The sequence below is a fragment of the Mesorhizobium sp. P160219 genome (genome assembly GCF_057786095.1).
This window is the reverse complement of record NZ_JBYNWG010000001.1, coordinates 1007257-1118713: the sequence shown is the minus strand read 5'-3', so window position 1 is coordinate 1118713 and position 111457 is coordinate 1007257. Positions and strand designations below refer to the sequence as shown.

Genomic DNA, 111457 nt, shown 5'->3' with positions numbered 1-111457 from the left:
TGCCGGTGAAGGCTTCGCCAATGCCTTCCTTGAGCGCCTCGACGCACCAGCGCTGCCACAGGAAGGAATGGCGGCGGCGGGTGCCGAAATCGGAGATGCGGATGCCGGGCAGCGCCTTCAAGCGTTCGGTCTTGGCCCACATCTTCCCCTTGGCGCGTGCATAGAGCACGTCAAGCGCGAAGGGACCGAAGGCGCGCATGGCGGCGCGGGAACGAAGCTCATTGATGATCGCCAGCGCCGGGATTTCCCACAGGGTGGTGTACATCCAGGGACCGCTGAAGGAGAGCTCGTACTGACCGTCGCGCTTGGACAGCTCGTAGTCGGGCAGCCGAAAACCTTCCAGCCAGGCGAGGAATTCCGGCTCGAAGATCTGCTTGCGGCCATAGAAATTGTTACCGCCAAGCCAGATCATCTCCTTCTTGGAGAAGCGCAGCGTGCGGGCATGGTCGAGCTGGTCGCGCAATTCGCCTTCGTCGATGTCGTCGGCCAGGCGCACCGAGGTGGTGCGGTTGATCAGCGAAAAGGTGGCGTCGACCTTGGGGTACATGCCCCAGATCATCTGCAGCATCAGAAGCTTGTAGAAATCGGTGTCGAGCAGGCTGCGGACGATCGGGTCCAGCTTCCAGGTGTGGTTGTAGACGCGCCGCGCTATATCGGTTCTTGCCATGTCCTGCCGTCGCCTTCGCTGCTCACGTCTTTCTTACGCAATTCCGGACGGGAAACCGCCGCACAGTTTTCCTGGAATTGCCGGGCAAGAGCTTATTAGCATTGAATTTTTGAAAGCGCCTCCCGCTTTCCGGGCTGGCCCGACAAAAAGCAGCCGCTCAGGTCCAGCCTCAACTCTTGGCGCCCACCACCCGCAGCGCCGGACGCTTCCTGCGGCTGCCGATGCGGCCGGCCACCGGCGCGTCGGCCCGGCTGTCGGCCTGTTCCTTTTCGGCAAACAGCCAGTCGACGAACAATTGCACGATAGGCGCCGAACGCATCTCGTTGCGGCAGACGACGTAGAAATCATCGACCGCCGGCACCGACAGGCTGAACGGCGCCACCAGCAGGCCCCTGGCGAGCAGCATGCTGGCGGTGACGGAATCGCCGAGAGCCACGCCATGTCCGTGCACCGCGGCTTCGATCGCCGTACGGGCGTCGCCGAGATGGTGGCGGCGGCCACGTTCGAGGTCGAGCCCATCGGCGGCGGCCAGCCAGGTGTGCCATTCGCGGCCATCATCGCCATGCAGGATGACATGGCCAGCAAGATCCCGGCAGATGCGGAGCGGCCGGTTGTTGATCAGCGTCGGGCTGACCACCGGGAACAGTTCGAGGCCCGACCATTTGCGCATCCAGCAATCGGTCCAGCTGCCGTCGCCATAGAGCACGCAGACATCGACCTGTGGGGCGCGGATGTCCTTGGGGTCGTTGGACGGGATCAGCGTCAACCTGATATCAGGATATTGCGCCATGAAGCTGCCGAGCCGCGGCGTCATCCACAGAAGCAGCAGCGCCGGCACGCAGGAGACCGACAGCGTACCGGCGCTGGCTGGCCTGGTCATGCGCTGGGTGGCGGCGGCGATGCCGTCGAAGGCGGTCGAGACCGCCGGCAGCAATTCGGCGCCGTGCGGGGTGAGCTTTACCCGCTGTCCGGTGCGTTCGAACAGTTTTACGCCGAGTGATTGCTCGAGCGCCTTGATCTGGTGGCTGATTGCGCCGTGGGTGACGTTGAGCTCACTCGCCGCCTTGGTCAGCGAGGCATGCCGCGCCGTCGCCTCGAAGGCGCGCAAGGGATTCAAGGGGGGCAGACGCTTGGCCATGAGCAACCGGATACTCTGTGAGATTTTCTCACAATCAGCACCGTAACAATATCAATTGATTTTTCAATGCGGCTGCCGGACACTTTGGCAGGTCAACAGCATCAATGACGTGAAATCTACAGGCAGCCAGCGGGACAGCGACCCGGCCGGATGATGGTCAGTTCGCAGATGTCGCCACGGCCGCATGCATCAGCCCGCAGGAGGAGACCGACATGGGTTATGACAGAGGCAAGCTGGAAGCCTTGCGCCGCAAGTATGGCGAGAGCCATGGCGGCGAGATGTTCGACCCGAAGTTCCGCAAGGTCGCGGACAAGATCTTCTCCAAGAGCGGCACAAGGCTGGCGCCCTATGCCGGCATCCCCACCTTCCTCGCCGCGCCCTACCGTGAAATCGCTGCCGACAATCCGGATTTCGGCGATTTGCAGGTGGCGATCATCGGCGTGCCGATGGATCTCGGCGTCACCAACCGGCCCGGCTCGCGCTTCGGGCCAAGGGCGCTGCGCGCCATCGAGCGCATCGGCCCTTACAATCATGTGCTGGAATGCGCGCCGACGCATGAGCTGCGCGTCGCCGACATCGGCGATACGCCGTTCCGCAGCCGCTACCGGCTGGAGGTCAGCCACGAAGATATCGAGCGCCGCACCAACCAGATCGTCGATGCCGGCGTGCTGCCGCTCTCGGTCGGAGGCGACCACTCGATCAGCCATCCGATCCTGAAGGCGGTCGGCAAAAAGGCGCCGGTCGGCATGATCCATATCGACGCTCATTGCGACACAAGCGGGCTGTTCGACATGACCAAGTTCCATCATGGCGGACCGTTCCGCAACGCGGTGCTGGACGGCGTGCTCGACCCCACCCGCACCATCCAGATCGGCATCCGCGGCTCGGCGGAGTATCTGTGGGAGTTCACCTATGAATCCGGCATGACGGTCGTGCATGCCGAAGAGGTGACGGGTCTCGGCATCCCGGCCATCATCGAGAAGGCGCGCAGAATAGTCGGCGACGGCCCGACCTACATTTCCTTCGACGTCGACAGTGTCGATCCGGCCTTCGCGCCAGGCACCGGCACGCCGGAAATCGGCGGCCTGACGACGCGCGAAGTGCTCGAACTGCTGCGCGGCTTGAAAGGCCTCAACATCGTCGGCGGCGACGTCGTCGAGGTGGCGCCGCAATATGACGCGACCACCAACACCGCCCATGTCGGCGCCCAGGTCCTGTTCGAGATCCTGAGCCTGATGGTGTTCAGCCCGGCGATCACCGGCAAGGGGGCCTGACGGATTTCACATGCAAAGGCGGCCGCCGCGCTGGAGCCGGCGGCCGTTTCCAAAACAAACAAGCTTCCAGAAGGGGAATACCAATGACAATCCAAATGAAATCAACCATCGCCGCCGCGCTGATGCTCGCCGGCCTCGGCTTCGCCGCCCAGGCCAATGCCGACGCCGTCGACGACATCACCAAGGCCGGCGCCATCAATGTCGGCATCTTCTCCGACTTTCCGCCCTTCTCCTCGGCCAGCGCCGATATGAGCATCAAGGGTTACGACGTCGACGTCGCGCAGGCGATCGCCGATTCACTCAAGGTGAAGCTCAATCTGGTCAGCGTCACCGGCCAGAACCGCATCCCGTATCTCACCGACAAGCGCGTCGATATCCTGATGAGCGTCGGCTATTCCAAGGAGCGCGAGGAGGTGATCGATTTCGCCGCCGCCTATGCGCCCTACTACATCGCCGTCATCGGTCCGGCAGCGCTTTCGATCAAAGGCAAGGAAGATCTCGCCGACAAGTCGATCGCCGTCAATCGCGGCACGCTCGAGGATACGTCGTTGACCGAAGCGGCGCCGTCATCGGCCGACATCAAGCGCTTCGACAACTACAATTCCGTCATCCAGGCCTTCATCTCCGGCCAGACCCAGCTGATGGTGGTCGGCAATGATGTCGGCGCCCAGGTGCTGGCCAAGCAGGACGCGCTGAAGCCGGAGCAGAAGTTCCAGCTCTTGACCTCGCCTTCGCATATCGGCCTCAACAAAAAAGAGGACCGGCTGAAGACGGCGGTCAATGATGCGGTTGCCAAGATGCTGGCCAACGGCAAGCTCGACGAGAGCTCGAAGGTCTGGCTGAAGACGCCGCTCAATCCCGACAACCTCAAGGATTGAGTTCTCGTGGCTTTTGCCTGGCTCCCAGGTGCTGTGGGCGACATCGCGCGCGGCGCGGCCACGACGATCCTGTTGATCGTCGTGACCACGCTCGTGGGCACGCTGCTCAGCATCCTGGGCGCTGCCGGCCGGCGCAACGGCCCGGTATTCGTGAAGCGCGCCATCGCGGTGTATGTCGAGGTGATGCGCAACACGCCGTTCCTGGTGCAGCTGTTCTTCATCTTCTTCGGACTGCCCAGCCTCGGCATAAGGCTCGATCCGATCCTGGCAGCCATGTTGGCAATGACGCTCAACATGGCGGCCTACACCATTGAAATCGTCGGCGCCGGTCTCGATGCCGTGCCCGGCGGACAGACGGAAGCCGCCTTGGCACTCGGGCTTCGGCCACGCCAGGTGTTTGTCAAGATCGTGCTGCCGCAGGCGCTCAAGGTGATCTATCCGGCGCTGACCAGCCAGATCGTCATCATGATGCTGGAATCGGCCGTGGTGTCGCAGATCGCCGTGCGCGAGCTGACCTATGAGGCCGACATGCTGCAAGCCCGCACCTTCCGGTCCTTCGAAACCTATTTCGTCGTGACCCTGGTCTACCTCGTCCTGTCCATGGCCTTGCGCCGGCTGCTGGTCACAGGCGGGCGCCGCGTGTTGGGGGCAGGTGTCACATGATCGAATTCACCCTCTGGGACATCGTTCGCAATCTGCTGCTCGCCGCCCGCTGGACGGTGCTGTTGTCACTGGCCGCCTTCGTCGGCGGGGCGCTGGTCGGGCTGATCGTGCTGTTCTTCAGGATCGCAGAGAATAAATGGAGCCAGCGGGTCGCATCCGGCTACATCGCCCTGTTCCAGGGAACGCCGCTGTTGATGCAGCTGTTCCTGATGTTCTTCGGCCTGCCGATGCTCGGCCTGCGCATCGAGCCATGGACGGCAGCGGTGCTCGGCCTGACCTTCTTCGCCAGCGCCTATCTGGCCGAGATCTGGCGCAGCGGCGTCGATGCGCTGCCGCTGGGACAGTGGGATGCCGGCGCCAGCCTTGGCCTGCACCGTCTGCAGGAGCTCCGGCTGATCATCCTGCCGCAGGCGTTCTCGATCACAAGGGCGCCGATCGTCGGCTTCCTGGTGCAGTTGATCAAGTCGACGGCGCTGACCTCGATCATCGGCTTCGAGGAGCTGGTCAGAACCTCCAACGCCATCAACAACGCCACCTTCGAACCGTTCAAGGTCTACGGGCTGGTGGCGCTGATCTTCTTCGTCATGTGCTTTCCACTGACGCAATACGCCCGTACGCTCGAACAACGAGCGGCGGCCCACTGACGTCAGGCGGCGACAGTGCGTGAAGGGAACCTGCCGGAATAGAACGGCATCAACTGAGGAGAAACCAGATGAACAGACTGATTGGAAAATCCCTGACACGGCGCGGCGTGCTTGGTGCGGGCCTCGCTACAGCCGGCGTGCTCGCCATGCCGTCGATCCTGCGCGCGCAGGACAAGTCGCTGAAGGTCGGCGTCTATGGCGGCTACTTCAAGAAATCCTTTGACGAGCACGTCTTCCCAGATTTTACCAAGGCCACCGGCATTGCAGTGGAATCGGTCGCCGAGCCGACCGGCGAAGCCTGGCTGGTGCAGCTCGAACAGGCGTCCAAGGCAGGCCAGGCGCCGGCCGACCTTTCGATGATGTCGCAGACCTCGACGCTGAAGGGCCAGTCGACCGAATTGTGGACGCCGCTCGATACGTCGAAGTTCAAGCACTACAACGACCTCTTGCCGCGCTTCGTCAACAAATATCCGGATGGCCGTGTTGCTGGCATCGGCGCCGTCGCCTGGTGGATCACGCTGGTCTCCAACACCGACGTCTACAAGGATGCGCCGACCTCATGGGAGACGCTGTGGGACAAGGCCAATGAGGACAAGCTCGGCCTGCTGGCGCTTGCCTCGAACTCGTTCCTGCTCGAAGTGACGGCCAAGACCTTCATGGGCGGCACCAATGCGCTCGACACCGAGGACGGACTGAACAAGGCGTTCGAAAAGCTCGCCGAGCTCAAGCCGAATGTCCGGCTGTGGTATCGCGACGAGGCGCAGTTCGAGCAGGCGCTGAAGTCGGGCGAGATCCCGATGGGCCAGTATTATCACGACGTCACCGGCCTCGCGGTCGCCGACGGCTTCCATGTCCGCTCGACCTTCCCGAAGGAAGGCGGCATCCAGGACTCCGGCAATTGGGTGCTGTCGCGCGCCTCGACCAAGGTCGACGAGGCACATGCATTCATCGACTATATGAGCCAGCCGTCAATGCAGGGCCTGATGTCGCGCAAGGTCGGCACCACGCCGACGCTGAAGAAGGAGGTGCTTGATCTCAAGCCGGAAGAGTTCGCCGCGGTGTCGTCGGATATCGATCCGATCATTCCGCGCTACGACCTCTATACGTCGAAGGCCGACTGGATCAACCAGAAGTGGACCGAGCTCATCGTCGGCTGAGCCGTTCGATCCGCTTAAAAACTGATCGGCCGCCGGACCTCTTCCGGCCGCCAGTTAGAGCAGTTCACCGTTTCATGGAAACGGCGACCTACTCCAACTTTCTTGTTTGTAAGCAATTCCGGACGGAAAACCGTTACACACTTTTCCTGGAATTGCTCCAGCGCACAGCCTGAGAGGGATGAGCATGTCCGGACTAGACATCAACGCCGTCACCAAAACATTCGGCAACTTCGCCGCCGTCGACAATGTGCAGCTCAACGTGCCGCACGGCACTTTCGTGTGCCTGCTCGGCCCGTCGGGCTGCGGCAAGACCACGCTGCTGCGCATGATCGCCGGGCTGGAGGAGCCGACCAGCGGCGCCATCGTGCTCGACGGCGAGGACATCACCCCGCTGCCGACGCACAAGCGCAATCTCGGCATGGTGTTCCAGTCGCTGGCGCTGTTTCCGCATCTCTCTGTTGGCGACAACATCGCCTATGCGCTGCGCATTCGCGGCGCCTCGAACGAGGAGCAGAAGAAACGCGTCGACGAGTTGCTGGGCCTCATCCATCTGACCGGCTTTGCCGACCGTCCGGTGGCCAAACTATCGGGCGGTCAGCGCCAGCGCGTGGCAATTGCGCGGGCCTTGGCGCTGTCGCCGAAACTGTTCCTGCTCGACGAGCCGCTGTCGGCGCTCGACGCCAAATTGCGCGAGGCCATGCAGGTGGAACTGCGCCAGTTGCAGCAGCGGTTGGGCATCACCACCATCGTCGTCACCCACGACCAGCGCGAAGCCATGACGATGGCCGACCTGGTCGTCGTCATGGGCCACGGCAGAATCCTGCAGGCGGCGCCGCCGATCGATATCTACCGCAAGCCGGCCGACGCCTTCGTCGCCGACTTCATCGGCATCACCAATCTGCTGCCGGCCGAGATCGACAGCACCGGGCGCACCACCATTCTGGGCACAGCCATTCCAGGTCTTGCCATGCCGGCGGGTCAGACTAAAGCGTCTGTATCGGTCCGCCCCGAGGATGTGCATCTCGGCAGCCCCGGCGGCTCGGCCATTACCGGCGAGGTGAGCTTCGTTCGCGATCTCGGCGGCACCATCGAGACCTTCGTCGACGTCGGCGGTACCAGCATCATTGCGGTAACGACGCCGCGCGAGCGGCACGACGTGCCGGTCGGCGCCAAGGTCGGCGTAACATTGCCACCGGCAAGCTGCGTGGTGCTCGGCGCATGAGACGCGAACCCCCGAAGTCGATAGCCGACTACACGCCGCTGTTCTTTCCGGCGCTGATGCTGGTCGTCTTCTTCGTCGTCCCGTTCTCGACGATGATCGCTGTCAGCTTCTTCAAGCGCAATCCGTCCGGTTTCTACACGCCGGATTTCGTGTTCGACAATTACGCCCGCTTCCTGTCGGTGTTCTTCGGCGGCGTGCTCGGCTTTTCGCTAATGCTGGCGGTGCTGGTCGCCGTCTGCTGCGTCGCCATCGCCTTCCCCTTCACCTACCTTTTGACCCGTCGGCCGCGCCGCGTACAGACTCTGTGGCTGGTCGGCCTCCTGTCGGTGCTGTCGCTGTCGGAAGTCATTATCGGCTTTGCCTGGTCGACGCTGTTTTCGCGCACCGCCGGCATCACCAATCTGTTCGTGGCGATCGGGCTGATGGACAAGCCGGTGGCGCTGCTGCCGACCTTTGGCGCGGTGCTGACCGGCATGGTCTACCAGGCGCTGCCCTATACGATCCTGGTGCTGTACCCCGCCCTCGTGCGCCTCGACCCGACATTGCTCGAGGCAGCGCGCACGCTCGGCGCCTCGCCGATCCGCGCCTTCTTCAACGTCGTCGCGCCGGCGCTCCGCAACACCATCGTGGCGACGCTGATCATGGTCTTCGTGTTCGCCCTCGGCTCCTATCTGCTGCCGCAGATTCTGGGACGGCCTCAACACTGGACGCTGTCGGTGTTGATCACCGACCAGGCGATCTACCAGTCCAACATGCCGTTCGCGGCCGCAATGGCGGTGTTCCTGGTGCTGATCTCGCTGGCGCTGGTCGGATTGACACTGCTCGTCGGACGAAGGGAGAACGCCCTATGACCGCGACCTTGCTGCGCCGTGTCTATTTCACCATCGTCGCGCTGTTCCTGGCGGCGCCGCTGATCGTCGTCGCCGGCGTGTCGGTCAATTCGCGCCAGGAGCTCTCCTTCCCGCCGGTCGGTTTCTCGCTCGCCTGGTACGCCCAGATCTTCACCGATCCGGAATGGCGGCTGGCGCTGATCCATTCGGTGACGCTGGCCGTCTGCTCGGCGGCCATTGCCGTGGCGGTCGCGCTGCCGCTGGCCTGGTTCCTGTGGCGGCGCATCGCGCCATGGGCGAACATTTTTCAGGTGCTGGGCCTCGCGCCCTTCATCCTGCCGCCGGTCATCACCGCGCTCGGCTTCCTCTCCTTCTGGGCGACGGTCGGGCTGTTCGGCCAGTTCTTCACCGCCATAATCAGCCACGCCATCTTCTTCGTGACGCTGCCGCTGGTGACGCTGTCGCTCGGCTTTGCCTCGATCGACCGCTCGCTGGTCGAGGCCGCGGCGACCATGGGCGCCGATGACCGCACAGTGCTGAAAACCGTGGTGCTGCCGTTGATCCTGCCCTACCTCGTCTCGGGCTACGCCTTCGCCTTCGTCTTGTCGCTCAACGAATACATCGTCGCCTACATGACGATCGGCTTCACCACCGAGACGCTGCCCATCAAGATCTTCAACGCGCTGCGCTACGGCTACACGCCGACCATGGCTTCGGTCTCGGTGTTCTTCGTGGCGGTGGCGGCACTGGTGTTCGGCTCGATCGCCAGGTTCGGCGATATACGCCGGCTGCTCGGCGCGATGTCGTCGGACGGGAGCTGAGCGCAATCATTTGTAACAGCACCCCTCGATCGCGTCGCCTGTACGGGCCGTCCCGGCCCAGGCCTGCTTGATCTTCAGCGATATGGCTGGTGCGGCGAAGCCGGTGTGCACCAGCCATTTCGCAAGTCTAGCACATGGTGCGGCACCGCCGTCATGCTGCCCCTTTCCAACGCAGGAGGCGCATGGCATTGGCCGTCACCAGCACGGTCGCGCCGGTATCGGCCATGATCGCCGGCCACAGGCCGGTGATTCCCAAGACCGTGGTCACGAGGAAGACGGCCTTGAGGCCGAGGGCCATGGTTATGTTCTGTTTGATGTTGGCCATGGTCGCCTTCGACAGCGCAATCATCGCGGCAACGTCGCCGACACGGCCATGCAGCACCGCTGCATCAGCGGTTTCGAGAGCCACGTCAGTGCCGCCGCCCATCGCAATACCAACATCGGCGGCCGCAAGGGCTGGCGCGTCATTAATGCCATCGCCGACCTTGGCCACAATGAGGCCCTCTCCCTTCAGCTCTCCGACAATACGCTGCTTGTCTTCTGGCAGTAGCGCGGCGCGGACCTCGATGCCGAGTTGCTTGCCGATCGCGGCAGCTGTCCGCTTGTTGTCGCCCGTCAGCATGATGGTCTTAATGCCGGAATCCGTCAGCGCCTTGAGACCAGCGAAAGCGTCCGGGCGCGGTTCATCACGCATTGCAATGGCGCCCGCCACCTTGTTGTCGACGAGGACGACCGAAACGGTTTTGCCTTCGTCATTGAGCGCGGCGATTTGAGACTTTTGAACCTCAGTGAGCTTCGCCGTATCCTCGGCCGCCTGTGGCGATGCAAGGAAAACTTCGGTGCCTTCCACGTTCGCCTTGACCCCCTTGCCACCTAGAGCCTGCGCTTTGGACACGGCCGGAGCCTGAACCTTGTCTGCAGACGCCTTTGCGAGGATGGCGATGGCAAGCGGATGGCTTGAGCCGGTCTCCAAGGCGGCAGCAAGACGCAGCACTTCGGCCTCCGATTTTCCGAAAGAAACCACGTCGGTGACCTGGGGCTTGCCGAGCGTGAGCGTGCCGGTCTTGTCAAGCGCCACGGCGGTGACCTTGCCGAGAACCTCGAGGACCGCCCCGCCCTTCATCAGTAGGCCGCGCTTGGCGCCAGCCGAGAGCGACGCGGCGATTGCCGCCGGGACCGAGATGACCAGGGCACAGGGGCAGCCGATGAGCAACAGGGCGAGGCCTTTGTAGATCCATTCGTTCCAGTTGCCGCCGAAAACGAGAGGTGGAACCACGGCCACCATCGCGGCCACGCCGACCACAGCAGGCGTGTACCAGCGCGAGAAGCGGTCGACGAACCGCTCAGTTGGCGCCTTGCTCTCCTGGGCTTCCTCGACCAGCTTGACGACGCGCGCGATGGTGTTATCGGAGGCAACGGCGGTGACCTTGATGCGCAAAACAGCGTCGCCATTGATGGTGCCGGCGAAAACCTTGTCGCCGACGCATTTGCGCACCGGCACGCTCTCGCCTGACACCGGGGATTCGTCGATCGCGCTCTCACCCTCGGTGATCTCGCCATCGGCGGGAATCCGGTCACCCGGCCGCACCATGATCATGGCGCCTACTTCAAGGCTTTCGGCCGGCACCTCGCGCGTCTTGCCGCCCTTTTCAATGAAGGCCGTTTTCGGGACCAGCGTGGTCAGCGCTTGAATGCTCGAGCGCGCCTTTCCGGCGGCAACGCCCTCGAGAAGCTCACCGACAAGGAACAGGAAGACCACAGTGGCAGCTTCCTGGCCGGCGCCGATAATGACCGCACCGACGGCCGCTATGGTCATGAGCATTTCGATGGTGAAGGGAATGCCTGCGACGGCGGCCATGACGGCCCGTTTGGCGATAGGCACCAGGCCAACCAGCATGGCCGCGATAAAGACCCACACCCCGGACGCCGGCCACACATAGTGAATGGCAAACGCAAGGACCAGCGCGGCGCCGCTGGCGATCGTCAGGCGACCCTTGGGACTCTTCCACCACGGCCCCGAGGTTGGCGCGCGGTCGTGCCCGTGAAGGCCCTCTATTCCCTCCTCGCGGTCATCTTGACTTTCGCTGACCTGATCGTGGCTGGCGTGAGCATGGCCCGCATGGTAGTCGCCCGCATCGTCGTGGTCATTGTGATGGTGCTCTGCCCCGTCCAGCCCGACCTTTCCCTTTACCTTGAGTTCGGCAACCGTGTAGCCGAGGCCAGTCACCTTCTTTTCAAGTTCGGCGAGGTCACTCTCGGGCGTGTGCCTGACCGTCATGGTGCCGGCGGTGACGGACACGCTGACATCTTCGACGCCAGGGATGCGACGTACCGCCTTATCGATTTTGGTGGCGCAACCGGCACAATCCATGCCTTCGACGCGATAACGGGTTTGTGCTTGAAGCGCGGTCATAACATTCCTCTTGTATCGTTTGACTGCGACGCTACATCCTCTAGCGACTAGAGGAGCAAGCGAAATATGCTGAATGGAGTGACCATTGGCGAAGCCGCCCGCCAAAGCGGCGTGAAAGTACCGACCATTCGCTATTACGAGCAGATAGGGTTGCTTGCCGCGCCAGCGCGAAGTGACGGCAACCGCCGTCAATATGAAGGTGGCGACTTGCGCCGGTTAGCGTTTATTCGCCATTCCCGCGAACTGGGCTTCGATATCGAAGCGATCCGCACTCTACTTGATTTGCAGGATAACCCTTTACAGCCTTGTGCAACTGCTGACGCCATTGCCCAAGCACGGCTCGCCGACGTTGCGCAGCGTATCCGCAGCCTGAAAGCCTTGCAGGCCGAGCTCGAGCTGATGGTTGAAGGCTGCCGCCATGGTAGAGTCGGCGAATGCCGGGTGATCGAGGTTTTGGCCGACCATGATCAATGTCGACACGAGCACAAATGTTTGCGTATTTAAGTGCTCCATGTGGCCACCTTGGTCTCCATTTCCAACAATGGGAAGACCTCGATTGCGACTGACGCAATTTCAGGAGTTCCGCCGTTGAAGTACTCTGCCAGGGGCGTTTTCGCATGGTCCGCTATTTAACCTGCGCGTCGCAAGCCGACCGGCAGCTTTCGGCCCAAAGCGATACCAGACATCTGCTCTGCAGTGACTGCTTCGGGCAGTTGGCGGACCGCTTGGTTCGCCGTCAATGCCCAAAGACAAGCGGCGGTGCTATGCGGTCGCGCCGCAGCCAGCGCGCGAGGAGCAGCACCGCCACCACGGCCAGACCTGACGCCAGGCCGATCCAGATGCCGACGCCGTGCAGGCCGAAATGGAAGGCGAGCAGCACGCCGAGCGGCAGGCCGATGCCCCAATAGCCGATGGCGGCATAGATCATCGGCACCTTGGTGTCGTGCAGGCCGCGCAGCATGCCGGCGGCAACGGCCTGCGCGCCGTCGAAGATCTGGAACAGCGCCGCAAAGGCAAGGAACGACACGGCCAGCGCGATCACCCTGGCATTGGCCGGATCGGTCATGTCGATGAAGGCGCTGATCAACAGATGCGGCCACAGCACCATCACCAGCGCCATCAGCGCCATGGACGAGACGCCGATGACGAAGGCGGTCCAGCCGGCGCGCGAAACGCCTGCCGGATTGCCTGCGCCATGGGCCAGCCCGACGCGCACGGTGACGGCCTGGTTGAGGCCGAGCGGCACCATGAAGGAGATCGAGGCGATCTGGATTGCGATGGCGTGCGCGGCCAGCGAGTCCGCATCGATCAGGCCCATCAGCAGGGCTGCCGCGTTGAAGATCGTCACCTCGAAGGCGAGGATGCCGGCGATCGGCATGCCGAGCCGCAGCAGACCCTTGAAACGCGGCCAGTCGGAGCGCCAAAAGCGGCCGAACAGGCGGTAGCGGCGGAACTTCTTCTCCAGCATCACCACGGCTGCCAGGCCGCAGAACATCAGCGTGCTCGACAGCGTGGTCGCCAGCCCCGAACCGGCAATGCCCATCGAGGTGACGCCGAGATTGCCGAACATGAACACCCAGTTGAAAAAGGCGTTGCAGGCGACGGCGACGAAAACGATGACCAACGCCCAGCCTGGCCGCTCCAGCGCCGAGATGAAGGAACGCAGCACGATATAGCCGTAGAACGGCAGCACCGCCCATTCCAGCCAGCGCAGATAGATGCCGGCCTGGTGGGCGAGCGCCGGCTCCTGGCCCATGGCCAGCAGAATGGCCTCGCCATGCCACAGCACGATCCAGATCGGGATCGAGATCAGGATCGCCAGCCACAGGCCCTGGCGCACGGTACGGCGCAAATCGCGCACCGAATAGCGCCGGCGGCCAAGCTCGGTGGCGATCATCGGCGAGGTCGCCAGCATCAGGCCGAGGCCGAAGATCAGCGGCATGAAATAGAGATTGGCGCCAAGCGCGCCGCTGGCCAGCGTGTCCGCGCCCAGACGCCCCATCATCATGACGTCGGTGGCGGTCATCGCGGTCTGGCCGAGATTGGTCAGCACCATCGGCCAGGCCAGCGCCAGCGTCGCCCTGATTTCCTGACGCCAAAGATTTTCCGGCGCACGAGCGCCGGCTTCGATCGCAGACATTGTCCTGCTCTTTCCGATTGCGGCGCGTCGGCAACGAGGCCGGAAGCCGCACTTCCAAACGGCAAAACCTTCGGTTTCGCAGCGTTTGCGTCGTTCTATTGGACGAAATGCGGCATGAAGGCAAGGGAGGACGGGCAGCCGGCGATTGAGCCAGAAGCGGGAACCCTCCTATCCGGCTGCCCTTATTTGTTTTACGCAATTCCGGACGGAAAACCGTTACACACTTTTCCTGGAATTGCTCTAGATCAGCCGATGCTTTCGCCGCCGTCGATCACCAGTGCCTGGCCGGTCATGAAGGATGAGCGGTCGGAGACGAGGAACAGGATCGCTTCTGCGATCTCTTCGGCGCTCGCCCAGCGGCCCATCGGAATCTTGGTGCGGACATAGGTTTCGATCGCCTCGCGTCCGCCCATCTGGGCGATGAACGGTTCGTTGAAGGGGGTGTCGACCCAGCCGGGGCAGAGCGCGTTGACGCGCACATTGTGCCGGGCATAGTCGAGCGACATCTGCCTGGTCATCGCCACCACGGCATGTTTGGACGTGGCATAGGCGATCATCTCGCGGTCGTAGAAGACGCCCGAATTCGAAGCCGTGTTGAGGATGACGCCGCCGCCTTGCGCGACCATTGCCGGCATGACCAGCCGCGCGGCCAGAAACTGCGCCCGTACATTGATGCGCCAGGACGCATCCATACCATCGACCTCGACCTCGGTCAGCGTGCCGCCGACCTGGATGCCGGCGTGATTGTGCAGAATGTCGATGCGGCCATACTTGCCGAGAGTGCCTGTGATGAGCTGCCCTACCGCCGCGTCGTCAGAGACGTCGGTGACAATGGCCTCGGCCTGCCCGCCAGCCGCGCGGATACTCGCCGCTGTCGCCTCGCCGCTGGTCTTATCCCGGTCGGCGATGACCACCAGCGCGCCTTCCCTGGCCATGATCATGGCGCCGGCGCGGCCGATGCCGGAACCGGCGCCCGTCACCACGGCGATGCGGTCTTTGAGGAGCATGAATTTGTCTTTCAGCTGGATGGCTTGTTCAGTTTGACGGCTGGCGCTGGCGCAGCTGCCATTGGGCAAGCACCACCAGAAGAACCGAGGCGACGAGCACGATGGTGGCGATGGCGTTGATTTCCGGCGTCACGCCGCGCCGGATCGAGGCGAAGACATAGATCGGCAGCGTCGTCTGCGCGCCGGCGACGAAGAAGGCGACGATGAAATCGTCGAAGGAGAAGGTGAAGGCGAGCAGGAAGCCGGCGATCACCGCCGGCATGATCTGCGGCAGCACGATCGAGCGAAACGTCGTCAGCGGCGTGGCGTAGAGATCGCTCGAGGCCTCGACCAGGTTGCGGTCGAGGCTGGCGAGACGCGTGCCGACGATCATCGTCACCAGCGCCATCGAAAACAGGCCGTGGGCGGCGATGATCGATCCATAGCCGAGCGACAGGCGCGGCGGCTGGTCGTTTGGCCAGATCGAGGCGAGGAACGGGTTGAGCACGCCAAACAGCTGGACCAGCGCGACAAGCGTCGAGATGCCGATGACGACGCCGGGAACGACGATCGCGGCACCCATCAGCGCGTCGAAGACGGCGCGGGTTCTGAGCCCGACCCGCGCCAGGCCGAGTGCCGCCGCCGTGCCGCACACCGCCGCCAGAAGGGCGCTGGTGGTGGCGATGAACAGGCTGTTCTTCAACGCCTCGACCAGGAACGGGTTCGACAGCGCCGTGCCGTACCACTGCACCGAAAAGCCGGTGAACTCGCTGGCATGGCGGCCGGCGTTGAAGGAAAACAGCACGACCAACGCGATCGGCAGATAGAGGAAGGCGAAGACGGCTGTGACGAAGGCGCGCATCAGATCAGATCCACCCTGCGGGCGCCCGACACCCGTGTCGAAATGCGGTTTGCCGCGATCAGCACCACCACCGAAACCGCCACCAGCGTGATGGCGATGGCCGATCCGAACGGCCAGTTGCGCGACTGCAGGAACAGGTCGACCAGCGCATTGCCGATGAAGAACACCTTGCCGCCGCCAAGCAGCGTCGGGATCAGGTATTCTCCGAGCAGCAGGATCATGACCAGCGAGAAGCCGGTCATCACGCCCGGCAGCGACAGCTTCAGCGTCACTCCCAGAAAGGTTGAGAGCGGGGTCGCGCCGAGATCGGCGGAGGCTTCCAGCAGCCTTCGGTCGAGCCGCTCGAGACTGACATAGATCGGCAGGATCATGAGGGGCAAATAGCCATAGACGATACCGAGCAGCACGGCGCCCGGCGTGTTGATCAACCTGACATCCTCGATGCCGACAAAGGCCAGCAGTGCGGGAATGCCGCGTCCGCCCAGAATGTACATCCAGGCATAGGTGCGCATCAAAAGGCTGGTCCAGAACGGAATGACGACGAGCGCAAGCAGGATCAGCCGCCAGCGCTCCGGCGCCTTCAGGGCGAGATAGTAGGCAACCGGGTAGGCGACGAGCAGGCAGGCAAGCGCGCCCACAGGCGCCAGCATCATCGTGTTCCAGAAGGCGGTCGCCCTTGCCGGGAGATTGGCGTATTGCGCCAGCGTGAAGGCGGCCTGATAGCCGCCCTCCGGCGCCCGCTCGCCGACGCTGAACACGGCCATGGCGATGAACGGCAACACCAAAAACACCACCAGCCACGCTGTAGCCGGAGCGAGCAGCAGCGCTGTCAGGATGTTATACCGAAATCTGTTGCCGTGCATGGAAACCGCCCCGATGCCGGCGGACATAGGCCCGCCGGTTTTCCGTTTGCGTCAGGCCAGCCTCAAGCCGACTTGAAGCGCGCCATCAGTTCGGCGCGGCCGGGGTCGGTCAGCGTCGCCGCCGCACCAAACTCCAGCGGTGTCAACAGGTCGGCCGCCGGGTAAAGGATCGGATTGTCGAGCACTTCCTTGGGCAGCAGTTTGTTGACCCGCGCGTCGGTCGAGGGCGCGCCATTGGCGAGATGCTCCTTCACAGCAACCTCCGGGGTCATCAGATAATTGAGCAAGGCATAGCCGGCCGGCTTGTTCGGCGCGTCCTTCGGGATGGCGTAGAAATCGGTCCAGATTTCCCCGCCCTCCTTGCCCAGCACGTACGCGATCTCCGGGATATCGCGATGCAACTGCGCGCCGTCATTCGTCCAGCACATGGTCATCCAGGCGTCGCCCGCCCGCATTCCCGGCTGGTAGTCGGACGAGACCGCGAACAGATGCGGCTTGACCTTGAGCAGCAGCTCCTCGGCCTTGGCGAGCTCGTCCTGCTTCAGCGAGTTGAAGGAATAGCCATAATATTTCAGCGCGTTGCCGATGGTGGTCAGCTGGTAGTCGTGCACCATGGTGCGGCCATCGCCCTCGGCCATGGCGACGTCCCAGAATTCCTTCCAGCTGGTCATCGGCTTGGCCAGCTTCTTGGTGTTGACGGCAAAGCCCGTGGTGCCCCAGTTCTTCGGCACCGCGTAGGTCGTGCCGTCGATCGTGCCTTCCGAGGTGAAGCGCGGGTCCTCCTGGGAGCTGTCGAAATTCGGCAGCTTGGCCATGTCGAGCGGATCGATGATGCCGAGTTTCTTGTAGGTCGAGATCGTGTAGTTGGTCGGCACGAACAGGCTCCAGCCCGAGGCGCCGGCCTGCAGCTTGGCCAGCATCTCCTCATTGGAGCCGAACACGTTGACCTCGACGGCGACGCCGGTGTCCTTCTTGAAATTCTCGAAGGTCTGCGGGTCGTGATAGTTCGGCCAGGTGGCGATCGACATGCGGTCGCCGAGGTTTTCGGCGGCGAAGGCCGGCGTCGGCATGATGCCGAGCTCGCGCGCCATCACCGCGGTTGCGATGCCAAGGCCGGTGAGGCCGAGGAAGTCGCGGCGGCCGATCGAGCCGCGCTTCAGGCGCATCAGCTGGTCGACGAAGTTCTCAGGGCTAATCGGCAGTCCGTCACGATATGATTTCGACATTTTTTGCTACCCTCTGGTTGGTCCCGTTGTTCTTGGTCTCCGGAAACGCCAGCGGCGTCCCGGAGGCAAAGCCGATGGCGACGGGTTCACCCGGCTTGAAGAGGTTGCCATGGCCGATCACATGGTCGGCCTTGGCCAGCAGCGTTCCGATGCCCTGCACCTCGATGGCGTATTCCGCCGTCGAGCCCAAGAAGATCCGGTTGCGTACGATGCCCTTGAAAGGGCTGCCTTTGGTGGCGCCGAGGCTTAGCGATTCAGGACGCAGGCTAACAGAAACGGTCTCGCCCTGCTGCAAGGCGGTTCGTTTGCGCGCGGCAATGACGGTTCCGTCCGCCAGCGCCACATTGACAAGATCGCCTGTATGCCCGGCAACCTTGCCGCTCAACAGATTGGTCTTGCCGACGAAGTCGGCGACGAACAGGTCGGCCGGCTCGTCATAGATCTCGCTTGGTTGCCCGAGCTGTACGATGCGGCCGCCGTTCATGACGCAGACGAAGTCGCTCATCGACAGCGCCTCCTCCTGGTCGTGGGTGACCAGCACGAAGGTGATGCCGATCTCGCGCTGCAGGTTCTGCAACTCGATCTGCATGTCGGTGCGCAGTTTCTTGTCGAGGGCCGCCAGCGGCTCGTCGAGCAACAGCACGGCCGGCTTGTTGACCAGTGCGCGCGCCAGCGCGACGCGCTGCTGCTGGCCGCCGGAGAGTTCGTGGATCTTGCGGCGGCCATAGCCGGCGAGCCGCACCATTTCGAGCGCCTCGCCGGCGCGCCGGCCGATTTCCTGCGACGACAGGCGCGGCCGTGCCTGGCGCAGTCCGTAGGACACATTGGCTTCGACATCGAGGTGCGGAAACAGCGCATATTGCTGGAACACCATGTTGACCGGCCGACGATAGGGCGGCGTTCCGGCCATGTCCCGGCCACGGATGAACACCTGGCCTTCGCTCGGCTGCTCGAAGCCGCCGATCATGCGCAGGCATGTGGTCTTGCCGCAGCCGGACGGTCCGAGAAGGGCGACAAAGGCGGAGGGCGGCACAGCCAGATCGATGCCGCTGACAGCGGTCACGGCGCCATAGCGCTTGGTGACGCCGCGAAACTCGATGTCGGGCACTGCGGTCAAAGTGCTGGCTCCAGCAACAGGGCTATTTCAGGACGCTACCAGAGCCAATGGCGGCTAGTATATACCTCGCTGGTGGTATATCTGATCTATTTTCTCGTTTAAGGGGGTATATTTTGAGCGCATCTCGCAGCGACGAATACAGCCGGCTCGCTGCCCTTGTCGCGGCAACGCGAGAGACCAGCCGCGACCTGTTCGGCCAGGCTATGGTCGATTGGTTGAGGCAGCATGTCAGCTTCGACCACTGCGTGATCTTCGGCTATCGCGGCGCTTCGCGGCCGCCGTTGCTGTTCGAAACCTTCTCGCCTGACGAGAGCCATGTCTTCGTCACGCTTTATCAGGAAGGGCCTTACCTGCTCGACCCGTTTCATCACGCGGCGGTGGAGCGCAAGGAGGGGTTCTGGCGCATGCGCGAACTGGCGCCCGACCGCTTCTATGCCAGCGAGTATTTTCGCACCTACTACAGTCAGACAAGGCTCGCCGAGGAGGTCGGCTTCTTCGTGCCATTGCCCGGCAAGGATGCGCTGGTGCTGTCGCTGATGCGATTGCAGGCCTCCGGCCCCTTCGGCACCGCCGATGCCAGGCTGCTGCGCGACATGGCGCCGGCGGTGATCGGTTTCATCAGGTTGCGCTGGCCCGCACTTTCGGCCGAGGAGCAGGACGAAGCGGAGCAGGGCGAGACGATCGCCGCAGTCAACGAATTCGACCGCGCCCACATTTGGGAAAGCCTGTCGCTGACCCCGCGCGAAAAGCATGTCGTCGATCTGGTGCTGCAGGGGCATTCCACCGAGTCGATCGCGAGAGCCATGCGCATCGTACCGGGAACGGTGAAGGTTCACCGCCGCAACATCCATCGCAAACTCGGCATCAAATCCCAGGCCGGGCTGTTCGCCCGCTTCATTGAGATCATCGAGAGCCGGCGTTGAAATCGCTGAGGCAGACATCGTTCACTTGCGGGCGACAGACTGCTACGGATTACCCGAAACCAGTCGCTTCCTCATACGCCCCGGAGAGCAGACGATGGCATTCAGGCGCAGAAAGAACACGGCCGCGATCCCTCGCACGGTGCCGGCTTTCGAGCACATCGTCACCGAGGCGAGCGACAGTTTCCTGTGGCGGCTCGACGACTATCCCTGGGAGCGCAATGTCTGGAATTTTCATCCGGAATACGAGATCCATCTCCTGAGGAAGTCTTCCGGGGTCGCGCTGGTCGGCGATCACATCGGCGAATTCGGGCCGGGCTACCTGAGCATCGTCGGCGGCGGGCTGCCGCATGACTGGGTGACATCGGTGCAACCCGGCGAGCTGATCGAAGGACGCGACATCGTGCTGCAATTCGATCCGCAGCGGCTGCGCGGCTCGGCGGGACTGCTGCCGGAGCTGCGCGAACTAGAACCGTTCCTGGAGCGATCGCTGCGCGGCATTGTCTTCCATGGCCGCGCCGCGCTCGACGGCGCTGCGCTGATGGAAAGGATGGGCACCGTGCACGGGCTCGCCCGGTTTTGCCTCTTCCTCGAACTGGTCGATCTGCTGGCCAGGACAGACGAATACGAGCTTTTGTCCTCGCCGGATTTCTCACCCGCGCTCGACGCAACCTCGCTGGACATCATCCAGCGCACGCTGACCTATCTGTTCCAGCACTTCGCCGAGGACCTGAAGCTGCCGGAGGCTGCGGAGCTGGCGGGGATGAGCGAAAGCACGTTTTCGCGCTTCTTCCAGAAAAACACCGGCAACAGTTTCAGCGACCACATCGCCAAGCTCCGGCTCTGGCAAGCCTGCAAGCTGCTGGCGGACACCGATATTCCGATCACCGACATCTGCTTCCAGGTCGGCTACATGAACATCTCCAACTTCAACCGCGCCTTCCTGCGCAAGCACCGGATGACGCCGTCATCCTACCGCAAGCTGTCGAAGCAGCGGATGACGATGCGCGCCTGAAAACCGGCCTTCCTCACTCCATCGGTACTCATGTGACAGAGGCTGTGCAGGCGGGCCGGATTTTGCAGCGCACAATGCATAAAAGTACAGGTCTGCTGCAACGGGGCTTCTAGCGCGGCCTTTAGCAACTCCTCATTTTGGCGATGGGTGGCTTGTCGCTCGGGCGATGGCGAGGATCGCGCAACCGAAGACTTCCGCTTCCTGCGACTGTTCCTGGAGGAGAAAATCAATGAACCCAATTCGGCTCGCTGCGAGCATAAGCGCAGCTTTCATGCTTACCACGACCCTCTCGACCATGGCGCTGGCGGCGCCGGTCTGCTCGGCGCCGGTCAAGGTGCTGGCGCAACCGCGTGACGGGCTGACGCTGCTGGAGGCGTCCAAGGACGAGTTCCAGAAACTGGCCGGCGCCAGCTTCCAGATCGACTATCTCAACGAGAACGACCGCCGGGCAAAGTCGCGCGCCGATGCGTCCACGGTCGGCAACTACAACGTCTACTATGTCGACGAAGCCAATGTCGCGCTGTTCGCCTCGTCGAAATGGATCGTGCCGCTCACCGACTATTACCCGGCTGACTACGACTACGCCGATTTCGACCCGGGCCGGCAGAAGGTCGCCACCTATGACGGCAAGGTGTGGTTCGCGCCGCTGACCGGCGGCGGCGACCTGATGGTCTACCGCAAGGACATTCTGGAAGCCGCCGGCATCCAGCCGCCGAAGACGCTGGACGAGTTGATCGCCGACGTGCCGAAGCTGACCGATCCCGACAAGGGCATGTACGGCATCGCGCTGCGCGGCGCGCGTGGCTCGGGCGCCAATGTCTGGCGCTGGATGCCGTTCTTCAAGGCCTATGGCGGAAAATGGTTCGACGGTGACAAGCCGGCTTTCAACTCCGAGGCCGCGGTCAAAGCGACCGAGACCTATCTTAAACTGTTCAAGGATTCAGCGCCCGGCACGCAGACCGGCAGCTGGGATGAATCGACCGGCGCCTTCCTGTCGGGCCAGGTTGCCATCTTGGTCGAATCGACGCCGCTGTCGGGCATGGCGGTCGACCCGAAGACCTCGCAAGTGGTCGGCAAGATCGGCTTCCTGCCGCCGCCCTCGCCACTGACCGGCGGCGGCTACGGCCACGGCCTCGCCATCGCCGCCAAGGCCAATGCCGATGACGCCGCGAAGCAATGCGCCGGCCTGTTCATCGCCTGGGCGACGTCGAAGGAGAACGAGAAGCGCCGGCTCGACGCGCACCAATTCGGCGAGCTCAACCGCACCAGCGTGCTGTCCAGCAAGGGGTTCGCCGACATTTACGGCGCCGATCTCGGCCAGGCGCTTGCCGATACCGGCAAGGTGACGGCGGTGAACTTCTGGCAGGATCCGCGCTGGCCGGATCTCGGCGACCGCTGGGGCATCATCCTGGAAGAGCTGGTCACCGGCACGCGCACCGACGTCAAGGGCGGCCTCGACGAACTCGAGGCGTACGCCAACGAGCTGGTGAAGAAGAAGTAATCCTCCCGCCCGCGGCGCGCGGTCCACGGCATTCGACTGGATGCCGGGACTGTGCGCCGCGGGTCTCTCCAAAAAGGCACAGCCCGAGGATAGGCCATGCGCCGACGCTCTTCCCTGCCCGTGACGTTTCTGGTTCCGACGCTCGCCATTCTTCTGGTGCTGTCGATGGTGCCGACGCTGTACGCCATCGTCATTGCGCTGCAGAACCGCGAGCTGAGCTCGTCGGACTATTCCTGGGTCTGGCTGTCGAACTTCATCGACCTGTTCGCCGACCGGCGTTTCCTCAACGCGGTCTGGGTTTCGGTGAAGTGGGAAATCGTCACCGTGGTGGCGACGATGATGGTGGCGATCGGGCTCGGCGTGCTGATGTTCGAAGTAGCGTCGCCGCGGCTGCGCAACATCTACTGCCTGCTGTTCATCATCCCGGTGCTGTTGCCGCGTGTCTCGGCGGCCTTCGTGTGGAAGTTTGCCTATCATCCGCTCTACGGCATCGCCACCTATCCCTACAGGCTGATCACCGGCGGGCTGATCTTCGACCCGCTGTCGAAGCCGTCGACGGCCCTGTTTGCCGTCGCCTCGGTCGATGTCTGGCAGTGGGGACTGTTCTTCGCGGTCATCGTGCTGAAGCTTCTGGAGACCTTGCCGCCGCAGCCGATCGAAGCGGCGCGGCTCGACCACGCCAAACGCTGGCAGATCCATGCCTATGTGACCTTGCCTATGCTGAAGGCGCCGCTGATCAGCCTGATGTTCGTCAAGATGATCGAATCGCTGCGCTCCTTCGACCTGATTTATGTGATGACGCGCGGCGGGCCGGGCGTGGCGACCGAGACGCTCGACATGTACGCCTTCTCGCAAGGCTTCATCGAATCCGGCAAGGTGTCCTATGCCTCGGCCATGGCGGTGCTGATGATGATCGCGACTGTCATCACCTTCACCATGCTGTGGAAGCGGGTGCAGGCATGAAGTCGAATCGCATGAGGCCGTATCGCATGAGACCGGGCCGCCTCATCGGCAAGATCATCCTGGCCTTCGCCGGCTTCATGGCGGTGTTTCCGCTCGCCTGGACGGCGGTCAATTCGCTGAAGAACAATGTCGACATCATCACCCGCGTGCCGCGCCTGGTGTTTACCCCGACCTTCGACAATATCAGCTACATCATCGGCCGCGACAGCGTAATGACCGGTCTCTATAACTCGGTCATTTCCTGCGGCGTCGCCGTGCTGATCGGCGTCATGCTCGGCCTTCCGGCAGCCTATGCGGTGGCGCGCTATCCCAATAGCTTCGCTGGCGACATCCAGTTCTTCGTGTTGTCGCTGCGCTTCCTGCCCCCGGTGGCAGTCGCCATTCCGCTGATGGTGATCTGGCTGCAGATCGGGCTCTACGACACCTTGCCGGCGCTGATCGTCACCTATTCGCTGCTCACCATCTCGGTGATCATGTGGCTCGCCATTCCCGCCTTCCAGGCCGTGCCTAAGGAAATCGAGGAAGCCGCTTTCCTCGACGGCTACGGCGCTTACTCGGTGTTCTGGCGCATTGCGCTGCCGGTAGCGGCGCGCTCGCTGATCGGCGCCGTCGCCTTCAGCTTCGTGCTGGTGTGGAACGAATTCCTGATCGCGCTGATGCTGTCCAGTTCCAACGCCAAGACATTGCCGATCGTCGCTTCCGAACTTTCACAGCAAGGCATGAACGTGCCGTGGGGAATCCTCAACGCCTCGGTCGTGCTGTTGTCGCTACCGCCGCTGCTGTTCCTCGGCGTGCTCAGCGGCTTCCTGAATTCCGTTTTCCGGCAAAAAAAGACTTGATGCGAGGACTTACCTATGCGGGCACTGGTGCTTGAGAAAAAAGGCGAACTGTCGCTGCGCGAGATCGCGCTGCCGCTCGACGTCGGACCGGGCGATGTCAAGATCGCCATCCACACGGTCGGCGTCTGCGGCAGCGACGTGCACTATTACACCCATGGCGCCATCGGCAGCTATGTCGTGCGGGCGCCGATGGTGCTCGGCCACGAAGCCGCCGGAACCGTTGTCGAGGTGGGCGCCAATGTGGAGACGTTGAGGGTCGGCGACCGCGTCTGCATGGAGCCGGGCGTGCCGAACCTGTCGTCGCGCGCGACGAGGCTCGGCATCTATAATGTCGATCCCGATGTCAGCTTCTGGGCGACGCCGCCTGTGCATGGCGTGCTGGCGCCCTATGCGGTGCACCCGGCCGCCTTCACCTACAGACTGCCGGACAATGTCACCTTCGCCGAAGGCGCGATGGTCGAACCCTTTGCTATCGGCATGCAGGCGGCGAGCCGCGCCCGCATCGTGCCTGGCGACGTCGCCGTCGTCGTCGGCTGCGGCCCGATCGGCATCATGATCGCGCTGGCGGCGCTGGCCGGCGGCTGCTCGAAGGTGCTGATCTCCGATTTTTCCGCACCCAAGCTCGATATTGCCGCGCAATATCCCGGCATCGTGCCGGTCAATATAGGTGAGCAATCGCTGGTCGACGCAGTCTCCGCCGCGACCGACAATTGGGGCGCGGATATCGTGTTCGAGGCGAGCGGCAGCCCGAAGGCATTCGCCGACCTGTTCGATGTCGTGCGGCCGGGCGGCGCGGTGGTGCTGGTCGGACTGCCGGTCGAACCGGTCAGCCTCAACGTTCCGGCGGCGATCTCCAAGGAAGTGCGCATCGAGACGGTGTTCCGTTACGCCAACATCTTCGACCGCGCGCTGCAGCTGATCGCCTCGGGGAAGGTCGACCTCAAGCCGCTGATCACCGGCACTTATCATTTCTCGGACAGCATCAAGGCCTTCGAGCGGGCGGCGCAAGGCAAGCCGCAAGACGTCAAGCTGCAAATCCTTCTTACCGGCGAGAAGGGCTGACCATGTCCGCGATCGTTTGCTCCCATGTCGACAAGGCTTACGGCGCCACCACCGTCATCCGCGACCTCAATCTCTCGATCGAGGAGCACGAATTCGTCGTATTCCTCGGCCCGTCCGGCTGCGGCAAGTCGACCTTGCTCAGGATGCTGGCCGGACTGGAGGATATCAGCGGCGGGGAAGTGTCGATCGGCGGCAAAGTGGTCAACGATCTCGAGCCCGGCGAGCGCGGCATTGCCATGGTTTTCCAGAACTATGCGCTCTACCCGCATATGACGATCTTCGACAATATCGCCTTTGGGCTCAAGCGACAGAAAGTGCCCCCGGCCGAGATCCGGAAGCGGGTCGAGGCGGTGGCAACGACGCTCGGCCTCGAACCTTACCTCGCCCGCAAGCCGACCGAACTTTCCGGCGGCCAGCAGCAGCGCGTGGCGATTGCGCGCGCCATGATCAAGACGCCGAAAGTGTTCCTGTTCGACGAGCCGCTGTCGAATCTCGACGCCAAACTTCGCAACCATATGCGGGTCGAAATCGCCCGCCTGCACCAGTCGCTGAAGACCACTACCGTCTATGTCACCCACGACCAGCTCGAAGCGATGACGCTGGCCGACCGGATAGTGCTGCTCAGGGATGGCGTCATCGAACAGATCGGCTCGCCGGCCGAGATCTATCGCCAGCCGGGCAATCTGTTCGTCGCCGGCTTCATCGGTACGCCGAACATGAATTTCATCGACGTGGCCGTCGGGCGGAAGGACGAACGCTGGACGCTGACAGGCGGCGGCTCGACCTTCTTCATAGAAGGCCTGGGCTTCGATCTGCGCGGCGTCCATCGCGCCGTGCTTGGAATCCGACCGCCGGACCTGAAGACCGCCGGTGCTCAGAGCATCAATCTTCTGCAAGGCACCGCCGACCTCATCGAGTTCCACGGCAATGACGCGCTGGTGACGTTCGCCTGCGGCGGCAAGGAGGTCGGCGCGTTGGTATCGGCCCGCGAATGCCCGGCGTTGCGCGCGCCTGTGCGCTACACATTCGAGGAGGAGAGCGTGCATCTGTTCGACGCGGCGACCGGCGCATCCTTGCGCCGGCGAGAGGAGGCCTAGATTTGGTACGCAATTCCGGACGGAAAACCGTTTCACGCTTTTCCTGGAATTGCTCTAGTTGATGGCGTCGAGCGCCTGCCGCTGGCGGTGCATTTCGAGGAAGATCCTGTAGTCGCGGTCGAAGCGGCCTGACGCGGTCGGGTTCGAGGTGCGCGCCCTGCCGCCTTGCTGCATGGCGACGCAGGCGGCATTCAGGTCCGGGAACAGGCCAGCGGCAGTGGCGGCGACCATGCCGGTGCCGAGCAGAACGGCTTCGTCGGCCAGCGGCTCGATCACCGCGCAGCCGGTGGCGTCGGCATAGAGCTCCATCAGCAACGGGTTCTTGGTGTGGCCGCCGGTGACATGCAGCGTGTCTATGAGATAGCCGTTCTCGTTCAGCGCCTCCAGCACATGGCGCACGCCGAGCGCGATGCCGACGGCGGTGCGCCAATACAGCTTGCACAGACTGTCGAAGGAGGAATCCAGCGTCAGCCCGCTGACCACACCGACCGCATGCGGATCGGCAAGCGGCGAGCGGTTGCCATGGAAATCCGGCAGCACATGCAGCCTTGCCGCCAGCTTGTCACCTTCGGTGCTGCGCAGTTCGGCGACGCGCCTGGCGATTTTTGCATGCATGGCCGCGTCCGGCTCGCCGCCGGCGCCGTGCCAGCGGATGATATGGTCGAGCAGCGCACCGGTCGCCGACTGGCCGCCTTCCGACAGCCAGAGTTTTGGCAGTGCGGCGCCATAGTATGGACCCCAGACGCCGGCGAAAGGCTGCGGGTCGGGCGACATCGCCATGACGCAGGACGAGGTGCCGGCGATCAATGCCAGATGGCGGCCGATATTCTGCTCGTCGCCAGCAAAGCCGCCGAGCACGCCAAGCGCGCCGGCATAGGCATCGATGACGCCGGCGCCGACCCGACAGTTTTCGCTCAAGCCCAACTCCGCCGCCGCTTCAGGGGTGAGCGTGCCGATGTCGGCACCGACAGCACTTGCCTTCTCCGGCAGGCTGCCGTGTTCGAACAGATCGCCAAGCCCGACCCTGTCGAAGAAGTCACGGCGCCAGCCGGTTTCCTCATGCGCCAGATAGGTCCATTTGGCGGTCAGCGTGCATTGCGAGCGCGCCAGCGACCCGGTCGCCTTCCAGGTCAGGAAATCGGTGAGGTCGAACAGGTAGCCGGCTTCATGCCAAGTTCCCGGCAGATTGCGCTTCAGCCACATCAGCTTCGGCGTCGCCATTTCCGGCGACATGACGCCACCGATATAGTCGAGTACGGCGTGGCCGCTATCGGTGCATTCATCTGCCTCGGCGATGGCGCGATGGTCGAGCCAGACGATGGTGTCCCAGCGCCGTTCGCCCGTCACCGAGACGCTGAGCTGGCCGGCATTCCTGTCCAGCACCACCAGCGAGCAGGTGGCGTCGAACGACATGCCGACAATATCGTCGGCTGACACACCGGCCTTTTCGCGCGCGGCACGCACCGCGATGCAGACCGCCGACCAGATATCCTGCGAATTGTGCTCGGCGTGATCGGCCTTCGGCTGGTTCATGACGATCGGATGCTCGGCGCGGCCGAGCAAGGTGCCTGACGTATCGAGAATGCCCGCGCGGGCGCTCCCGGTGCCGACATCGACCGCGCAAACGAAGCTTTTCGTCAAGATGCTTGTACTCTCGCTCCCTAGAGCCGGATGATTTCAGGTCTGTTCGACCCGAAATCTGAATCCGTCTCTAAATCAAAGAAGTAGAGCATGATGTCGTTCCGAAAACCGATTCACACTTTTCGGCATCATGCTCTAGCCTGCAATCAGATCGGGCAATTGCAGCATGTCCGCGAATATAAAGTCCGGTTCACTCGACGCAAGCCGCGCTTTCAAGGCCGGGTTGCCGGCGTGCGAACCGCCGGTGAAAGCAAAGACGCGCATGCCGGCCGCACGCGCCGCCGCGATGCCGGCAGGGCTGTCCTCGATTACGATGCAATTACCGGGATGCGCGCCCATGGCGGCGGCGGCATGGAGAAAAAGATCCGGCGCCGGCTTGCCGCGCGCGACCATGGCGGCACTGAACAGATGCGGCTCGAGCAGGCCGAGCAGACCGGTGACGTCGAGCGCGTAGCGTATCCGGTCGAGCGTGCCGGAGGAAGCGACGCAGCAGGGTACGCCCAGCCTCGGCAGGATGTCGCTGATGCCGGGAATCGGCTTCAACTCCTCGCGGAATTTGCGCATCAGTTCGACGCGCATGTCGGTCAGATGCACGTCGGTGATGTCGATGGTGAAATCGCGAAGAAGTATCTCGCGCACGCTCTTCATGCTCTTGCCTAGGAAATGCTCGTAGGCGGTATCTTCGCTGACCGAGCCCCCGGCGGCAGAGATCATGCCGAGCAGAGCCGAAACCGACAGCGCCTCGCTGTCGACCAGCACGCCGTCACAGTCGAAGATGACCAGTTCGGGCGTCATTGCGGCTGGCGTCAGAGCTTGCCGGAGATGTAGCGCGTCAGCGTCGCGCGCGTGCCATTCGCCCACAAGACGTTGAGCGCATAGGCAAAGGCCTCGGCGAACGGCGCCGAGCGGCCGACGTGGCCATATATATCTTCCATCGCAAGCCAGGCACCGGGCTTGTCCTTCGCCGCCTTCGCGCTTGCCTGCAGCCGGTCCCAGCTCGGGTCGTTGGCCTCGATGACCGCGCCGCTGTCTGTGGTGCCGAAGCAATAGCGGCACCACAGCGCCGATTCCAGCGCGAGACCCGCAACGCTCTTCCCGGCTTTGAGCCGGTCGGCGATGGTCGGGATGATGAATTTCGGCTGCCGGTTGGAACCGTCGAGGCAAAGCCGGCGGATGGTGTCGCCGATCTTGGGGTTGGAAAAGCGGTGCTCGATGAGCTGGTAATAATCCTCCAGCACGGTGTCCGGCACCGGCGGCACGGTCGGGATGATCTCGTCATGCTCGAGCTTGGCGAGGAAGCCGCGCACCAGCGGCTCCTGCATCGCCTCATGGACGAAATGGATGTCCATCAACCCTGCGGGATAAGCGATCGTGGCATGACCGCCATTGAGGATGCGGATCTTCATCAGTTCATAGGGCGCGACATCCCTCACGAATTGCACACCGACCTTTTCCAGCGGCGGGCGGCCGTCGGTGAAATGATCCTCCAGCACCCATTGCTTGAACGGCTCGCAGAACACCGGCCAGTTGTCCTCGAGGCCGAACTCGGTGGCGAGAATACCGCGCTCGCGGTCGGAGGTGGCGGGGGTGATGCGGTCGACCATGCCGTTGGGAAAGGCGACATTGTCGCTGACCCAGTTTGCCAGATCCTCATCGATCAGCCGGGCGAGGCCGATGACGCCATCCGAGGTGACATGGCCATTATGAGGAATGTTGTCGCAGGACATGACGGTGAACGGCACGATGCCGTCGGCCCGGCGGCGTATCAGGCCCGCAAGGATGAGGCCGAACACCGTCTTCGGCGTCGTGCCTGCCTGTGCGTCGGCGACGATGTCGGGGTGGGTCGGGTTGAACTTGCCGGAGGCCGGATCGATGAAATAACCGCCTTCCGTGATGGTCAGCGAGACGATCTTGATCGCCGGATCGGCGAGCTGGTCGATGATGGCATCGGCATCGCCGGGCGTCAGGAAGTCAATCATGACGCCGGTGACGCGGGCGCTCATATGGTCGGAATCCTGCTCGACCACGGTGGTCAGCCAGTCCTGCTCCTGCAGCTTGGAACGGCCGATTTTTTCGCCCTCGAAGACCCCGGCGCCGACCAGCGCCCAGTCATGGCCGATGCCTGAATTGAAGAGATCGTCGAGGTAGACCGCCTGATGCGAGCGATGGAAATTGCCGACGCCGAAATGGACGATACCGGGTTTGAGCCTGGAGCGATCATATCTGTGACCGGCGACCTTGGCGGGGAGTTCCGAGAGGATCGAGGAGGAGAGTTTCACGGTCATTTTTTTACCCTTTTGGCCGGGCTGCGGCCTTCGTGATCCCGGCCCATCAACTCATCCATTGGCCGCCATCGACATTGTAGGTCTGGGCGACGATGTATTCGGCGTCGTCGCTGGCCAGGAATACCGCCATGCCGGTCAGGTCCTCCGGCTTGCCCATGCGGCCATAGGGCACGCCCTCACCGACCAGCCGCCTCTTCTCGCCTTTCGGCCGGTTCTCATATTTGGCGAACAGCGCATCGACCTCATCCCACATATCGCTGTCGACGACGCCGGGCGCGATGCCATTGACGTTGATGCGGTGCTTGATCAGATCGAGCCCGGCGGACTGGGTCAGCGAAATCACCGCGGCCTTGGTGGCGCAATAGACGGCGACCAGCGGCTCGCCGCGGCGTCCTGCCTGGCTGGCGATGTTGATGATCTTGCCGCCCTTGCCCCTTGCGATCATCGAACGCGCCGCTGCCTGCAGCATGAACAAGGTGCCGGCGACGTTGACGGAGAACAATTTGTCGTAGCTTGCTTTGGTGATCTCGACGATCGGCGCCAGGTCGAACAAAGCAGCGTTGTTGATCAGTATGTCGAGGCCGCCGGTCTTTGTTTCGACCGCATTGACCGCCGCCTGGATCGAAGCGAGGTCGCTGACGTCGAGCCTGACCGGATAGGCGTTGGCGCCAATCTCGGCGGCCGCCTTTTCGGCAGCCGCCAGATTGATGTCGGCAATGGCCACCGTGGCGCCCTCGCGCGTGTAGGCTTCGGCAAAAGCCCTGCCGATGCCGCGCGCGGATCCGGTGATCAGCGCCGATTTGCCTTTCAGTCTCACTGCGTCAGCGCCTTTCCGTCGGGGCCGAAGCGATGCATGCGGACCTTGTCCGGCGTCAAATAGATGGTGTCGCCATGGCGTACGGCCAGTTCGCCATCGGCGCGTACCGTCAGCGGACCGACGCCGTCGGCCTGGACATGCAGGAAGGTGTCGGAGCCCAGATGCTCGGCGACGCCGACAAGGGCTTTCCAGTCACCCGCCGTGGTCGATATCCCCATATGCTCGGGACGGATGCCGATGGTCTTGGCGTTGTATTTGGCCGCCGGCGCACCTTCGATCAGGTTCATTTTCGGCGAACCGATGAAGCCCGCCACGAACAGGTTCTTCGGCGACTTGTAGAGTTCCATCGGCGAGCCGACCTGTTCGATGTTGCCGGCGTTGAGCACGACGATCTTGTCGGCCATGGTCATGGCTTCGATCTGGTCGTGGGTGACGTAGACCATCGTCGTCTTGAGCTGATGGTGCAGCTCGCTGATTTCGAGCCGCATGGTGCCGCGCAGTGCGGCATCGAGGTTGGACAGCGGCTCGTCGAACAGGAATGCCGAGGGCTGGCGCACGATGGCGCGGCCGATGGCGACGCGTTGCCGCTGGCCGCCGGAGAGCTGGCCGGGCCGGCGTTCGAGATAGTTGGTGAGGTTGAGGACCCGGGCTGCGTCCTTCACCTTCTTGTCGATCGTCGCCACATCCTCGCCCGCCATCTTCAGCGGGAAGCCGATGTTCTTGGCCACCGTCATATGCGGATAGAGCGCATAGGACTGGAATACCATGGCCAGCTTGCGCTTGGCCGGCGCCTCGCCGGTGACGTCACGGCCATCGATGTTGATGGTGCCCCCGCTGGTGTCCTCGAGCCCGGCGATGAGGCGCAGCAACGTGGACTTGCCGCAACCCGACGGCCCGACGAAGACGACGAACTCGCCATTCTCGATGACCAGGTCGAGGCCTGGAATGATGACCGTCGATCCGAAATGCTTGGAGACGTTCTTGAGCGTGATGTTTCCCATGGTTTCCTCCCCGAGGGGTTATTTGGCCGGATTGCTTCAGGCAACGTCCGTTATTTTACCGCGCCGAATGTCAGGCCGCGCACCAGCTGCTTCTGGCTGAACCAGCCCATGATCAGGATGGGGGCGATGGCCAGCGTCGAGGCCGCCGAAAGCTTGGCCCAGAACAGGCCTTGCGGGCTCGAGAACGAACTGATGAAGGCCGTCAGCGGCGCTGCCTCGGTGGTGGTCAGGCGGATGGTCCAGAAGGCTTCGTTCCACGCCAGGATGATGTTGAGCAGCATGGTCGATGCGATGCCGGGCACGGCCATGGGGGTCAGCACATAGACGATCTCGCCCCACAGGGTGGCGCCGTCCATGCGTGCCGCCTCCAGGATTTCGCCGGGGATTTCGCGGAAGTAGGTGTAGAGCATCCAGATCACGATCGGCAGGTTGATCAGCATCAGCATGATCATCAGGCCGATGCGGCTGTCGAGCAGTCCGGCATCGCGGAAGATGAGGTAGATCGGGAATAGCACGGCAACCGCCGGCATCATCTTGGTCGAGAGCATCCACATCAGGATGTCCTTGGTCCACTTGCCCGGCGAGAAGGCCATCGACCAGGCGGCCGGAACCGCGACTATCAGGGCCAGGATGGTCGAGCCGACCGAGAGCAGCACCGAGTTGAAGAAGAACTTGAAGTAGCCGCTCTGCGCCTGGACCTCGGTATAGCTCTCGAACGTCCCCGACGGGATCAGCGCGAAGCCCTGGATGGCCTCCTGCTCCGACTTGAACGAGGTGATGATCGTGTAGAGGATCGGGAAGAAGATCAGCAGCGCGACGATCCAGGCGGCGCCTGTCGCAATGACCTTGTGTTGGGTGGTGACTGCACGTGCCATCGTATCCTCCCTTACTTGTCCAGGTTCTTGCCCACCGCGCGCATGGCGAAGAAGGCGACGATGTTGGCGAGAATGACGGCGATGACACCGCCGGCCGATGCCTGGCCGATTTTGAACTCCAGCAATGCCTTCTGGTAGACGAGGAAGGGCAGGTTGGTGGAGGCATAGCCGGGTCCGCCATTGGTGGTGACCAGGATTTCGGCATAGACCGACAGCAGGAAGATGGTCTGGATCAGGATGACGACGGTGATGGCACGCGACATGTGCGGCAGCGTCAGATAGATGAAGCGGCTGACGAAGCCGGCGCCGTCCATCTCGGCGGCTTCCTTCTGCTCGCCGTCGAGCGACTGCAATGCGGTCAGCAGGATCAGCGTGGCGAAGGGAAGCCATTGCCAGGCGACGATGATGATGATGGCCAGCATCGGATGCTGCCCGAACCAGTCGATCGGTTGCGCCCCGAAGAAGCGCGCAATGTCTGCAAAGACGCCGTATTGCGGGTGCATGATCATGTTCTTCCAGACCAGTGCCGCCACTGGCGGCATGACGAAGAACGGTGAGATGACGAGGATGCGCACGATCCCCTGTCCCCACATCGGCTGATCGATCAAAAGCGCCAGCATGATGCCGCCGATGACGGTGATCAGCAGCACGCTGCCCACCAGGACAAGCGTGTTGAGGATCGACTGCAGGAATGCCGGGTTGGAATAGAACAGCGCGTAGTTGGAGAAGCCGACGAACCCGTCGCGGATCGGATTGAGCGGATTGTACTGCTGGAAGGAAAACCACAGGGTGATGACCAGCGGTACGATCATCCAGACGAACAGCAGCACCACGGATGGCGCCAACATAAAGCGGGCAAGCGAACGGGTCTGCTGAGTAGCCATGACGGTCACCCTTCAAGGTCAGCCAAATTTTCAAGTGTGTGAAAGGGGCCGCCCGAACTGGGATTCGGGCGGCCGTTGCCGGCCAGGAAGGCGACCGGCATTCGGCACCGGGAGGAGCCTTACTTGATGTAACCGCCTTCGGTCATTGCCGCGGTAGCAGCGTCCTGGGCCTGCTTCAGGGCGTCGTCGACGCTCGACTGGCCGGCAAGTGCGGCCGAGAAGAGCTGGCCGACCGTGGTGCCGAGACCCTGGAATTCAGGGATGGCGACGAACTGGACGCCGACATAGGGCACCGGCTTGACGGTCGGATGCGTCGGGTCGGCGGCGTTGATGGAGTCCAGCGTCATCTTGGCGAACGGAGCCGCCTTCTGGTACTCGGCATTGGCGTAGAGCGAGGAGCGCGTGCCCGGAGGAACGTTGGCCCAGCCTTCTTTCGAAGCGACGAGCTCGGCATAGTGCTTGCTGGTCGCCCAGGAAACGAACTTCTCGGCCGCGTCAGCCTTCTGCGTGCCGGCGGGAATGGCCAGCGACCAGGCCCACAGCCAATTGCCGCGCTTGCCCAGGCCATTGTCGGGGGCCAGTGCGTAGCCAACCTTGTCGGCGACGGTCGAGTTCTTCGGGTCGGAGACGAAGGAAGCGGCGACGGTGGCGTCGATCCACATGCCGCACTTGCCCTGCTGGAACAGCGCCAGGTTTTCGTTGAAGCCGTTGGACGAAGCGCCCTCAGGACCGTCGGCCTTCATCAGGTCGACATAGAACTGCAGTGTGCTCTTCCATTCCGGCTGGTCGAATTGCGGCTTCCAGTTCTCGTCGAACCAGCGGGCGCCGAAGGAGTTCGACATGGCGGTCAGGAAGGCCATGTTCTCGCCCCAGCCGGCCTTGCCACGCAGGCAGACGCCGTTCACGCCATTGGCGCGATCGGTCATCTTGTCGGCGGCCTGCTTGATGAAATCCCAGGTCGGGGCGTCGGGCATGGTCAGCCCGGCCTTCTCGATCAGGTCCTTGCGGTACATGACGAAGGAGCTTTCGCCGTAGAAGGGCGCGGCATAGAGCTTGCCGTCGACCGACAGGCCACCGGCGATGGCCGGGATGATGTCCTTGGCATCATAGTCGTCGCCGAGCTTGTCGAGCGGCAGCAGCCAGCTCTGCTTGGCCCAGATCGGAACCTCGTAGGTGCCGATGGTCATGACGTCGTACTGACCGCCCTTGGTGGCGATGTCGGTGGTGACGCGCTCGCGCAGCACGTTCTCTTCGAGGGTGACCCAGTTGAGCGTGATGTCGGGGTTTGCCTTGGTGAAGTCGTCCGTCAGCTTCTGCATGCGGACCATATCGCCATTGTTGACGGTGGCGATGGTGATGGATTCGGCGTGCGCGGCGAAAGCGAGAGCGCTGGCCGACAACAGGCCCAAAGTGAGCGTGCGCAGTTTCATCAAATTCCTCCCATGAACCAAGATGAGCATTTGCCTTGGTACTGAGCAATTACTCACCCGGCCTTAATTATGTCAAGCCGGATTCGATGCTGCAGCGCAGCACACAAGGCGGCGCGCGGCGCAGAGCGCGTAGAGAATATTGAATGGATTTGGGAAGCTGTTTGCACGGGATGTGAGAGCGGGTTGATGCCGACCCATCGCAACCCAATCGTGGCGCCAAGGGAGCGATAGGGCCCAGCCCGTCAGCCGTGGGACGGGTAGCTTCCGACGGAATATTCGAAAACCCTGCCGTCGCGTGTTTGCTTGGCTCTGGTCAGCACTTCCGTCACCTGGATCCAGCTGGGTTCGTCCTTGCGCAGCCTAACTTCCCGGCCGATTACCTTCACGGCAGCTTGAAACGGCGTAAATGCTTCGATCACGTGCGTCGTGCGCACGGTGTTGTTTTCGATTTCTTCGACGCGATAGACTTTCATCAGCCGGCTGATCGACCCTGTTTCAATCTGCAGACGATTGATCCTGCTCAATTGGGTCGTCACAAGCACAAGCCTATGCCGGGCGAGTGATATCGACAGCGTTTTTGTCAAGCTTGGTTAACCGGGTGGCCCGATCGCAGCTGTTTGTCCGCGAAAGCGAGCATTCGTCGCGGATCCATGGCTCGCTTTGCATCTCGGAATCAATCCGCGAATCGCTCGCCCTCAGGCGCAGGCGATCTCGGCCAGGATCCAGTCCCGGAAGGCTTTTATCTTCGGCACGTTGCGACGCGCCGTCGGGTAGACCAGCCAATAGGCGTGGCCGTCGTCGCCGACTAGGTCGAAGGGCTGGATCAGGCGGCCGGCGGCGAGCTCGGTCTTGAACAATGCGGTGGTCAGGATCGCCACACCATGGCCGGCGATGGCCGCGTTCGCCTCATAGGCCTGCGCGCCCATGCTGGTGCCGGTGCGCCTGGCAAGTTCGTCCGCCGGGACGCCGGCAAGGGCGAACCATTCCCGCCACCAGATGTCGCCGGGATCGAGAATGGGCAGCTTGAACAGGTCGGCGGGTTCGTGGACGCCACCTATGGTGGCAGCGAGTGCCGGGCTCAGCACCGGGGTGAAATCGGCCTTGAACAAAAGATGGGTCTCCACTCCAGGCCACTTGCCGCTGCCGGAGCGGATAGCGATGTCCATGTCCTCGCGGGCAAAATCGATCACCCTGTTCGAGGTATCGACGCGCACCGCCAGCGACGGATGCGCGACCTGGAAGGAGCCGAGGTGCTGCGCCAGCCAGTTCGAGGCGAAGGTCAGCAGCGTCGAGACACACAGCACACCATCGGCGCCCCCACGCGCGGCGGAATAGGCGCTTGAGAGCAGGCTGAACGCCTCGCTGACGGCGGGCGCCAGGCGCTGGCCGGGTTCCGTCAGCACAATCTGTCGCGGCTGGCGCAGGAACAGCGGCGAACCGATGCGCTCTTCCAGAAGCTTGATCTGATAACTGGCGGCGGCCTGCGTCATGCCGAGTTCCTGCGCGGCCTTGGTGAAGGAGAGATGCCGCGCGACGGCTTCGAACACCCTGATGGCCTGCAGCGGCGGCAACTGGGCGAGCTGTGGTGCCTTGAGATCGGGCATAAGCCCTCCTTATGGGTCGTGATCGACGTTTGATTGGCGGCAAGAGGCAATCAGGCCGATATCTGGTGTCAACGATCAATCAAGTTCAAGCATAGCGGAGGCTGAAGATCATGACCACGGTACAGCAAAAGCTCCATTCGACCCCGGCGCAGAGCTGGTTTTCCCTGCTGGTGCATGAATTTTCCCTGCTTGTGCACCGCCGACGCGGCTACGTCGACGTCCGGGAGTTGTCGCCGCATCTGCAGCGCGACATGGGTTTCCTCGATGGAAATGATGTTTGCGGACGGCACAAATAGCAGTGCCGATTTTATCACCAGATCAGGCGCCGTCGAGTAGGGCCGTGGCGGTCCGCTCGTCGGTGATGAGGCCATTGACCAGCCGGCGGTTCACCGCGGCCAGGATGCCCGGCAATTTGCGTTCGCCCATGGCGAGTGCAATGACCAGCGACTTTTCGCGTGACGGCAAGGCTGCCGACGATACCCGGTCGTTGGTGATGCCCTCGATCATGCGGCCTTCCCGGTCGAACACCCAGCCGACGATCTCGGCGACGCCGCCAGCCTTTTGCAAAGCCTTCAGCTCGCTTTCCGAGATAAAACCGTCCTCGTAGAGCGGCGCCTTCGGGCCGAGATCGCCGATGCCGACAAAGGTCACGTCGGCTTCCGCGGCCAGCGCCAGCGTCGGTTGGATCATCGGCTGGGCAAGCAGCATCTCGCGCTCTTCCGGCGACGAGGCGATGACCGGCAGCGGCATCGGGAACGAGCGCGCCTTGACCCGGTCGGCCATGGTGAAGATGACGTTGTAGAAGGCGGCCGAACCGTCGGGCGAGATGTTGCCGGTCAAGGACACAACCTTGTGCTGCGAGCATTCCATCGGCGGCAATTGCTCGATCGCCGCCTTCAGCGTGCGGCCGGTGCCGATGGCCAAGACGATGGGCGTCGGTGACCGCAGCCGCCGCTCGATCTCGGCCGCGGCCGCCTCGGCAATGCCGATCGTGGTCGAGGATGAGGTCGGATCGCTCGGCACCACTTCGACCAGGTCGAGCGCGAAGCGCGACTTCAGCCTTGCGGCAAGGTCGAGGCAATTGGCGATCGGGTGGTCGACCCGCACCTTGATCAGCCCCTCCGACACCGCCAGCGACACCAGCCGCTGCGCCGTCTGCCGGGAAATGCCGAGCGTGGCGGCGATCTGGTCCTGGGTGTTGCCGGCAACATAATAAAGCCAGCCGGCGCGCGCTGCCTCGTCCAGCCTGCTGCTGCCGCCATCTTGTCGCGAATTCAAAATGTGCCTCCAGCCCTGCCCCTTGGCGCGCCCTTGGGCGAAGCGTCATAGTCTTGCAGGGAATGTGTCGGCGCGCAATTGTCTATCGGCAGGGCAATTGCTTGCTGCTTCGATCCGGCCGCCGCGCGGCAACCAACCCAGCGAAAATCGCCAGCGGACGGGCTCGGCGGTTTATCTCCTGATACAAACGCTTTAAGGGGATCGGCAAAGGAGCCTCGCATGACGCCGAAAGCGGTTTTCTGGGATATGGACGGCACGCTGGTCGACAGCGAGCCGCTGCATGAGGCGGCCTTGGTGGCGGCGCTGCGCAGCGTCGGTATCACGCCGCCGGCCGACCTGCATGAGCGGGTGCTGGGCGTCGCCGCCGCACCGGTCTACGAGATGCTGCGCAGCGAGTTCGGCCTCGACCTGCCCTTCGACGACTGGATCGTGCGCAAATACGATCACTACATGCCGATGGCCGAGACGCTGAAGCCGCGCCCCGGCGCGATCGAAGTGTTCAACGAGTTGCGCGCGCTCGGCGTGCAGCAGGCGGTGGTGTCCAATTCCGACCGGGTGATCGTCGATGCAAATCTGAGCGCCGTCGGCCTGATCTATCCCGGCATGCGCACGATCAGCCGAAACGACGTGCGCGAAGGCAAGCCGCATCCCGAACCGTTCCTGCGCGCCGCATGGCTGGCCGGCGTCGATCCTTCAGACGCGGTGGCCGTCGACGACAGCGTTACCGGCGCCACATCAGGCCTGGCCGCGGGGATGCGGACGATCTTCTGGCCGGAAGCGCCGATGGCAGGACCGAAGGGCGCTGTCGTGATCAACAGTGCGGAAGAGTTGCGGGCTCAGTTGGGACTCTGAGTGAGCCTATGAACGTCGGCGCTGCCCCTCATCCTCCCTTCAGCTTGGCCATGCATTGTCTAATGTTGCGCTGGTCGACCCCCACTCCGTCTCGGCTTCGCCGAGCCAAGCTTTTTGCCGTCAAACGCTCGTCCAGAAAGCTCCCTTCCTTTCCCTCCGGAGGAGGGAAAGGTGGCGCTGCGAAGCAGCGACGGATTGGGGGAACCACCTGGCAACCAAGCCTTACGCCGATCAGTCATAACAAATCACAGAAGGTGAGTGCGTAGCGTAAACGGGAGAAGCACGGATGGTCGCTTAGCTCCGGTACACCGGCTCCTCCTCGTCGAGGATCGCCTTCAGCTCGGCGAGATGACGCTCCGCCTGGCCGGGATAGTCGTCCATCTCGCTGGCGGCCTTTTCGGCAATGGCGTCGGAGAGCGTGCGCAGAGGCCGGCCGGTCCACAGCGCCTTGATGTAGGTCTCTGCGGCGCGCTCGAAATAGAACATGCGGTTGAAGGCGTCGGCAACGGTGTCGCCGATGACCATGACGCCGTGATTGCCCATCACCATCACCTTGACCTTAGGGTCGGTGAGCAGTTGCGAGCAGCGCTCGCCTTCCTCCTCGAAGGCCAGCCCGCCATAGTGGGCATCGACGACGTGGCGGTTGAAGAACATGGCCGAGTTCTGGTCGATCGGCGGCAGAGTCGAGTCGGCCAGCGACGCAAGCACAGTGGCATGAATGGAATGCACATGCATGGCGCAGCGCGCATGCGGCACGTTGCGGTGAATGGCGCCGTGCAGACCCCAGGCGGTCGGGTCGGGCGCATTCGGGCCGGACAATGTCTCGGGATCGTTGGCGTCGATCAGCAAAAGGTCGCTCGCCTTGATGCGCGAGAAATGCACCTGGTTGGGGTTCATCAGGAATTTGCTGCCGGCCTCGTTGACCGACAGCGAGAAGTGGTTGGCCACGGCTTCATGCATGTTGAGCCGCGCCGTCCAGCGGAAGGCGGCGGCAAGGTCGACGCGCTCCTCATAATAGGGCAGGTTGGTCAGCGGCTCTTTCTGCAAACGGGCGATGCTCATCAAAAAATCCTCCATTTCCCCGAGAATGCCGCGCCCAATGCCGACCAGCAACCGGTAAGTACTGGGTCAGGCCGCCGAGCGAGCCGACTGCAGCCCGCCATGTTCGACGATGAATTCGATGACTTCCTGCAGTCCCTTGCCGCGCGACAGGTCGGTGAAGCCGAACGGGCGCTTGCCCCGCATTCGGGCGGCGTCGCTCTCCATGACATCGAGGTTGACGTTCACATAGGGCGCCAGATCGCTCTTGTTGATGACCAGGAAATCGGAACGGGTGATCGCCGGCCCGCCCTTCCTGGGGATTTCCTCGCCCTGGCAAACCGAGATGACATAGAGGGTCAGGTCGGCAAGGTCCGGCGAGAAGGTGGCGGCAAGATTGTCGCCGCCGGATTCGATGAAGACGATGTCGAGATCGGGGAATTTCCTGTTCAGCCCGGCGATCGCCTGCAAATTGATCGAGGCGTCCTCACGGATGGCGGTGTGCGGGCAGCCGCCGGTCTCCACGCCGACGATGCGGTCCTCAGGCAGCGCCTGCAGGCGGGCCAGCATCATGGCGTCTTCCTTGGTGTAGATGTCGTTGGTGACGACGGCGATGGAGAAATCGTCGCGCAGCGCCTTGCAGAGCTTTTCGGTGAGCGTCGTCTTGCCGGAGCCGACGGGACCGCCGATGCCGATACGCAGGGGACCGTTTGCCTGAGTCATACCGAAAACTCCGTCATGCCGAAAACTCCGTGATGGCGAGGATGGCGAAGCTGAGCCCGATCAACAGGCAGAGCGGCGAATAGAAGCTGATATCGAGCCGCGCAAAAGGCTGTTCCGGCGCCACACGGCGCCACCACGGCGTGAAGCCGGCAATGCCGCGGCCGAGGAAGACCAGCCCTATGAGCAGCGCTGTGGCGGAAAGGCCTTCCCTTGGAAAGGGGGTGGCGAAGACCCCTGTCAGCGCCAGCGGCCACAGTGTCGCCAGGCACAGGCACGCGGCAACGGCGAAACAGGCAAACGGCGTCGGCATCTCGTCGACGCCGCGAAAGCCGACGACGGCGTGGGCGCAGGAGACGCCGTCCCTGCCCGGCCAGATGCCGCCAAGGCCCCAATAGACATGCAGCGCGGTGATCAGCAGCAGGACGGCCGAGAGGGCGAAGGCGAGGACGATCATGAGCGGAACAGCCTGGAATACTGCGTCTCGTGCTTCATCGCCATGATGTCGGAGATGAAGGCGCAGCCGCCGAGATCGTCCAATGTCGAGCCGGCGGCGCGCGCGGCCGTCGACAGCGCCAACGGCTCGAAGCCGGCGAGCAAGGCCATGGCGTCCGTCTGGCCGACGATTCCGAGTCGGATCGCCGCCTGAACGAGGTTGGAGAAGAAGGCCTGCAGGAAGGCCGACATCGCGTCCTGAAGCGCGATGCCGTTGCCGCCAACAACGGCGCCGACGGCGACACAGTAGGCGCATTCGGCCGGCAGGCGGCCCAATACCGGATTCGCCCACGCCGCTGCCGCTTTCAGGAAGGCGGCGCCTTGCAGCATGGTTTCGGTGTGGCGCTCACGCGAGCCGGCCAGCGCTTCGGCGAGATCGGCAATTTCATGGAGGTCGCCTTCATGGAGGTCGCCGCCGTCGCGGGCGCGGCGCCAGCTTTCCGCGAAGAGCACGGCGTCGTTCCAGCCCGAGCCCATCTCGACCAGCGTCTCCAGCCAGAAGGCGAGGCTGGCGGTATCGGCAACCAGCCCGTCTTGCACGGCAGGCTCGAGTCCATGGCTGTAGGCAAAGCCGCCAACGGGAAAGGCCGGCGACAGCCACGCCATGAGCCGCAGCAAAGCGATGCCGGATGGCTGGTCAGTCATGATCGTGATGATGCCCGTCATGGGAATGGCTGTGCGAATGCGACTCGCTGTGTGCGTGGGAACGTCCATCATGGGAATGCGCTTCGGCGTGCGCATGCGCATGGCCGTGCTCGTGACCATGCGCACCTTGGGCGGAATAGGCGCCGCGCACCGGCTTGAACGGTTCGGAGACTTCGCGCACCGTGGCGCCCAGCCCTTCCAGCATAGCCTTGATGACATGGTCGCGCAAAATCAGGATGCGGCTGGGCTCGATCGCAGCCGCCAGATGCCGGTTGCCGATATGCCAGGCGAGTTCGGTCAGATGCACGGCGTGGCGGGCGCGGATGTCGTAGACCTCTTCGGGTGCGGCAGTGATCTCGATATGTGCGCCATCCTCCAACACCAGCCGGTCGCCATCGTTCAAGGTCACGGGTTTCGGCAGGTCGACCAGCACCTTGCTGCCGTCGGCAAGCTCGATGGCGCGGCGGCGCAAATGACGCTCGTCATGGGGCAGGACGGCACGGCCGGATGGGGCCGTGGTTCCGGCAGTGCCGGCAGGCACCACCGAGACGGCGCGCGGGAACTTGGTGAAGTCGGTGTTCAGGTTGAGTTTCATCGCATGGCTCCACCGTTAGCCTGGGCTCTCGCACGGGCAGGCCCCGCCAGGACGCGGTCGAAATACGCGTTGACGCGCTCGGATTCGATCGGAAATTTTCCGGCGCGGGCCCAGCCGCCCATGTCGCCCAACAGCACGTCGACGGCGGAAAACCGGTCGCCCAGCGCAAACTCCCGATCCCCCAGCCGGCCGTCGAGCGCCTTGGCCTCCGAGGCGAAATCGTAGGCGGCGGCGGGGCCGACATCGACCCGCACGTCCTTCGGCAACAGGAAGCGGTGGCGCAGCTTGTTCCACAGCGGCGCTTCGAACTCGGACTGGGCAAAATGCATCCAGGAATCCATTTCGGCGCGTCCGGCCACACCTGGATTGGCGCCCATGCCTTTGTCGGCGTGCTTGTCGGCGAGATAGACGCAGATTGCCGCCGAATCAGTCACCGTCAGTTCGCCATCGATCAGGATCGGCACCTTGCCCGACGGGTTGAGCGCATAGGCTTCGGGCGAACGCAATTTGACCTCGACGAATTCATAGGGCTGCCCGAGTTCCTCGAGCATCCACAGAACGCGGCTGACGCGGGATCCACGCGATCCGATGGCCTTGTACATGGTTGAACCCTCTTTCCTGCGACCCTAAACCATAGCCACTGTTCAGACGATGGTGTCGAAGAGCCGCAGGATGAACGATATCTGATAGATCAGCGTGCCGGCGACGAATGCGATGTGGAAGCGGCGGTCACGCACCAGTATGGCGGCGATGCACAACACCACGAAAACCGGCGTTCGGAACAGATATTCATTGCCGTAGCGGGCGAAATGCTCGGGACCCTTCAGCAGCGTGTCGACGACGTCGAGCAGATAGGTCGTCGCCAGCAGGCCGAAGAACCAGCCACGGCGTGAATAGAAGAAATCCTCGTAGCTGGTGTAGTCGAGCATCGAATCCGGAAACAGCAGCGCGCACAGCAGGAACAGCGTGATGGCGTAGAAGATCAGGAACAGGTACTTGCCGAAAGTCCAGACCTCTATGGTGTAGAGGCCGAACTCCCACCACCAGAAATGCACCAGCAGCAACAGCATGGAGGCGACCCAGCCGAGGTGCACGGGATAGAGCCTGTACTGGCCGGGATGCTGGACGATTCGCGCCACCCCCGACAGCAGGCGAGCGACGCCAAGTCCGATCACCATGCCCATGACGATGCGGATATGCGGGAAGATGTCGTGGGCGGAGGCTATTTCGGTGACCATGACCTGCTACGCGGTTCTTTGAGCCGCATATTGCGGTGGGACCGACCGGGTCGCAACGGAATTTGCCGGGTCGATCAAATCGCCCCTCGCCTCAAAACAGGAAATACCGCTGCGCCATCGGTAGCACGCTTGCCGGCTCGCAGGTCAGTAGCTCGCCATCGGCGCGCACCTCGTAAGTCTCCGGGTCGACCTCGATATGCGGCGTGGCGTCGTTGAGGATCATCGAGTGCTTGCCGATGCCGCCGCGGGTATTTTCGACCGCGACGAACTGCTTGTCGACGCCGAGCCTGCCATGCAGGCCGGACTCCAGCGCCGCCTTCGAAACGAAGGTCACCGACGAGTTGGTCCTGGCCTTGCCATAGGCGCCGAACATCGGGCGGTAGTGCATGGGCTGGGGGGTCGGGATAGAGGCGTTGGGGTCGCCCATCGGGGCTGCGGCTATCATGCCGCCGATCAGCACCATGTCCGGTTTGACGCCGAAGAAGGCTGGGTTCCACAGCACCAGATCGGCGCGCTTGCCGACCGCGATCGACCCGATGTCCCTGGACAGCCCATGCGCGATGGCCGGGTTGATGGTGTATTTGGCGATGTAGCGGCGGACGCGGAAATTGTCGTTGTTGCCGGTCTCCTGCGGCAATGACCCGCGCTGGCGCTTCATCTTGTCGGCGGTCTGCCAGGTGCGGATCGCCACCTCGCCGACACGGCCCATGGCCTGCGAGTCCGAAGAGATGATCGAGAAGGCGCCGATATCGTGCAAAATGTCTTCCGCCGCGATGGTCTCCTTGCGGATGCGGCTTTCGGCAAAGGCGATGTCTTCAGGGATCGACGGCGACAGATGATGGCACACCATCAGCATGTCGAGATGCTCGGCCAGCGTGTTGACGGTGTAGGGCCGGGTCGGGTTGGTCGAAGACGGAATAACGTTGGGCAGGCCGCAGACCTTGATGATATCGGGCGCATGGCCGCCGCCGGCGCCTTCGGTGTGGAAGGCGTGGATGGTGCGGCCCTTGATGGCGGCGACGGTGTTCTCCACAAAGCCGGATTCGTTCAGCGTGTCGGTGTGGATCATCACCTGCACGTCGTAATCGTCGGCAACCGACAGGCAGCAGTCGATGGCCGCCGGCGTCGTGCCCCAGTCCTCGTGCAGCTTCAGCGAGCAGGCCCCGCCCAGCACCATTTCCTCGAGCGCCGCCGGCAGCGAGGCGTTGCCCTTTCCGGACAGGCCGATGTTCATCGGGAAAGCGTCGAAGGACTGGATCATGCGCGCCATGTGCCAGGGTCCGGGCGTGCAGGTGGTGGCCAGCGTGCCATGCGCCGGGCCGGTGCCGCCGCCGAGCATGGTGGTGATGCCCGACATCAGCGCTTCGTCGATCTGCTGCGGGCAGATGAAGTGGATGTGCGCGTCGAAGCCGCCGGCGGTCAGGATCTTGCCCTCGCCGGCGATGATCTCGGTACCGGGGCCGATGATGATGGTGACACCGTCCTGCGTGTCGGGATTGCCGGCCTTGCCGATCGCCGCGATGCGGCCGTCCCTGAGACCTATATCGGCCTTGAAGATGCCGGCCGTGGCATCGACCACCAGCGCGTTGGTGATGACCGTGTCGACCGCGCCGCCGGCGCGCGACACCTGGCTCTGGCCCATGCCGTCGCGGATGACCTTGCCGCCGCCGAATTTCACCTCCTCGCCATGGACGGTGAGGTCCTTTTCGACCTCGATAAACAGCTCGGTATCGGCCAGGCGCACTCTGTCGCCGACCGTCGGGCCATACATCTGCGCGTAGGCGGCGCGGGTAATTCTAGCCATCAGTCAATGCTCCCCAAACGAGAGCCCGGCCGCAGCCGAACTCCACATCGTCGCCATCCAATGGTCATGCAATGACCCGCTCGGCGACACCTTCTGATCCCATTTGGCCGTTGAGGTGGCCCTGCCACCCAAACCGCCCGTTTGCCAAACCCTTGGCCAAATCGATGAAAGGAAAATACATGCGCAAAATCATCGTTCTTGCAGCCGCCGCCACGCTGGCCTCCGCAACCGTAGCCGGCGCCCAGCAGCAGCCCACGCCGCAACCGAAGCCGGCGGCGCCCAGCGCTCAGCCGGCGGCGCCGGCGATCCAGAAGGTCAACATCGTCGATATCAGCGAATTGCCCAAGGCCACCCAGACGCAGGTCAATCAGGTGATCGCCCAGCGTGGCGATGCCGGGCTGCAGAAACTGCGCTCTTCGATCGACGCGACGCCGCAGATCAAGTCGGCGCTCGAGGCCAAGGGGCTCACCTCGGCACAGGTGGTCGCCGCCAGCATGACCACCGATGGCGCGCTGACCCTTGTCACCAAGAAGGCAAGCTGAAAGAAGCGCTTGGCGGGCCGGCACCCGGCCCGCCAGCCCACAGGGAACCTTCGCCCGACAGGAGGCGTTTCGTCCCTTTGGCGCCGAACGGCGTTGCACAGAAAAGTCCACCAGGAGCGAGCAATGCCTGTCTTTGCCGACACCAGATGGCTCCAGAGCCTTGCTGCCTGCACATTTCTCGCAGCTTTCGGCCCGCAAGCCGCGCAAGGTCTTGAAAGCGCTGACGCCGTCAACCGGGCCGACACCGTCAACAGGATCGTCGGCTCCGATGTCCGGCAGGAGGAGGCGCGGACGGAACCACAGACCAACAAGATCATCACCGCGATCGAGCGGACGCGTGAGAACATCGGCGCCGTGCGCAAGACGTCCAAGCTCGATACAGTAGATATCGTCTTCCTCACCGACGCGGCACGCAGCGAAGGCGGCCCGCCGCCGGCCGTCGAGAGCAAGGTCGAACAGCATCAGGACGACATTGCGGAACTGCGCAAGGAGATCGACGCCAACGCCTTGCTGTTCAACGCCATCGATTCGCGGCGCGTGCTTACGGAAGACGTCCTTGCGGTGGAATTCGACGGCTCGGCAAGAATCGTCATCTACGCGGCGGCCAGGCCGTCGAACTGACCTCAGGGCGCTCGACCCCGTCGATCTCACAGCCTGCCCATGATCTTCTGCTGAAAACCGTAGACCTCGCGTTTTCCTCCGAACGGCACCAGCGTGACGTCCCGCTCTTGTCCCGGTTCGAAGCGCATCGCGGTGCCGGCGGCAATGTCCAGACGCATGCCGCGCGCTTTGTCGCGGTCGAATTTCAACCCCTCATTGGTCTCGAAGAAATGGTAGTGGCTGCCGACCTGGATCGGCCGGTCGCCGCTGTTGGCGACCTTCAGCGTCACCGTCGGCAGCCCCTTGTTGAGCTCGATGTCGCCGCTTGCGGTGATGATTTCGCCGGGAATCATCGTTAGCCTCACAAAACGCCGAAGACCAGGCCGCCGCCGACTGCAGCACAAGCGGCGCCAGCGGCGCGGGCAAGCCCGCGAAAGCGCATGCCGAGGCCAAGGCCGGCAGCGATGCCCATGGCATGGAGAAGTGCGGTGGCAACGGCAAAGCCGGCCATATAGTCAAGCCCACCTGCATTTTCCGGCACTTCGGTGCCGTGGGCATGGCCATGGAACAGCGCGAACAGGCCAATGATGGCGACTCCGGCCGAGACCGGCAGATCGACCGCCAACGCCACCAGCAAGCCAAGCGCGACGACGGAGGCAAGGATGCCCGGTTCGACGAAAGGCACCGGCACGTGGAGCATGCCGAGCGCGCCGCCGACCAGCATGACGCCGACAAAGGCCAGCGGCCAGGCCCAGATCGCCTTGCCGCCCTTGAGCGCCGCCCACAGGCCGACGGCGACCATGACGGTCATATGGTCGAGGCCGGACAGCGGATGCGCGAAGCCCGCCGCGAAGGACGAGGTGGTGGCGATGCCGACATGGGCATAGGCGGGCATCGCCGCCGCCAGCAGCAGGATCGCTGCAAGCGTGGTGCGTTTGGTTGAAGCAGAGATCATCGGTCTTCCCTTCGAAGTCACGAAAACAATCACGCAGCCTTGCGCGGGCCGCAGCCCTCGGCCTTGAGCACGCGTTGGGTCGAGGCCGGATATTTCACCAGTTTCTCCACTGGGCGGATCGGGCGTGCGGAAAAATTGCCGCCGCAGTTCGGGCAGACGCCGCCCAGCACATGTTCAGCGCAGTCAGCGCAGAAGGTGCATTCAAAGGTGCAGATCAGCGCGTCCGCCGCTTCCGGCGGCAGGTCCTTGTCGCAGCATTCGCAATTCGGTCGCAGCTCCAGCATCGTTTTCTCCTCACCTGATCGGTTCGTGAACGGTCACCAGCTTGGTGCCGTCGGGAAAGGTCGCCTCGACCTGCACGTCGTGGATCATCTCGGCGATGCCTTCCATCACCTGCGCGCGGGTGATGACATGGGCGCCGGCCTCCATCAGTTCGGCGACCGGGCGGCCGTCGCGGGCGCCCTCGACGACGAAATCGGTGATCAGCGCGATCGCTTCGGGGTGATTGAGCTTGACGCCGCGTTCCAGCCGCTTGCGCGCCACGATCGCCGCCATGGCGATGAGCAGCTTGTCCTTTTCACGCGGCGTCAGGTTCATGCGCTTTCCTGGATTTGGCCTGTATTTGGCTCAGAGTGCCCATAATTTGGGCAGACCCGCCCGCCCGTTGAGCAGTTCGACGAGCGGAACCAGCCGCTTGCGCAGCTGATAGCCGTCCTCGGCAAACAGCCTCGCAAGAAGCTTGCCAGATTTTTTGACGCTCCAGGCGCTGGCATCGCCGTCGGCGCCGACGATGTCGCGGGCCGGATCGAGCAAGGCTTCGGCCTGCGGCGAGACCATCAGCAGCGTCGCAGCGGCAATGGCGCCGCCGGCGACCGCCGGGCGGCCAAGTGCCGCCGCGATAGCCGGCCCGATGCGGAAATCCTCGGCATGAACGAGCGCACCATCCTGGCGGACACGCCAACGGTCGTGGAAATGGCCGTGCGCGGCCTCTTCGCCCATGGCGAGGCGGCCGAATATGGTGGCTTCAAGCAGCAATGCCTCGGCGCCTGCGGCAAGCTCGACCTCGAGCGTGCGGGCAAAGGCCGAGCGGTCGAAGACGATGGTTTCCTGGGGCAGCCAGCCGATACGCCCGCCCGCGCCGACGCTGAGCTTCACCCGAACTTCGGCGCGGTCGCTAGCGGCACGATAGATCTTTTCGCAGGCCTGGGTGGTTATCGAGGCGGAGGCACCTGGCCCGACATCGATTTCCCAGCCGAGCCGATCGCCGCCGGTCAGACCGCCGGCGGTGTTGATGAGCACGGCTTCGAGCGGATCGGCCGCAACGGCCGGCATGCGGATTTTGGCCGAGCCGTCCTGATAGAGGCGCAAAAGCCGGGTGCGTCCATCCCTGACGCCGCACGCAAGCCGGGCCGCCCCGGCCGCGCGCTGGGCCGGAAGAGCTGGGATCAAGACATGCTGCAACGTATCCACGGCGCTAACGTTAAGCACTCCCGGCGCTTTGTCGATATGGTGCTTGTTGATATAGCTTGTTGCTTGACAGCGTTTCCGTTTCTATAGAGGGAGCCTCTTTGGAACGGTCATGCTGCGCCTGGCGGGTTTTTGAAGGCGACGGCGATTTCAGTCCAGGCAACAGGGGCGCCAACCAATCGGCACCGCGACGTTATAAAATTGGGGAAGGAATCGAATGGCTGACGAGCTGGCAACGGAAATCATCGCCAAGATCAGGGCACATGCGGAGCCCGGTGGCGAAGAGATCACCACCAATACGGAATTGACCGCGCTTGGCATCCATTCCCTGGAACTGACCGAGATCATCTTCGATCTCGAGGAGCAGTACGGCATCGAGATCGAGATGAACACGGTCGATGCCTGGAGCAATCTCAAGAATGTCGGCGATATGGTTGAGGCTGTTCGCGCGCTGATTGCGAAAAAAGCCTGAGCTGAATGCAAAAGCGCGTCGTCATTACCGGCATCGGCGGCATATGCGGGCTCGGCGCCAATGCGCCTGCAATCTGGAACGAAATGCGGGCCGGCCGATCGGCCATCGGTCAAATCAGCAATCCCGGTTTGCATGATTTGAAGGTCAAGGTCGGCTGCGAAATCAAGACGCTGCCCGACCATGGCATCAGCCACAAGCAGACCGTGTCGATGGACCGCTTCAGCCTTTTGGCGACGATTGCCGCGCGCGAAGCCATGCAGCATGCCGGCCTGACATCGACTGAAGCAACCACCTACCGGATGGGCGCGGTTGTCGGCGTCGGCGTCTGCGGCTGGGAGGCGATCGAGGAGAACTATCGCGCCATCCTGGTCGACGGCAAGAACCGGGCCGGCATCTTCACCGTGCCGAAAGTGATGCCGAGTGCGGCATCCGGCCATGTCAGCATGAATCTCGGCCTGCGCGGGCCGGTGTTCGGCGTCACTTCGGCCTGCTCCTCGTCCAATCACGCCTTTGCCTCGGCGGTCGACCAGATCCGGCTCGGCCGCGCCGATGTCATGGTCGCCGGCGGCACCGACGCGCCGCTGCTTTGGGGCATCCTGAAGGGCTGGGAGGCCCTGCGGGTGCTGGCGCCCGATACCTGCCGGCCGTTCTCGGCCGATCGCCAAGGCCTGTCGCTCGGCGAAGGTGCTGGAATGGCGGTGCTGGAAACGTATGAACACGCCATGGCGCGCGGCGCGACCATTCTGGCCGAATTTGCCGGAGCCGGCCTTTCCGCCGACGCTTCCGATATCGTCGCGCCGACTGTCGAGGGACCGACGGCGGCGATGCGCGCCTGCCTGGCGGACGCCGGGCTCAATCCCGAGGACGTCGACTATCTCAACGCCCACGGCACCGGCACCAAGGCCAACGACCAGATCGAGACGGCGGCAATCAAGCGCGTCTTCGGCGACCATGCCTATAAGCTGTCGGTGTCGTCGACCAAGTCGATGCATGCCCATTGCCTCGGCGCCTCGGGCGGCCTGGAAATGATCGCCTGCGTGATGGCGATCCGCGAAGGCATCGTGCCGCCGACGGCCAATTTCCGGCAGGCCGACCCCGACTGCGATCTCGACATCACGCCGAATGTGGCGCGCGAGCGCAAGGTGCGCGCGGCGATCAGCAACGGTTTTGCCTTCGGCGGCACCAATGCCGTGGTGGCGTTCAAGGCGGTCTGACGGCAAGCGACTGGCCTGAGCGACTGGCCCTGAATGACTGCGAAGACGGTGTGTGCACCTTCGACCGGTTGATCGGCAAAGAAGCCGAGGATAATCCTTCGCAACTCGCCAGACGGCGCGATACCGCGCCAAATTCCCGACCGGAGCTTTCGATGACCGACCTGTCCGCCTTTCCGATCACCAAGCGCTGGCCGGCCAGCCACCCCGACCGCCTGCAGCTCTATTCCGCGACGACGCCGAATGGGGTGAAAGTCTCGATCGCGCTGGAAGAACTCGGCCTCCCCTACGAGGCGCATCTGGTGGATATCGGCAAGGACCAGAGCTGGACGCCGGAATTCCTGTCGCTGAACCCGAACGGCAAGATACCCGCGATCATCGACCCCGACGGGCCGGGCGGCAGGCCATTCGGCCTGTTCGAATCCGGCGCCATCCTGCTCTACCTCACCGACAAGACCGGCAAGCTGATCCCTGCCGATCCGGCGCGGCGCTACGAGACCATCCAATGGGTGTTCTTCCAGATGGCGGCGATCGGACCGATTTTCGGACAGGTCGGGTTTTTCAACAAATTCGCCGGGCGCGAGATCGCCGACAAGCGGCCGCTGGATCGCTACCGCAATGAATCGCGGCGGCTGATCGGGGTGCTGGAGACGCGGCTGAAGGGTCGAACCTGGATCATGGACGACGACTATACGATCGCCGACATTTCGATGCTGGGCTGGGTGCGCAATCTGATCGGCTTCTACGAGGCGCGCGAACTCGTCGGCTTCGACGACTTCCCCACCGTCGCGGCATGGCTGGAGCGCGGGCTGGCGCGGCCCGCGGTGCAGCGCGGCCTGACCATTCCCGCCAGGAATTGACCTCGGCCGGCCGAAGCAACCAGGTCTATTTCGCCTTGGCCTTGCTTTTCGAGCCGCCCTTGCCGATGACGGACGCAGCGAGCGACGCGGCGCCCCTGGCTGTCGCCGCCACCGCACCAGCGGCGACATTGGCGGTCGCCTTGACCGTGCGCATGGCGCCGCCGGCCACCGAGCCGCTGCTTGCCGGCTTCTTGGGTTTGGCGGTGTTCGCCGCCACCTTCGCCGTCGCGACCGGTTCTACCTTCTTTGGCGCCGCTTTGCCGAAAGCCGGTTTTGCGTCCTTGGACCGCTCGGCGATCGCCGGGCCCGCGCCTGCCTTGGCCTGAGTGGCCTTTGCCTGCCTGGCCTTGGGCTGAGCGCTCTTGCTCTTGACGGGTGTTTTTGCCTTGGTTGCCATCTGACGGTTCCCTCACGGCGGCACGATTGCCGATGAGAGATAACGACCTGAAAGTCTTAAGGTTCCCGTTCCGAAGTCCAGCGAACTATGCGGGATCGCCAACAACCAGGTCGGCGGACCTGCGATGGCCGAGCACGCGATCGATGTTGGGCATGTCGTTGGAAGCGATCCAGGCGCGGGCGTCTTCGTCGGAGCGGCCATGCACGTGCCAGCGCACCAGAAGGCGGCGCTCGAGTTCGGCCCGCGGCACATCGACAAAGATGGTGAAGTCGAACAGCGGCGCCAGCCGCGACCACGGCTCCTCGTCGAGCAGGAGGTAATTGCCTTCGACCAGGATGAACTTGGTCTCGGCGGCAACGATGGAGGCGGCGGCGCGCGACAATTCCATGCTGCGGTCGAACACCGGAATGGCGATGTCTGGCTCGCCCGAACGGATGCGCTTCAACAGCGTCTCGAAGCCGGCGAAGTCGAAAGTCTCCGGCGCGCCCTTTCTTGGCCGCAGGCCGCGCTGGTCGAGCACGATGTCGTCATAGTGGAAGCCGTCCATCGGCACGACTTCAGCCGCGCCCTCCGGCAGCAGATCATGCAGCCCGGCCGAGAGCGTCGACTTGCCGGCGCCGGGCGGGCCGGCAATGGCGACGATGAAGCGTTTCGCCTTGCCGGCGCGCTTGAAGATGGTGGCGGCGAGATGGGCGATTTCGGACATTGGGCGCTTCCAGTTATGCTTTGCATCTTGTCGGCAGTTTGAGGAAATTTCAAACCGCGATTTGGGCAATCTCACGACATCCGCCACGTCAGCGCCGCCCCTCGTCGCCCTGCCGGTGTCCAGCCGATAGATGGGTAACACTTCTCCCCCTATGCGTCCGCCGCAGCGCCAAGCAGATTGGTTGGCGCGGCGATGCGGCGGACAAGCTCCATGTGCCGTGTGTCGAGGATGCCGGCAGGCAGGTGAGGGGCAGGGCCAGCGTTCGAAAATCAGCCGGGCTGGCCGATCCGCAGGAAATCGCTGTCGAACCTGACATCGCGGGTCGAACCATCGGCTCCGGTGAGACGCATGTGACCTGAGGCTGTCCCGATAGCGCGCGGCGGCTCGCCGTTTGCCTGCGGCAGCGCGCCGATGACATGGCGGAAGGAGACTTCGCCGCCGAGGGTAAAAGCGGTCGCGACCCCTTCGCGCTTCAGCCAATTGTCGTCGATCGATGCGGCATGGCCGATGGCGGCGCGGCCGTCCTCGATGCCGAGCACGCCGCGATGGCGGCTGCTCCACGGCGCGTAGTCGCGGCCGCCATTGCTGAACCACAGCATGGTGACCGGAAGCTCCGCCGGGTTCTTCAGCACCAGCACCAGATCCTGTTCGGCCCGGCGCGCCAGCGCCGTCCAGCCCGGACCGTCATGATCGGCTTCGACCAGGGTGATGAAATCCTCGCGCTCATCCTCCATGCGGTAGTCGGTGAGATCGAGCGTGCCGCCGCCAGTGGCTGGAAAGCGCGTCAGATCGGTCGAGCGGGCGGGATAGGAAAGCTTGAAGCGGCCGCGGGCCGGATCGGGCTCCAGCGGTGCGTCCAGTGTCCCGGCAAAGCGCTTCGGCGAAAAGGCCAGCCGGCCGCCATCGCGCATCGCCGCCATCGGATGGTGGGCGGCGGAGACAGCGCCGGAACCGCCGGAAAAGACATGCTCCTGATAGAGGAAGGGATGACTGTTGCGGAGCGTGAAGATCTTGTCGACCGTCGCGCCCATCACCGTGCGGCGCAACCGGAAGACGGCCCGCCAGCCGTCGGATGTCGCTTCGCTGGCGGTGACATCCCAGGGGCTGTTGGCCGGCCAGCCATGCAGCGGTGCGGCCTCGATGTCGCTGGCCGAAAACGGTGCGCAGAGGAAATCGCCAGACAGCCGCACCGTGCCTTCAGGCAGGTCCGGCGGCAGCGTCTCGCCGGCATCGATCCAGGGCGCGCGGTGCAGCGGCTTCAGCTGGCGGCCATCGCTGTCGACCGTCATGTCGGCGATATGGCCGACAGTGAGATCGAGCGTGACCGAAATGCCCTTTGCCTTGATCGTGACCGTATCCATCCGCGCACCTGCTGATTCTGATGGCAGCGAACAAACCCGCTCCGTGACGGATGCGCAAGCACAGCGACCGGCATTTTGCATCAGGGCGATTTTTACCCTCCCCCTTGTGGGGAGGGTCGGCGAGCGCTCGACGCGAAGCGGAGATTGTTCGACGGGGCGGGGGTAGCGCCCTACAAGGACCCCCACCCCGATCCGCTACGCGGATCGACCCTCCCCACATGGGGGAGGGTGGGCGCCTACTGCCGCTTATACTCGCGCACCGGCGACTTGGTGCCGTCGGTGTAGGTGACCTGCACCGCCATCGATGTCACGTTGTCGGCGACCTTGAAGTAAGGCTGGTAGTCATAAGGAATGGCGTAGGGGTCCTTCTTGTCGCAAGGCGGCAGCTTGATCTCCTTGTCGAGCGCCGTGCCGTTCAGGCTGTAGCGCACCTCCTTGATGCCGCAGCGGAATGACAGCATCTGGGAGAAATAGACCAGGCCATGATTGCCGCTGGCGTCGAAGGCGATCCACGACGTCCAGAACTGGTCGAGGATCTGTTTGTTGCCCTGTTGCAGCGCTGCGTCCGGATCGAAACTTATGTTGAACGGCCCGGTCTCGCGGCCCCTGAGATCGAGATACTTGACCCCGATGGTGGTGGCCGTGGTGCTGTCGGGCAATTCGAAGCTCGGATTGGGCATCGGCTTGCCGGTGCGCTGGTCGTTCATCGCCATCAATCCGGTGTCGGTGAACGGACCTGACACACCCATGCGCCAGGAAATGCCGGTCGCAGCCTCGGGCAGCGAGATGGAGATCGTCCAGCCGGCATTGGAGCGCATCGGCGTCAGCGTCGGGGCAAAGCGCTGCGGGTCGAGCACGTCGCCAAGCGCCGTCAGGCGGGTACGGCTGCGATCGAGCCAGTCGGCGAGCTGCGTCTGGTCGACGAAATATTTGAGCAGCCCGCCTTCCTTTTCATAGGAGACGAACTTGGTCAGCGCCTCGGCCTCGCTGCGCTTGTCGGACAGCGACTGGACGCCGAGGCGATCCTCGGAAAACTCCTGCGCGAGCAGGTAATAGGCCGGTGCGAAATCCGGATTGGCCGCGATGAAGGCGTTGAGCTTGTCGAGACGTTGGGCATCATCGAACTGCAGGATATGGACCAGCTTGATCGACAGCGCCTTGGCCTTGTCGGCCAGGGCGCCGAACACTTCGCGGGCGCCGGCCTTGCCGTCCTGCACGCGCAGCAGGGTGGCGAAGCGTGTGTAGGGATCGACGGCGTCGACGTCGAAACCGGCGAAAGCGAGATAGGAGCGCCGCGCATTCAGCATGTCGCCGGAAAGCTCGTAGACGCGGGCATTGTGATAGAATTCGTCCGGCCGCTTCGGCTCGGCGATCGTCCCGCCCTGCGCGGCCAATGCGGCAAAGCCCTTGGCGATGGTGTCGATCGAGGCGGCGATCTGCTCGGTGGTCGCCTGAAGCTTATCCGCCTGCTCGGCCTGTTTCTGCTGGCCGGCAGCGAGCGTTTCGGTCGTCTGCTTGACCGCCTCTACCGACTTTTGCGTCTGCGCGCCCTGCTCAGCCTGCTGCTGCTGGGTCGACGCAATTTCCTCGGTCTTCTTCGCCACCGCGTCGGTCGATTGCTTGACCTGGTCGACCGCCAGCTTCGTCTCGGTTACCGTTTGCTCGATCCTGGCCACCCTGGCCGAGACGATGCCCATCTGCTGCTGCAACTGGGCGATGGCCGGCACCAGGCCGGCGATCACACCGTTCTGCGAATTGGTCTGCTGCTGCAGGCCATAGACGCCGCCGGCGACGGCGGCAGCGCTGGTGGCAAAGATCAGCGCCGGCAGCGCTTTGGCGGCCAGCACCAGCCGCAGAACGATGGCAATGGCGATGATGGCGGCGGCAACCGAAGCGACCAGCGCGATATAGGCGGCGAACGGCGCCAGCGGATTGAGGATGTCGGAAGCCGCGCCGCCGATGAAAGCGACGCTGCCGGCCCATTTGCCGGTGCGGCTGAGCGAAGCCCTGATAAGAGATGGCGCAGCCGCGCCGATGTCACCGGTCATTGTCAAATCCCCCAAGCAATTGCCGCCTCTATAGCAGCACCGCGACCCCGCAGGCAAAACAGGACAGGAAGCAGGCGATTTCGGGCGGGTGGGCGGATGTCGAGGTTGCCGTTTCAGCGCCGATGATTGGCGAAGCCGAAGCGACATCTGATCTCCCCCCTTGCGGGGGAGATTGGCAGCGTCATCGGCAGCTCCGCCGTTAACCAAATGGACGAACACAATGGGTTAGGCTAGGTTCCGGCCCTCTCAGCAACGCCGGACTTGCCTTGCCAAACTTCCATTTCCGCTCCCTCGTCCAAAAATTTCTCGCAGCCCTCCTGCTGCTCGTCTTCGTGGCCGGCTGCAGCACCACCGCACCGCCCGACAGCGTCCTGGCGGTGCCGGCGCCGCAGGAGAAATATGCCGCCATCGTAATCGATGCCGGCAGTGGCAAGACGCTGTTCGAAGTCAGTTCGAGGGCGCAACGCTATCCGGCGTCGCTGACCAAGATGATGACGCTGTACCTGCTGTTCGAGGCGCTGGAGTCCGGCCGCGTCTCGAAGGAAACGCAGATCCCGGTCTCCGACAATGCCGCCCGGCAGCCGCCGACCAAATTGCGCTTCAAGCGCGGCGAGGGCATCGATGTCGATTCGGCGATCCGGGCGATCGTGGTCAAGTCGGCCAATGACGTGGCGGTGGCGGTGGGCGAATATCTCGGCGGCTCGGAGGACCAGTTCGCCGCCATGATGACGTCCAAGGCGCGCCAGATCGGCATGAGCAGCACCGTCTTCCGCAATGCCTCCGGCCTGCCCGACGATGGCCAGCACACATCGGCGCGCGACATGGCGACGCTCGGCATGGCGCTGCGCGCCCGCTTCCCGCAGCAGTTCCACTATTTCTCCGAAAGCGACTTCATGTTCCGCGGCCGGCTGGTGCGCGGCCACAACGACATGCTCGGCCGGGTGCGCGGCGTCGACGGCATCAAGACCGGCTATATCAGGGCATCCGGTTACAATATCGTCACGTCCTACAATGCCGACGGCCGGCATCTGATCGTGGTGGTGATGGGCGCCGACAGCGCTAGGCAGCGCAACGACCATGTCGAAGCGCTGATCCAGCGCAGTCTTTCGCCGATGCTGGCCGATACCAAGACGCGGCTGATGTTTGCGGGAGACCAGCCGGCAGCGTCGCCGCTTCCCGGCCTGCCGCCGCCTGCATCGTCGCTTCCTGGGCTAGCGCCACCCGGCTTGCCAACTCAATAAACAGCTACCGCACCACCAGCACAGGCGTTTCCGTCAGCGACAGCACTTCGGCCGTCTGGCTGCCTAGCAGCAGGCGGCCGAGACCCCGGCGGCCATGCGAGGCCATGACGATCAGGTCACAGGCCTCGGCGCGGGCGACGTCGAGGATGCCCTCGGCGGGCGTCTTGTTTTCGACGTGCAAGATCTTTGCCGGCACGCCGAGTTCGTCGGCCGAGGCCTTGCACCGGTCCAGCACGTCGGCGGCATAGCGGCGGGCATTTTCCTCATAATTGACCAGTTCGTCGCCGACCGCGACTCCGGCGACAGCTCCGCCCCAGGCGAGGATTGGGAACGGCTCGGAGACATTGACGAAGGTGACGGTGGCCGCAAGGCTGTTGGCCAGCGTCAGCCCGTGGGCAACGCCCTTGCCGGCGAGTTCCGAACCATCGGTGGCGATCAGAATATGTTTGTACATGGCGGCGACCCCTGTTGTGGGGCCATTGCCCCTGGTGGCTTGGCGAGGCGCATCATGGCGCAGCTCTCCCATGGATATAAGCGCGCCGGCAGGTTGGCCACAGGGCGAGGATGAGGCCAGCAGCCGATGACCATGGCGCCAAGGCGATGGGCGCGCTCGCGATCTCTCGTGGAGGGGCAGGCAATCGCGTCCCCCCACTCCGTCCCGGCTTCGCCGAGCCACCCTCTACCCCCCAAGATGCAGGGCAATCGCATATGGTTCTTCCGAAGAGGACCCCCACCCTAGCCCTTTCATAAAGGGGAGGGAACGCTGCCGCATGCCATCCTTTTTGGCAGCGAACCTAGACGGTTTGCGGAGATCAGCGCCTACCAAGTCTCCCTCCCCTTGTGGGAGGGATTAAGGGTGGGGGTACTCGTAGAGCGCAAACCGAGACGGAGTGGAGGCTGGCGTCGCCGTTGCAGGCTTGGCGCCTGCATCACAAGCGCTTGCACAAGCCCGCAATCGTCACCGAGGCGGTGGCTATGCCGCCTCGCCTTGGCGTATCGTGGGCGCGACAGCAGGAGCCGGCATCATGAGCCCAAAACCATCCGAACAGGCCGCCAATGAAAACGACAGCGGCGGCGAGTATTTCGAGGCGCCGCCCATCGGCGATCATGACGCCGAGCTGGTTGCCGACGAGGCGCTGGAAGCGCCCGATGTGCCGGACTCCGAACCGCATGGCCGCCTGAAGCCCAAGCGAAAGCCGTCGGCGATATCGGGCCGCAAATTCCGCAAGCGTGACCTGGTGCGCATCGACGACCTGCGGCCAAGCCTGGCCGACCGCATCCGCTCCGATCATCCGGACCTGCCGCGCGGAGCCCGCATCAGCCGCGAGGAGCTCGGCCGCTACCGCATGCGCTACATGGAGGAGCTGCTGCAGCAGGAGCATGGCGAATTCTCCGAGCTCGACCGCCAGGTGGTCGAATCGATCGCCAGGCAGGACACGATTTCGGAAAACTCGGAAGAGGAGTTCGAGGAGCACCGCTCGTTCGCCGACCGCGTCTCCGACAACATGGCGGCTTTCGGCGGCAGCTGGTGGTTCCTGATCTCGTTCGGCAGCGTGCTTGCGGTGTGGATCGGCATCAATTTGATCGCGGGCGTGAGCAGCGCCTTCGACCCCTACCCCTTCATCCTGCTCAACCTGCTGCTCTCCTGTATCGCCGCCATCCAGGCGCCGATCATCATGATGAGCCAGAGACGGACGGAGGCCAAGGACCGCCTGCGCTCGTTCAACGACTACCGGGTGAACCTGAAAGCCGAGCTGGAAGTGCGCCATTTGCACGAAAAGCTCGACTATCTGATCTCGCGCCAATGGACGCGGCTGGCCGAAATGCAGCAGATGCAGCTGGACGCGATGCATGAACTGACCGGCGCGAAGAAGGCGAAGCGGGCGCCGCGCAGGGTGCGCAGGCGGGTGGCGAAGGTGGAGGTGGCGGGGTGAGTCCCGGGCTGAGGCTGCAGGGCGGACGCGAACTTGCCAGGCCGCGCAAGGCGGCTTCGAAAATATCGCCACGCCAATTGCCCGTTGAAGCCCGCGCCGGCTTCCGCTAAGAAGCCGTGGCTGGCCGGCCTATCGGCTGGTTCGTTTTCAGGTTCCCTGAAGGCACCCGTAGCTCAGCTGGATAGAGCGCTGCCCTCCGAAGGCAGAGGTCACAGGTTCGAATCCTGTCGGGTGCGCCAATCTACCCAGGTCAATTCCGGACACATAGGTTACGGTTTATATCGGAGACATGGGTAACACTTTTGGCCCGAAGGGGTTTTGGAGTGGTTCGAGCCTGCATGTCTCATCATCGAAGTAGCCCAAATCATAATCCATGAAGGAAGCCAGCCAGATATGGTCCTCGACCTGTTTGATGCCGACGGTCTGGCCGGCAAAGACGAGGCTGAGGTTGATCTTCTTGCGATTGTATCGAGATCCGGCAGGCCGGCATAGATGCGCGGTGACGGCGTGTAGCGCTCGGCTGGACAGGCCATGTCGAGCGCCTGATGTGGGCGTTCTGAGTTGAACTCATTGATGAAGTCATCGAACCTGGCCTGCTGCTGCAGGAAATTGGCGCCAGCCGGTTTGGTGGTTTCCTTCTTGAGAGTCAGGTGCATGCGCTCATGGCGCCCGTTCTGCTGCGGACAGCCCGGCTGGATGCGCTCGATGTCGATGCCCAGGCGCAGCCACCAGACCGACAGTTTGCTGAGATTGAACAGCGCGTTTGGGCTGGCAAAGGGAACGCCATTGTCGGTCCTGATGGCGCTGGGCAGGCCGAACTCTTTGAAAACGCTCTCGAACACCGTGAAGGCATAGGCTTCCTTGGTAGTCGACAACGCCTCGCAGGCGATGAGATAGCGGCTGGCGAAGTCGGTGATCGTCAGCGGATAGCAATAGCGCCGATCGGCGAGCATGAACTCGCCTTTGTAGTCGGCACACCACAGATCGTTGGGCCGATAGCCGTTTGAAAGTGGTGTTCCCATCGCCCTGTTGCGCCTTCGCTTGCGGCGCTCGACCAGGCCATGGCGGTCGAGAACCGCATGCACCGTCGAGATCGCAGGCCGGTGAACGTCAGGATACAGCCGGGCCAACCGTTCGCGTATCTTTGGCGCACCCCAGGTCGGCTTGTCTTGCTTGAGGCGCACAATCAGCTTCTCGATTTGAAACGGAAGCTGATTGGCGTGGCGGTAGGGTCGGCGTGATCGATCCGTCAGCCCCTCAAGGCCACTGTCATTGTAGCGTGTGAGGATCTTGTAGCCGGTCTTGCGCGAGATATCGAACTCACGGCAAAGCACCGCCATCTTCTCGCCGTCCAGCAGCCGGGCAATGAACTTCAGCCGCTCTTCCATGACGTTACACTCCTTCCAAGGCACCTTGCTCTCCTTGCAAAGGGCCGAAAGTGTAACCCATGTCTCCGGAATGAACTGTCACCCATCTCTCGGGAAGGGCAGATGTATTACATTAGCTTAGATAACCCAAAAGCGCGTCGCGCTGAAACGGATTCATGCGACGCGCTTTAAAGTCTTTGTTTAATGCATGTCGTTGTCCCACAACCGCGGCACTTCTGGGCGACATGCATGAGTGCCCGGGTCTAGGCACGGGCGATCAGTCGATATTCGGTGTTATTGGGCGCGTCGATTACCACTTCCGCCCGTTCAGTCAGACGCTATGCTGCTGACCGTGACACCAAGGCGCGCGTTCCCGTTCGTGATGAAGCAAAGTCAACACCGCTTGCATGAGCGGATGACCATTCGCGGCCACCTCGAACCCGCGTCCTTCGTGCCTTGGATCATGCGCCATGCGGCCAAGCTCGGTCTCGCGCACCACATCGCTCATGCAAGCACCGATCGCATCGAACTCGATATTGCCGGTGCGCCGGAACTGATCGACATGATGGAGATGGGATGTTCGCTTGGGCCCATTGAGGTCTGGGTAGAGACGATCGACCGCGCGCCTGTCGAGCAAAAAAACATATAGCTTTGCGTGTGGTTACCGTCCGTTTGCACTTAATTTAACCAATATTGCAATTGCGAAATAATTATGCATACGTCAGCCGCATCGAGCGGTTCGCCAACTCCTTGCGCCGGCATCTCTCTGGTCGGGAAACAGTAGTATCAGTACGGAAAGTAAGGTCATGCTGTCCGACAAGACGGACACCTGGGTGCCGGTCGCCCTTACCCAGGATCTGCCAACAGGACAGGTAATGCCGGCGCGGACGCCCGCCGGTCCCATTGCCCTCTGGCGAAGCCAATCGGGGCGCTTGGCGGCATCGGCGGATCGCTGTCCGCATCGCGGCATGCGCCTCTCCCATGGCTTCGTGCGCGGCGAGGCGCTCTCCTGCATCTATCACGGCTGGACCTATTCGCAGGCCGGTCAGTGCCTGCGCATTCCTGCCCATCCCAGCCTCACGCCGCCGGAGACGATTCGAGTTGCGACCCGGTTGGTCGAAGAGGCAGGCGGGATCATCTGGGTCGCGGATGGAGAGCCTGACGGCAAGCCACCCCTTTTTGAGGGTTACGTCCCGCTCCGTTCATTGACGGCCCGCGCCGGAAGTTCGGCGCTCTTTGTCGCTGCCGGTACGAAGGCCACCGTTGAAGGATGCGTCTGGCAGGCACCCGGCGCGCCGGCAATCCGCCTGCTGCCTATCCCGCAGGAAGCCGGCGAGACGCTGATCCACGTCCTTGTTCCAGCCGATTGCGATGCGTCCGAGCGCATCGCGGCCTCGCGAGCCGCCGAGAGCCTTCGGCGCATGGCCGAAGGGATCGAGGCGAAAGGGACTGTGCCATGATCGACGATGCGATGCGCCACGAATGGTATCCAGTCGGGCTTTTCAGCCGGCTCGACCGCTATGGGCGCGAGACCACCCTGATGGACGAGCCGATCAAGGTTGCGCTCGACGCCAATGGCGCGGCGAAAGTGACAGGCGAAAACGGGCGCGTGCTGCCGGTTTCGGTGCGCTATGGCCATATCTGGTCGTCGCTCGGCGAACCGAAGAAACCGGTCTTTCCGATTCCCGAGGCAGACCAGCCCGGGCGCCGCTTCGTCGATGTCGGCGTGGTGCGGGTGCGCTGCTCGCCGCTCCGCGCCGTCGAGAACTTCCTCGACATCGCACACTTCCCCTTCGTCCATACCGACATCCTCGGCTCGGAGCCGCATACCGAGGTCGAAAACTACAAGGTCGAGATCCGCGAGGAAGAGGACGAGGTCTGGGCGACCCAGGTGAAGTTCTACCAGCCGCAGGCGGCGAAATCCGCGAGTGGAGGTATCACGACGGAATACATGTACCGCGTGCCGGCTCCGACCTGCTCAGTCCTCTACAAGACCTGCCCGCCGCGCCCGGACGAATGGGATGTCATTACGCTATTCGTCCAGCCGCTTGCCGAGGATCTCTGCGACGTCTGGCCATGGATGGCGCTTTTCGATGACGAGACGCCACTGACCGATCTCATCCATTTCCAGCAGACGATTTTCCTGCAGGACCGCTCGATCCTCGAAAACCAGATCCCGCGTCTTCTGCCGCTCGATCCCGGCATGGAAATCCCCACGCGCGCCGACCTGACCTCGGTCGCCTATCGCCGCTGGCTGAAGCGCCACAATTATACCTACGGCGCGCAATTGGTGGCACAATGAAGCTTTACGACTACATCCTCTCCCCAAGTTGCTACAAGGTGCGCCTGATGGCCACGCTGTCAGGTGTGAAGCTCGAAATCCGCCCGGTCGACTTCCATCCCGGCGCCGAGCATCGTGGCCCCGAGCTTATGGCGCTTAATCCGGGAGGCTCCATCCCGATCCTTGAAGACGGCGACCTGATCCTGACCGAGTCTTCCGCCATGCTTGGCTATCTCGCCGCGAAGGCAGCACCGGCCTGGCTCGGCAGCGGCGCCCCCGAGGAGACGGCGCGCATCCAGCAATGGCTTTCCTTCTCGCACAGGCTGACCGCCAACCTCGGCGGCGCGCGCCTGCATGAGATGCTGCTGCGTCCCGGTGACATCGGTGCGCTTCAGGCCAATGGCATAGCGGCACTACGTGAGCTGGAAGCCGGCCTCTTCGAACAAAAAATGCGTGGCGATCGGTTTCTCGCATCCGACCGGCCGACGATTGCCGACATTGCTTGCTTTCCCTACGTCGCGCTCGCGCCCGACGGCGGCGTTTCCCTCGATCCGTATCCCACGATCCGGCTCTGGTCGCGAGCGCTCCGCAGCCTCGACAATTTCATCGAAATGCCCGGTATCCACCGGCTGCACGAGTTGAAGCCCGAACCGCGACCCATGCTGGACGAGGCGTGAGGTGACCGGCTATCTCCTGAAGAATTGCGCAGCGGTCATCACCGACGAGGGCAGGGGTCCGAGCGTCCGGCGCAATGTCGATGTGCTGACGAATGGCCCGCAGATCGAGGCAATCGGGCAAGGCCTGCACAGAAGCGAGTTGCCGGCCGGTACTATCGTGCAGGACGCCGACGGCTGGTTCGTCTATCCCGGCCTCGTCAACACGCACCATCACTTCTTTCAGTGCTTTGTGCGCAACCGTGCCGACCTCGACTGGACGAAGCTGTCGGTCATCGAATGGCTCGACCGGATCTATCCGATCTTCTCCCGGCTCAACGAGGATTGTTTCTACCACGCCTCGATCACGGCGATGGCAGAGTTGATAAAGCACGGTTGCACGACGGCCTTCGACCACCAGTACAATTTTCCACGCCATGCCGGAAAACGGCTCATCGACCGGCAGTTCGAAGCGGCCGACCTTCTCGGCATGCGTTTCCACGCGGGCCGCGGCGGCAACACGCTGCCAAAATCGGAAGGCTCGACCATTCCAGACGAGATGCTGGAGACCACGGACGAATTCATCGCCGACTGCGCACGCCTCATCGACACTTATCACGACACCAGTCCCTTCAGCATGCGTCAGGTCGTGGTCGCTCCCTGCCAGCCGGTCAACTGCTACCGCGAGACCTTCGTGGAATCGGTTTCGCTGGCGCGTGATCGCGGGGTGCGGATGCACACCCATGTCGGCGAGGGCGAAAGCCCGATCATCGAGGCCCGCCATGGCATGCGTACGGTGGACTATCTCGAGGACCTCGGATTTGCCGGCCGAGACACTTTCTATGCCCATTGCTGGGAGCTGACGCATGACGAACTGCGGCTGATGGCGGCGAGCGGCACCGGTGTCTCGCATTGCCCTGAGCCGGTCTATCTGGTGGGCGCGGAGGTGACTGATATTCCCGCCATGTCCGCCTTTGGCCTGCGCGTCGGTCTCGGCTGCGACGGTGCTGCCTCGAACGACAATTCCAACCTCATGCACTGCATCCATTCCGCCTACATGTTGCAATGCCTGGCGGCCTCGACGCGCGCTCATCCCGTGCCTGCGCCGGTCGATTTCCTCGGCTATGCGACAACGGGCGGGGCCGCGCTTCTGGGCCGCAATGACATCGGCCGACTGTCGCCCGGCATGGCCGCCGACCTCTTCGCGATCGACACGCGCCGCATGGATTATGTCGGCACGCGCCACGATCCATTGAGCCTGATCGCCAAGGTCGGCATCGGCATGCCCACCGACATGACCATGATCAACGGCCGCATCGTCTGGGAGAAGGGTGCGTTTACCGGGCTGAACGAGACCCGGCTTGCTGCGGACGCGGAAGCCGCTTTTGCCGCGGTGGAATTCTAACAACTTAAGACAGGGGAACTGACATGCTGAACTATCTGACCCGCAGAACTCTGATGAAGGGCCTTGCCGCGACAGGGCTTGCCGGCGCGCTTGGCAGCCGTCCCGCCTTTGCGGCCGACGAGCCGCTCGGTATCACGCTCGTGCTCCCGTCGCCGGTCGGCGATGTCGGCTGGGGCCATGCGCTCGCCGCCGGGCTCGAGCCGGTCAAGGCCGCGTACGGCGACAAGGTGAAGATCACCGTCATCGAGAACATCGCCGAAGGGCCGGACGCCGACCGGATCATGAACAAGACCGTCGCCGACGGTAACAAGTTCCTGATCGCCGGCTCATTCGGCTACCAGAATGGTGCACTACAGATCGCCCGCCGCGATCCTGGGGTCACCGTGCTGCATGCCTCCGGCTTCCAGACCGCGCCGAATTTCTCGCCCTTCGCGGCGAAGTATTTCCAGGGCACTTACCTGCTCGGCATAGCCGCCGCGGCTCTTTCCAAGACCGGCAAGCTCGGCTCCGTCTCGGCCTTCGCCATTCCGGAGCTGATCACCTCGATCAACGCATTCACGCTCGGCGCACAGACTGTAAATCCCGATATCGAGGTATCGGTCGTCTGGGTGAACTCCTGGTTCGACCCGGCCAAGGAACAGGAAGCCGCCAAGGCGCTGATGGCACAGAACTGCGACGTGATCTTCTCGAACGCGCAGGACACACCCTCCGTGATCTCGGCCTGCGAGGAGGCTGGCGTCTATGCGTTCAACCTCAATTCGTCGATGAAGAAATATGCGCCGAAGAAATATCTCGGCTGCATCGCGACGGACTGGTCGCCCTTCTTCAAGGCTTCCGTGGATGCCCATCTGGCCGGAACCTTCAAGGGCGCCAACACCTTCCTCGGCGTCGCCGAAAAGGTGGTGGAGGTCGTGGACTGGAACTCAGATATCCCAGCCGACACGATGACGAAGATCAAGGAAGTGGCGGCGAAGATCGCCGACGGCAGCTTCTCGCCCTTCACAGGTCCAATCACCAAGGCCGACGGCAGCGAAGCCGCCGCCGCCGGTGCGACGATAGCGGATCCCGAGATCGTCGCGATGGACTGGCACGTCAAGGGTGTCACCACACCACTGCCGAAGTAAGTCATGACCCCGCCCCTTCTGTCGCTCCGCGGCATCTCGAAGAGCTACGGCCAGATCCGGGCCAACCAAGCCATCGATCTGGACGTGGCGCCCCAATCGATCCATGCGATTCTCGGGGAGAATGGGGCGGGCAAATCGACGCTGATGAAGCTCATCTATGGCGTTGAACAGCCGGACGAAGGCACCGTCGTCTGGAACGGAGAGCCTCTGCGCCTTGCCTCGCCGGCTGAGGCACGGCGCAGGGGCATCGGCATGGTTTTTCAGCATTTCTCGCTGTTCGAGACGCTGACTGTCGTCGAGAACATCCAGCTCGTCGTCCCCGGCGGCAAGGCGGAGCTGGCGGGGCGCATCCGCAGCCTCGGCCAGGATTTTGGCCTTGAAGTGGATCCTCTCGCCGATGTGCACGCGCTCTCGGTCGGCGAACGGCAGCGGGTGGAGATCATCCGCTGCCTGATGACGGACCCGAAGCTGCTCATTCTCGACGAGCCGACCTCGGTCTTGCCGCCGCAGGCGGTGAAGAAGCTGTTCGACACGCTCAGGCGCCTTCGCGACCGCGGCGTGTCCATCCTGTTCATCTCCCACAAACTGGAGGAAATTCGCACGATCTGTGACCAGGCGACGGTCTTGCGTGGAGGGCGCGTTATCGGCACCGTCGACCCGCGCGACTATGATGCGCACGACCTCGCCCGGATGATGATCGGCCGCGACATGCCCGAGGTGATGCCCGCGTTGGCCATGCCCGAGGGGGAGAAGCGGCTGGAAATAATCGGCATGGACTACACGCCGGACGACCCCTTTGCCACGCCGCTCTCCGGCATCAGCCTCACGGTACGATCAGGCGAGATCCTTGGCATAGCCGGAATATCGGGCAATGGCCAAGGCGAGCTTGCCGCGCTTATCTCGGGCGAAGCGATGCTGCTGAAGGAACAACGCGACCGGATTTACATGATGGGCCGCGACGTAGGCGCACTCGATGCGGCCGTGCGCAGGAGATTTGGCTTCGCCTTCGTGCCCGAAGACCGGCTGGGACGCGGCGCGGTCCCTGAAATGTCGCTCGTGCTCAACACCGTTCTTACCGCCCATCCTTTCGATCTCGTGAGGCGCGGCCTCATCAACAGCGCCGGAGCGACGGCTTTCACCAGCGAATGCATCCGTCGGTACGACGTCCGCGCCTCCGGCCCGGATGCCGAAGCGGGCTCGCTGTCCGGCGGCAACTTGCAGAAATTCATCGTCGGTCGCGAGATGATGCTGTCGCCAAAACTGCTTTTCGTGGCGCAGCCGACCTGGGGTGTAGACATTGGCGCTGCATCCGCCATCAGAAGGCGGCTCATCGCGTTGCGCAACCTGGGCGTGGCGATCCTCGTAATTTCCGAGGAACTCGAGGAACTTTTCGAACTCTGCGATTTCATCCAGGTGCTCCATCATGGAATGCTGAGTCCGCCTCTGGTCACGCGGGACACGCGCCCCGAAGACATCGGCAGATACATGATCGGAGCACATGCCTCGCCAGAGAAGGTTCCTGCATGAGCGTTTGGGCCGCGCCGTTCCTCCCCGCGCTCGTCCGCCGGGAGCATGCCTCGCTCGTCGCGGCCATGCTGGCCCCGGCTGTCGCGCTTGGCATGGCGATCATCCTCAATCTGGGCCTTTATGTGCTGATAGGCCGAGATCCGGCGGCCGTCCTGTACGCGATGCTTCTCGAGCCGTTCCTCTCCTGGGCATCGTTTGCGGAGGTGCTGCTGAAGGCGGGGCCCCTTCTCCTCATTGCTCAGGGGCTGGCGATCGGTTTCCGCGCAAAAGTGTTCAACATAGGCGCGGAGGGCCAGTTTATCCTGGGCGCTATTTTCGCCTCGGCGATCCCCGTCTGGTTTCCGCAGGCGACCGGGCAGTGGATCTGGCCGCTGATGCTGCTTCTAGGTGCCCTCGGCGGTGCACTTTGGGCATCTATCACCGCCTTCTGGCGCGTCAGGCTCAATGCGAACGAGATCCTGGTCTCCCTGATGCTGAGCCTCGTTGCGGCGCAAGTCCTCAACTACCTGCTGCTCGGCCCATGGAAGGACCCGGCCGGCTTCAATTTCCCACAATCCGTCATGTTTCAGAACGACGCGATGGTGCCGACCCTGATCACCGGTACCCGCGTCAACGTCTCGCTGCTCATCACACTTGCGCTCTCGCTGGTGGCCTGGGTTTTCATGCAGCGAAGCTTCATGGGGTATAAGCTCAAGGTCGGCGGTCTTGCCCCGCGCGCGGCCGGTTACGCCGGCTTCAGCGAAGGGCGTGCGATTTGGCTATCGCTTCTGATCGGTGGCTTGGCGGCGGGACTGGCAGGCGCGGCGGAAGTCGCGGGGCCGCTCGGCCAGCTGCAGCGCTCGATCTCGACCGGCTACGGTTATGCGGCCATCATTGTCGCCTATCTCGGCGGCTTGCATCCAGTCGGCATCATCTTTTCCGCGCTCTTTATGGCTGTCCTCTATATCGGCGGCGACAATGCGATGGTGTCGGCAAACCTGCCGATCGCCGCCGTCCGCGTCTTCCAAGGCAGCTTGCTGCTCGCCTATCTCGGCGCTGTGGCCTTCGTGCGCTACCGCATCGAGTGGCGCCGCCCCCATCACCTGAGCCAGCCATGAACGCCGTCGAGTTCATTATTTCGGGCATGCTCGCAGCGGCAACCCCCTTTCTCCTTGCCGCACTCGGCGAGTTGGTGGTCGAGCGCGCCGGCGTTCTTAACCTCGGCGTAGAGGGCCTGATGGCCCTCGGCGCGGTGCTCGCGTTCATCGTCGTCTACCACGGCGGTGGACACCTGCTGGGGTTCGTTGCCGCCGGCCTCGGTAGCGCCGTCCTGTCCCTCGTCTTTGCAGTGCTGGCACTCGGATTCCGGGCAAACCAGGTCGCGACAGGCCTTGCGATCGGCATTCTCGGCCAGGGCCTTTCGGCGCTGTTCGGCAAAAGCTACGAGAGCTTGACGGTCAAGGGGCTCCCGAAACTTGCCTTTCCCGGCCTCTCGGAAATCCCGGTAGTCGGCAGGCTGTTTGTCCAGGACGTCGTCGTATGGCTTTCCCTTGCCGTGACGTTTGCGATCTGGGCGATGTTTGCCTATACGAGAGTCGGCCTTGTCGTGAGGGCAATCGGCGAGAATCCCAAGGCAGCCCATGCCATCGGCTATCCGGTCATCGCTATCCGTATCGCGGCCATAGCTTTTGGTGGCATGATGGCGGGTTTTGCCGGCGCCTATGCGGCGGCGGTGTACACGCCCCTTTGGGCGGACGGTATGATTGCCGGACGTGGCTGGATCGCGATCGCACTCGTTGTCTTTGGTACGTGGCTCGCTGGCCGCATCTTCCTGGGTGCCTGCCTCTTCGGTGCGGTTTCGCTGATGAGCCTCGCCGCCCAGGCGACCGGTCTGGACTTGCCATCGCAACTGCTTTCCAGCCTTCCCTATCTCGTTACGATCGTCGTGCTCGGTGTCATCTCGGCGGACCGCCGCTTGCTCAGGCTGAACGGTGTCGCCTCGCTTGGCGAACCCTTCGAACGTTAGCCGGGATGAAAGTGGATTTGCGAAACTCGGCGTAAGTTGAAGAGATTCGAAACGCCAGCGGACGATCGGCATCCGATCCAAAGGGCAGAAACGCCAAACGGGGCGAAGGTATGCCCGCAAGGGTAGCGCTGACGCCGTCGACTGCGAGCAGCGGAACGATGTGACGCACAACGCGCCCGACATCGGTGGAGATCGTCGCGGGTTTCTTGGGTCGTCCCCTTTTCTGCAGTACGAGCCCCATTCTCGAGGGTCCATTCTCCACCGCAGCCTAGCGAAGCGGCGTCGCAAGATGGCCTGAGGCATGCGCCCGGTAAATTCCCGCATGCGAGCACTCGTCCTGCCTGTCTAAGGTTCCGAGTCTAACCGCAAATCCTCGATTTTTTCCGCCAATTCCAAAATATATATTCCGGTCGCCGCAAGAAGCCATAACAACGATTCCCAATACTACCTATTCTTGCAGAAACTAAAAACGCTACACTCGCGTAATCATATTGGTAACGGATGCTGTTCAACCTGCGTCCAGGCAACCAACACGGGGAGCGTCATTATGGATTTCTTTAAAAGTTTAACAAAGGCCTTGGCCGGTGGCGCTGTTGCCGTGGCTTTGTGCTTTCCGGCTGGCGCGGGCGGGCTCAGTGTGGGCATCGGCGGCAGCGGTGGGGTGGGCGTCTCGGTCGGCGGCAGTGGCGGCGGGCTTGGCGTCGGCGTCTCGGTCGGCGGCAGCAAGGGCGCCAATGTCGGCGCAACGGTCGGCGGCACCAGCGGCACCACCGCCAGTGTCGGCGCTACGGTTGGCGGCACCAGCGGCGTTGCGGCCGGCGTCGGCGCATCGGTGGGCACGGGCGTCGGGGTCGGGGTCGGCGCAACCGTCGGCAGCGGTGTCGGGGTCGGCGCCGGTGTCGGGGTGGGCAATGGGGTGACGGCCGGGGTCGGGGTCGGCATTGGCGCACCGACCGCGCCCACCAGCCCTCGGGATCCCAACACGCCGGCGGTGCCGACGCGACCGGCGGTGGTTGCCATCAGCGCCATGTCGGCCGGCCAGATCGCCAAGATGAAGAAACGCTGCGCCAGCGTGCTCAGCGGCAAGGGCACCTACGACCGGGACCTGAAGGAGCTCTGCCGGATATTGGCGCGGCGCTGAGTACCGCAACATCGCATGTGCCGTGGGGCATCAGTCTCTCAGCCAGCCCCAATGCCGCAAGGTGGCGGGCATTCTTAGGGAGAGAGCTTTGCCGAGCGGTTCAGCGTTTTCGCGGAAAGGCGGAACCGGTCAGGCTGTGCGCTTTCATCGGCGGCATTCTGCATGGCTTGGTCACCGAGCCGAAGGAAGCGCGCCGCCCGGTTGCGGCCTTAATCTGACCTCTGCCGTCCGTCCGGTCACCCGTTTGGGCCGGCTCCAAGATTCGCCTCTGGCCTTTTGTATCACCCGCTCTAGCTGCTTTGTGTTAGGCTCGTCATGTTAGCCTTGTCTTGCTGATGGAGGTTTTGATGGATCGGCGATCATTCTTGACAGCATTGTTTGGCGTTGCGGGGGCCGCGGCGCTTGCTACCGCGGTTCGGCCTCTCGAGGCCGTGGCCGGGGTTCCCAATGTCGGTAACGGCATTCTCGATGAACTCGACAAGCAGGATGCCAATTCGTTTGATGACGACGAAGGCGCTGGCGATGTCGAGCAGATCTCGCATCGGCGATGGCACCATCGTCGCCACCACAGGCGGCATGTCTGGAGACGGCACTGCCGCACGTTCTGGCGGCATGGCCGGCTGCGCCGGCGCTGCTATCGCAGGCGCTCCTTTGTCGTCTTGCGGTTCTAACCGCGGCACGTTCCCGGATAGTCCCTGCCCTGAGGCGCAACCACCAAACAGACCCATCCCGATTTGCATCGGGATGGGCTGGTTCAACTTTATCCAGCCACAGCTGCCACCGACTCCCGCTGCACCAGCGGGCATTCCAGCTTGGTGATGGGATAGCGGCCGCGGCCGGCAGGCGGCACTTCGAGCTGTTCGATCGCCCATTGGCCCATCGCCATGTGCGGCAGGATCGATGTCGTCAGCGGCGGGAACAGATGGCGGGCGATCTCCTCGTCGTCATAGCCGACGACGGAGATGTCCTGCGGGATGTGCAGGCCCGCCTCCTTCAGCGCTTCGTAGCAGCCGATGGCCGTGCGGTCGTTCTGGCAGAAGATGGCGGTCGGGCGCTCTTTCAGCTCCAAAAGCTCCACGGTCGCGGCATAGCCGGCGCTCGCCGACCAGTCGCCCTCGACCACCAGTTCGGGATCGAACGGGATGTCGGCGGTGGCGAGCGCCCTGCGGTAGCCTTTCAGCCGGTCCTGCGCGGCCTGCATCCACGGCTCGCCGGTGATGGTGGCGATGCGGCGGTGGCCGTGGCCGATCAGATGCCGGGTCGAGTTCTGGCCGCCGGCGATCTCGGACGGCACCACGGCCGGGAAGGCATAATCGGCCGTGTAGCAGTTGAGCAGGATGACCGGGATGTCGAGGCCGTAGAGGAAGTCCGGCGCCGTGATCTCGCGGGTGAAGATGGTCATGTAGATCAGCGCCGAGATGCCGCGCCTGGTGAGCGCCGCAACGGCGCGCGGCTCCATGACGGCGTCGCCCATGGTCTGCGCCACGAGCAACACATTGCCGGCGTTCCACGACGCCTGGCGCGCGCCCTCGATGGCGACAACGGCTTCCGGGCTTGTCGCCAGCTGGTCGACAGCGAAACCGATGACACCGTCAAGTCCATCGAAGGCGGGAACAGGTTTGCGCAGCGCCGAGAAGGCGGGTGCTGCGTAGCCGAGCGAGCGCGCGGCGTCGATCACCCGCTCGCGCGTCTGCTGCGACAGCCGGATGCCGGGCGAATCGTTGAGCACGAAAGAGACGGTCGCCTGCGAGCAACCGGCTGCCCTGGCAATGTCGGTCATGGTGACGCGGCCGCCCTTGGCAGCTCTCGCCGGCGCCTTGCGCCGCTTCGCCGTGTCGTCCGGATCCCTCGTCTCGCTCATGGCATTGCGTCCCAATCCCCAGCCTGTCTAGTCGCAAGCCTGCCACACCGACAAGATGGTGTCGCGCCGTCGACCAATGGAAATAGTCGAAGGCGATTATCTTTATTAGCAGTTTTGAAGTTCCCCGCCATGCCGCTGCGGGCTGCGTGAAATTCAAGGACTGCAAGGCATCTGCTTGCGCGAAGCCGTGCTGCACCTGTTCGGGCAAACTAGACCTAGGGCCCCCGCCGAGTGTCCGCGCGAGACCTCTGCTAATAGTGTTTACTAATACAAAACGACGCTGTAACGTCAATCCGCCGTGTCCGGTCAGGTGGGACCCGTGCGAGAAGTGCACGTGAATGGCCCGATGGCGAGCGGGGTTTGCCTCCGCAAGCTTGGTCTCGGACATGTGATATGTCAGACAAATCAGACTATTTACGAGCACGGGATGAGTCTCTAAAGTCCGTGATCGCGACCGACGACGCCATTCTTCAGCGCCGGGAACCCCTGAGGAGGAGGGCGTCCAAATCGCGAGCGGCAAGTCAGTGAATTCAGATCGGTCAGTCCGACGACTGAGCCAAAACGGGAGGTTGAACATGAAATCCTTGATACGACATGCATCCGTGGCCACCGCAGCCCTGCTGCTTGGCCTGACCGCGACAGCCATTGCGCGCGCCGACGACAAGCCGACGCTTGCCTTCGTCGTCAACGGCGCTTCCGATTTCTGGAAGGCCGCCGAAGCCGGCGTCAAGAAGGCGCAGGCCGAATTGCCCGACTACAATCTCGAACTCAAGTATCCCGAGCAGTCCTCGGTCGCCATCCAGCAGCGGCTGATGGACGATCTGGTGACCGCCGGCGTCAAGGGCATCATGGTCTCGGCCGTCGACCCCAAGACCTCGACCGACGGCCTGAACAAGATCGCGTCGGAAACGGCGCTGTTCACCACCGACTCCGATGCCCCGCAGACCAAGCGCGTCGCCTATATCGGCTCGTCCAATGTCGACGCCGGCAAGCAGGCGGCCGAGATCGCCAAGAAAGCGATGCCGGACGGCGGCAAGTGCCTCGGCTTCGTCGGCCTGCTCGGCGCCGACAATGCCAAGGAACGCATCCAGGGCATGAAGGACGGCCTCGCCGGCAGCAAGATCGAACTGGTGGACGTGCGCGGCGACGACATCGACCAGGCGCGCGCCAAGAAGAATGTCGAGGACGCGCTGGTCGCCAGCCCCGACATCACCTGCATGGTCGGCTTCTATTCCTACAACACGCCGCGCATCTATGAAGCGCTGCGCGACGCCGGCAAGCTCGGCTCGATCACCGTCGTCGGCTTCGATGACGATCCGATCACGCTGGGCGGCGTCAAGGAAGGCACCGTGGCGGCCACCGTCGTGCAGCAGCCCTTCGAATGGGCCTATCAGGGCATGAAGCTGATGGCCGCCTATCTCAAGGGCGACAAATCAGGCATTCCGGAAGGCGGCCTGATCATCATCCCGACCAAGATCATCGGTAAGGACGATGTCGACACCTATGCCGCCAATCTGAAGGCGATGTCCGGAAACTGAGACCACGAGCAGTTGCGCCGGCTCAGGGTTCGCCTTGAGCCGGCGATCGTGTTGACGGGTCGGCCAAGGCCCGTCAGTCTGTAGCCCACCGGCTGCTGGCAAGCCTGATCAAATATGGCGTGATGAATTATTCCGACCCATCTATCGTCGCAACCACCCCGTTCCTCGGCCTCGAGAACGTGCGCAAGACCTATCCGGGCGTGGTGGCGCTGGACGGCTTTTCCATGGAAGTCAGGCCGGGCGAGGTGATCGGCCTGGTCGGCGAAAACGGCGCCGGCAAATCGACCTTGATGAAGATCCTCGGCGGCGTCACCAGGCCGGACAGCGGCGCCATCACCGTCGACGGCGTTGCGCATGACGGGCTCACCGTCGAAGGCAGCCTGGGGTCGGGCATCGCCTTCGTCCACCAGGAGCTCAATCTCTTCGAAAACCTCGATGTTGCCGCCAATATCTTCTTCGGCCGCGAGCCGTTGCGCGGCGGGCCGCTGAGATTGGTCGACCGCGCCAAGCTGCGCGAAATGGTGGCGCCACTGCTGAAGCGCGTCGGCGCCAATTTCTCCGCCGATACGCCGGTTGCCTCGCTGTCGCTGGCGCAGCAGCAGATGGTCGAGATCGCCAAGGCACTGTCGATCAAGGCGCGGCTGGTGATCCTCGACGAGCCGACGTCGAGCCTGCCGCTCGCCGAAACCGACAAGCTGCTCGACGTCATCAAGGCGCTGAAGGCCGATGGCATCAGCGTCATCTTCATTTCGCACCGGCTGCATGAGGTCGAGCGCGTCGCCGACCGCGTCGTGGTGCTGCGCGACGGCATGCTGGCTGGCACCTTGCCGAAGAGCGCCATCAACCACGACCAGATGGTCAAGCTGATGATCGGCCGCATGCTGAAGGAGCGCGAGAAGGCCTCCGAGGCGGCTCGGGCGCCGGGCGCCACTGCGCTCTCGGCCAAAGCCATCCGCACCCCCGCCTACCCTGCCCGGCCGGTCGACCTCGACATCAGGCGCAGTGAAATCCTCGGCCTCGCCGGCCTTGTCGGCTCCGGCCGCACCGAACTGGCGCGGGTGTTCTTCGGCATAGACAGCACGCTTGGCGGTGGGCTCGAACTCGACGGCAAGCCGCTTGTGCTGGGTTCGGCGGCCGATGCGGTCGCGCATGGCATTTTTCTGGTTCCGGAAGACCGCAAGCTGACCGGCATTTTGCTTGACCTGTCGATCGCGCAGAACATCTCGCTGCCCAACCTGCCGGCGCATGCGAAGCGTCGACTGGTGTCGGCAAGCGCCGAGACCGCCACCGCCGAGAAGCAGAAGAGCAATCTCGGCATCAAGGCGCCGTCGGTGCAGACGCGAACCGGCACGCTGTCGGGCGGCAACCAGCAGAAGGTGGTGCTGGGCAAATGGCTGGCGATGAACCCGAAGGTGATGATCCTCGATGAGCCGACGCGCGGCATCGATATCGGCGCCAAGGCCGAGATTTACGGGCTGATGCGAGCCTTGGCCGATGCCGGCGTCGCCGTGCTGATGATCTCCAGCGACATGGAAGAGGTGATCGGCGTGTCCGACCGCATCGCCGTCATGCATGAGGGCCAGATCTCGGGCATTCTCGACAAGGAACAATTCAGCCAGGAAAACGTGCTGTTGCTGGCGGTCGGCAAGCCGGCAAACTAGCGGGCTTGAGGCGATTGCCGGTCCGGCGCATTGGGGAGAAGACGATGAGCAAAAAAGATCTCGGCCTGCTGATCCTGATCCTGGTGGTCGGCGCCGTGGTGACCGCCATCAACCCGCGCTTTCTTTTGCCGATCAACCTCGCCAACACCTCGAACCTGATCGGCCTGTTCGGGATCCTCGCCATCGGCCAGGCCTTCGTCATCATTACCGGCGGCATCGAATTGTCGGTGGGATCGCTGGTGGCGCTGCTCGGCACGCTGTTCATCGATTTCATCGCCGTGCGCGACATGCCATGGCCGGTGGCGCTGCCGCTGATCCTGGTGCTGGGCGGCATCATCGGGCTGGCGCATGGCTGGCTGATCACAAGGCTGAAATTGCAGCCCTTCGTGGTGACGCTGTGCGGCCTTTTGATCTATCGCGGGGTCGCCCGTTTCTATACCGCCGACGGCACCGCCGGCTTCGCCTTCGGCCAGAATTTTCCCGAGCTCGAATTCCTCACTGCGGGCCGCAGCTATGGCGTGCCCAACAGTTTCATCGCACTGATCGTCATTTCGATCGTCATGTGGGTGGTGCTGCACCGCTCGGTGTTCGGACGCTACCTCTATGCCATCGGCAAGAACGAAGAGGCGGCTAAATATTCGGGCATCCGCACCGGCCGCGTCGTGATGGCCGCCTATGTCATCTGCGGCGTTCTGACGGCGCTGTCGGCGATCTATTTCGCGATGTACACGCGCTCGATCTCGCCGGCCAGCCACGGCCAGTTCTACGAACTCTACGCCATTGCCGCCGCCGTGCTCGGCGGCTTCTCGCTGCGCGGCGGCGAAGGCTCGCTGGTTGGCGTCATCCTGGGCACCGTGCTGCTGCAAGAGTTGCAGAACCTGGTCAATCTGCTCGGCATCCCGTCCTCGCTCAACTTCGCGGTGATGGGCGGCGTGATCCTGATCGGCGTGCTGGTCGACCAGCAATGGGGCGTGTTCCGCGCAAGGCGGCTGATGCTCGATGCCAGCCGGAAGACTGTCGCGGCGGAGTAGCGCTACATCACGCCGGATATATCCGAGAAGGCCATCGCCTTGCGCAGCACCTCGGCGAAGCGTTCTCCGGCGGCTTCGCGCCGGCCGCCATTGTCGATCGAGGTGACGCCGGAGCCGGACAAAGCGATATTGGCGCTGCGGGCGAGCCGAGCCAGCACTTCGCCGCGCGATTCGCGGCCGCGCTGGGCGAGACGCTCGGCGAGGATTTCCGGCGAGGCGGTGATCTCGACGACAGCCAGATTGGCATAGCGCTCCCGCAGCACCGGGATGACTGCGCGCGAGACATTGGCGACCGCGACATGGCCATTGGCGATGGACCAGTCGACATCGGCCGGAATGCCGTAGCGCAGCCCGTGCGCCTCCCAGGAAATGGCGAAGGCGCCGTCGGCCTCGGCTTCGACAAAGGCCGCGTCGGCCAGCGTGTCGTGATCCTCGCTTGCGGCGTCGCTCGGCCTGGTGATGACCCGGCGGACGAACTCCAGCCTCGTCTCGTCGGCAAACAAGGTGCGGGCATAACCGATTACCGTATCCTTGCCGGCGCCACTCGGGCCGACGACGGCGACGAAGACGCCGTTGCGGACCGGAAAGGCCTCGCTGCTGAGTTCGCGCTCGATCGACGCCGAGACCATCAGGCGACCCGCCGCCCTTGGCGCCAGACGGTGCGCACGACCGGCACATGATCGTCGAGGCGCACCCGCACGAGGTCGGCGCGGCGGCCCTGTTCGATGACGCCGCGGTCGTTTAGGCCGATCGCCTCGGCCGGATTCTTCGACACCATCGCAACCGCCTGCGGCAGGGAAATGCCCTCGACGACGTCGCCGAGGAAGAAGGCCGACTGGATCAGGCTGAAGGGAATGTAGTCGGACGACAATATGTCGAGCAGGCCGTCGCCGGCCAGCGTGCGGGCCGAGACGTTGCCCGAATGCGAGGAGCCGCGCATGACGTTGGGCGCGCCCATCAGCACGCCGAGCCCGGCATCCTTCGAGGCCTTGGCGGCTTCCAGCGTGGTCGGGAATTCCGCGACGCGCACGCCTTGTTCGATCGCCTCGTCGACATGGCCTGATGTGGCGTCGTCATGGCTCGCCAGCACGATGCCCCGCTCGTTGCAGGCGGCTGATATCGCCACCCGGTTCGGTCCCGAATTCTTCGCCGATTCCGACATCCGCTTTTCGCAGAACAATTGGAAGTCGCGATCGGTCAATTTCAGCTTGCGCTGATAGTAATGGGCGTAGGTCTCGAGATTGACGAACTGACGCTGTCCCGGCGCATGGTCCATCAGCGAGGCCAGCTTGACCCGCTCGTCGCCATCGAAATTGGCGAAAGCCCGCAAGCAATCCGGCGCCGAGACCTCGCAGCGCAGGTGCAGGAAATGGTCGGCCCGCAACCGGTCTTTCGCGACGCTGTCCTCGATCGCGCCGGCGAGCTTGCGGATGTCGTCGGAGGTAATATCCGCGTCCTCGTCCATGCCGACACGCAACGCGTCGAGGACGGTGGTGATGCCGGCGGTGGCCACCTGCGCGTCATGGGCAAGGACGGCGGCGATCGGGTTCCAGCGCACTTTCGGGCGCGGCGCATAGTGGCCTTCGAGATGGTCAGTGTGCAGCTCGACCAGGCCGGGAATGATGTAGTCGCCGCCCATGTCCTCGCCGCCCATGCTCCCGCCGATTTGGCCGGTGCCGGCGTCGATGCCGGAGATAAAACCGTCGCGCAGCACGAGCGACCCTTCGACGATCTCGTCGGCAAGCACGATGCGGGCGTTGTGGAGAACGGTTTCGGCGGTCATTTCAGGCAGTCCTTGCTTACTCGGACGAATTGTGGTCAGGCAGTTTTTCGGGCAGCCCGGCGGCCGAGCGCATGATGCGAAAGCACCATGAACGGAGCGCCCGGTTCGGTCTCGACGAACAGCGTCAGCGCATCCACCAGCACCGGTTGCCGCAGCACCTGCGCAAAGAGGCTGTCGATCGCTGCGCGCAGACGTTGGCTTTCCTGCGGCCCGGCCCGGCCGGACAGCGTCATGTGGAAACGAAAGGTCTCAAACACATAGGGATAGCCCCACTGGCAGAGATTGCGGAACTCGGCTGGCTTCAGCGAATCCGGGCTGCGCCGCTCGATCTCGGCCTCGGTGAGCGGCGCGCGAAAACGGTCGAAGCTAAGCACGACATCGTCGGCGAAACGGTTGAGCGGCGGCAGCGGGCCTTCCGGCACCAAAGCGAAGAAACCATCGATCTGGCTGACGACCAGGCGCGGGATGGTGACCGTCGGCGTTGCTTCGGCAAAGGCGTCCAGCGCCGCGCGCAGCGAGCTTTCGGTTTCGTTGGCGGCCAACCGGAAGGGCGCTTTCAGCGTCGCATGGAAACCGTAGCGCCGCGCCGATGCGGTGTGAAAGGCGACTTCGGCCGCCGACAGCTCGCCCACCGCCTCGACCGGCCTGGTGGCGGCGCCAAAGGGGTCGCGGCCCAGCCAGTTGGCGGCGAGCCGCGCCAGCGGTTCGTCCTGCCTCGGGGTGAAATAGATGGCGTAGCGCATCGAAAAAAATCCTCGTCAGCCCGCTGCCATAGGTGATTTCCATGACGGATTGACGAAGCTTATGCGGGTTTTCGAAGGCAAATCGACCCCGTGGATCGTTAGCCGACGATTTTTCGCTGCTGGACCAACAGCTTCTGGCGCAAGCGAAGGCCGATCAGGCCTTCATGAGCCATTCGTGCTCGGGCGCGTTGTGGAACTTCCACGTCCGCTTCGGCCCGGCCATGACGTTAAGGTAATAGAGGTCGTAGCCGTGGCAGGCGGCGCAGGGGTGATAGCCCTTGGGCACCAGCACAACATCGCCGTCCTCGATCGCCATGGCTTCGTCCAGCTCGCGGGCGCCGGTCTTGTCGGCGTCGGTGTAGACGCGCTGGAAGGCAAAACCCTGCGGCGGGTTGAGGCGGTGGTAGTAGGTTTCCTCAAGATAGGATTCGGCCGGCAGGTTGTCCTGATCGTGCTTGTGCGGCGGGTAGCTCGATGTGTGGCCACCGGGCGTGATGACCTCGACCACCAGCAGCGAGTCGGCGGGCTTGCCCTCGGGCAATATGTTGGTGACGTAGCGCGTGTTGGTGCCTTTGCCCCGAGTCTCCTGGCCGAGGTCGTCGGGTGCGATGACGCGAACGGGCAAGCCGCCGCCCAGGCCCGGCGCCGAGCAGACCGCGAGTTCGAGATCGGTGTCGGCGGTGACCGACCAGTCCGAACCCTCCGGAATATAGACCGACCACGGCTTGCCCTCGAAGGGCGACATGCGCTCGCCGAGCAGGCCGAGTTCCTGGCCGCCGGCCCTTGCCGTGCCCTTGCCGGTGACGAACACCAGGCAGACTTCGCGATCCTGCGTCTTGCCGGATGCGGTCTCGCCCGGCTTCAGGCGGTGCAGGTCGAAGCCGACATAGGTCCATCCGGCGCTGTTGGGCGTGACATAGGCGACGCGGCCATGGCCCTTGTCGGCTTTGACGAGCAGTTTCGACATGTTTTGTCTCTCCTATCGCAAGTCTTCGAGGTCGGCCTCTCAACTTCGTCATCCTAGGGCGAAGCAGGAGCGAAGCTCCGTTCCGGCCAATCACCGACGTAGGCGATACGCCAGGTGTCCAGTGTCCGACCCGCAAGCCCTTCCGAGCCACGGCCGCTTCATTCCTTCGGTTCGGCGTCCGCCTTCGCTTCGCCGGTCTTCGGTCGATCAGGCGCAGCCTTGCTCTCCTCCACCGGCTTGTAAAGATAGAAGAACTGCCAGACGGCGTAGGCGGCAAAGCCGAGCGCAATGATGCCCCAGAACGGGGTGCCGGAGGCGAATTCTATTCCGGCCCAGATCACGCAGACGGCGACGACGGCAACGCGCCGCCACAGCGGCCGGAAGAACGGGTGCTCGTAATCCTTCATCGGACCGGCTTACGCATTGGGAAAGCCTTGCGTCTCGACCGTGTAGCCGGCCGCCGTCATCACCCGCATCAGTTCCTTGTAACCCACTTGGGCCATCTTCAGCGGCGGGTTCTTTTTCGGGTCCTGCTCGGCCTCGACGACGAACCAGCCTTCATAGCCATGGTCGGCGAAGCGCTGCACGATGGCGCCGAAATCGAGCGAACCGTCGCCAGGCACCGTGAAGGCACCGAGCGCCACGGCGTCGAGAAAGGACTGCTTTGTGCGGTCGAGCCCGTCGATCACGCCCATGCGCACATCCTTCACATGGACATGGCTGATGCGCTTGTGGTGGTTGTCGATGGCGCGCAGCACGTCGCCACCGGCAAAGGCGAGATGCCCTGCATCGAGCAGCAACGGAATGCCTTCGCCGGAATGGCGCATGAAGGCATCGAGCTCCGGCTCGGTCTCGACCACCGCCGCCATGTGATGGTGATAGGACAGCGGCATGCCTTGCTCTGCGCACCATTCGCCGAACTCGGTGAGGCGCCTGGCATAGGCCCTCATCTCGTCATTCGACAATTTCGGCTTGGTGGCGAGAGGCCTGGAGCGATCGCCCTGGATCGAGCGGCCGACCTCGCCATAGACGATGCAAGGCGCATTAACCGCCTTGAACAGGTCGATCATCGGCTGGATGCGATCCTTGTTCTTGCCCATGTCCTCATCGACCAGCGTGCCGGAGAACCAGCCGCCGCACAGCGTCACGTCGGCCTTTTTCAGGATAGGCAGCATGATTTCGGGGTCATTGGGAAAGCGGCGGCCCATTTCCATGCCGGTGAAGCCGGCCGAGCGCGACTGGCGCAGGCACTCTTCCAGCGAGACGTCGTCGCTGAGTTCGGCAAGATCGTCGTTCCACCACGCAATGGGGGACATGCCCAGTTTGGCTTTCAAGTTTTAGCTCCGGTCTCTTGTTCACCCTCCCCCTTGTGGGGAGGGTCGCTGCGAAGCAGCGGGGTGGGGGGTGCGGCGCCAGACCCCCACCCGGACCTGCGGTCCGACCTCCTCACAAGGGGGAGGTAGGGGGCAGCGCTGACTTAGCATCAATCGCCGATTGTCTGCATCTGCCGCTTTTCGTCATAGGCTTTGCGCGCTGCGTTGACCTGCGGCCGTGCGGAGACTTCCGGCACCGCGACATCCCACCAATGGCCGCCGGCATCGGTGGAAATCAGCGGGTCGGTGTCGATGACCAACACGGTGGTGCGGTCGTTGGTTTTCGACTTTTGCAGCGCAGTCTCCAGGCCGGTGATCGACGGCACCTTCTCGGCAATAGCGCCCATGCTCGCCGCATGCGCGGCGAAGTCGATGTCGGGCAGGATCTCGTGGCGCGCGTCCTTCAGGAGGTTGTTGAAGTTGGCGCCGCCGGTGGCCATCTGCAGCCGGTTGATGCAGCCATAACCCCTGTTGTCGAGCACCACGATGGTCAGCTTCAGGCCAAGCATCACCGACGTGGCGATTTCGGAATTCATCATGAGGTAGGAGCCGTCCCCGACCATGACGACGACCTCCTGGTCGGGCTTGGCCATCTTGGCGCCGAGCCCGCCGGCAATCTCGTAGCCCATGGTCGAGAAGCCATATTCGCCATGGTACGAGCCGGGCGCGCCTGCCTGCCAGAGCTTGTGCAACTCGCCCGGCAGGCCGCCCGACGCGTTCAGCAAGGTCACGCCGGACCCCAGCGCGCGCTGCACGGCGCCGATCACCTGCGCGTCCGACGGGAAGGCGGCGTTGGTCGACGCCGTCACCTTGGAGGCTTCGGCCTGCCAAGCCTTCTTGCCTTGGGTCGCATTGTCGGTCCATGTCGCCGGTGCTTTCCAGTTCCCCAGCGCAGCACCGAGTTCGGCGAGCCCTTCGGCCGCATCGGCGACCAGCGGCAGCGCACGATGCTTGCCGGCATCGAAAGGCTGCACGTTGAGTCCGATGATGGTCTTGCCGGAATTCTTGAACAGCGCCCATGAGCCGGTGGTGAAATCCTGCAGGCGGGTGCCGATCGCCAGCACGACATCGGCCTCTTCCGCCAGCCGGTTGGCCGCGGACGTGCCGGTGACGCCGACTGCCGCCATGTTGACCGGATGTGTGTCGGGCAGCGAGGATTTGCCGCCTTGCGTCTCGCAGACCGGAATGCCGGCGCTCTCGGCGAATTTCGCCAGTTCATCCGAAGCCTGCGAATACAGCACGCCGCCGCCGGCGATGATCAGCGGTTTTTTCGCACCCTTCAGCGCGGTGACCGCCGCCGCCAATTCATGCCGGTCCGGACGCGGCCGGCGCTGGTGCCAGACACGCTCGGCGAAAAAGCTCTTGGGATAGTCATAGGCCTCGGCCTGCACGTCCTGGCAGAGCGACAGCGTCACCGGGCCGCATTCCGCGGGATCGGTCAGCACCTGCATGGTCCGCGCCAATGCCGGGATGATCTGCTCGGGACGGGTGATGCGGTCGAAATAGCGCGACACCGGACGGAAGCAGTCATTGACCGTCGCGGTGCCGTCGGAAAAGTCCTCGGCCTGCTGCAGCACCGGATCGGGGATGCGGTTGGCGAAGACATCGCCCGGCAAAAACAGGACGGGCAACCTGTTTACGTGGGCGAGCGCCGCCGCCGTCACCATGTTGAGCGCACCGGGGCCGATCGAAGAGGTCGCGGCCATGAAGCGGCGGCGGAAATTGGCCTTGCCATAGGCGATCGCCGCATGCGCCATCGCCTGCTCATTGTGGGCGCGGAAGGTCGGCAATTCGTCGCGCAGCTGGTACAGCGCCTCGCCGATGCCGGCGACATTGCCGTGACCGAAGATCGCCCACACACCGCCGAAGATGGGCACTCTTCTGCCGTCGATCTCGGTCATCTGCTTGCTCAGAAAGCGGGTCAGCGCCTGCGCCATCGTCAGGCGGATTGTCTTGCTCATGGTGTTTTCCTCCGCAGTCCTCTTGCCGCGCCTTTATGCTGCTTTAAGGCCACGCGCGGCAAGCCACGCTTCGGTCAACTGTTCGAAGCGCGCGGCCATGTCGGCGATAGCCTCGTCATCCGTCATCTTGCCGGCCAGCCATTGTTCCGCGGCGTGGACGAAGATGGTGCGGCCGACGGCAAAGCCCTTGACGATCGGCGCCTTGGCGGTGGCGGCAAAGGCCGCTTCCAGTTCGTCCTGCGGCGCTTCGAGACCCAGCAGCACGACGCCGCGGCACCACGGATCATGCTTCAGGATCACCGCTTCGATCTTGGCCCAGGCGCCGGCCGACGCCTGCGGTTCGAGCTTCCACCAGTCCGGCTTGATGCCAAGCGCATAGAGTTCTTCCAGGGCGCGCGGGATCGTCGTGTCATCGAGCTTGCCGTGCTTGCCGGCGATGATCTCGACCAGAAGCTCCCGGCCGACCTTCCGCGCGGCTTCGAACAGCGAGCGCAGCTTCTGCTGCTGCTCTTCCTTGAGCGCTGCCGGATCGTCGGGGTGATAGAAGCACAGGCATTTGATGCAGTGGTCGACCGGCCATTCCACCAGTTGCGAGCCGATGTCCTGCGAGAACTCGAAGCGCAGCGGCCGCGAGCCCGGCAGTTCGACGGGACGGCCGAGCCAGGCAAAGGGGTGGCGGGCGAATTCGAACATCGCTTCGCGGCCATGCTTCTCGTCGATCAGCATGCCATAGCCGTCGCGGCCGGCGGCGACTTTCGCCGCGGCCTTGACCGCCAGCACCTTGAAATCGCGGATGCGCGCCGGATCGGCGCCGGTCTTTGCCGCGACGTCCTCGAGCTGCACACGGTGGTCGCAGGCGAGCGCCATCATCGAGGGGATATCGCGGCGGCGGGTCGTCGCCCAATGGATGTGGTTGATCGCCTCGTCCTTGCGCAGAGCGAGATGCTTGCTGCCGTTCTTGAGGAAGAACTGCAATTCCTCGAAGGTCGGATATTCCGGCGCGCAGAGCAGCCGCGACACGGCGAAGGCGCCGCAGGCATTGGCCCAGGTCGCCGCTGTCGCATGATCTTCGCCACCCAGCCAGCCGCGCAGGAAACCGGACATGAAGGCATCGCCCGCGCCCAGCACATTATAGATCTCGATCGGAAAGCCCTTGCCGACGATACCGTCTTCCAGATCGTCGCTGATCGGCCCGTCATAGACGATGCAGCCCATGGCGCCGCGCTTCAGTACGATGGTTGCCTTGGACAGCGCGCGGATCGTCTTCAGCGCGCTCAGGCAATCGTCGACGCCCGAGGCGATCATGATCTCTTCCTCGGTGCCGACGATGAGGTCGCAATCGGGCAGCACCGTCTTCAGCTGGGCCGAGACGCGGTCGGATTTGACATAGCGCTCAAAACCCTCGGCATGGCCTGCGAGTCCCCAGAGGTTGGGGCGGTAGTCGATGTCGAACACCACCTTGCCGCCCCTGGCCTTGATGATGCGGATCGCCTTGCGCTGGGCGGCGTCGCTGTTGGGTCGGGAAAAATGCGTGCCGGTGACGACGATCGAGCGGGCCGAGGCGATGAAGGCTTCATCGATGTCTTCTTCGGCGAGCGCCATGTCGGCGCAGTCGCTGCGATAAAAGATCATCGGCGAGACCCCTTCGCTCTCGACCGAAAGCAGCACCAGAGCCGTCAGCCGTTCCTTGTCGGTCTTCAGCCCGTCGACATTGACGCTTTCGCGCCGCAGCTGTTCGCGGATGAAGCGGCCCATCTGCTCGTCGCCGACGCGGGTGAGCAGCGCCGAGCGCAGGCCTAGTCTCGCCGTGCCAACGGAGATGTTGGCCGGGCAGCCGCCGACCGATTTGGCGAAGGAGGTGATGTCCTCCAGCCGCGAGCCGATCTGCTGGCCGTAAAGGTCGACGGAAGCGCGACCGATGGTGATGACATCGAGCGTCGCCTGTTTGGCGTCCACGGCTTCGCTCATTGGAACCTCCCGTCGGTCTTGTTGTCTTGAGCAACGTAGTTGGGGGACACGCGCGAGCGGCAGCGTGGCGCCGGGAATATGAAATAATAATTCCAATCCATAGTCAATATGGAATGAGCATTCCTCCGCGAATTCGAGCGCCGGGCGCCGGCCTAGGCCTTACGCTTCTTTCCGGTGCTGCGCCGCTTCTCGCCGACGCCGACGGTGAGCGCCATGGCCAGCGCCATGGTGGCCGACAGCGAGCGGAAGCCGGCAAAATCGGCCTCGGCGACCTCGAACCAGACCTTGGCGAACTGCGCTAGTGGCGAAAACGAACTGTCGGTGATGGCGATGATCGGCACGCCCTGTTCGGAAATGGTGCGGGCCTCCTCGATGGTGGCCGGCGCATAGGGCGAGAAACTGATGGCAATGACGGCGTCCGCCGGGGTGGCGAAGGCGACCATCTCGGCATTGAGGCCGGCGGCGGATTCGATCAGCTGGTTGCGGATCTTCAGCTTGCCCAAGGCATAGGCGATGTAGCTCGCCACCGGGTAGGAGCGGCGCTTGGCCAGGACATAGATGGTCTCGGCCTTGGCCAGCAGCGAGATCGCGTCTTCCAGATGCGCCTCGTCGAGCGTTCGCGAAATATCGTTGAGCGAAGTGCTGGCGGCGGCGACGAAGCCGTCGAAGATGGCTCGGTGTCCAGCACCCGCATCGGCCTTGGCGCGCAGCGCCTGAAGGCGTTCGTCATAAGAGGAATTGCGCTCGCGCAGCCGCTCGCGAAACACCTGCTGCAAGCTGGTGAAGCCGTCAAAGCCTAGTTGCTGGGCAAAGCGGATCAGGGTGGACGGCTGCACGCCCGCCGAAGCAGCGATGCTGGCGGCGGTGCCGAAGGCGATGTCATCAGGGTTGTCGAGCGCGTAGGCGGCGATCTGGGCGATGCGCTTGGGCAAGGTTTCACGGCGATCGAGGATCGTGGCGCGCAGCGTCTCGAAGTCGCGAGGTACCCGTTCGTCCATCGTCGCCCCGTCCAAGCTCACCTAAAGCGCGTCGCGGTGAAACGGATGTGCGATGCGCTTTAAGTCTTTGTTTTGATGCATGCCGTTGTCCCAGAACCGCGGCACACTTCTGGGCGACATGCATTAGAGCATGATGCCGAAAAGTGTGCAGCGGTTTTCGGACGACATCATGCTCTCTTTAACCCAAGTGACGTCCTCTCTGCCCCATCATAGCGAGCCTGCGCAAGAAGGCCATAAAAAATGAGGCAGACATTCCATTCGGAGAAGAAATGGACTAATTCATCCATCGATCGCTTCAGGTATTGGGAGAAAGAAATGGTCGGCGTTGGTCTTATCGGCACGGGTTTCATGGGCAAATGCCACGCCATTGCGTGGAGCGCCGTCGGCGCCGTCTTTCCCGATGTCGCCAAGCCGAAGCTGGTCCATCTCGGCGAGGTCAACGAGGAGCTGGCCAAGCGCAAGGCCGGTGAGTTCGGCTTCGCCAAGGCGTCGGGCGACTGGCGTGCCGTCGTCAACGACCCCGAGGTCGATATCGTCTCGCTGACCACGCCCAACCAGTTCCATCCGGAGATGGCCATCGCTATTCTCGAAGCCGGCAAGCATCTGTGGTGCGAGAAGCCGATGGCGCCGAGCTTTGCCGAAGCAGCGGCGATGGCGGCCGCGGCGAAGAAGTCCGGCAAGGTCGCAGCGCTTGGCTACAACTACATACAGAGCCCGGCCATCCGCCACATCGGCGCGCTGCTCGAGGAAAAGATCATCGGCGAGGTCAACCATCTGCGCATCGAGATGGACGAGGACTTCATGGCCGACCCCGAAGCGCTGTTCTTCTGGAAGCATGAGGCCGCATCCGGCTATGGCGCGCTCGACGATTTCGCCGTGCATCCGCTGTCGCTGGTCTCGACGCTGTTCGGCCGCGTCGCAAAAGTCATCTGCGACATGGCCAAACCCTATGTCGACCGCAAGCTGGCCAGCGGCGGCCGCCGTGCGGTGGAGACCTACGACATCGCCAGCGTTTTGATGCACCTGGAAAACGGCATTGCCGGCACGCTGCTGGTCAACCGCTCGGCCTGGGGCCGCAAGGGCCGCATCGCCATACAGATTTTCGGCTCCAAGGGATCGATCCTGTTCGACCAGGAGCGGATGAACGAAATCCAGCTCTACGTCACCGCCGATCGCCCGACCGAACAGGGCTACCGCACCATATTGGTGGCGCCGCACCACAAGCCTTACGACGCCTTCCTCCCGGCGCCGGGCCATGGGCTCGGTTTCAACGACCTCAAGATCATCGAGTGCCACGAATTGCTGACGCGGCTTGCCGGCAAGCCGGCACGGGTCATCGAATTTGCCGAAGGGCTGGAGATCGAGCGCACCGTGCACGCGATGGCGAGGTCGTTCGAGGAGAAGCGCTGGGTGGATGTGCGGTAAGATCCGCTTCAGCCGCCAGCGACAGCGTTCGCCTCCCAGCCACTGACCCAGACCTGCCGCAGGCGATCGCCTTCGCCCTTGAAGCGCAGCCCGGTCGCCCGGCAATCCGCGATGCGGTCGCTGCGGAAATTGCGGATGGCCTGGCGCAATTCGCACCAGGCGACGATGTTGGCGGTCTCTGAATAGTAGATCAGCGCGATCGGACGGATCAGCCGCTCGGAGGGGCGGCCGATTTCGTCGCGATAGGACAGGTCGAGCTTTTCCTCGTCGCGGATTGCGCGGCGCACCAGCGCCAGATCGATGGTGCCGATTGCCGGTGCAGCGAACCCCCAGACATGCAGTGCGTTGGCGTCGAACGCCTGGCGCAACGGCGGCGGCACGGCGCCGGCGATCTTGGCGCTGACGCGCTTGGCCGCCTGCTTGAGCTCGCTGTCTCCCGTGCGCTCCAGCAGCGCCAGCGACAGGACGATCGCCTCCATCTCCTCGATCGAAAACATCAGCGGCGGCAGGTCGAAGCCGGGCCGCAATATATAACCGATACCGCGCCCGCCTTCGATCGGCACGCGCATCGCCTGCAGTGCGGCGATGTCGCGATAGATCGAACGCATCGTGACTTCCAGCTGCCCGGCGATCATGGCCGCCGTCACCGGCTGCCGCGCCAGCCGCAGGATCTGGATGATCTCGAACAGGCGCGACGCCTTGCGCATTTCCTCTCCCTGATGAAACGCTACTGACACATCCCCGTCAGTTGGGATGATTTATTGGACTGCCTATCGGGTTGAAAATCAACAAATTCCTCAACGGCACCCCAGCAGGAAGCGACAGGCAACTGACATGAGTTACGCGGAAAATCTCTGGCTGTTCTTTATCCTGCTGTCCGGCATCATCATCGTGCCCGGCATGGACATGCTGTTCGTGCTTGCCAATGCGCTCACCGGCGGCCGCGACCGGGGCCTCGCCGCCACCGGCGGCATCATGGTCGGCGGCATCGTGCACACGCTGAACGGCGCCATCGGCGTCGGCCTGCTGATGCATTTCGTACCGATCCTGTACAAGCCGCTGCTGATAGCCGGCGCCGCCTACATGGCCTTCATCGGCATCTCGCTGATGCGCAGTTCCATCACCGTCGGCCATGACGGGCCCGCCGGCAGCCGTACGGCCTGGAAGGCCTTTCGCCAGGGACTGGTGACCTGCCTGATCAACCCGAAGGCCTATCTCTTCATATTTGCCGTCTATCCGCAGTTCCTGAAGCCGGATTACGGCCCGATCTGGATGCAGGCGACGGTCATGGGCTTGCTGACGGTGGCGACTCAGGCCGCGATCTATGGCGGGCTCGCCATCACCGCCGGCCGCAGCCGCAATCTGCTGGTGGCCAATCCGCGGAAGACCGCGTTTGCGGGCCGGGCGGCCGGACTGCTGCTGTTTGCGGTCTCGGTGTTTACGGCATGGGAAGGGTTGAGGGCAGCGTGATCCCGATCAAGCGATGACGCCGCGTTTCTTCGCCTCGGCGCGGCGCTTGCGGATCACTGTCCCGGTCTTTTCGTCGTCGAGGGCGGCAGCTACCCCGTCCGCGAGACCGATGACGTCATGACCGCCTCACGCCTTCGCCCAAGACGACGAGAAGCTCGTCCAATTGCTCGAACGTCTCGCCCATCGCATCCGCCGCCCCGGTACCGGCCGCGTCGAGAGCCTGCTTCGAGGGATAGAGTTCGTGCATGACCAGCAGCGTATTGCCACCCTTTTCCTCGAAGGTCAGCGTGGTGACGGGTCCACCGTCACCACCTTCGTCATTGGTCCAGACAAGGCGTGAGTGCGGTGTCACTTCGATATACCTGCCGAAGAATTCGTGAAGGTCCGAGGCGTCGTGGCCGAACACCAGGCGGTACGTGCCTCCGGTACGAGCATCCATCTCACATGAACGCAGGAACATGCCCATCGACTTCGGCACCCACCACTGCTTGAACAGCTCGGGCTTGGTCCACGCCTCGAACACGATGCGCGCCGGACCGTTGACTGTTCGCGTGACGACCAGCTCGCGCTCGGACTTCCGTTCGACCGTGGTGCGGCTGTTCGTGGGCTCACTCTCGGTTCTTTGGCGCATCGGCTTTCTCCTTCCGTTTCAATTCCTCGACAACCTTGTCCAACTCGTTGAAGCGTGCGTCCCAGAGCAGGCGGTGCCGCTCGATCCAGGCCGCCTCTTCCTCCAGTCCGCGCAGGCCGAGCTTGCAGGTCCGCACGCGGCCAACCTTATGCGTGGTGACGAGCCCCGCCTGCTCCAGGACGCCGACGTGCTTCTTCATACCCGTGAGGGTCATGTGGAACTTTCCGGCAAGCTCGGTGATCGAAGCGTCTGCGCGTCCGAGCTGCTCCAGAACGCCACGCCGGGTGGCGTCCGAGAGCGCGGCGAACGAGGAATCCAAGTCGGTATACTGAACCATATGGTTCAGTATTTAGCAGACGGGTTGCCGGTGTGCAAGGGGAGCCGCAGCGTCCTTCCCGCGCATCGCCTCGTATCAGGCGGCGCCCGGCCGGTTCTCCATCATGGCGCGGCGGGCTGAGCGGCGCCATTCTACGGCGCCGGCGAGGCCGTGCAGCACCGTCTCTGTCGTCGCCCAGTCGATGCAGCCATCTGTGATGCTCTGGCCATAGACGAGCGGCTTGCCTGATACCACGTCCTGCCGGCCGGCGACGAGATTGCTCTCGATCATGACGCCGATGATACGCTCGTCCCCTGCTGCCACCTGGCCGGCGACATCGGCCGCCACCTTCGGCTGGTTCTCCGGCTTCTTGGCCGAGTTGGCGTGGCTGACGTCGATCATCAGCCGGGGTGCAACGCCGATGCGGGCGAGTTCGACCGAGGCTGCCTCGACGCTCGCCGCGTCGTAGTTCGGCTGAACGCCGCCGCGCAGGATGAGGTGGCAGTCCTCATTGCCGGTAGTAGTCGCAATGCCGCTGCGTCCGCCCTTGGTGACCGCCATGAAATGGTGCGGCTGGGCGGCGGATTTCACCGCCTCGGCGGCGATCCTGAGATTGCCGTCGGTGCCGTTCTTGAAGCCGACCGGGCAGGACAGGCCGGAAGCCAGTTCGCGGTGGATCTGGCTCTCGGTGGTGCGCGCGCCGATGGCGCCCCAGGCGACGAGGTCGGCAATGTATTGCGGCGTCGTCATGTCGAGAAATTCGGTGGCCGAGGGCAGGCCGAGATTGTTGACCGCCGACAGCACGTTGCGCGCCATCCGCAGCCCCTTGTCGATGTTGAAGCTGCCGTCGAGATCGGGGTCGTTGATAAGGCCCTTCCAGCCGACAGTCGTGCGCGGCTTTTCGAAATAGACCCGCATGACGATCTCCAACCGGTCGGACAGGGTCTCGCGCAGCGCCACTAGCCGGCTGGCATAGTCAACGGCCGCGACCGGGTCGTGGATCGAACACGGGCCGACGATGACAAGCAGCCGGTCGTCGGTGCCGTTCAAGATGGCATGGGTGGCGTTGCGTGATGCGCTCACGGTGCGCGTTGCCGTCAGCGTGCGCGGGATCTCCCGCATCACCTCGTCCGGCGTACTCAATTCTCGGATTTCCTTGACCCGAAGATCGTCTGTGGTGGTCAACACGGCTTTCTGCTCCTGTTTTTAGGAGACCTGCCGGCTGATACAAAAAAGCCGCCAGGTCTGGCGGCTGTTCGGACTTGTTGCTGCAATCTTCAGATCGAGCGCAATCCTCCCGCCGCCAGCGAGCTCGTAAAGTACCAATAGGTGGCGGTCAGGTTGATCATGAGGCTCATATAGTCGATGCGGGGGTGTTTGTCACGTGGGGTATGCGGAGACAATTCGGGATGGGCCGAATCCTCGCGATTTCGTCATCCCTGGGCGGAGCAGGAGCGAAGCTCCGTCGCGGAGACCCTGGGATCCATTCCGTGACCTGGGCCGTGGAGTGCGGCGGAGCAGAATTCTGGACCGTAGCAGCGCTCTGAAGTCGCGGCGTGGATCCTCGGGTCTGCGCTGCGTCACCACGCTCCTTGCTCCGCCCGTGGATGACGAAGTGCCGGCGGTTCGCCAATCGCCAACACGTATAACGCGGAGCGGCTCATGCGGTCCAGGGATCGAAGAGTTCAAGCCCAAAGCCTTCGAAATCTTTCGTATTGCACGTTGCCAAGGTGAGCTCGTGCGCAATCGCAGTGGCTGCGATCAGGCCGTCCATCGACGACAGACCACGACCGCGGCGCTTCGCAAGACCCATCAGGTCGCCCCAGGCCAAGGCAACCGCATCGTCCACCGGCAAAACCCGCTGTTCGAAGCGCTGGGGCAGGTCCCGGGCGAGCGATTCGGCCAGCGCCTCGCGTTTGCGGCCCTCATCCATCAGAGAGACGCCGCGCCGGATCTCGGCGATCGACACTACGCTGATGAAGGAGCGGTCCTCATCAAGCTCGTCCAGCCAGCCCAGGACACGTGCGTCAGGCGCTGGCCTCGTCACCTCGGACAGGACATTCGTGTCGAGCAGCAGTCTCACTGCGGCAGGTCACGCGGTTCGTCGCGCTGACGTTCAAGCTCGAGATCGGCGCCGCGCAGCGGCGAGTCCAGCAGGAACTCGGCAAGCGTACCCTTGCGTGCGATCTTGCGCTGCCATTCCTCGGCCGAGACGACAACCACGCTTGGTTTGCCGTTCTTGGTGATCGTCTGCGGCAAGGACTGTGCGCGCTCGATGACCTCGGAGAGCCGGGCTTTTGCCCCGGCAACCGTCCAGTTGGTGTCTTTGGATGACGTTAGCATCGCATGCTCGTGACTAGCCTGACTATCAGGACTATGTGGGAATGGCGATGTTGCTGCAACAGGGTTTGAGGCTACTCCGGCGAGGTCCCCGCGACGTTCTGGTCGTAGTCAACCAGCGAGCCGGTCATGACACCGGATTGCGGGCTGGCCATGTAGCTGATCAGCCGCGCCAGTTGGTCGGGCTTCACCAGTTGGCCCATGGGCTGGCCGGCCTCTGCCTTTGCCAGCCAGTCGTCGGAGGCACCGTGCCATTTCTTCTGCACGATGTCCTCGCCCTCGGTGTCCATCCAGCCCGGCAGCACGGCGTTGCAGCGGATGCGGTTGAAACGATAGGCGTTGGCGACGTTCTTGGTCAGCGTCGCCAGCGCGCCCTTGCTCGAGGAATAGGGCGCAAGGAACGACTGGCCGCAATGTGCCGACATCGACAGCACGTTGACGATCGAGCCCGGCGCCTTCTTGTCCAGCAGATGCGCCACCACGCCCTGCATCAGGAAGAAGGGACCACGCACATTGGTGTGGAAAATCTGGTCGAAGGTCTCCTCGGAGGTTTCGACCAGCGACCCGCGCGCGGAGGTGGCTGCGGCGTTGACCAGCGCGTTGATGGTGCCGAAATGCGAGACGGCGGTGGCGACGGCACGCTTGCAGTCGGCCACTTTCGAGACGTCGGCGCTGATGAAGATCGCATCGACGCCGGCCTTCTTGAAGTGGGCGACCGCCTTGTCGCCCTTCTCCTGCGAGCGGCCGATGAGCGCCAGCGCCTTGCAGCCCTCGTCGGCCAGCGCTTCGGCGACGGCAAAGCCGATGCCTTGCGCACCGCCGGTGACGATGGCGCGCGTGTTCGAATTGCGATCGGCGGATGTGCTCATCGCTCTGCTCCTGTGCCTTGGTTCCGGTTCTTACTTGTCGAGACGGACGGTCTTGCCTGATGTCGCCGACTTCAGCGCGGCATCGGCCAGCTTCAGCGCCACGAGGCCGTCGGCGCCGCTCGGCGATGCCTTCTTGCCCGAGGTTGCAGCAGTGATGAAAGCGGCAATCTCGATGGCGTAGGCGTCGAGATAGCGGGTCATGAAGAAATCGTGCAGCGGCGGGCGCGTATAGCCCTTCTCATTGGCGACCTCGATCGACACCGGCCGCTGGTTCTCGGCGGCGACCATGCCTTTGGAGCCATGCACCTCGATGCGCTGGTCGTAGCCATAGGTGGCGCGGCGCGAATTGGAGATGACGGCCTGCTTCCCGGACGCGGTTTCGAGGATGACGCTGACCGAATCGAAATCGCCGGCCTCGCCGATCTTCTTGTCGACCAGCACCGAAGCATGGGCGCTGACCGCCGCCACCTCTTCGCCGAGCAGGAAGCGCGCCATGTCGAAATCGTGGATGGTCATGTCGCGAAAAATGCCGCCCGAGCGCTTGATGTAATCGACCGGCGGCGCGCCCGGATCGCGCGAGGTGATGGTGACCATCTCGACAGTACCGATGGCGCCGTCGTCGATCGCCTTGCGCACGGCGGCGAAGTGCGGATCGAAGCGGCGGTTGAAGCCGACCATCAGCGTCGCCTTGGCCTTGTCGACCACGGCCAGGCACTTCTCGACGCGCTTGACGTCGAGGTCGATCGGCTTCTCGCAGAAGATCGCCTTGCCGGCCTTGGCGAAACGCTCGATCAGATCGGCATGGGTGTCGGTCGGCGTGCAGATGACCACGGCGTCGATGTCCTTGGCCTTCTCGATCGCGTCGATGGTGCGCACTTCGGCGCCATAGGCGGTTGCCAACTCGGTCGCCGCCTTTTCAAAAGCGTCGGCAACGGCCACCAGTCTGGCCTGCGGGTTGGAGCCGACGGCGCGGGCATGGACCTTGCCGATGCGGCCGGCACCGAGGAGGGCGAAACGAACAGTCATGGGGTATTTCCTCTAGGGGGATGGGTTCGAGAGAGTTGTGTCTCCACCTTCCTTTTGAGAAAGGTGGCAAGATAATTTTTCGAGCACGCCAGAAAACAGGATGACCATCCTGTTCAGGCCGCGAGTTCCGCCTCCCCGGTCTTGGCGCCGGTGATGTAGGAGACGATGTCGTTGCCGTCGGTGTTTTCCTTGCGCAGGTTGGCGACGATGCGGCCGCGCCGGAAGACGACGATGCGGTCGCACAGGTCGAACACCTGGCGCATGTTGTGGCTGATCAGGATCAGCGGCTCGCCATTGTCCTTCAGCGTGCGGATGATGTTCTCGACCTGCGCCGTCTCCTGCACGCCAAGGGCTGCCGTCGGCTCGTCCATGATGATCAGCTTGGAGGCGAAGGTCGCGGTCCGGGCGATCGCAACGCACTGGCGCTGGCCGCCCGACATGTGGCGAATGGTGTTGGACAAATTGGGGATTTTCACTGCCGTGCGGATCAGCGCCGCCTCGGTCGCCTTGCGCATGTATTTGCGGTCGAGGATCGAGAACGGGCCGAGATTGAAAAGCACCTTTTCGCGGCCGAGGAACAGGTTCGACGGCACGTCGAGATCGTCGGCCAGCGCCAGGTTCTGGAACACGGTCTCGATGCCCGCCGTGCGCGCTTCGATCGGCCCGGCAAAATTCACTTCCCTGCCGTCGAACCAGATCTGGCCGCTGGTGCGCTGCTCGACGGCGGTGATCTGGCGCACGAAGGTGGATTTGCCGGCGCCATTGTCGCCCATGATGGCGACATGCTCGCCCTTGCGCAGCTCGAAATTCGCGCCTTCCAGCGCATGGACGCCGCCATAGCGTTTGGTCAGGTTTTCGGTCTTCAGGACGATGTCTGTCGTGGAGATATCTGGCATGGTCAAGCCCTCAATGCCCGCATGCGCTGGCGCCATTGGTCGAGAACGACCGCGCCGACGATGATCACGCCCTTCACCATCTCCTGATAGTAGGCGTCGAGGCGCAGGAAGGTGAAGCCGGAAATGATGACGCCGAAGATCAGCGAGCCGATCACGGTGCCGACGATCGAGCCGCGGCCGCCCGACAAAGAGACGCCGCCGATGACCGCCATGGCGATGGCGTCGAGCTCGTACATGACGCCCATGCCGGACTGTGCTGTCAGGTTCTTGGAGGAGAGCACGACGGCGGCCAGCGCGGCGAGGATGCCGGCAATGACATAGACGAGGATCTTGTGGTTGGCGATCTTGATGCCCGACATGCGCGCGGCATCCTCGTTGGAGCCGATGGCGTAGCAGTGCTTGCCGTAGCGTGTGTAGGTCATGATCAGCTGGAACAGCACCGCCAGCGACAGGAAGATGATGACCGGCATCAGGCCCTTGCCGATACCAGCGAAACTTTCGGTCGGAAACGAGATCGGCTGACCCTTGGACCACCATTTGGCAATGCCGCGCGCGGTCACCATCATGCCGAGCGTGGCGATGAACGGCGGAATGCGCGTGTATGCAATCAAGGAGCCGTTGACGAGACCGGCGAGCAGACCACAGCCGATGGCGACTAGTACCGGCACGATGACCGGCAGGTCGGTCCAGCCTTGCGCCAGGAACATCGCCTTGGGGTTGGGGTTGCCGTTGACCGTCGCCACCTGGGCAAAACTCATGGCGATCATGGCGGTGGCGCCGACGATCGAGCCCGAGGACAAGTCGATGCCGCCGCAAATGATCACCTGCGTGACGCCGATGGCGATGATGCCGACGATCGACACCTGCAGGATGATGATCTGCAGGCGGGCCTCATTGAAGATCCCGGCGACGTTGTCGCGCGTGTTGAACAGGAAGCTGTCGCCAAGAAAGATGCGGCCGATCAGTTCGAAGATGACGACCAGAATGACCAGCGCCAGGAAGACGTTGAATTCGGCCGGCCATGTCCGCCTCTTCGCGTCATAGCTGACCCCGCCGACGCCATGAGATGTCTGTGACATGTCTGTCCTCCGTGAGGCGGCATTTGCCCTCCCGCACGTAAGGGCGGTGAGGGAAACGGGAGCGGCGCGATTGATGCGCCGCTCCGTTAGTCGAACGAGTCGCCGGCTCAGTTCTTCTTCAGGAACTTGTCGATGTTGGCTGGCGTCACGAGTTGGAAGGGCACGTAGACCTTGTGCTCGACCTTCTCGCCCTTGGCGAGCTTCAGCGCTGCGTCCAGAGCGCCGGCGCCCTGGCCGGCCGCATCCTGGAACACGGTGGCATCGAGGTCGCCGGCCTGCATGGCGGCAAGCGCGTCCTGCGTGGCGTCGACACCGCCGACGACGACCGTCTTCATGTCGATGTTGGCGGCCTTCATCGCCTGGATGGCGCCGATGGCGCTTTCGTCATTGTTGGCGATGACGCCGTCGAACGGCTTGCCGGTTGACAGCCAGTTGGTCATCAGGTTCTGCGCTTCGTCGCGGTTCCAGTTCGAAGTCTGCTTGTCGATGATCTTGATGAAGCTGCACTCCGGCGTGGCGATCACCTCTTCGATGTCCTTGGTGCGCTGCACGGCGGCCTGGTTGGAAAGCTCGCCCATGATGACATAGACATTGGCTTCCTTCTTGCCGGCCTCGGTGAACAGGCGGCAGACTTCCTTGGTCTCGAGCGTGCCGGAATCGGCCTCGTTCGACGCGACGAAGGCCTGGTTGTCCGGCAGCGTGTCGACATTGACCGGCTGGCGGTTGACATAGACCAACGGGATCTTGGCGGCTGCGGCGGCGTCCGACATCGCCTGCGTGGCCGAGGTATCGACCGGGTTGACGATGATGGCGTCGACGCCCGAGGCGGCGAAGTTCTTGATCTGGTCGAGCTGCTTGGCGACGTCGTTCTGCGCGTCCTCGACCTGCAGTTCCACGCCGCTCATGCCCTTGGCCTGCTCGATCATGCCGTTGCGCAGCACGGTGAGGAAGTTGTCGTCGAACTTGGCCATCGACACGCCGACCTTGGCGGCAAAAGCGGACGAACTCATCAGCGCCGCAAAGGCGACGCCCAAAATCAGTTTCTTCATTGTGTTTCTCCTCCACATTGGTGTCCGGCTGCACCGATCTACCCGGAATCCCCGATAGCCCGAGGAATCGCTCCCTGATGCCTTCCTGTTCCGTATGGCGTTTTGTCCAAGGGATGGAACGCCCGGCTCCCAGTTTGAAACAGATGTTCCGGAACGAAAGAACCAAAATACCAATCTGATGAAATATTTATTCCATTTTTTCGCGAGACGTCAAGAGCGATTCCTAAGTCGGAAAGCGGATTTTCGGTCGCCGCGCCGCAATTTCACGCCGAATCAAGGCCGACAGCGGCCCAGGCCGAGTCTGAAGGCGGAATCTGATAGATTCTATCATCGCCGGAGAGCCCACGCCGAACGGGTCGGCGCGGCAACGCGTTAGATATTTTCCGGCAGATAGATGTCGAAGGGCAGAAAGGTCTGGCCCGGCGCGTTGGCGGCGCCGGCCTCGATGGAATGCGCCATCAGGTCGACAAGCTCGCGGCACAAGGCGGCGAGCGGCGTCGAGATCACCATTGTCAGGATGTTGTCGGCGAGTGCCGCGCGCGATTCGGCGTTGATCTCGTTGCAGACGACCACCGGCATGTTTGCGGGCTTCGCTGCGCGCAGCGCCGAGACCGCGCCTTCCATGCCGCCGCCGGCGACATAGCAGCCGGCAAGATCCGGATACCGCACCAGGAGATCGATCATCGCATCGTGGGTGACCTGGTTGGCTTCCAGATTGACCAGCGTTTCCATCACCGTGAAGTCCGGCGCATGTTCGCGGAAGAAGGAGCGAAATCCGATCTCGCGCAGTTCATGGCCGTGGAAGCGATGACTGCCGACGAAAAGGGCGACCTTGCCGGGGTTCTTTGCCGCCCTGGCGATCATCCAGGCCGCGGTGCGACCGACCTTGCGATTGTCGAGGCCGACATATCCCTCACGGATGCCAGCGGCAAAGTCGGACAGCAGCGAGAAGACAGGTTGCCCCCTCGCTTTCAGCGACTCCACGACCGCCGTCAGCGTCGGATGGTCCGGACCGACAACGGCGATTGCTCTGGATTTCGCTGCCAGCTTGCGCATCTGGGCGGCGGTCTCGTCGGCGGCTAGCGAGCTGGCGAAATCGATGGTGGCGACGCCGCGGAAGCGCTGCGATTGCGAGACCGCCATTTCTAGCTCCCTCGCGAAATCGCCGTAAAAAACATCATTGCCCCGCAGCAGCAGAAAGCCGAGGCGGTATTCCGGCAATTCCTGGCGCATGCGCCGCTTGATCAGCCCGGCGGCGTGGTAGCCGATGCTGGTCGCCGCCTCATAGACGCGGCGCGCGGTTTCCTCGCGCACCGGCAGCCGGTTGTTCAGCACCCTGTCGACAGTGGCGACGCTAACGCCGGAGATGCGCGCCAGATCGGTGATGGTTGGCCGTTTTGCCATGACTGTCCCGCATGAGTGCCTGCAACTGCTTACATCGTTCTGATGGAAAATGATAGAAACTATCTTTGTGATGTTGAGGCTATCACCGCATGGCGCTATTTTGCGCTCGGACAAAACCGCCTGTAATGGACATATCCGTCCTGACGGATGCTGTGGCCGACGGAGGCAGCCCCTATGGAAGCGACATTATCCACACCACCGTCCCGGCGCGACTACAGCCTGATCGGCCGCGATTCCAAGCTCGCCATCGAGAACGGGCTGGCGGCGGCCGAGTGGTATCACACCGATATTCCGCGCAAGCAGATGAAGGAGCTGATGCAGCGCTCCGACGGGCCGGCGATCCGCGACACCACGATCTGGCTGGCCGCGCTGATCCTGAGCGCCGCCGGCGGCGCCTGGTTCTGGGGCAGCTGGTGGTGCGTGCCGTTCTTCTTCGTCTATGGCGTGCTCTACGGCTCCTCCACCGATTCACGCTGGCACGAATGCGGCCACGGCACCGCCTTCCGCACCCAGTGGATGAACGACGCGGTTTACCAGATCGCCTGCTTCATGATCATGCGCAATCCGGTGACCTGGCGCTGGAGCCACACCCGCCACCACACCGACACCATCATCGTCGGCCGCGACCCGGAAATCTCGGTGATGCGGCCGCCGGATCTGTTCCGCGTTGCGCTTGGCTTTATCGGCGTGCTGGATGCCTGGCATGCGATGTCGGACATGCTGCGCAACGCCGCCGGCAATATCAGCGCGGCGGAAAAGACTTTTATCCCCGAACAGGAGCAGCCTAAAGCCATTCGCATCGCCCGAATCTGGACGGCGATCTATGCCGTCACCATCGCGATCGCACTGTATTTCGGTTCATGGCTGCCGCTGATGCTGGTCGGGCTGCCCCGGCTCTACGGCGCCTGGCATCATGTCATGGTCGGCCTGCTGCAGCATGGCGGGCTGGCGGAAAATGTCGTCGACCATCGGCTGAACAGCCGCACCGTCTACATGAACCCGGTCAGCCGCTTCATCTACTGGAACATGAACTATCACGTCGAACACCACATGTTCCCGATGGTGCCCTATCATGCGCTGCCTAAACTGCATGCGCTGATCAAGCACGATCTGCCGGCGCCGACGCCGTCGATCCTGGCGGGCTATCGTGAGATGATCCCGGCCTTTTTGCGCCAGCTGCGCAACGAGGACTATTTCCTCAAGCGCGAACTGCCGCCGACGGCGCGGCCCTATCGCGAGGAACTCCACAACGACGCCGTCGCCGCCGCGGCGGAATGATCGCGCGATTAAGCTTTTGTTTTGACGCAACTCCGAACGGAAAACCGCAACGCACTTTTCCTGGAATTGCTTTTGGGAGGAACACATGAGCGACTGGATCGAGGCCTGCGCCGCCGGCGACATCGACGAAGAAGATGTGATGCGCTTCGACCATGGCGGCCGCACCTTCGCCATCTATCGCAGCCCTGACGACGATTATTTCGCCACCGATGGCCTGTGCACGCACGAAAAGGTGCATCTGGCCGACGGGCTGGTGATGGACGACATCATCGAGTGCCCCAAGCACAATGGCCGCTTCAATTACAAGACGGGGGCGGCACGGGGCGCGCCGGTTTGCGTCAATCTCGCCACCTATCCGGTAAAGGTCGAGGCCGGCAAAGTGCTGATCCAGATCGGATAGACCATGCAGGCGGGAATGGTCATCATTGGCGCCGGCGAGTGCGGCGGGCGGGCAGCGCTGACACTGCGCGAGCTGGGCTATGACGGGCCGGTGACGCTGGTGGGTGACGAACCCCATCTGCCCTATGAGCGGCCGCCCCTGTCCAAGGACGCAATGACGAGCGACGCGGCCGAGATCAAGACGATCGCCAGCGACGAAATTCTGGCCGAGAAATCGATCCGGCATATCCATTCCGTTCAAGCGGTGGCGATCGACCGCCCGGCGCATATGGTGCGGCTGTCGGACGGTTCGGCCCTGCCCTACGACAAGCTGCTGCTGGCGACCGGCTCGACACCGCGCAAGCTGCCGATGCCGGGATTGGGGTCGCGCTGCGTCTACCTCCGCACCTTTGCCGACGCGCTGGCCATTCGCGCCCACCTCAGCCCGGCAAACCGCATCGCCATCATTGGTGGTGGCTTTATTGGCCTGGAGCTCGCCGCTTCGGCGCGCAAGCTCGGGGCCAGCGTCACGGTCATTGAGGCGCAGCCGCGCATCCTCATGCGCGGGGTGCCGGCGGAGATCGCTGAAATCATCCATCAGGCGCATGAGGCCGAAGGCGTGACCGTGCTCACCGGTCAGGGCATCGCTGATATCGCCGACGACGGCGCTGAGGTGCACATCATGCTCGCCGATGGGCAGGACATCGTCGCCGATCTCGCCGTCATCGGCATCGGCGCCGTGCCGGTGACCGGGCTTGCCGCGGAAGCGGGCCTGACCGTCGATAACGGCATCGCCGTCAATGGCGAACTCCAAACAATCGATCCCGACATCTTCGCCGCCGGCGATTGCTGCTCGTTTCCGCTCGCTGTCTATGCTGGCCGGCGGGTGCGGCTGGAAGCCTGGCGCAATGCGCAGGAACAGGGTGCGCTGGCCGCGAAGAACATGCTGGGCGCCCGCGAAGCGCATGCCGCGGTGCCATGGTTCTGGTCGGATCAGTATGGTTTGTCGCTGCAGATCGCCGGCCTTTCGGACGAGGGCAAAACAACGGTCCGCCGCGATCTCGGCGACGGTGCTTTTATTCTGTTTCATCTGGCCGAGGATGGCAGGCTGGTGGCGGCGAGCGGCCTCGGTACGGGCAATGCCGTGGCGCGCGACATCAGGCTGGCCGAGATGCTGATCGCCAAGCGGGCTAGGCCGGCGCCGGAGGCGTTGGGGTCGCCGGATGTGAAGCTGAAGTCGTTGCTGGCAGCGTGAAGGACTGACTTACCCTCCCCTTGTGGGGAGGGTCGCTGCGAAGCAGTGGGGTGCGGCACCGGCCCCCACCCCGACCTGCGGTCCGACCTCCCCACAAAGGGGGAGGTAGACGGCTGAGCTAAGCCCGCTAAAACAGCGCCTTCAGCTCGTCCAGCTTGTCGTTGACCAGCCAGCCGTAATAGTTCTCCTCGGGCAGTTTGACCGTCTCACCCGCCGCGCGGCGCTTGTCGTTCTCTGCTTTCAGCGCATAGGCGCGCTGCTCGGGATTGCCGACATTGTAGAGCGTGGCGGTCAGCCCCGGATTGCCTGAGATGTCGAAGCCGGCAATGTTTTTGTAGGCGTCGATCGACTTCCTGATCGTCGCTGCGACGTAGGGCAATGTCAGATCCGGATCCATGATGGTCTTGTAGACCCCATTGGGATCGCCGACATCGAGTTCGGGCAGCCCCGACACCTTGTGCACGAGATCGCTCATCTGCAGCGCGGTCAGCGGGTTGAGCTGGCCGAGGCCAAAGGTCTGGCCGGCATAGTAGGGCTGGAAGAAGGTTGCGCCGAAGCGGTCGTTGGGAAAGCTTGTGCCGCCGACGGTCTTGCCGCGGAAGGAGCGGTTCCACACCTGTTCGCGGCATTCCCACAGGTCGTAGCTGTCCGACATCGTGCATTTCTTGAATTCCGGCCGTTGCACGAAATCGGTGATGTCCTCGCCGTCATAGGCGAAGGACAGCTTGCTGGAGAGGTAGGAAATCGCCTTGACGTAGTAGGTCTGCAGCCGGTCGTAGGCGTCGACATTGTAGGTGTGCTCGCCGACGATGGCGCCGACGATGTGCAAAGGATTGATGCCGTAAGCGGCAGAGGCCTTCCTGATCTTGGCGCGCAGTTCGGCGTCGTTCTGAAGCAAGGCATAGACCTTGCGGTATTTGGCCTGGAAGGTGGTGTTGGTCGCCTGGGTGCGGCGGCTCGAGGCGCCCGGTATGTCGGGCTGCACGGCATTGCGGTTGCCCGCCGGCACCAATGTCGCCGCGTCAGCCGCGAACAGCGTCGCCGCCAGCGTCAAGCCGAGAATGAGCAGGATCAGTTTTTTCATGCGCCGCCGCCTAGAGAATTGCCGCGCAAATTAGGTAAAGCTCCCGGTCGAGTCGAGAGCGCCCTTGCAGCCAGCAAGACGAAAGGTGGCCGCATGATACCATCCGGCCACACACGATGATGTTTGCCGGAAACTGTTGCCTAAGCATCGGCCCAAAAATCGAAACCGATTTTTGGAAAGTCCGATGCGTCGATTCAATACTGTTAGAGCGACCTTTGCGCGTCCAAAGGACGCGCGGCGCTCTAATACCGGCGCCGGATGAACCGGCGCCCTCGTTTAAAGGATGAATCGCGACAAATCTGTGTTTCGCGAGAGGTCGCCGACATGCTTTTCCACATAGGCGGCATCGATGGCGACGCTGGTGCCGTTGCGGTCGGGCGCGTCGTAGGAGATCTCGTCTAGCACGCGCTCCATCACCGTCTGCAGGCGTCTCGCTCCGATGTTTTCGACGCTAGCGTTGAGGTCGACAGCGATGCCGGCCAGCGAATCGATGGCATCGTCGGTGAAGGTGAGGTCGACGCCTTCGGTCTTCATCAGCGCGATATACTGCTTGATGAGGCTGGCCTCGGTCTCGGTGAGGATGCGAATGAAATCGTCCTTCTCCAGCGCCCGCAACTCGACACGGATCGGCAGGCGGCCCTGCAATTCCGGCAACAGGTCGGACGGCTTGGAGACATGGAAGGCGCCCGAGGCGATGAACAGTATGTGGTCGGTCTTCAACGGTCCGTATTTGGTCGCCACCGTCGTGCCTTCGATCAGCGGCAGCAGGTCGCGCTGCACGCCTTCGCGCGAGACGCCGGCGCCCATGCCGCCTTCGCGCGAGGCGATCTTGTCGATCTCGTCGAGGAAGACGATGCCGTCATTTTCGGTCGCGTCGAGCGCCCGGCGCACCACCTCGTCCTGGTCGAGCAGCTTGTCGGACTCGTCGTTGACCAACAGCGCGTAGGACTCCTTGACCGTCGTCTTGCGCGCCTTGGTCTTCTTGCCACCCATCGCCTTCGACAGCATGTCGTTGATGTTGAGCACGCCGATATTAGCGCCCGGCATGCCGGGGATCTCGAAGCCGGGCATGCCGCCGGTGCCGGCGTCGGCAACCTCGATCTCGATCTCCTTGTCGTCGAGCTCGCCGTCGCGCAGCTTCTTGCGGAAGGAATCGCGGGTCGCCGGGCTCGCCGTCTTGCCGACCAGGGCTTCCAGCACGCGCTCCTCGGCATTGAGGTGCGCGCGCGCCTTCACGTCCTCGCGCATCTTCTCGCGCACCAGGCCGATGGCGATCTCGACCAGGTCGCGGATGATCTGCTCGACATCGCGGCCGACATAGCCGACTTCGGTGAACTTGGTGGCCTCGACCTTGACGAAAGGCGCACCGGCGAGCCGCGCCAGGCGGCGCGAGATCTCGGTCTTGCCGACACCGGTCGGGCCGATCATCAGGATGTTCTTCGGCATCACCTCTTCGCGCATCTGGCCTTCGAGCTGCTGGCGGCGCCAGCGGTTGCGCAAGGCGATGGCCACGGCGCGCTTGGCGTCCTTCTGGCCGATGATGAAGCGGTCGAGTTCCGAAACGATTTCACGGGGAGAGAAGGTGGTCATATCACTAAATTCCACTTTGCCACTGCTTGATGGACTCAAACGGATGCAGCAGCATGATCACGTTGAGCGTCAGATTGTCCCGGATGAGGTAGCCGACACCCAGTTCGAAGATGAGGGCGAGGCCGACGATCACAGATATAGGTAGCTTTCGCGCCATCACAAATCCCAGCATCATGGCCAGCGTGTCGGACACCGAATTGATGATGCTATCGCCATAGTAATCCAGCGAGATGGTGCCGGCGCGGTAGCGCTCGATGATGAACGGGCTGTTTTCCAGGAGTTCCCAGCCGCCCTCGATGACGACGGCGAATGCCAGGCGCAGACCGATTGGCGAGCGCGGGAACAGGAACCAGGCCAAGGCGTAGAACAGGAAGCCGTGGATGATGTGCGAGAACGTGTACCAGTCGGAAATATGCTGGGAATTCTCCGAACTGTTCACCACACCGTGCCAGAGTTTGACATAACCGCAGGTGCAGATCGGCGTGCGGCCCATGCCGTAAAGGGCGCCGGCCTGGAAGATGAGCAGAGCGAGCACGAGCAGAAGCCCCATCCGCCAGCTGTCTTCGTAGGCCGAGTAATTTTTGGCAGTGCCCGGTGTCGCCATCAACTCATTCCCCTTCTTCCGCGTCGCTCTCTTCGGCATCGACGGCCATCAGCACGACGTCTCCATATTCCGAGTGCCTGCGATCAATGGCGCGGAACCCAGCCTTTTCATAGGCCCGGATGGCGCGGCCATTGTCGGGATGCGGATCGATGATGACGCGTGGCGCGCCTTCCTCGAACAGCTGTTCGACGAACTGCCGGACGATGGCCGAGCCGTGACCTTTGCCGACAAGGTCCGGCACGCCGATCGACAGGTCGATACCAAGCGTGCCGAAAGGCTGGTCGGCATAGGGATGGCCGTCTTCCAGATGCGGATCGTAGCTCTGCAGATAGGCGATCGGCCTGCCGTCGAGCTCGACGATCAGCGGCTCTACAGAAATAGAGTCAATGTGCTCCCGGATTTCGGCGATTTCCGTCTCCGGATCGTCCCACCATTCGGCGACATGCGGCTCGGCCAGCCAGCCGGCGATCATCGGCAGGTCTTTTTCGGTAACCGGTCGAAAATCATAGAGCACCGGCGGGTTAGCCGGCATCGAGCGTTTCGACAACAAAGTTGTTGTTGGTATAGACGCAAATGTCGGAGGCGATCTGCATCGCCTTGCGGGCGATCTCCTCGGCATCCTTGTCGCTGTCCATCAGCGCGCGGGCAGCGGCCAGCGCATAGTTGCCGCCGGAACCGATGGCCATGACGCCGAATTCGGGCTCCAGCACGTCGCCGGTGCCGGTGAGCGCCAGCGAAACCGACTTGTCGGCCACCAGCATCATCGCTTCCAGCCGGCGCAGATAACGGTCGGTGCGCCAGTCCTTGGCGAGCTCGACGCAGGCGCGCGTCAACTGGTCGGGATATTGTTCGAGCTTGGCTTCCAGCCGCTCCAGAAGGGTGAAAGCATCCGCCGTGGCGCCGGCGAAACCCGCAATGACATTGCCGCCCTTGCCGATGCGGCGCACCTTTTTGGCATTGCCTTTGATGATGGTCTGGCCAAGGCTGACCTGGCCGTCGCCGGCGATCACCACCTTGTTGCCCTTGCGCACCGTCACGATGGTCGTGGCGTGCATGGTCAGTTCATTCGACATTTGGTGCTCCGATTCGCGCGATCCCGATAAGGCGATTGGCGCGGGATTTCGATCGGCCATATGTATGCATGGGGCGGGTGATTGCAAACCGCCTGTGGCACGGCCGATGGAAGCCCGCATCGCAACTGGCCATCGCCGGATCATGCTGCTAGAAGGCTTTCGCTTTCAGGCAAATGAGCGCTTGGAGGCATGTCTTTCCGTTTCGCCCCCAGTCGTTTGCCCAAAGACAAGGACAAGGTCATGGCGTCCCGATCCGCCGAAGTCAGCCGCAAGACCAAGGAAACCGACATCGCCGTGTCGGTCCATGTCGACGGCACCGGTATCTCCGACATGTCGACGGGCGTCGGCTTCTTCGACCATATGCTCGACCAGCTGTCGCGCCACTCGCTGATCGACATCACGGTGAAGGCCAAGGGCGACCTGCACATTGACGACCACCACACGGTCGAGGACACCGGCATTGCGATCGGCCAGGCGCTGGCCAAGGCGCTGGGCGAGCGGCGCGGCATCATGCGCTACGCCTCTGTCGACCTTGCCATGGACGAGACGCTGACGCGGGCCGCGATCGACGTGTCGGGCCGTCCGTTCCTGGTCTGGAATGTCGCCTTCTCGTCGCCCAAGATCGGCACGTTCGACACCGAACTGGTGCGTGAATTCTTCCAGGCGCTGGCGCAGAATGCCGGTATCACGCTGCATGTCACCAACCATTATGGCGCCAACAATCACCATATTGCCGAAACCTGCTTCAAGGCGGTGGCGCGCGCGCTGCGTTTCGCACTGGAGCGCGACCCGCGCCAGCCGGAAGCGGTTCCCTCCACCAAGGGATCTCTGAAAGGGTAGGCTGATGGCCATCTATGTCGTGATGGAACCGCCAGGCCGCACCGAGGCGGCCGACGCAACCGTTTTGGTCCGCGACGGTTTTTCCTGGCTGGCTTTCCTGGTGGCGCCGCTGTGGCTCGCCTGGCACAGGCTGTGGATCGAGGCCGCGCTCGCCTTCGTCGCCATGGGGCTCATCTCGGTGCTCGGCCAATGGCTGGGACTGGACTGGGCCGGCTCCGCACTGTCTTTACTGGTCTCGCTCTATATCGGGCTGGAAGGCCAAGGGCTGCGGATCGCAGCGCTGCGCTGCCGCGGCTGGCATGAATGGGGCGTCGTCGAAGCCGACAATCCTGACGATGCCGACATCCGCCAGACACTGGACGCCGAGGCGCTTGCCGACGAGCCGGCGCCGCTGCCGCGCATCGTGCCGGACGCCAGCCTGGCCCGGCCGACGCAGACCGGGCTGACGCTGGGCCTGAGCCATACGCCGGGAAAAGCCTGAGATGCGGGTTGCCATCATCGATTACGGGTCGGGCAATCTGCGCTCGGCCACCAAGGCCTTCGAGCGCGCCGCGCATGAAGCCGGCATTGCCGCTGCCATCGAGCTGACCGCCGACGCCGAGCGGGTGCGCAGCGCCGACCGCATCGTTTTGCCCGGCGTCGGCGCCTATGCCGATTGCGCGGCGGGCCTGCGCGGCGTCGCCGGCATGTGGGAAGCGGTGGAAGAGGTAGCGATCGCCAAGGCGCGGCCGTTCCTCGGCATCTGCGTCGGCATGCAGCTGATGTCGGAGCGCGGCCTGGAAAAGACCGTGACCAAGGGCTTCGGCTGGATTGCCGGCGACGTCAAGGAGATCACGCCCGCCGATCCGGCACTGAAGATCCCGCAAATCGGCTGGAACACCATCGATCTGGAGCGCAAGCACCCGCTGTTTTCGGGTATTGCGACCGGGCCCAAGGGTCTGCACGCCTATTTCGTTCATTCCTACCATCTCGACGCGACAAGGCCGGACGAAGTGCTGGCCGTCGCCGATTATGGCGGCCCGGTAACGGCGGCGGTCGCGCGCGGTAACCTTGCCGGCATGCAATTCCATCCGGAAAAGAGCCAGGCGCTCGGCCTGGCACTGATCACCAACTTCCTGCGCTGGAGGCCTTGAGATGAGCAAGAAGGGCTACTGGATGGCGATGGTCGATGTGACCGATCCGGAAAACTATCCGAAATACATCGCCGCCAACAAAGCGGCGTTCGACAAATACGGCGCGAAATTCCTGACGCGAGGCGGTCAGTCGTCAAGCCCGGAAGGGCCATCCGGCAATCGCCATGTGATCGTCGAGTTCGAAAGCTACGAGGTCGCGCTGGCTTGCTTCCATTCCCCCGAATACCAGGCAGCGCTGAAATTCCGGCGCGCTTATTCGACCTCGCATTTCGCCATTGTGGAAGGGGTCTGAACGGTGATCCTGTTTCCGGCCATCGACCTCAAGGACGGCAAGTGCGTGCGGCTGAAGCACGGCGATATGGCGACCGCGACCATCTACAATGACGACCCTGCGGCCCAGGCCAAGGCCTTCGAAGAGCAAGGGTTTGAATGGCTGCATGTCGTCGACCTCAACGGCGCCTTCAAAGGCCAAAGCGTCAACAGCGCGGCGGTCGGCGCCATCCTCAAGGCGACGAAAAACCCGGTGCAGCTCGGCGGCGGCATCCGCACGCTGGCGCAGATCGAGGACTGGCTCGACCGCGGGCTGGCCCGCGTCATCCTCGGCACGGTGGCGGTGCGCGATCCCGACCTGGTCCGGGAAGCCTGCAAGGAATTTCCTGGAAAGATCGCCGTGGGCATCGACGCCAAGGACGGCAAGGTGGCGGTCGAAGGCTGGGCCGAGGCCTCCAGCCTCGGCGTCATCGAACTGGCGCGGAAATTCGAAGGCGCCGGCGTTGCCGCCATTATCTACACCGATATCGACCGCGACGGCGTTCTGACCGGCATCAACTGGGATGCCACGATCGATCTCGCCGACGCGGTGTCGATCCCGGTCATCGCCTCGGGCGGGCTGGCCTCGATCGCCGACATCGTGCGCATGACCATGCCCGACGCAAAGAAACTCGAAGGCGCCATCTCCGGCCGCGCGCTCTATGACGGGCGCATCGATCCGGCCGAGGCGCTTGCGGTGCTGCAGGGCAAGGCGATGGAGGCCCGATCTTGAAGATCTCCATCATCCTGGCCTCCTATGACAGCGGCCACTATCACGGCGGCATGGGCCGAGGCCCGGATGCACTCGTCGCCGGCGGGCTGGTCGACGCGCTGACGCTCTCCGGGCATGACGTGGTCGTCACCGATATCGGCAGGGTTGGCGACGAACAGCAGCGCGAGATCGCCACCGGCTTTGCCGTGTGCGGCGCCGTCTCCGGCGAGGTCCGCATCGCCATAGACCGCGGCCGGCTTCCCATCGTGCTGGCCGGCAATTGTCTGACATCGGCCGGTGCGGTTGCCGGCGAGGATGCCGATGCGATCATCTGGGCCGACCAGCATGGCGATCTCAACACGCCGGAGACGTCCATCTTCGGCTTTCTCGACGGCATGGCGCTGGCCACGGTTCTCGGCCTGTGCTGGAAGCCGATGGCCTCGGCCATCCCCGGCTTCAAGCCGATCGATCCTGCGCGCTGCGTGCTGGTCAACGCGCGCGATCTCGATCCGGCCGAAACAGAGCTGTTGAAGACTTTGCCGGTCATCCGCACCGAATGCCCGGACTGGGCGACGGCGAGCACCAGGCTGAAGGCGCCGGACGCGAAGCGGGTGCACCTGCATCTCGATCTCGACGTGCACGACCCCGGGGCGCTGCAGGCCAACCGCTACACCACGCCCGGCGGCCCGGAGCCGAAACAGCTGCGCCAGGCTGTCTGCGGCATGGCCGGCCTGCTGCCGATTTCCGGCATCACCATTTCCGCCTACGATCCGGCGTTCGATGCGCAGGCCGAGGTTCCGCCGCTGGTCGGCGAACTGCTCAGCGAGTTGCTGGCGACGATGGAGAAGGGCTGATGCTGAAGGCCCGAGTCATCCCTTGCCTCGACGTCAAGAACGGCCGCGTCGTCAAGGGGGTCAATTTCGTCGACCTCATCGATGCCGGTGATCCGGTCGAGGCGGCCAAAGCCTATGACGCGGCCGGCGCAGACGAGCTTTGCTTTCTCGATATCACCGCGTCGTCCGACAACCGTGAAACCATCTTCGACGTCGTCGCCCGCACCGCCGAACAATGCTTCATGCCGCTGACCGTCGGCGGCGGCGTGCGCCAGGTGGCCGATATTCGCAAACTGTTGCTGGCCGGCGCCGACAAGGTGTCGATCAACACTGCGGCGGTGAAGAACCCCGATTTCGTCGCGGAAGCCGCCGACAAGTTCGGCAACCAGTGCATTGTCGTCGCCATCGACGCCAAGAAGGTGTCGGCACCCAATGAAGCCGACCGCTGGGAGATCTTCACCCATGGCGGCCGTGAAAAGACCGGCATCGATGCGGTCGAGTTTGCGCGAAAAATGGTCGATCGCGGCGCCGGCGAGATTCTTTTGACCTCGATGGACCGTGACGGCACCAAGGCCGGTTACGACATTGCGCTGACCCGCGCGATAGCGGATGCGGTGCGCGCGCCGGTGATCGCGTCGGGCGGCGTCGGCACGCTCGATCATCTGGTCGAGGGCATTCGCGACGGCCATGCCGGCGCCGTGCTCGCCGCCTCGATCTTCCATTTCGGCACTTACACGATTACGGAAGCCAAGGCGCATATGGCCGAGGCCGGGCTGCCGATGCGGCTGGACTATCCGGTTCAATCCACTCCACAAAGGCTGTAGACTGCGTCATGGCTGAATTTTCGCTGTCCGATCTGGAAACGATCATTGGCGAACGCGCCCGTTCCGGCGACCCGGACTCGTGGACGGCAAAACTGTTCGCCAAAGGCATCGACAAGGCGGCGCAGAAGCTTGGTGAAGAGGCAGTCGAGACCGTCATTGCCGCCGTCAAGGGCGACGAGAAAGCCCTCGTTTCCGAAAGTGCCGATCTCATATATCATTGGCTCGTTGTGCTTGGCATGGCCGGCGTTTCGCTGGGCGAGGTGCTGAAGGAGCTTGAGGGCCGCACCGGCCGTTCGGGCGTCACTGAAAAGGCATCCCGGCCGAAAGGCTGACCGCTAGAGCCGGATGATTTCGGGCC

General features: G+C 63.4%; 117 protein-coding genes, 1 tRNA gene and 1 pseudogene (1 of these 119 cut by a window edge). 52 read left to right on the top strand and 67 right to left on the bottom strand.

Features of this window, described 5'->3' with window-relative positions; genetic code table 11:
- Both pncB and gcvA read right to left on the bottom strand, forming a co-directional pair.
- A protein-coding gene (gene pncB / locus AC3EMP_RS05670) for a nicotinate phosphoribosyltransferase (protein ID WP_023683568.1) crosses the window boundary here: on the bottom strand, window positions 1–667 show its 5' portion. It extends 638 nt beyond the left edge of the window; the window shows 667 of its 1305 coding nt (coding positions 1–667); the start codon lies at window positions 665–667; its stop codon lies off the left edge, out of view.
- A 169-nt stretch (window positions 668–836) separates the two neighbouring features.
- The gene (gene gcvA, locus AC3EMP_RS05665; RefSeq protein ID WP_023671280.1) at window positions 837–1805 is read right to left on the bottom strand and encodes a transcriptional regulator GcvA; all 969 of its coding nucleotides are present in this window, start codon (window positions 1803–1805) and stop codon (window positions 837–839) included.
- 212 nt (window positions 1806–2017) lie between these two features.
- Here gcvA and speB point away from each other — a divergent pair, with 212 nt between their 5' ends.
- The 8 genes from speB (at window position 2018) to AC3EMP_RS05625 (ending at window position 9294) form a co-directional block, all read left to right on the top strand.
- Complete coding sequence (speB, locus tag AC3EMP_RS05660) at window positions 2018–3079, top strand: agmatinase (RefSeq protein ID WP_023714542.1); 1062 nt, start codon at window positions 2018–2020, stop codon at window positions 3077–3079.
- 83 nt (window positions 3080–3162) lie between these two features.
- A complete protein-coding gene (locus AC3EMP_RS05655) occupies window positions 3163–3957 on the top strand; it encodes a transporter substrate-binding domain-containing protein (protein ID WP_023711355.1) in 795 nt (264 codons plus the stop codon).
- Window positions 3958–3963: 6 nt separating this feature from the next.
- Complete coding sequence (locus AC3EMP_RS05650; RefSeq protein WP_023683571.1) at window positions 3964–4620, top strand: amino acid ABC transporter permease; 657 nt, start codon at window positions 3964–3966, stop codon at window positions 4618–4620.
- Window positions 4617–5264 carry an amino acid ABC transporter permease gene (locus AC3EMP_RS05645; protein ID WP_023711356.1) on the top strand — a complete coding sequence of 216 codons (648 nt, stop codon included), beginning with the start codon at window positions 4617–4619 and terminating at the stop codon, window positions 5262–5264. The genes AC3EMP_RS05650 and AC3EMP_RS05645 overlap by 4 nt, the downstream gene beginning before the upstream one ends.
- 68 nt (window positions 5265–5332) lie before the next feature.
- Window positions 5333–6421 (top strand): ABC transporter substrate-binding protein, encoded by a 1089-nt coding sequence (locus AC3EMP_RS05640; protein WP_023671275.1) that lies wholly within the window; start codon window positions 5333–5335, stop codon window positions 6419–6421.
- Between the two features lie 184 nt (window positions 6422–6605).
- A complete protein-coding gene (locus tag AC3EMP_RS05635; protein WP_352710657.1) occupies window positions 6606–7643 on the top strand; it encodes an ABC transporter ATP-binding protein in 1038 nt (345 codons plus the stop codon).
- A complete protein-coding gene (locus AC3EMP_RS05630; protein WP_023736905.1) occupies window positions 7640–8494 on the top strand; it encodes an ABC transporter permease in 855 nt (284 codons plus the stop codon). The genes AC3EMP_RS05635 and AC3EMP_RS05630 overlap by 4 nt, the downstream gene beginning before the upstream one ends.
- Window positions 8491–9294 (top strand): ABC transporter permease, encoded by an 804-nt coding sequence (locus AC3EMP_RS05625; RefSeq protein ID WP_023671272.1) that lies wholly within the window; start codon window positions 8491–8493, stop codon window positions 9292–9294. The genes AC3EMP_RS05630 and AC3EMP_RS05625 overlap by 4 nt, the downstream gene beginning before the upstream one ends.
- Before the next feature lie 151 nt (window positions 9295–9445).
- Here AC3EMP_RS05625 and AC3EMP_RS05620 read toward each other — a convergent pair whose 3' ends face one another.
- Complete coding sequence (locus tag AC3EMP_RS05620) at window positions 9446–11707, bottom strand: heavy metal translocating P-type ATPase (RefSeq protein WP_023671271.1); 2262 nt, start codon at window positions 11705–11707, stop codon at window positions 9446–9448.
- Window positions 11708–11776: 69 nt separating this feature from the next.
- On the opposite strand from AC3EMP_RS05620, the gene AC3EMP_RS05615 reads away from it, so the two are divergent.
- Window positions 11777–12211: a MerR family transcriptional regulator gene (locus AC3EMP_RS05615; protein ID WP_155921645.1), complete on the top strand. Its 435-nt coding sequence runs from the start codon at window positions 11777–11779 to the stop codon at window positions 12209–12211.
- A 232-nt stretch (window positions 12212–12443) separates the two neighbouring features.
- On the opposite strand, the gene AC3EMP_RS05610 is transcribed toward AC3EMP_RS05615, so the two are convergent.
- From AC3EMP_RS05610 to AC3EMP_RS05585, 6 genes are all read right to left on the bottom strand, one after another.
- Window positions 12444–13847 (bottom strand): MATE family efflux transporter, encoded by a 1404-nt coding sequence (locus AC3EMP_RS05610; RefSeq protein ID WP_023671269.1) that lies wholly within the window; start codon window positions 13845–13847, stop codon window positions 12444–12446.
- Between the two features lie 245 nt (window positions 13848–14092).
- Window positions 14093–14854, bottom strand: a complete 762-nt coding sequence (locus AC3EMP_RS05605) for an SDR family NAD(P)-dependent oxidoreductase (RefSeq protein WP_023671268.1) — start codon at window positions 14852–14854, stop codon at window positions 14093–14095.
- Window positions 14855–14882: 28 nt separating this feature from the next.
- A complete protein-coding gene (locus tag AC3EMP_RS05600; RefSeq protein WP_023671267.1) occupies window positions 14883–15695 on the bottom strand; it encodes an ABC transporter permease in 813 nt (270 codons plus the stop codon).
- Window positions 15695–16558, bottom strand: a complete 864-nt coding sequence (locus AC3EMP_RS05595) for an ABC transporter permease (protein ID WP_023671266.1) — start codon at window positions 16556–16558, stop codon at window positions 15695–15697. The genes AC3EMP_RS05600 and AC3EMP_RS05595 overlap by 1 nt, the downstream gene beginning before the upstream one ends.
- A 62-nt stretch (window positions 16559–16620) precedes the next feature.
- A complete protein-coding gene (locus AC3EMP_RS05590) occupies window positions 16621–17784 on the bottom strand; it encodes an ABC transporter substrate-binding protein (RefSeq protein ID WP_023671265.1) in 1164 nt (387 codons plus the stop codon).
- Window positions 17765–18901 carry an ABC transporter ATP-binding protein gene (locus AC3EMP_RS05585; RefSeq protein WP_023700452.1) on the bottom strand — a complete coding sequence of 379 codons (1137 nt, stop codon included), beginning with the start codon at window positions 18899–18901 and terminating at the stop codon, window positions 17765–17767. The genes AC3EMP_RS05590 and AC3EMP_RS05585 overlap by 20 nt, the downstream gene beginning before the upstream one ends.
- A 113-nt stretch (window positions 18902–19014) precedes the next feature.
- Between AC3EMP_RS05585 and AC3EMP_RS05580 the strand changes: the two genes are divergently transcribed.
- The 7 genes from AC3EMP_RS05580 to AC3EMP_RS05550 all read left to right on the top strand — a co-directional run bounded on the left by AC3EMP_RS05580 (window position 19015) and on the right by AC3EMP_RS05550 (window position 26298).
- On the top strand, window positions 19015–19824 hold the full coding sequence (locus AC3EMP_RS05580; RefSeq protein ID WP_352710652.1) for a response regulator transcription factor: 810 nt from the start codon (window positions 19015–19017) through the stop codon (window positions 19822–19824).
- 94 nt (window positions 19825–19918) lie between these two features.
- Window positions 19919–20836: an AraC family transcriptional regulator gene (locus tag AC3EMP_RS05575; RefSeq protein ID WP_023671262.1), complete on the top strand. Its 918-nt coding sequence runs from the start codon at window positions 19919–19921 to the stop codon at window positions 20834–20836.
- Between the two features lie 271 nt (window positions 20837–21107).
- Window positions 21108–22337 (top strand): ABC transporter substrate-binding protein, encoded by a 1230-nt coding sequence (locus AC3EMP_RS05570; RefSeq protein WP_352595061.1) that lies wholly within the window; start codon window positions 21108–21110, stop codon window positions 22335–22337.
- A gap of 96 nt (window positions 22338–22433) precedes the next feature.
- Complete coding sequence (locus tag AC3EMP_RS05565) at window positions 22434–23300, top strand: carbohydrate ABC transporter permease (RefSeq protein ID WP_023683583.1); 867 nt, start codon at window positions 22434–22436, stop codon at window positions 23298–23300.
- Between the two features lie 26 nt (window positions 23301–23326).
- Window positions 23327–24139: a carbohydrate ABC transporter permease gene (locus AC3EMP_RS05560; protein WP_352595064.1), complete on the top strand. Its 813-nt coding sequence runs from the start codon at window positions 23327–23329 to the stop codon at window positions 24137–24139.
- A 15-nt stretch (window positions 24140–24154) separates the two neighbouring features.
- Window positions 24155–25201 carry an NAD(P)-dependent alcohol dehydrogenase gene (locus AC3EMP_RS05555; protein WP_352595066.1) on the top strand — a complete coding sequence of 349 codons (1047 nt, stop codon included), beginning with the start codon at window positions 24155–24157 and terminating at the stop codon, window positions 25199–25201.
- 2 nt (window positions 25202–25203) lie between these two features.
- Window positions 25204–26298, top strand: a complete 1095-nt coding sequence (locus tag AC3EMP_RS05550) for an ABC transporter ATP-binding protein (protein WP_023700457.1) — start codon at window positions 25204–25206, stop codon at window positions 26296–26298.
- Window positions 26299–26352: 54 nt separating this feature from the next.
- Here the strand turns inward: AC3EMP_RS05550 and AC3EMP_RS05545 are convergent, their stop codons facing one another.
- The 10 genes from AC3EMP_RS05545 to AC3EMP_RS05500 form a co-directional block, all read right to left on the bottom strand.
- Window positions 26353–27939 carry an FGGY-family carbohydrate kinase gene (locus tag AC3EMP_RS05545; RefSeq protein ID WP_023823952.1) on the bottom strand — a complete coding sequence of 529 codons (1587 nt, stop codon included), beginning with the start codon at window positions 27937–27939 and terminating at the stop codon, window positions 26353–26355.
- A gap of 135 nt (window positions 27940–28074) precedes the next feature.
- Window positions 28075–28734 carry an HAD family hydrolase gene (locus AC3EMP_RS05540; protein ID WP_023729776.1) on the bottom strand — a complete coding sequence of 220 codons (660 nt, stop codon included), beginning with the start codon at window positions 28732–28734 and terminating at the stop codon, window positions 28075–28077.
- An 11-nt stretch (window positions 28735–28745) separates the two neighbouring features.
- Window positions 28746–30224 (bottom strand): mannitol dehydrogenase family protein, encoded by a 1479-nt coding sequence (locus AC3EMP_RS05535; RefSeq protein WP_352595071.1) that lies wholly within the window; start codon window positions 30222–30224, stop codon window positions 28746–28748.
- 46 nt (window positions 30225–30270) lie between these two features.
- Window positions 30271–31041, bottom strand: coding sequence for an L-iditol 2-dehydrogenase (locus tag AC3EMP_RS05530; protein WP_352595074.1), 771 nt, complete (start codon window positions 31039–31041; stop codon window positions 30271–30273).
- The gene (locus tag AC3EMP_RS05525) at window positions 31038–32042 is read right to left on the bottom strand and encodes an ABC transporter ATP-binding protein (RefSeq protein WP_023689168.1); all 1005 of its coding nucleotides are present in this window, start codon (window positions 32040–32042) and stop codon (window positions 31038–31040) included. The genes AC3EMP_RS05530 and AC3EMP_RS05525 overlap by 4 nt, the downstream gene beginning before the upstream one ends.
- Window positions 32043–32092: 50 nt before the next feature.
- Window positions 32093–32917 carry a carbohydrate ABC transporter permease gene (locus tag AC3EMP_RS05520; RefSeq protein WP_023671250.1) on the bottom strand — a complete coding sequence of 275 codons (825 nt, stop codon included), beginning with the start codon at window positions 32915–32917 and terminating at the stop codon, window positions 32093–32095.
- A gap of 11 nt (window positions 32918–32928) precedes the next feature.
- The gene (locus AC3EMP_RS05515) at window positions 32929–33801 is read right to left on the bottom strand and encodes a carbohydrate ABC transporter permease (RefSeq protein WP_352595077.1); all 873 of its coding nucleotides are present in this window, start codon (window positions 33799–33801) and stop codon (window positions 32929–32931) included.
- 119 nt (window positions 33802–33920) lie between these two features.
- Window positions 33921–35231 carry an ABC transporter substrate-binding protein gene (locus AC3EMP_RS05510; protein WP_352595079.1) on the bottom strand — a complete coding sequence of 437 codons (1311 nt, stop codon included), beginning with the start codon at window positions 35229–35231 and terminating at the stop codon, window positions 33921–33923.
- Between the two features lie 242 nt (window positions 35232–35473).
- On the bottom strand, window positions 35474–35815 hold the full coding sequence (locus AC3EMP_RS05505) for a hypothetical protein (RefSeq protein WP_155921639.1): 342 nt from the start codon (window positions 35813–35815) through the stop codon (window positions 35474–35476).
- A gap of 111 nt (window positions 35816–35926) precedes the next feature.
- Window positions 35927–36835 (bottom strand): LysR substrate-binding domain-containing protein, encoded by a 909-nt coding sequence (locus AC3EMP_RS05500; protein ID WP_023671245.1) that lies wholly within the window; start codon window positions 36833–36835, stop codon window positions 35927–35929.
- A 110-nt stretch (window positions 36836–36945) separates the two neighbouring features.
- Here AC3EMP_RS05500 and AC3EMP_RS05495 point away from each other — a divergent pair, with 110 nt between their 5' ends.
- Window positions 36946–37131 (top strand): hypothetical protein, encoded by a 186-nt coding sequence (locus AC3EMP_RS05495; RefSeq protein WP_023689164.1) that lies wholly within the window; start codon window positions 36946–36948, stop codon window positions 37129–37131.
- A 22-nt stretch (window positions 37132–37153) separates the two neighbouring features.
- Here AC3EMP_RS05495 and AC3EMP_RS05490 read toward each other — a convergent pair whose 3' ends face one another.
- Complete coding sequence (locus tag AC3EMP_RS05490) at window positions 37154–38113, bottom strand: sugar-binding transcriptional regulator (RefSeq protein ID WP_023689163.1); 960 nt, start codon at window positions 38111–38113, stop codon at window positions 37154–37156.
- Window positions 38114–38332: 219 nt separating this feature from the next.
- On the opposite strand from AC3EMP_RS05490, the gene AC3EMP_RS05485 reads away from it, so the two are divergent.
- Complete coding sequence (locus AC3EMP_RS05485) at window positions 38333–38965, top strand: HAD family hydrolase (RefSeq protein WP_023671242.1); 633 nt, start codon at window positions 38333–38335, stop codon at window positions 38963–38965.
- Window positions 38966–39259: 294 nt separating this feature from the next.
- Here the strand turns inward: AC3EMP_RS05485 and AC3EMP_RS05480 are convergent, their stop codons facing one another.
- The 8 genes from AC3EMP_RS05480 to ureC all read right to left on the bottom strand — a co-directional run bounded on the left by AC3EMP_RS05480 (window position 39260) and on the right by ureC (window position 45500).
- On the bottom strand, window positions 39260–40027 hold the full coding sequence (locus AC3EMP_RS05480) for a class II aldolase and adducin N-terminal domain-containing protein (protein ID WP_352519360.1): 768 nt from the start codon (window positions 40025–40027) through the stop codon (window positions 39260–39262).
- 66 nt (window positions 40028–40093) lie between these two features.
- A complete protein-coding gene (ureG, locus tag AC3EMP_RS05475) occupies window positions 40094–40726 on the bottom strand; it encodes an urease accessory protein UreG (RefSeq protein ID WP_352595082.1) in 633 nt (210 codons plus the stop codon).
- A 13-nt stretch (window positions 40727–40739) separates the two neighbouring features.
- Complete coding sequence (locus AC3EMP_RS05470; protein WP_023725997.1) at window positions 40740–41180, bottom strand: DUF3995 domain-containing protein; 441 nt, start codon at window positions 41178–41180, stop codon at window positions 40740–40742.
- The gene (locus AC3EMP_RS05465; RefSeq protein WP_352710647.1) at window positions 41177–41863 is read right to left on the bottom strand and encodes an urease accessory protein UreF; all 687 of its coding nucleotides are present in this window, start codon (window positions 41861–41863) and stop codon (window positions 41177–41179) included. The genes AC3EMP_RS05470 and AC3EMP_RS05465 overlap by 4 nt, the downstream gene beginning before the upstream one ends.
- Window positions 41856–42458 carry an urease accessory protein UreE gene (ureE, locus tag AC3EMP_RS05460; protein ID WP_352595085.1) on the bottom strand — a complete coding sequence of 201 codons (603 nt, stop codon included), beginning with the start codon at window positions 42456–42458 and terminating at the stop codon, window positions 41856–41858. Before ureE ends, AC3EMP_RS05465 begins: the two co-directional genes overlap by 8 nt.
- The gene (locus AC3EMP_RS05455) at window positions 42455–43060 is read right to left on the bottom strand and encodes a glutathione S-transferase family protein (RefSeq protein ID WP_352595088.1); all 606 of its coding nucleotides are present in this window, start codon (window positions 43058–43060) and stop codon (window positions 42455–42457) included. The genes ureE and AC3EMP_RS05455 overlap by 4 nt, the downstream gene beginning before the upstream one ends.
- Window positions 43061–43102: 42 nt before the next feature.
- Window positions 43103–43696, bottom strand: coding sequence for a hypothetical protein (locus AC3EMP_RS05450; RefSeq protein WP_023683601.1), 594 nt, complete (start codon window positions 43694–43696; stop codon window positions 43103–43105).
- Window positions 43697–43787: 91 nt separating this feature from the next.
- A complete protein-coding gene (ureC, locus tag AC3EMP_RS05445) occupies window positions 43788–45500 on the bottom strand; it encodes an urease subunit alpha (protein WP_488494590.1) in 1713 nt (570 codons plus the stop codon).
- Window positions 45501–45679: 179 nt separating this feature from the next.
- Between ureC and AC3EMP_RS05440 the strand changes: the two genes are divergently transcribed.
- Both AC3EMP_RS05440 and AC3EMP_RS05435 read left to right on the top strand, forming a co-directional pair.
- On the top strand, window positions 45680–46042 hold the full coding sequence (locus tag AC3EMP_RS05440; protein WP_023671233.1) for a hypothetical protein: 363 nt from the start codon (window positions 45680–45682) through the stop codon (window positions 46040–46042).
- A gap of 123 nt (window positions 46043–46165) precedes the next feature.
- Window positions 46166–46663, top strand: a complete 498-nt coding sequence (locus AC3EMP_RS05435) for a hypothetical protein (RefSeq protein WP_023689155.1) — start codon at window positions 46166–46168, stop codon at window positions 46661–46663.
- Window positions 46664–46689: 26 nt separating this feature from the next.
- On the opposite strand, the gene AC3EMP_RS05430 is transcribed toward AC3EMP_RS05435, so the two are convergent.
- From AC3EMP_RS05430 to AC3EMP_RS05410, 5 genes are read right to left on the bottom strand one after another with little or no spacing between them, the layout of a single operon-like run.
- On the bottom strand, window positions 46690–46995 hold the full coding sequence (locus AC3EMP_RS05430) for an urease subunit beta (protein ID WP_023671231.1): 306 nt from the start codon (window positions 46993–46995) through the stop codon (window positions 46690–46692).
- A gap of 8 nt (window positions 46996–47003) precedes the next feature.
- Window positions 47004–47597 (bottom strand): HupE/UreJ family protein, encoded by a 594-nt coding sequence (locus AC3EMP_RS05425; protein WP_352710644.1) that lies wholly within the window; start codon window positions 47595–47597, stop codon window positions 47004–47006.
- 29 nt (window positions 47598–47626) lie between these two features.
- On the bottom strand, window positions 47627–47881 hold the full coding sequence (locus tag AC3EMP_RS05420) for a DUF1272 domain-containing protein (protein WP_023671229.1): 255 nt from the start codon (window positions 47879–47881) through the stop codon (window positions 47627–47629).
- Window positions 47882–47891: 10 nt separating this feature from the next.
- Window positions 47892–48194: an urease subunit gamma gene (locus AC3EMP_RS05415; RefSeq protein ID WP_023671228.1), complete on the bottom strand. Its 303-nt coding sequence runs from the start codon at window positions 48192–48194 to the stop codon at window positions 47892–47894.
- Between the two features lie 30 nt (window positions 48195–48224).
- Window positions 48225–49046 (bottom strand): urease accessory protein UreD, encoded by an 822-nt coding sequence (locus tag AC3EMP_RS05410; RefSeq protein ID WP_352710643.1) that lies wholly within the window; start codon window positions 49044–49046, stop codon window positions 48225–48227.
- Window positions 49047–49281: 235 nt separating this feature from the next.
- Between AC3EMP_RS05410 and AC3EMP_RS05405 the strand changes: the two genes are divergently transcribed.
- From AC3EMP_RS05405 to AC3EMP_RS05395, 3 genes are all read left to right on the top strand, one after another.
- On the top strand, window positions 49282–49536 hold the full coding sequence (locus AC3EMP_RS05405) for an acyl carrier protein (RefSeq protein WP_023671226.1): 255 nt from the start codon (window positions 49282–49284) through the stop codon (window positions 49534–49536).
- A 5-nt stretch (window positions 49537–49541) separates the two neighbouring features.
- Window positions 49542–50750 (top strand): beta-ketoacyl-[acyl-carrier-protein] synthase family protein, encoded by a 1209-nt coding sequence (locus tag AC3EMP_RS05400; RefSeq protein WP_023671225.1) that lies wholly within the window; start codon window positions 49542–49544, stop codon window positions 50748–50750.
- A 152-nt stretch (window positions 50751–50902) separates the two neighbouring features.
- A complete protein-coding gene (locus tag AC3EMP_RS05395) occupies window positions 50903–51607 on the top strand; it encodes a glutathione S-transferase family protein (protein WP_023671224.1) in 705 nt (234 codons plus the stop codon).
- 25 nt (window positions 51608–51632) lie between these two features.
- Here AC3EMP_RS05395 and AC3EMP_RS05390 read toward each other — a convergent pair whose 3' ends face one another.
- The 4 genes from AC3EMP_RS05390 to AC3EMP_RS05375 form a co-directional block, all read right to left on the bottom strand.
- On the bottom strand, window positions 51633–52004 hold the full coding sequence (locus AC3EMP_RS05390) for a hypothetical protein (protein ID WP_352595094.1): 372 nt from the start codon (window positions 52002–52004) through the stop codon (window positions 51633–51635).
- 85 nt (window positions 52005–52089) lie between these two features.
- Window positions 52090–52710, bottom strand: coding sequence for a nucleoside triphosphate hydrolase (locus tag AC3EMP_RS05385; protein ID WP_352710640.1), 621 nt, complete (start codon window positions 52708–52710; stop codon window positions 52090–52092).
- Between the two features lie 269 nt (window positions 52711–52979).
- The gene (locus AC3EMP_RS05380; RefSeq protein WP_352625013.1) at window positions 52980–54071 is read right to left on the bottom strand and encodes a hypothetical protein; all 1092 of its coding nucleotides are present in this window, start codon (window positions 54069–54071) and stop codon (window positions 52980–52982) included.
- Window positions 54072–54307: 236 nt separating this feature from the next.
- Window positions 54308–56119, bottom strand: coding sequence for a methyl-accepting chemotaxis protein (locus tag AC3EMP_RS05375; protein WP_352595103.1), 1812 nt, complete (start codon window positions 56117–56119; stop codon window positions 54308–54310).
- 266 nt (window positions 56120–56385) lie between these two features.
- On the opposite strand from AC3EMP_RS05375, the gene AC3EMP_RS05370 reads away from it, so the two are divergent.
- Window positions 56386–57360: a D-alanyl-D-alanine carboxypeptidase family protein gene (locus AC3EMP_RS05370; protein WP_023695864.1), complete on the top strand. Its 975-nt coding sequence runs from the start codon at window positions 56386–56388 to the stop codon at window positions 57358–57360.
- 4 nt (window positions 57361–57364) lie between these two features.
- On the opposite strand, the gene AC3EMP_RS05365 is transcribed toward AC3EMP_RS05370, so the two are convergent.
- On the bottom strand, window positions 57365–57814 hold the full coding sequence (locus AC3EMP_RS05365) for a universal stress protein (RefSeq protein ID WP_023695863.1): 450 nt from the start codon (window positions 57812–57814) through the stop codon (window positions 57365–57367).
- A gap of 571 nt (window positions 57815–58385) precedes the next feature.
- Here AC3EMP_RS05365 and AC3EMP_RS05360 point away from each other — a divergent pair.
- Window positions 58386–59294 (top strand): DUF1003 domain-containing protein, encoded by a 909-nt coding sequence (locus AC3EMP_RS05360; protein WP_023723419.1) that lies wholly within the window; start codon window positions 58386–58388, stop codon window positions 59292–59294.
- Window positions 59295–59456: 162 nt separating this feature from the next.
- A tRNA-Arg gene (locus tag AC3EMP_RS05355) sits at window positions 59457–59533 on the top strand.
- Between the two features lie 37 nt (window positions 59534–59570).
- Here the strand turns inward: AC3EMP_RS05355 and AC3EMP_RS05350 are convergent.
- Window positions 59571–60706: pseudogene (locus AC3EMP_RS05350) on the bottom strand (helix-turn-helix domain-containing protein).
- A gap of 337 nt (window positions 60707–61043) precedes the next feature.
- On the opposite strand from AC3EMP_RS05350, the gene AC3EMP_RS05345 reads away from it, so the two are divergent.
- The 10 genes from AC3EMP_RS05345 (at window position 61044) to AC3EMP_RS05300 (ending at window position 70797) form a co-directional block, all read left to right on the top strand.
- Window positions 61044–61310 (top strand): acylphosphatase, encoded by a 267-nt coding sequence (locus tag AC3EMP_RS05345; protein ID WP_031209248.1) that lies wholly within the window; start codon window positions 61044–61046, stop codon window positions 61308–61310.
- 157 nt (window positions 61311–61467) lie between these two features.
- Entirely contained in the window at window positions 61468–62121 is a 654-nt protein-coding gene (locus tag AC3EMP_RS05340) for a Rieske 2Fe-2S domain-containing protein (RefSeq protein ID WP_023819712.1), read from the top strand.
- Window positions 62118–62963: an aromatic ring-hydroxylating oxygenase subunit alpha gene (locus AC3EMP_RS05335; RefSeq protein WP_023742256.1), complete on the top strand. Its 846-nt coding sequence runs from the start codon at window positions 62118–62120 to the stop codon at window positions 62961–62963. The genes AC3EMP_RS05340 and AC3EMP_RS05335 overlap by 4 nt, the downstream gene beginning before the upstream one ends.
- Window positions 62960–63619, top strand: a complete 660-nt coding sequence (locus AC3EMP_RS05330; protein ID WP_023699368.1) for a glutathione S-transferase family protein — start codon at window positions 62960–62962, stop codon at window positions 63617–63619. Before AC3EMP_RS05335 ends, AC3EMP_RS05330 begins: the two co-directional genes overlap by 4 nt.
- A gap of 1 nt (window position 63620) precedes the next feature.
- Window positions 63621–65000 carry an amidohydrolase gene (locus AC3EMP_RS05325; RefSeq protein ID WP_352595112.1) on the top strand — a complete coding sequence of 460 codons (1380 nt, stop codon included), beginning with the start codon at window positions 63621–63623 and terminating at the stop codon, window positions 64998–65000.
- Between the two features lie 26 nt (window positions 65001–65026).
- Complete coding sequence (locus AC3EMP_RS05320) at window positions 65027–66124, top strand: BMP family ABC transporter substrate-binding protein (protein WP_352510744.1); 1098 nt, start codon at window positions 65027–65029, stop codon at window positions 66122–66124.
- A gap of 3 nt (window positions 66125–66127) precedes the next feature.
- Window positions 66128–67651: an ABC transporter ATP-binding protein gene (locus AC3EMP_RS05315; RefSeq protein ID WP_352595115.1), complete on the top strand. Its 1524-nt coding sequence runs from the start codon at window positions 66128–66130 to the stop codon at window positions 67649–67651.
- The gene (locus AC3EMP_RS05310; RefSeq protein WP_023671209.1) at window positions 67648–68748 is read left to right on the top strand and encodes an ABC transporter permease; all 1101 of its coding nucleotides are present in this window, start codon (window positions 67648–67650) and stop codon (window positions 68746–68748) included. Before AC3EMP_RS05315 ends, AC3EMP_RS05310 begins: the two co-directional genes overlap by 4 nt.
- Window positions 68745–69656 (top strand): ABC transporter permease, encoded by a 912-nt coding sequence (locus AC3EMP_RS05305; RefSeq protein WP_023710456.1) that lies wholly within the window; start codon window positions 68745–68747, stop codon window positions 69654–69656. The genes AC3EMP_RS05310 and AC3EMP_RS05305 overlap by 4 nt, the downstream gene beginning before the upstream one ends.
- A 547-nt stretch (window positions 69657–70203) precedes the next feature.
- On the top strand, window positions 70204–70797 hold the full coding sequence (locus AC3EMP_RS05300; protein ID WP_286461242.1) for a hypothetical protein: 594 nt from the start codon (window positions 70204–70206) through the stop codon (window positions 70795–70797).
- Window positions 70798–71156: 359 nt separating this feature from the next.
- Here AC3EMP_RS05300 and AC3EMP_RS05295 read toward each other — a convergent pair whose 3' ends face one another.
- Together AC3EMP_RS05295 and AC3EMP_RS05290 are read right to left on the bottom strand one after the other, a co-directional pair.
- Entirely contained in the window at window positions 71157–71555 is a 399-nt protein-coding gene (locus AC3EMP_RS05295; RefSeq protein ID WP_352907378.1) for a hypothetical protein, read from the bottom strand.
- A gap of 2 nt (window positions 71556–71557) precedes the next feature.
- Entirely contained in the window at window positions 71558–72658 is a 1101-nt protein-coding gene (locus tag AC3EMP_RS05290) for a LacI family DNA-binding transcriptional regulator (RefSeq protein WP_027049100.1), read from the bottom strand.
- A 575-nt stretch (window positions 72659–73233) separates the two neighbouring features.
- Here AC3EMP_RS05290 and AC3EMP_RS05285 point away from each other — a divergent pair.
- From AC3EMP_RS05285 to AC3EMP_RS05275, 3 genes are all read left to right on the top strand, one after another.
- Window positions 73234–74196 (top strand): sugar-binding protein, encoded by a 963-nt coding sequence (locus tag AC3EMP_RS05285; RefSeq protein WP_023672352.1) that lies wholly within the window; start codon window positions 73234–73236, stop codon window positions 74194–74196.
- A gap of 122 nt (window positions 74197–74318) precedes the next feature.
- A complete protein-coding gene (locus AC3EMP_RS05280; RefSeq protein ID WP_352514455.1) occupies window positions 74319–75857 on the top strand; it encodes a sugar ABC transporter ATP-binding protein in 1539 nt (512 codons plus the stop codon).
- A 44-nt stretch (window positions 75858–75901) separates the two neighbouring features.
- The gene (locus AC3EMP_RS05275; protein WP_023684050.1) at window positions 75902–76888 is read left to right on the top strand and encodes an ABC transporter permease; all 987 of its coding nucleotides are present in this window, start codon (window positions 75902–75904) and stop codon (window positions 76886–76888) included.
- A 2-nt stretch (window positions 76889–76890) separates the two neighbouring features.
- Here the strand turns inward: AC3EMP_RS05275 and phnN are convergent, their stop codons facing one another.
- The 9 genes from phnN to AC3EMP_RS05230 form a co-directional block, all read right to left on the bottom strand.
- Window positions 76891–77520 carry a phosphonate metabolism protein/1,5-bisphosphokinase (PRPP-forming) PhnN gene (gene phnN / locus AC3EMP_RS05270; protein ID WP_023684051.1) on the bottom strand — a complete coding sequence of 210 codons (630 nt, stop codon included), beginning with the start codon at window positions 77518–77520 and terminating at the stop codon, window positions 76891–76893.
- The gene (locus AC3EMP_RS05265; protein WP_352543872.1) at window positions 77517–78671 is read right to left on the bottom strand and encodes an alpha-D-ribose 1-methylphosphonate 5-triphosphate diphosphatase; all 1155 of its coding nucleotides are present in this window, start codon (window positions 78669–78671) and stop codon (window positions 77517–77519) included. Before AC3EMP_RS05265 ends, phnN begins: the two co-directional genes overlap by 4 nt.
- Window positions 78672–78706: 35 nt before the next feature.
- Complete coding sequence (locus AC3EMP_RS05260; RefSeq protein WP_023684053.1) at window positions 78707–79414, bottom strand: DUF1045 domain-containing protein; 708 nt, start codon at window positions 79412–79414, stop codon at window positions 78707–78709.
- A gap of 154 nt (window positions 79415–79568) precedes the next feature.
- A complete protein-coding gene (gene iolB, locus AC3EMP_RS05255; protein ID WP_023684054.1) occupies window positions 79569–80381 on the bottom strand; it encodes a 5-deoxy-glucuronate isomerase in 813 nt (270 codons plus the stop codon).
- A gap of 158 nt (window positions 80382–80539) precedes the next feature.
- Window positions 80540–80788 (bottom strand): hypothetical protein, encoded by a 249-nt coding sequence (locus AC3EMP_RS05250; protein WP_023672345.1) that lies wholly within the window; start codon window positions 80786–80788, stop codon window positions 80540–80542.
- A gap of 9 nt (window positions 80789–80797) precedes the next feature.
- Complete coding sequence (gene iolE, locus AC3EMP_RS05245) at window positions 80798–81715, bottom strand: myo-inosose-2 dehydratase (protein ID WP_027049098.1); 918 nt, start codon at window positions 81713–81715, stop codon at window positions 80798–80800.
- 149 nt (window positions 81716–81864) lie between these two features.
- Window positions 81865–83715, bottom strand: coding sequence for a 3D-(3,5/4)-trihydroxycyclohexane-1,2-dione acylhydrolase (decyclizing) (gene iolD, locus AC3EMP_RS05240; protein ID WP_027049097.1), 1851 nt, complete (start codon window positions 83713–83715; stop codon window positions 81865–81867).
- 33 nt (window positions 83716–83748) lie between these two features.
- A complete protein-coding gene (locus AC3EMP_RS05235; RefSeq protein ID WP_352710633.1) occupies window positions 83749–85683 on the bottom strand; it encodes a bifunctional 5-dehydro-2-deoxygluconokinase/5-dehydro-2-deoxyphosphogluconate aldolase in 1935 nt (644 codons plus the stop codon).
- A gap of 152 nt (window positions 85684–85835) precedes the next feature.
- Complete coding sequence (locus tag AC3EMP_RS05230) at window positions 85836–86681, bottom strand: MurR/RpiR family transcriptional regulator (RefSeq protein ID WP_023823976.1); 846 nt, start codon at window positions 86679–86681, stop codon at window positions 85836–85838.
- 315 nt (window positions 86682–86996) lie between these two features.
- Here AC3EMP_RS05230 and AC3EMP_RS05225 point away from each other — a divergent pair, with 315 nt between their 5' ends.
- Entirely contained in the window at window positions 86997–88106 is a 1110-nt protein-coding gene (locus AC3EMP_RS05225; protein ID WP_023748282.1) for a Gfo/Idh/MocA family protein, read from the top strand.
- An 8-nt stretch (window positions 88107–88114) separates the two neighbouring features.
- Here the strand turns inward: AC3EMP_RS05225 and AC3EMP_RS05220 are convergent, their stop codons facing one another.
- On the bottom strand, window positions 88115–88813 hold the full coding sequence (locus AC3EMP_RS05220; protein ID WP_352710629.1) for a helix-turn-helix transcriptional regulator: 699 nt from the start codon (window positions 88811–88813) through the stop codon (window positions 88115–88117).
- 127 nt (window positions 88814–88940) lie between these two features.
- Between AC3EMP_RS05220 and AC3EMP_RS05215 the strand changes: the two genes are divergently transcribed.
- Window positions 88941–89576: a LysE family translocator gene (locus AC3EMP_RS05215; RefSeq protein ID WP_023703748.1), complete on the top strand. Its 636-nt coding sequence runs from the start codon at window positions 88941–88943 to the stop codon at window positions 89574–89576.
- Window positions 89577–89691: 115 nt separating this feature from the next.
- Here the strand turns inward: AC3EMP_RS05215 and AC3EMP_RS05210 are convergent, their stop codons facing one another.
- From AC3EMP_RS05210 to AC3EMP_RS05160, 11 genes are all read right to left on the bottom strand, one after another.
- Window positions 89692–90207: an SRPBCC domain-containing protein gene (locus AC3EMP_RS05210; RefSeq protein ID WP_023805772.1), complete on the bottom strand. Its 516-nt coding sequence runs from the start codon at window positions 90205–90207 to the stop codon at window positions 89692–89694.
- Window positions 90185–90544 (bottom strand): ArsR/SmtB family transcription factor, encoded by a 360-nt coding sequence (locus tag AC3EMP_RS05205; RefSeq protein ID WP_352710627.1) that lies wholly within the window; start codon window positions 90542–90544, stop codon window positions 90185–90187. The genes AC3EMP_RS05210 and AC3EMP_RS05205 overlap by 23 nt, the downstream gene beginning before the upstream one ends.
- A 75-nt stretch (window positions 90545–90619) precedes the next feature.
- The gene (locus AC3EMP_RS05200) at window positions 90620–91711 is read right to left on the bottom strand and encodes a 3-deoxy-7-phosphoheptulonate synthase (protein ID WP_352710625.1); all 1092 of its coding nucleotides are present in this window, start codon (window positions 91709–91711) and stop codon (window positions 90620–90622) included.
- Between the two features lie 472 nt (window positions 91712–92183).
- Window positions 92184–92606 carry a type II toxin-antitoxin system VapC family toxin gene (locus AC3EMP_RS05195; RefSeq protein ID WP_023823981.1) on the bottom strand — a complete coding sequence of 141 codons (423 nt, stop codon included), beginning with the start codon at window positions 92604–92606 and terminating at the stop codon, window positions 92184–92186.
- Window positions 92603–92866 (bottom strand): type II toxin-antitoxin system Phd/YefM family antitoxin, encoded by a 264-nt coding sequence (locus tag AC3EMP_RS05190; protein WP_023672335.1) that lies wholly within the window; start codon window positions 92864–92866, stop codon window positions 92603–92605. Before AC3EMP_RS05190 ends, AC3EMP_RS05195 begins: the two co-directional genes overlap by 4 nt.
- A 71-nt stretch (window positions 92867–92937) precedes the next feature.
- Window positions 92938–93732 carry an SDR family oxidoreductase gene (locus AC3EMP_RS05185; RefSeq protein WP_352710622.1) on the bottom strand — a complete coding sequence of 265 codons (795 nt, stop codon included), beginning with the start codon at window positions 93730–93732 and terminating at the stop codon, window positions 92938–92940.
- Between the two features lie 30 nt (window positions 93733–93762).
- Window positions 93763–94758, bottom strand: a complete 996-nt coding sequence (gene iolG / locus AC3EMP_RS05180) for an inositol 2-dehydrogenase (protein WP_023672333.1) — start codon at window positions 94756–94758, stop codon at window positions 93763–93765.
- Between the two features lie 113 nt (window positions 94759–94871).
- Entirely contained in the window at window positions 94872–95654 is a 783-nt protein-coding gene (locus AC3EMP_RS05175; RefSeq protein WP_027049093.1) for an ATP-binding cassette domain-containing protein, read from the bottom strand.
- A 2-nt stretch (window positions 95655–95656) separates the two neighbouring features.
- A complete protein-coding gene (locus AC3EMP_RS05170) occupies window positions 95657–96733 on the bottom strand; it encodes an ABC transporter permease (RefSeq protein WP_023684064.1) in 1077 nt (358 codons plus the stop codon).
- Between the two features lie 107 nt (window positions 96734–96840).
- Window positions 96841–97782, bottom strand: coding sequence for a sugar ABC transporter substrate-binding protein (locus tag AC3EMP_RS05165; protein WP_023684065.1), 942 nt, complete (start codon window positions 97780–97782; stop codon window positions 96841–96843).
- Window positions 97783–98154: 372 nt separating this feature from the next.
- Entirely contained in the window at window positions 98155–99186 is a 1032-nt protein-coding gene (locus tag AC3EMP_RS05160) for a LacI family DNA-binding transcriptional regulator (RefSeq protein ID WP_352710620.1), read from the bottom strand.
- A gap of 174 nt (window positions 99187–99360) precedes the next feature.
- On the opposite strand from AC3EMP_RS05160, the gene AC3EMP_RS05155 reads away from it, so the two are divergent.
- The 3 genes from AC3EMP_RS05155 (at window position 99361) to AC3EMP_RS05145 (ending at window position 102097) form a co-directional block, all read left to right on the top strand.
- Window positions 99361–100464 carry a fatty acid desaturase family protein gene (locus AC3EMP_RS05155; protein WP_352710617.1) on the top strand — a complete coding sequence of 368 codons (1104 nt, stop codon included), beginning with the start codon at window positions 99361–99363 and terminating at the stop codon, window positions 100462–100464.
- A gap of 85 nt (window positions 100465–100549) precedes the next feature.
- Window positions 100550–100864 (top strand): MocE family 2Fe-2S type ferredoxin, encoded by a 315-nt coding sequence (locus AC3EMP_RS05150; protein WP_023672328.1) that lies wholly within the window; start codon window positions 100550–100552, stop codon window positions 100862–100864.
- A gap of 3 nt (window positions 100865–100867) precedes the next feature.
- On the top strand, window positions 100868–102097 hold the full coding sequence (locus AC3EMP_RS05145) for an NAD(P)/FAD-dependent oxidoreductase (RefSeq protein ID WP_352710615.1): 1230 nt from the start codon (window positions 100868–100870) through the stop codon (window positions 102095–102097).
- A 127-nt stretch (window positions 102098–102224) separates the two neighbouring features.
- Here the strand turns inward: AC3EMP_RS05145 and AC3EMP_RS05140 are convergent, their stop codons facing one another.
- The 5 genes from AC3EMP_RS05140 to hslV form a co-directional block, all read right to left on the bottom strand.
- Entirely contained in the window at window positions 102225–103181 is a 957-nt protein-coding gene (locus AC3EMP_RS05140) for a DUF1402 family protein (RefSeq protein WP_023702085.1), read from the bottom strand.
- Between the two features lie 276 nt (window positions 103182–103457).
- Window positions 103458–104771: an ATP-dependent protease ATPase subunit HslU gene (gene hslU / locus AC3EMP_RS05135; protein WP_023741279.1), complete on the bottom strand. Its 1314-nt coding sequence runs from the start codon at window positions 104769–104771 to the stop codon at window positions 103458–103460.
- A 4-nt stretch (window positions 104772–104775) separates the two neighbouring features.
- Window positions 104776–105375 carry a DUF2585 domain-containing protein gene (locus tag AC3EMP_RS05130; protein WP_352710613.1) on the bottom strand — a complete coding sequence of 200 codons (600 nt, stop codon included), beginning with the start codon at window positions 105373–105375 and terminating at the stop codon, window positions 104776–104778.
- Window positions 105376–105379: 4 nt separating this feature from the next.
- The gene (locus AC3EMP_RS05125; RefSeq protein ID WP_352710611.1) at window positions 105380–105907 is read right to left on the bottom strand and encodes a GNAT family N-acetyltransferase; all 528 of its coding nucleotides are present in this window, start codon (window positions 105905–105907) and stop codon (window positions 105380–105382) included.
- The gene (gene hslV / locus AC3EMP_RS05120; RefSeq protein ID WP_352710609.1) at window positions 105897–106448 is read right to left on the bottom strand and encodes an ATP-dependent protease subunit HslV; all 552 of its coding nucleotides are present in this window, start codon (window positions 106446–106448) and stop codon (window positions 105897–105899) included. The genes AC3EMP_RS05125 and hslV overlap by 11 nt, the downstream gene beginning before the upstream one ends.
- A gap of 240 nt (window positions 106449–106688) precedes the next feature.
- Between hslV and hisB the strand changes: the two genes are divergently transcribed.
- From hisB to AC3EMP_RS05080, 8 genes are read left to right on the top strand one after another with little or no spacing between them, the layout of a single operon-like run.
- On the top strand, window positions 106689–107288 hold the full coding sequence (gene hisB, locus AC3EMP_RS05115) for an imidazoleglycerol-phosphate dehydratase HisB (protein ID WP_352710608.1): 600 nt from the start codon (window positions 106689–106691) through the stop codon (window positions 107286–107288).
- A 4-nt stretch (window positions 107289–107292) separates the two neighbouring features.
- A complete protein-coding gene (locus AC3EMP_RS05110; RefSeq protein ID WP_023695989.1) occupies window positions 107293–107769 on the top strand; it encodes a DUF2628 domain-containing protein in 477 nt (158 codons plus the stop codon).
- A gap of 1 nt (window position 107770) precedes the next feature.
- Complete coding sequence (hisH, locus tag AC3EMP_RS05105; RefSeq protein ID WP_023695990.1) at window positions 107771–108421, top strand: imidazole glycerol phosphate synthase subunit HisH; 651 nt, start codon at window positions 107771–107773, stop codon at window positions 108419–108421.
- Window position 108422: 1 nt separating this feature from the next.
- Window positions 108423–108713, top strand: coding sequence for a DUF1330 domain-containing protein (locus AC3EMP_RS05100; protein ID WP_023672318.1), 291 nt, complete (start codon window positions 108423–108425; stop codon window positions 108711–108713).
- 3 nt (window positions 108714–108716) lie between these two features.
- Window positions 108717–109463, top strand: coding sequence for a 1-(5-phosphoribosyl)-5-[(5-phosphoribosylamino)methylideneamino]imidazole-4-carboxamide isomerase (gene hisA / locus AC3EMP_RS05095; RefSeq protein WP_352520633.1), 747 nt, complete (start codon window positions 108717–108719; stop codon window positions 109461–109463).
- Window positions 109460–110296 carry an arginase family protein gene (locus tag AC3EMP_RS05090; RefSeq protein WP_023741283.1) on the top strand — a complete coding sequence of 279 codons (837 nt, stop codon included), beginning with the start codon at window positions 109460–109462 and terminating at the stop codon, window positions 110294–110296. Before hisA ends, AC3EMP_RS05090 begins: the two co-directional genes overlap by 4 nt.
- Complete coding sequence (gene hisF / locus AC3EMP_RS05085; RefSeq protein ID WP_023687423.1) at window positions 110293–111099, top strand: imidazole glycerol phosphate synthase subunit HisF; 807 nt, start codon at window positions 110293–110295, stop codon at window positions 111097–111099. The genes AC3EMP_RS05090 and hisF overlap by 4 nt, the downstream gene beginning before the upstream one ends.
- Before the next feature lie 8 nt (window positions 111100–111107).
- Window positions 111108–111431: a phosphoribosyl-ATP diphosphatase gene (locus tag AC3EMP_RS05080; RefSeq protein WP_023681408.1), complete on the top strand. Its 324-nt coding sequence runs from the start codon at window positions 111108–111110 to the stop codon at window positions 111429–111431.
- The last annotated feature ends 26 nt before the right edge of the window (window positions 111432–111457 follow it).

Coding starts and splice junctions, on each gene's coding strand:
- gcvA (WP_023671280.1), bottom strand. CDS start 1,805: ATGGCCAAGCGTCTGCCCCCCTTGAATCCCTTGCGCGCCTTCGAGGCG.
- speB (WP_023714542.1), top strand. CDS start 2,018: ATGGGTTATGACAGAGGCAAGCTGGAAGCCTTGCGCCGCAAGTATGGC.
- AC3EMP_RS05655 (WP_023711355.1), top strand. CDS start 3,163: ATGACAATCCAAATGAAATCAACCATCGCCGCCGCGCTGATGCTCGCC.
- AC3EMP_RS05645 (WP_023711356.1), top strand. CDS start 4,617: ATGATCGAATTCACCCTCTGGGACATCGTTCGCAATCTGCTGCTCGCC.
- AC3EMP_RS05640 (WP_023671275.1), top strand. CDS start 5,333: ATGAACAGACTGATTGGAAAATCCCTGACACGGCGCGGCGTGCTTGGT.
- AC3EMP_RS05635 (WP_352710657.1), top strand. CDS start 6,606: ATGTCCGGACTAGACATCAACGCCGTCACCAAAACATTCGGCAACTTC.
- AC3EMP_RS05630 (WP_023736905.1), top strand. CDS start 7,640: ATGAGACGCGAACCCCCGAAGTCGATAGCCGACTACACGCCGCTGTTC.
- AC3EMP_RS05625 (WP_023671272.1), top strand. CDS start 8,491: ATGACCGCGACCTTGCTGCGCCGTGTCTATTTCACCATCGTCGCGCTG.
- AC3EMP_RS05620 (WP_023671271.1), bottom strand. CDS start 11,707: ATGACCGCGCTTCAAGCACAAACCCGTTATCGCGTCGAAGGCATGGAT.
- AC3EMP_RS05610 (WP_023671269.1), bottom strand. CDS start 13,847: ATGTCTGCGATCGAAGCCGGCGCTCGTGCGCCGGAAAATCTTTGGCGT.
- AC3EMP_RS05605 (WP_023671268.1), bottom strand. CDS start 14,854: ATGCTCCTCAAAGACCGCATCGCCGTGGTGACGGGCGCCGGTTCCGGC.
- AC3EMP_RS05600 (WP_023671267.1), bottom strand. CDS start 15,695: ATGCGCGCCTTCGTCACAGCCGTCTTCGCCTTCCTCTATCTGCCGATC.
- AC3EMP_RS05595 (WP_023671266.1), bottom strand. CDS start 16,558: ATGCACGGCAACAGATTTCGGTATAACATCCTGACAGCGCTGCTGCTC.
- AC3EMP_RS05590 (WP_023671265.1), bottom strand. CDS start 17,784: ATGTCGAAATCATATCGTGACGGACTGCCGATTAGCCCTGAGAACTTC.
- AC3EMP_RS05575 (WP_023671262.1), top strand. CDS start 19,919: ATGGCATTCAGGCGCAGAAAGAACACGGCCGCGATCCCTCGCACGGTG.
- AC3EMP_RS05570 (WP_352595061.1), top strand. CDS start 21,108: ATGCTTACCACGACCCTCTCGACCATGGCGCTGGCGGCGCCGGTCTGC.
- AC3EMP_RS05565 (WP_023683583.1), top strand. CDS start 22,434: ATGCGCCGACGCTCTTCCCTGCCCGTGACGTTTCTGGTTCCGACGCTC.
- AC3EMP_RS05560 (WP_352595064.1), top strand. CDS start 23,327: ATGAGACCGGGCCGCCTCATCGGCAAGATCATCCTGGCCTTCGCCGGC.
- AC3EMP_RS05555 (WP_352595066.1), top strand. CDS start 24,155: ATGCGGGCACTGGTGCTTGAGAAAAAAGGCGAACTGTCGCTGCGCGAG.
- AC3EMP_RS05550 (WP_023700457.1), top strand. CDS start 25,204: ATGTCCGCGATCGTTTGCTCCCATGTCGACAAGGCTTACGGCGCCACC.
- AC3EMP_RS05540 (WP_023729776.1), bottom strand. CDS start 28,734: ATGACGCCCGAACTGGTCATCTTCGACTGTGACGGCGTGCTGGTCGAC.
- AC3EMP_RS05535 (WP_352595071.1), bottom strand. CDS start 30,224: ATGACCGTGAAACTCTCCTCCTCGATCCTCTCGGAACTCCCCGCCAAG.
- AC3EMP_RS05525 (WP_023689168.1), bottom strand. CDS start 32,042: ATGGGAAACATCACGCTCAAGAACGTCTCCAAGCATTTCGGATCGACG.
- AC3EMP_RS05520 (WP_023671250.1), bottom strand. CDS start 32,917: ATGGCACGTGCAGTCACCACCCAACACAAGGTCATTGCGACAGGCGCC.
- AC3EMP_RS05515 (WP_352595077.1), bottom strand. CDS start 33,801: ATGGCTACTCAGCAGACCCGTTCGCTTGCCCGCTTTATGTTGGCGCCA.
- AC3EMP_RS05510 (WP_352595079.1), bottom strand. CDS start 35,231: ATGAAACTGCGCACGCTCACTTTGGGCCTGTTGTCGGCCAGCGCTCTC.
- AC3EMP_RS05500 (WP_023671245.1), bottom strand. CDS start 36,835: ATGCCCGATCTCAAGGCACCACAGCTCGCCCAGTTGCCGCCGCTGCAG.
- AC3EMP_RS05495 (WP_023689164.1), top strand. CDS start 36,946: ATGACCACGGTACAGCAAAAGCTCCATTCGACCCCGGCGCAGAGCTGG.
- AC3EMP_RS05485 (WP_023671242.1), top strand. CDS start 38,333: ATGACGCCGAAAGCGGTTTTCTGGGATATGGACGGCACGCTGGTCGAC.
- AC3EMP_RS05480 (WP_352519360.1), bottom strand. CDS start 40,027: ATGAGCATCGCCCGTTTGCAGAAAGAGCCGCTGACCAACCTGCCCTAT.
- ureG (WP_352595082.1), bottom strand. CDS start 40,726: ATGACTCAGGCAAACGGTCCCCTGCGTATCGGCATCGGCGGTCCCGTC.
- AC3EMP_RS05470 (WP_023725997.1), bottom strand. CDS start 41,180: ATGATCGTCCTCGCCTTCGCCCTCTCGGCCGTCCTGCTGCTGATCACC.
- AC3EMP_RS05465 (WP_352710647.1), bottom strand. CDS start 41,863: ATGACTGACCAGCCATCCGGCATCGCTTTGCTGCGGCTCATGGCGTGG.
- ureE (WP_352595085.1), bottom strand. CDS start 42,458: ATGAAACTCAACCTGAACACCGACTTCACCAAGTTCCCGCGCGCCGTC.
- AC3EMP_RS05455 (WP_352595088.1), bottom strand. CDS start 43,060: ATGTACAAGGCCATCGGATCGCGTGGATCCCGCGTCAGCCGCGTTCTG.
- AC3EMP_RS05450 (WP_023683601.1), bottom strand. CDS start 43,696: ATGGTCACCGAAATAGCCTCCGCCCACGACATCTTCCCGCATATCCGC.
- ureC (WP_488494590.1), bottom strand. CDS start 45,500: ATGGCTAGAATTACCCGCGCCGCCTACGCGCAGATGTATGGCCCGACG.
- AC3EMP_RS05440 (WP_023671233.1), top strand. CDS start 45,680: ATGCGCAAAATCATCGTTCTTGCAGCCGCCGCCACGCTGGCCTCCGCA.
- AC3EMP_RS05435 (WP_023689155.1), top strand. CDS start 46,166: ATGCCTGTCTTTGCCGACACCAGATGGCTCCAGAGCCTTGCTGCCTGC.
- AC3EMP_RS05430 (WP_023671231.1), bottom strand. CDS start 46,995: ATGATTCCCGGCGAAATCATCACCGCAAGCGGCGACATCGAGCTCAAC.
- AC3EMP_RS05425 (WP_352710644.1), bottom strand. CDS start 47,597: ATGATCTCTGCTTCAACCAAACGCACCACGCTTGCAGCGATCCTGCTG.
- AC3EMP_RS05420 (WP_023671229.1), bottom strand. CDS start 47,881: ATGCTGGAGCTGCGACCGAATTGCGAATGCTGCGACAAGGACCTGCCG.
- AC3EMP_RS05415 (WP_023671228.1), bottom strand. CDS start 48,194: ATGAACCTGACGCCGCGTGAAAAGGACAAGCTGCTCATCGCCATGGCG.
- AC3EMP_RS05405 (WP_023671226.1), top strand. CDS start 49,282: ATGGCTGACGAGCTGGCAACGGAAATCATCGCCAAGATCAGGGCACAT.
- AC3EMP_RS05400 (WP_023671225.1), top strand. CDS start 49,542: ATGCAAAAGCGCGTCGTCATTACCGGCATCGGCGGCATATGCGGGCTC.
- AC3EMP_RS05395 (WP_023671224.1), top strand. CDS start 50,903: ATGACCGACCTGTCCGCCTTTCCGATCACCAAGCGCTGGCCGGCCAGC.
- AC3EMP_RS05390 (WP_352595094.1), bottom strand. CDS start 52,004: ATGGCAACCAAGGCAAAAACACCCGTCAAGAGCAAGAGCGCTCAGCCC.
- AC3EMP_RS05385 (WP_352710640.1), bottom strand. CDS start 52,710: ATGTCCGAAATCGCCCATCTCGCCGCCACCATCTTCAAGCGCGCCGGC.
- AC3EMP_RS05380 (WP_352625013.1), bottom strand. CDS start 54,071: ATGGATACGGTCACGATCAAGGCAAAGGGCATTTCGGTCACGCTCGAT.
- AC3EMP_RS05375 (WP_352595103.1), bottom strand. CDS start 56,119: ATGACCGGTGACATCGGCGCGGCTGCGCCATCTCTTATCAGGGCTTCG.
- AC3EMP_RS05365 (WP_023695863.1), bottom strand. CDS start 57,814: ATGTACAAACATATTCTGATCGCCACCGATGGTTCGGAACTCGCCGGC.
- AC3EMP_RS05360 (WP_023723419.1), top strand. CDS start 58,386: ATGAGCCCAAAACCATCCGAACAGGCCGCCAATGAAAACGACAGCGGC.
- AC3EMP_RS05345 (WP_031209248.1), top strand. CDS start 61,044: ATGAAGCAAAGTCAACACCGCTTGCATGAGCGGATGACCATTCGCGGC.
- AC3EMP_RS05340 (WP_023819712.1), top strand. CDS start 61,468: ATGCTGTCCGACAAGACGGACACCTGGGTGCCGGTCGCCCTTACCCAG.
- AC3EMP_RS05335 (WP_023742256.1), top strand. CDS start 62,118: ATGATCGACGATGCGATGCGCCACGAATGGTATCCAGTCGGGCTTTTC.
- AC3EMP_RS05330 (WP_023699368.1), top strand. CDS start 62,960: ATGAAGCTTTACGACTACATCCTCTCCCCAAGTTGCTACAAGGTGCGC.
- AC3EMP_RS05315 (WP_352595115.1), top strand. CDS start 66,128: ATGACCCCGCCCCTTCTGTCGCTCCGCGGCATCTCGAAGAGCTACGGC.
- AC3EMP_RS05310 (WP_023671209.1), top strand. CDS start 67,648: ATGAGCGTTTGGGCCGCGCCGTTCCTCCCCGCGCTCGTCCGCCGGGAG.
- AC3EMP_RS05305 (WP_023710456.1), top strand. CDS start 68,745: ATGAACGCCGTCGAGTTCATTATTTCGGGCATGCTCGCAGCGGCAACC.
- AC3EMP_RS05300 (WP_286461242.1), top strand. CDS start 70,204: ATGGATTTCTTTAAAAGTTTAACAAAGGCCTTGGCCGGTGGCGCTGTT.
- AC3EMP_RS05290 (WP_027049100.1), bottom strand. CDS start 72,658: ATGAGCGAGACGAGGGATCCGGACGACACGGCGAAGCGGCGCAAGGCG.
- AC3EMP_RS05285 (WP_023672352.1), top strand. CDS start 73,234: ATGAAATCCTTGATACGACATGCATCCGTGGCCACCGCAGCCCTGCTG.
- AC3EMP_RS05280 (WP_352514455.1), top strand. CDS start 74,319: ATGAATTATTCCGACCCATCTATCGTCGCAACCACCCCGTTCCTCGGC.
- AC3EMP_RS05275 (WP_023684050.1), top strand. CDS start 75,902: ATGAGCAAAAAAGATCTCGGCCTGCTGATCCTGATCCTGGTGGTCGGC.
- AC3EMP_RS05265 (WP_352543872.1), bottom strand. CDS start 78,671: ATGACCGCCGAAACCGTTCTCCACAACGCCCGCATCGTGCTTGCCGAC.
- AC3EMP_RS05260 (WP_023684053.1), bottom strand. CDS start 79,414: ATGCGCTACGCCATCTATTTCACCCCGAGGCAGGACGAACCGCTGGCG.
- iolB (WP_023684054.1), bottom strand. CDS start 80,381: ATGTCGAAACTGCTCGTCAAAGCCGACAAGGGCCATGGCCGCGTCGCC.
- AC3EMP_RS05250 (WP_023672345.1), bottom strand. CDS start 80,788: ATGAAGGATTACGAGCACCCGTTCTTCCGGCCGCTGTGGCGGCGCGTT.
- iolD (WP_027049097.1), bottom strand. CDS start 83,715: ATGAGCAAGACAATCCGCCTGACGATGGCGCAGGCGCTGACCCGCTTT.
- AC3EMP_RS05235 (WP_352710633.1), bottom strand. CDS start 85,683: ATGAGCGAAGCCGTGGACGCCAAACAGGCGACGCTCGATGTCATCACC.
- AC3EMP_RS05230 (WP_023823976.1), bottom strand. CDS start 86,681: ATGGACGAACGGGTACCTCGCGACTTCGAGACGCTGCGCGCCACGATC.
- AC3EMP_RS05225 (WP_023748282.1), top strand. CDS start 86,997: ATGGTCGGCGTTGGTCTTATCGGCACGGGTTTCATGGGCAAATGCCAC.
- AC3EMP_RS05220 (WP_352710629.1), bottom strand. CDS start 88,813: ATGCGCAAGGCGTCGCGCCTGTTCGAGATCATCCAGATCCTGCGGCTG.
- AC3EMP_RS05215 (WP_023703748.1), top strand. CDS start 88,941: ATGAGTTACGCGGAAAATCTCTGGCTGTTCTTTATCCTGCTGTCCGGC.
- AC3EMP_RS05210 (WP_023805772.1), bottom strand. CDS start 90,207: ATGCGCCAAAGAACCGAGAGTGAGCCCACGAACAGCCGCACCACGGTC.
- AC3EMP_RS05205 (WP_352710627.1), bottom strand. CDS start 90,544: ATGGTTCAGTATACCGACTTGGATTCCTCGTTCGCCGCGCTCTCGGAC.
- AC3EMP_RS05190 (WP_023672335.1), bottom strand. CDS start 92,866: ATGCTAACGTCATCCAAAGACACCAACTGGACGGTTGCCGGGGCAAAA.
- AC3EMP_RS05185 (WP_352710622.1), bottom strand. CDS start 93,732: ATGAGCACATCCGCCGATCGCAATTCGAACACGCGCGCCATCGTCACC.
- iolG (WP_023672333.1), bottom strand. CDS start 94,758: ATGACTGTTCGTTTCGCCCTCCTCGGTGCCGGCCGCATCGGCAAGGTC.
- AC3EMP_RS05175 (WP_027049093.1), bottom strand. CDS start 95,654: ATGCCAGATATCTCCACGACAGACATCGTCCTGAAGACCGAAAACCTG.
- AC3EMP_RS05170 (WP_023684064.1), bottom strand. CDS start 96,733: ATGTCACAGACATCTCATGGCGTCGGCGGGGTCAGCTATGACGCGAAG.
- AC3EMP_RS05165 (WP_023684065.1), bottom strand. CDS start 97,782: ATGAAGAAACTGATTTTGGGCGTCGCCTTTGCGGCGCTGATGAGTTCG.
- AC3EMP_RS05160 (WP_352710620.1), bottom strand. CDS start 99,186: ATGGCAAAACGGCCAACCATCACCGATCTGGCGCGCATCTCCGGCGTT.
- AC3EMP_RS05155 (WP_352710617.1), top strand. CDS start 99,361: ATGGAAGCGACATTATCCACACCACCGTCCCGGCGCGACTACAGCCTG.
- AC3EMP_RS05150 (WP_023672328.1), top strand. CDS start 100,550: ATGAGCGACTGGATCGAGGCCTGCGCCGCCGGCGACATCGACGAAGAA.
- AC3EMP_RS05145 (WP_352710615.1), top strand. CDS start 100,868: ATGCAGGCGGGAATGGTCATCATTGGCGCCGGCGAGTGCGGCGGGCGG.
- AC3EMP_RS05140 (WP_023702085.1), bottom strand. CDS start 103,181: ATGAAAAAACTGATCCTGCTCATTCTCGGCTTGACGCTGGCGGCGACG.
- hslU (WP_023741279.1), bottom strand. CDS start 104,771: ATGACCACCTTCTCTCCCCGTGAAATCGTTTCGGAACTCGACCGCTTC.
- AC3EMP_RS05130 (WP_352710613.1), bottom strand. CDS start 105,375: ATGGCGACACCGGGCACTGCCAAAAATTACTCGGCCTACGAAGACAGC.
- AC3EMP_RS05125 (WP_352710611.1), bottom strand. CDS start 105,907: ATGCCGGCTAACCCGCCGGTGCTCTATGATTTTCGACCGGTTACCGAA.
- hslV (WP_352710609.1), bottom strand. CDS start 106,448: ATGTCGAATGAACTGACCATGCACGCCACGACCATCGTGACGGTGCGC.
- hisB (WP_352710608.1), top strand. CDS start 106,689: ATGGCGTCCCGATCCGCCGAAGTCAGCCGCAAGACCAAGGAAACCGAC.
- AC3EMP_RS05110 (WP_023695989.1), top strand. CDS start 107,293: ATGGCCATCTATGTCGTGATGGAACCGCCAGGCCGCACCGAGGCGGCC.
- hisH (WP_023695990.1), top strand. CDS start 107,771: ATGCGGGTTGCCATCATCGATTACGGGTCGGGCAATCTGCGCTCGGCC.
- AC3EMP_RS05100 (WP_023672318.1), top strand. CDS start 108,423: ATGAGCAAGAAGGGCTACTGGATGGCGATGGTCGATGTGACCGATCCG.
- AC3EMP_RS05080 (WP_023681408.1), top strand. CDS start 111,108: ATGGCTGAATTTTCGCTGTCCGATCTGGAAACGATCATTGGCGAACGC.